The organism is Nonomuraea sp. LPB2021202275-12-8 (genome assembly GCF_037044575.1).
Taxonomy (GTDB): domain Bacteria; phylum Actinomycetota; class Actinomycetes; order Streptosporangiales; family Streptosporangiaceae; genus Nonomuraea.
Window position 1 is genome coordinate 1 of record NZ_JBAHWD010000034.1, and the last position, 98,491, is coordinate 98,491.

Annotated in this window: 129 protein-coding genes; 110 read left to right on the top strand and 19 right to left on the bottom strand. The window is 65.9% G+C overall.

The window, feature by feature from the left end:
• Positions 1 to 176 precede the first annotated feature (176 nt).
• From V5E28_RS39100 to V5E28_RS39175, 16 genes are all read left to right on the top strand, one after another.
• Positions 177 to 1,331 (top strand): hypothetical protein, encoded by a 1,155-nt coding sequence (locus tag V5E28_RS39100; RefSeq protein WP_336214696.1) that lies wholly within the window; start codon positions 177 to 179, stop codon positions 1,329 to 1,331.
• 236 nt (positions 1,332 to 1,567) lie between these two features.
• Complete coding sequence (locus V5E28_RS39105) at positions 1,568 to 1,948, top strand: hypothetical protein (protein ID WP_336214697.1); 381 nt, start codon at positions 1,568 to 1,570, stop codon at positions 1,946 to 1,948.
• 93 nt (positions 1,949 to 2,041) lie between these two features.
• Positions 2,042 to 2,590, top strand: coding sequence for a hypothetical protein (locus V5E28_RS39110; RefSeq protein ID WP_336214699.1), 549 nt, complete (start codon positions 2,042 to 2,044; stop codon positions 2,588 to 2,590).
• Between the two features lie 157 nt (positions 2,591 to 2,747).
• Positions 2,748 to 3,032 carry a hypothetical protein gene (locus tag V5E28_RS39115; RefSeq protein WP_336214701.1) on the top strand — a complete coding sequence of 95 codons (285 nt, stop codon included), beginning with the start codon at positions 2,748 to 2,750 and terminating at the stop codon, positions 3,030 to 3,032.
• The gene (locus V5E28_RS39120) at positions 3,029 to 3,172 is read left to right on the top strand and encodes a hypothetical protein (protein ID WP_336214703.1); all 144 of its coding nucleotides are present in this window, start codon (positions 3,029 to 3,031) and stop codon (positions 3,170 to 3,172) included. Before V5E28_RS39115 ends, V5E28_RS39120 begins: the two co-directional genes overlap by 4 nt.
• Before the next feature lie 164 nt (positions 3,173 to 3,336).
• A complete protein-coding gene (locus V5E28_RS39125; RefSeq protein ID WP_336214705.1) occupies positions 3,337 to 3,717 on the top strand; it encodes a hypothetical protein in 381 nt (126 codons plus the stop codon).
• Between the two features lie 37 nt (positions 3,718 to 3,754).
• On the top strand, positions 3,755 to 4,174 hold the full coding sequence (locus V5E28_RS39130; protein ID WP_336214707.1) for a hypothetical protein: 420 nt from the start codon (positions 3,755 to 3,757) through the stop codon (positions 4,172 to 4,174).
• A gap of 80 nt (positions 4,175 to 4,254) precedes the next feature.
• Entirely contained in the window at positions 4,255 to 4,893 is a 639-nt protein-coding gene (locus tag V5E28_RS39135) for a hypothetical protein (RefSeq protein WP_336214708.1), read from the top strand.
• 280 nt (positions 4,894 to 5,173) lie between these two features.
• Entirely contained in the window at positions 5,174 to 5,962 is a 789-nt protein-coding gene (locus V5E28_RS39140; protein WP_336214709.1) for an N-6 DNA methylase, read from the top strand.
• A 95-nt stretch (positions 5,963 to 6,057) separates the two neighbouring features.
• Positions 6,058 to 6,507, top strand: a complete 450-nt coding sequence (locus tag V5E28_RS39145) for a hypothetical protein (RefSeq protein WP_336214711.1) — start codon at positions 6,058 to 6,060, stop codon at positions 6,505 to 6,507.
• Between the two features lie 84 nt (positions 6,508 to 6,591).
• Entirely contained in the window at positions 6,592 to 6,912 is a 321-nt protein-coding gene (locus V5E28_RS39150) for a hypothetical protein (RefSeq protein WP_336214712.1), read from the top strand.
• Complete coding sequence (locus V5E28_RS39155; RefSeq protein ID WP_336214713.1) at positions 6,909 to 7,364, top strand: hypothetical protein; 456 nt, start codon at positions 6,909 to 6,911, stop codon at positions 7,362 to 7,364. Before V5E28_RS39150 ends, V5E28_RS39155 begins: the two co-directional genes overlap by 4 nt.
• A 314-nt stretch (positions 7,365 to 7,678) precedes the next feature.
• Positions 7,679 to 7,951, top strand: a complete 273-nt coding sequence (locus V5E28_RS39160; RefSeq protein ID WP_336214714.1) for an HU family DNA-binding protein — start codon at positions 7,679 to 7,681, stop codon at positions 7,949 to 7,951.
• A 189-nt stretch (positions 7,952 to 8,140) separates the two neighbouring features.
• Positions 8,141 to 9,883: a class I SAM-dependent DNA methyltransferase gene (locus V5E28_RS39165; protein ID WP_336214715.1), complete on the top strand. Its 1,743-nt coding sequence runs from the start codon at positions 8,141 to 8,143 to the stop codon at positions 9,881 to 9,883.
• Complete coding sequence (locus V5E28_RS39170) at positions 9,880 to 11,121, top strand: restriction endonuclease subunit S (RefSeq protein ID WP_336214716.1); 1,242 nt, start codon at positions 9,880 to 9,882, stop codon at positions 11,119 to 11,121. The genes V5E28_RS39165 and V5E28_RS39170 overlap by 4 nt, the downstream gene beginning before the upstream one ends.
• Entirely contained in the window at positions 11,121 to 14,237 is a 3,117-nt protein-coding gene (locus V5E28_RS39175; RefSeq protein ID WP_336214718.1) for a type I restriction endonuclease subunit R, read from the top strand. The genes V5E28_RS39170 and V5E28_RS39175 overlap by 1 nt, the downstream gene beginning before the upstream one ends.
• An 81-nt stretch (positions 14,238 to 14,318) precedes the next feature.
• Here V5E28_RS39175 and V5E28_RS39180 read toward each other — a convergent pair whose 3' ends face one another.
• Positions 14,319 to 15,167 carry a hypothetical protein gene (locus tag V5E28_RS39180; protein ID WP_336214720.1) on the bottom strand — a complete coding sequence of 283 codons (849 nt, stop codon included), beginning with the start codon at positions 15,165 to 15,167 and terminating at the stop codon, positions 14,319 to 14,321.
• 252 nt (positions 15,168 to 15,419) lie between these two features.
• Here V5E28_RS39180 and V5E28_RS39185 point away from each other — a divergent pair, with 252 nt between their 5' ends.
• The 10 genes from V5E28_RS39185 (at position 15,420) to V5E28_RS49765 (ending at position 19,961) form a co-directional block, all read left to right on the top strand.
• On the top strand, positions 15,420 to 15,803 hold the full coding sequence (locus V5E28_RS39185) for a hypothetical protein (RefSeq protein WP_336214721.1): 384 nt from the start codon (positions 15,420 to 15,422) through the stop codon (positions 15,801 to 15,803).
• Positions 15,804 to 15,879: 76 nt separating this feature from the next.
• Entirely contained in the window at positions 15,880 to 16,035 is a 156-nt protein-coding gene (locus tag V5E28_RS39190) for a hypothetical protein (RefSeq protein ID WP_336214723.1), read from the top strand.
• Entirely contained in the window at positions 16,035 to 16,496 is a 462-nt protein-coding gene (locus V5E28_RS39195) for a hypothetical protein (protein ID WP_336214724.1), read from the top strand. Before V5E28_RS39190 ends, V5E28_RS39195 begins: the two co-directional genes overlap by 1 nt.
• Positions 16,493 to 16,822, top strand: a complete 330-nt coding sequence (locus tag V5E28_RS39200) for a hypothetical protein (RefSeq protein ID WP_336214725.1) — start codon at positions 16,493 to 16,495, stop codon at positions 16,820 to 16,822. The genes V5E28_RS39195 and V5E28_RS39200 overlap by 4 nt, the downstream gene beginning before the upstream one ends.
• Positions 16,819 to 17,205, top strand: a complete 387-nt coding sequence (locus tag V5E28_RS39205) for a DUF6283 family protein (protein WP_336214726.1) — start codon at positions 16,819 to 16,821, stop codon at positions 17,203 to 17,205. Before V5E28_RS39200 ends, V5E28_RS39205 begins: the two co-directional genes overlap by 4 nt.
• Positions 17,202 to 17,498 (top strand): hypothetical protein, encoded by a 297-nt coding sequence (locus tag V5E28_RS39210; protein WP_336214727.1) that lies wholly within the window; start codon positions 17,202 to 17,204, stop codon positions 17,496 to 17,498. Before V5E28_RS39205 ends, V5E28_RS39210 begins: the two co-directional genes overlap by 4 nt.
• 2 nt (positions 17,499 to 17,500) lie before the next feature.
• Positions 17,501 to 17,965 carry a hypothetical protein gene (locus tag V5E28_RS39215; protein ID WP_336214728.1) on the top strand — a complete coding sequence of 155 codons (465 nt, stop codon included), beginning with the start codon at positions 17,501 to 17,503 and terminating at the stop codon, positions 17,963 to 17,965.
• Positions 17,966 to 18,106: 141 nt separating this feature from the next.
• Positions 18,107 to 18,838 (top strand): GntR family transcriptional regulator, encoded by a 732-nt coding sequence (locus tag V5E28_RS39220; protein ID WP_336214730.1) that lies wholly within the window; start codon positions 18,107 to 18,109, stop codon positions 18,836 to 18,838.
• Positions 18,839 to 18,891: 53 nt separating this feature from the next.
• Entirely contained in the window at positions 18,892 to 19,740 is an 849-nt protein-coding gene (locus tag V5E28_RS39225) for a helix-turn-helix domain-containing protein (protein WP_336214731.1), read from the top strand.
• Positions 19,734 to 19,961 carry a DUF397 domain-containing protein gene (locus V5E28_RS49765; protein WP_442945936.1) on the top strand — a complete coding sequence of 76 codons (228 nt, stop codon included), beginning with the start codon at positions 19,734 to 19,736 and terminating at the stop codon, positions 19,959 to 19,961. Before V5E28_RS39225 ends, V5E28_RS49765 begins: the two co-directional genes overlap by 7 nt.
• Here V5E28_RS49765 and V5E28_RS39230 read toward each other — a convergent pair.
• The gene (locus V5E28_RS39230) at positions 19,927 to 20,163 is read right to left on the bottom strand and encodes a hypothetical protein (RefSeq protein ID WP_336214732.1); all 237 of its coding nucleotides are present in this window, start codon (positions 20,161 to 20,163) and stop codon (positions 19,927 to 19,929) included. The genes V5E28_RS49765 and V5E28_RS39230 overlap by 35 nt on opposite strands.
• 299 nt (positions 20,164 to 20,462) lie before the next feature.
• Between V5E28_RS39230 and V5E28_RS39235 the strand changes: the two genes are divergently transcribed.
• On the top strand, positions 20,463 to 20,834 hold the full coding sequence (locus tag V5E28_RS39235) for a hypothetical protein (protein ID WP_336214733.1): 372 nt from the start codon (positions 20,463 to 20,465) through the stop codon (positions 20,832 to 20,834).
• A gap of 304 nt (positions 20,835 to 21,138) precedes the next feature.
• Complete coding sequence (locus V5E28_RS39240; protein WP_336214735.1) at positions 21,139 to 22,113, top strand: hypothetical protein; 975 nt, start codon at positions 21,139 to 21,141, stop codon at positions 22,111 to 22,113.
• Here the strand turns inward: V5E28_RS39240 and V5E28_RS39245 are convergent, their stop codons facing one another.
• Positions 22,114 to 22,617, bottom strand: a complete 504-nt coding sequence (locus V5E28_RS39245; RefSeq protein ID WP_336214736.1) for a hypothetical protein — start codon at positions 22,615 to 22,617, stop codon at positions 22,114 to 22,116.
• Positions 22,618 to 22,943: 326 nt separating this feature from the next.
• Between V5E28_RS39245 and V5E28_RS39250 the strand changes: the two genes are divergently transcribed.
• The 24 genes from V5E28_RS39250 to V5E28_RS39365 all read left to right on the top strand — a co-directional run bounded on the left by V5E28_RS39250 (position 22,944) and on the right by V5E28_RS39365 (position 37,203).
• Positions 22,944 to 23,933, top strand: a complete 990-nt coding sequence (locus V5E28_RS39250) for a hypothetical protein (RefSeq protein ID WP_336214737.1) — start codon at positions 22,944 to 22,946, stop codon at positions 23,931 to 23,933.
• Positions 23,934 to 24,048: 115 nt separating this feature from the next.
• A complete protein-coding gene (locus tag V5E28_RS39255; RefSeq protein ID WP_336214739.1) occupies positions 24,049 to 24,435 on the top strand; it encodes a hypothetical protein in 387 nt (128 codons plus the stop codon).
• Positions 24,435 to 25,388, top strand: coding sequence for a lambda-exonuclease family protein (locus V5E28_RS39260; RefSeq protein WP_336214741.1), 954 nt, complete (start codon positions 24,435 to 24,437; stop codon positions 25,386 to 25,388). The genes V5E28_RS39255 and V5E28_RS39260 overlap by 1 nt, the downstream gene beginning before the upstream one ends.
• Positions 25,385 to 26,854: a hypothetical protein gene (locus V5E28_RS39265; protein ID WP_336214742.1), complete on the top strand. Its 1,470-nt coding sequence runs from the start codon at positions 25,385 to 25,387 to the stop codon at positions 26,852 to 26,854. Before V5E28_RS39260 ends, V5E28_RS39265 begins: the two co-directional genes overlap by 4 nt.
• Positions 26,854 to 27,249, top strand: coding sequence for a hypothetical protein (locus V5E28_RS39270; protein WP_336214743.1), 396 nt, complete (start codon positions 26,854 to 26,856; stop codon positions 27,247 to 27,249). The genes V5E28_RS39265 and V5E28_RS39270 overlap by 1 nt, the downstream gene beginning before the upstream one ends.
• 78 nt (positions 27,250 to 27,327) lie before the next feature.
• Complete coding sequence (locus V5E28_RS39275; RefSeq protein WP_336214745.1) at positions 27,328 to 27,750, top strand: hypothetical protein; 423 nt, start codon at positions 27,328 to 27,330, stop codon at positions 27,748 to 27,750.
• On the top strand, positions 27,747 to 28,004 hold the full coding sequence (locus V5E28_RS39280) for a hypothetical protein (RefSeq protein ID WP_336214746.1): 258 nt from the start codon (positions 27,747 to 27,749) through the stop codon (positions 28,002 to 28,004). The genes V5E28_RS39275 and V5E28_RS39280 overlap by 4 nt, the downstream gene beginning before the upstream one ends.
• On the top strand, positions 28,001 to 28,129 hold the full coding sequence (locus tag V5E28_RS39285) for a hypothetical protein (RefSeq protein WP_336214747.1): 129 nt from the start codon (positions 28,001 to 28,003) through the stop codon (positions 28,127 to 28,129). The genes V5E28_RS39280 and V5E28_RS39285 overlap by 4 nt, the downstream gene beginning before the upstream one ends.
• Positions 28,126 to 28,500 (top strand): DUF6197 family protein, encoded by a 375-nt coding sequence (locus tag V5E28_RS39290; protein WP_336214748.1) that lies wholly within the window; start codon positions 28,126 to 28,128, stop codon positions 28,498 to 28,500. Before V5E28_RS39285 ends, V5E28_RS39290 begins: the two co-directional genes overlap by 4 nt.
• Positions 28,500 to 28,922 carry a hypothetical protein gene (locus V5E28_RS39295; protein ID WP_336214750.1) on the top strand — a complete coding sequence of 141 codons (423 nt, stop codon included), beginning with the start codon at positions 28,500 to 28,502 and terminating at the stop codon, positions 28,920 to 28,922. Before V5E28_RS39290 ends, V5E28_RS39295 begins: the two co-directional genes overlap by 1 nt.
• A complete protein-coding gene (locus tag V5E28_RS39300) occupies positions 28,919 to 29,167 on the top strand; it encodes a hypothetical protein (RefSeq protein WP_336214752.1) in 249 nt (82 codons plus the stop codon). Before V5E28_RS39295 ends, V5E28_RS39300 begins: the two co-directional genes overlap by 4 nt.
• Positions 29,164 to 29,715, top strand: a complete 552-nt coding sequence (locus V5E28_RS39305) for a hypothetical protein (protein ID WP_336214753.1) — start codon at positions 29,164 to 29,166, stop codon at positions 29,713 to 29,715. Before V5E28_RS39300 ends, V5E28_RS39305 begins: the two co-directional genes overlap by 4 nt.
• A complete protein-coding gene (locus V5E28_RS39310; protein WP_336214755.1) occupies positions 29,712 to 29,900 on the top strand; it encodes a hypothetical protein in 189 nt (62 codons plus the stop codon). The genes V5E28_RS39305 and V5E28_RS39310 overlap by 4 nt, the downstream gene beginning before the upstream one ends.
• Before the next feature lie 103 nt (positions 29,901 to 30,003).
• Complete coding sequence (locus tag V5E28_RS39315; RefSeq protein WP_336214757.1) at positions 30,004 to 30,204, top strand: hypothetical protein; 201 nt, start codon at positions 30,004 to 30,006, stop codon at positions 30,202 to 30,204.
• Positions 30,205 to 30,211: 7 nt separating this feature from the next.
• Positions 30,212 to 30,547, top strand: a complete 336-nt coding sequence (locus V5E28_RS39320) for a hypothetical protein (protein WP_336214759.1) — start codon at positions 30,212 to 30,214, stop codon at positions 30,545 to 30,547.
• A complete protein-coding gene (locus V5E28_RS39325; RefSeq protein ID WP_336214761.1) occupies positions 30,544 to 30,864 on the top strand; it encodes a hypothetical protein in 321 nt (106 codons plus the stop codon). The genes V5E28_RS39320 and V5E28_RS39325 overlap by 4 nt, the downstream gene beginning before the upstream one ends.
• Positions 30,848 to 31,234 carry a hypothetical protein gene (locus tag V5E28_RS39330; protein ID WP_336214763.1) on the top strand — a complete coding sequence of 129 codons (387 nt, stop codon included), beginning with the start codon at positions 30,848 to 30,850 and terminating at the stop codon, positions 31,232 to 31,234. Before V5E28_RS39325 ends, V5E28_RS39330 begins: the two co-directional genes overlap by 17 nt.
• 3 nt (positions 31,235 to 31,237) lie before the next feature.
• Complete coding sequence (locus V5E28_RS39335) at positions 31,238 to 31,570, top strand: hypothetical protein (protein ID WP_336214765.1); 333 nt, start codon at positions 31,238 to 31,240, stop codon at positions 31,568 to 31,570.
• 199 nt (positions 31,571 to 31,769) lie between these two features.
• Positions 31,770 to 32,009 (top strand): hypothetical protein, encoded by a 240-nt coding sequence (locus V5E28_RS39340; protein WP_336214766.1) that lies wholly within the window; start codon positions 31,770 to 31,772, stop codon positions 32,007 to 32,009.
• A 261-nt stretch (positions 32,010 to 32,270) separates the two neighbouring features.
• Positions 32,271 to 32,792 carry a DnaJ domain-containing protein gene (locus tag V5E28_RS39345; protein WP_336214768.1) on the top strand — a complete coding sequence of 174 codons (522 nt, stop codon included), beginning with the start codon at positions 32,271 to 32,273 and terminating at the stop codon, positions 32,790 to 32,792.
• 231 nt (positions 32,793 to 33,023) lie between these two features.
• Positions 33,024 to 33,797, top strand: a complete 774-nt coding sequence (locus V5E28_RS39350; protein ID WP_336214770.1) for a hypothetical protein — start codon at positions 33,024 to 33,026, stop codon at positions 33,795 to 33,797.
• A 44-nt stretch (positions 33,798 to 33,841) separates the two neighbouring features.
• The gene (locus V5E28_RS39355) at positions 33,842 to 34,399 is read left to right on the top strand and encodes a hypothetical protein (protein ID WP_336214771.1); all 558 of its coding nucleotides are present in this window, start codon (positions 33,842 to 33,844) and stop codon (positions 34,397 to 34,399) included.
• Between the two features lie 1,306 nt (positions 34,400 to 35,705).
• Positions 35,706 to 36,407 (top strand): hypothetical protein, encoded by a 702-nt coding sequence (locus V5E28_RS39360; RefSeq protein ID WP_336214773.1) that lies wholly within the window; start codon positions 35,706 to 35,708, stop codon positions 36,405 to 36,407.
• Positions 36,408 to 36,480: 73 nt separating this feature from the next.
• Positions 36,481 to 37,203: a hypothetical protein gene (locus V5E28_RS39365; protein WP_336214774.1), complete on the top strand. Its 723-nt coding sequence runs from the start codon at positions 36,481 to 36,483 to the stop codon at positions 37,201 to 37,203.
• A gap of 1,020 nt (positions 37,204 to 38,223) precedes the next feature.
• On the opposite strand, the gene V5E28_RS39370 is transcribed toward V5E28_RS39365, so the two are convergent.
• A complete protein-coding gene (locus V5E28_RS39370; protein ID WP_336214775.1) occupies positions 38,224 to 38,802 on the bottom strand; it encodes a hypothetical protein in 579 nt (192 codons plus the stop codon).
• An 84-nt stretch (positions 38,803 to 38,886) separates the two neighbouring features.
• Positions 38,887 to 39,330, bottom strand: coding sequence for a hypothetical protein (locus V5E28_RS39375; protein ID WP_336214777.1), 444 nt, complete (start codon positions 39,328 to 39,330; stop codon positions 38,887 to 38,889).
• A 441-nt stretch (positions 39,331 to 39,771) separates the two neighbouring features.
• Here V5E28_RS39375 and V5E28_RS39380 point away from each other — a divergent pair, with 441 nt between their 5' ends.
• Genes V5E28_RS39380 through V5E28_RS39390 form a run of 3 tightly spaced genes read left to right on the top strand, consistent with a single transcriptional unit; the run spans position 39,772 to position 40,433 of the window.
• A complete protein-coding gene (locus V5E28_RS39380; RefSeq protein ID WP_336214778.1) occupies positions 39,772 to 40,005 on the top strand; it encodes a hypothetical protein in 234 nt (77 codons plus the stop codon).
• Positions 40,006 to 40,020: 15 nt separating this feature from the next.
• Complete coding sequence (locus tag V5E28_RS39385) at positions 40,021 to 40,251, top strand: helix-turn-helix domain-containing protein (RefSeq protein WP_336214780.1); 231 nt, start codon at positions 40,021 to 40,023, stop codon at positions 40,249 to 40,251.
• A complete protein-coding gene (locus tag V5E28_RS39390; RefSeq protein ID WP_336214782.1) occupies positions 40,248 to 40,433 on the top strand; it encodes a hypothetical protein in 186 nt (61 codons plus the stop codon). The genes V5E28_RS39385 and V5E28_RS39390 overlap by 4 nt, the downstream gene beginning before the upstream one ends.
• A 5-nt stretch (positions 40,434 to 40,438) precedes the next feature.
• Here V5E28_RS39390 and V5E28_RS39395 read toward each other — a convergent pair whose 3' ends face one another.
• Positions 40,439 to 40,582, bottom strand: coding sequence for a hypothetical protein (locus V5E28_RS39395; protein ID WP_336214783.1), 144 nt, complete (start codon positions 40,580 to 40,582; stop codon positions 40,439 to 40,441).
• 324 nt (positions 40,583 to 40,906) lie between these two features.
• Positions 40,907 to 41,311 (bottom strand): hypothetical protein, encoded by a 405-nt coding sequence (locus tag V5E28_RS39400; RefSeq protein WP_336214785.1) that lies wholly within the window; start codon positions 41,309 to 41,311, stop codon positions 40,907 to 40,909.
• A gap of 353 nt (positions 41,312 to 41,664) precedes the next feature.
• Between V5E28_RS39400 and V5E28_RS39405 the strand changes: the two genes are divergently transcribed.
• Positions 41,665 to 41,889, top strand: coding sequence for a hypothetical protein (locus V5E28_RS39405; protein WP_336214787.1), 225 nt, complete (start codon positions 41,665 to 41,667; stop codon positions 41,887 to 41,889).
• Entirely contained in the window at positions 41,886 to 42,860 is a 975-nt protein-coding gene (locus tag V5E28_RS39410; RefSeq protein ID WP_336214789.1) for a tyrosine-type recombinase/integrase, read from the top strand. The genes V5E28_RS39405 and V5E28_RS39410 overlap by 4 nt, the downstream gene beginning before the upstream one ends.
• Before the next feature lie 75 nt (positions 42,861 to 42,935).
• On the opposite strand, the gene V5E28_RS39415 is transcribed toward V5E28_RS39410, so the two are convergent.
• Together V5E28_RS39415 and V5E28_RS39420 are read right to left on the bottom strand one after the other, a co-directional pair.
• The gene (locus tag V5E28_RS39415; RefSeq protein ID WP_336214791.1) at positions 42,936 to 43,592 is read right to left on the bottom strand and encodes a hypothetical protein; all 657 of its coding nucleotides are present in this window, start codon (positions 43,590 to 43,592) and stop codon (positions 42,936 to 42,938) included.
• 377 nt (positions 43,593 to 43,969) lie between these two features.
• Positions 43,970 to 44,221: a hypothetical protein gene (locus V5E28_RS39420; RefSeq protein WP_336214793.1), complete on the bottom strand. Its 252-nt coding sequence runs from the start codon at positions 44,219 to 44,221 to the stop codon at positions 43,970 to 43,972.
• A gap of 155 nt (positions 44,222 to 44,376) precedes the next feature.
• Between V5E28_RS39420 and V5E28_RS39425 the strand changes: the two genes are divergently transcribed.
• Positions 44,377 to 45,162, top strand: a complete 786-nt coding sequence (locus V5E28_RS39425) for a DNA adenine methylase (protein ID WP_336214795.1) — start codon at positions 44,377 to 44,379, stop codon at positions 45,160 to 45,162.
• On the opposite strand, the gene V5E28_RS39430 is transcribed toward V5E28_RS39425, so the two are convergent.
• Together V5E28_RS39430 and V5E28_RS39435 are read right to left on the bottom strand one after the other, a co-directional pair.
• On the bottom strand, positions 45,142 to 45,615 hold the full coding sequence (locus tag V5E28_RS39430) for a hypothetical protein (RefSeq protein ID WP_336214797.1): 474 nt from the start codon (positions 45,613 to 45,615) through the stop codon (positions 45,142 to 45,144). The genes V5E28_RS39425 and V5E28_RS39430 overlap by 21 nt on opposite strands.
• A complete protein-coding gene (locus V5E28_RS39435) occupies positions 45,612 to 45,977 on the bottom strand; it encodes a PadR family transcriptional regulator (RefSeq protein ID WP_336214799.1) in 366 nt (121 codons plus the stop codon). The genes V5E28_RS39430 and V5E28_RS39435 overlap by 4 nt, the downstream gene beginning before the upstream one ends.
• Before the next feature lie 54 nt (positions 45,978 to 46,031).
• Between V5E28_RS39435 and V5E28_RS39440 the strand changes: the two genes are divergently transcribed.
• From V5E28_RS39440 to V5E28_RS39570, 27 genes are all read left to right on the top strand, one after another.
• Positions 46,032 to 46,328, top strand: coding sequence for a hypothetical protein (locus tag V5E28_RS39440; protein ID WP_336214801.1), 297 nt, complete (start codon positions 46,032 to 46,034; stop codon positions 46,326 to 46,328).
• A complete protein-coding gene (locus V5E28_RS39445) occupies positions 46,328 to 46,570 on the top strand; it encodes a hypothetical protein (protein ID WP_336214803.1) in 243 nt (80 codons plus the stop codon). The genes V5E28_RS39440 and V5E28_RS39445 overlap by 1 nt, the downstream gene beginning before the upstream one ends.
• A gap of 76 nt (positions 46,571 to 46,646) precedes the next feature.
• A complete protein-coding gene (locus V5E28_RS39450; protein ID WP_336214804.1) occupies positions 46,647 to 47,360 on the top strand; it encodes a ParB/RepB/Spo0J family partition protein in 714 nt (237 codons plus the stop codon).
• 26 nt (positions 47,361 to 47,386) lie between these two features.
• Positions 47,387 to 47,884: a hypothetical protein gene (locus tag V5E28_RS39455; protein ID WP_336214805.1), complete on the top strand. Its 498-nt coding sequence runs from the start codon at positions 47,387 to 47,389 to the stop codon at positions 47,882 to 47,884.
• Positions 47,881 to 49,167 carry a PBSX family phage terminase large subunit gene (locus V5E28_RS39460; RefSeq protein ID WP_336214806.1) on the top strand — a complete coding sequence of 429 codons (1,287 nt, stop codon included), beginning with the start codon at positions 47,881 to 47,883 and terminating at the stop codon, positions 49,165 to 49,167. The genes V5E28_RS39455 and V5E28_RS39460 overlap by 4 nt, the downstream gene beginning before the upstream one ends.
• Before the next feature lie 879 nt (positions 49,168 to 50,046).
• The gene (locus V5E28_RS39465) at positions 50,047 to 50,589 is read left to right on the top strand and encodes a hypothetical protein (RefSeq protein WP_336214808.1); all 543 of its coding nucleotides are present in this window, start codon (positions 50,047 to 50,049) and stop codon (positions 50,587 to 50,589) included.
• A 28-nt stretch (positions 50,590 to 50,617) separates the two neighbouring features.
• Positions 50,618 to 52,060, top strand: coding sequence for a hypothetical protein (locus V5E28_RS39470; RefSeq protein WP_336214809.1), 1,443 nt, complete (start codon positions 50,618 to 50,620; stop codon positions 52,058 to 52,060).
• An 11-nt stretch (positions 52,061 to 52,071) separates the two neighbouring features.
• A complete protein-coding gene (locus V5E28_RS39475; RefSeq protein WP_336214810.1) occupies positions 52,072 to 52,371 on the top strand; it encodes a hypothetical protein in 300 nt (99 codons plus the stop codon).
• A 9-nt stretch (positions 52,372 to 52,380) separates the two neighbouring features.
• On the top strand, positions 52,381 to 52,632 hold the full coding sequence (locus tag V5E28_RS39480) for a hypothetical protein (RefSeq protein WP_336214812.1): 252 nt from the start codon (positions 52,381 to 52,383) through the stop codon (positions 52,630 to 52,632).
• Between the two features lie 39 nt (positions 52,633 to 52,671).
• Positions 52,672 to 54,240, top strand: coding sequence for a phage portal protein (locus tag V5E28_RS39485; RefSeq protein ID WP_336214813.1), 1,569 nt, complete (start codon positions 52,672 to 52,674; stop codon positions 54,238 to 54,240).
• A 1-nt stretch (position 54,241) separates the two neighbouring features.
• Complete coding sequence (locus tag V5E28_RS39490) at positions 54,242 to 56,116, top strand: phage minor capsid protein (protein WP_336214815.1); 1,875 nt, start codon at positions 54,242 to 54,244, stop codon at positions 56,114 to 56,116.
• Between the two features lie 240 nt (positions 56,117 to 56,356).
• On the top strand, positions 56,357 to 57,226 hold the full coding sequence (locus V5E28_RS39495; protein ID WP_336214817.1) for a hypothetical protein: 870 nt from the start codon (positions 56,357 to 56,359) through the stop codon (positions 57,224 to 57,226).
• A 48-nt stretch (positions 57,227 to 57,274) separates the two neighbouring features.
• On the top strand, positions 57,275 to 58,219 hold the full coding sequence (locus tag V5E28_RS39500; RefSeq protein WP_336214819.1) for a P22 phage major capsid protein family protein: 945 nt from the start codon (positions 57,275 to 57,277) through the stop codon (positions 58,217 to 58,219).
• 11 nt (positions 58,220 to 58,230) lie between these two features.
• Positions 58,231 to 58,557, top strand: coding sequence for a hypothetical protein (locus V5E28_RS39505; protein ID WP_336214821.1), 327 nt, complete (start codon positions 58,231 to 58,233; stop codon positions 58,555 to 58,557).
• Positions 58,550 to 58,894 carry a hypothetical protein gene (locus V5E28_RS39510; RefSeq protein WP_336214822.1) on the top strand — a complete coding sequence of 115 codons (345 nt, stop codon included), beginning with the start codon at positions 58,550 to 58,552 and terminating at the stop codon, positions 58,892 to 58,894. The genes V5E28_RS39505 and V5E28_RS39510 overlap by 8 nt, the downstream gene beginning before the upstream one ends.
• A 42-nt stretch (positions 58,895 to 58,936) precedes the next feature.
• Positions 58,937 to 59,326 carry a hypothetical protein gene (locus tag V5E28_RS39515; protein WP_336214824.1) on the top strand — a complete coding sequence of 130 codons (390 nt, stop codon included), beginning with the start codon at positions 58,937 to 58,939 and terminating at the stop codon, positions 59,324 to 59,326.
• 3 nt (positions 59,327 to 59,329) lie between these two features.
• Complete coding sequence (locus V5E28_RS39520; protein WP_336214826.1) at positions 59,330 to 59,638, top strand: hypothetical protein; 309 nt, start codon at positions 59,330 to 59,332, stop codon at positions 59,636 to 59,638.
• On the top strand, positions 59,638 to 60,039 hold the full coding sequence (locus V5E28_RS39525) for a hypothetical protein (RefSeq protein ID WP_336214828.1): 402 nt from the start codon (positions 59,638 to 59,640) through the stop codon (positions 60,037 to 60,039). The genes V5E28_RS39520 and V5E28_RS39525 overlap by 1 nt, the downstream gene beginning before the upstream one ends.
• Positions 60,036 to 60,488 (top strand): minor capsid protein, encoded by a 453-nt coding sequence (locus V5E28_RS39530; protein ID WP_336214830.1) that lies wholly within the window; start codon positions 60,036 to 60,038, stop codon positions 60,486 to 60,488. Before V5E28_RS39525 ends, V5E28_RS39530 begins: the two co-directional genes overlap by 4 nt.
• A gap of 471 nt (positions 60,489 to 60,959) precedes the next feature.
• A complete protein-coding gene (locus tag V5E28_RS39535) occupies positions 60,960 to 61,433 on the top strand; it encodes a phage tail tube protein (RefSeq protein ID WP_336214832.1) in 474 nt (157 codons plus the stop codon).
• On the top strand, positions 61,433 to 61,933 hold the full coding sequence (locus V5E28_RS39540; RefSeq protein WP_336214833.1) for a DUF7426 family protein: 501 nt from the start codon (positions 61,433 to 61,435) through the stop codon (positions 61,931 to 61,933). The genes V5E28_RS39535 and V5E28_RS39540 overlap by 1 nt, the downstream gene beginning before the upstream one ends.
• 263 nt (positions 61,934 to 62,196) lie before the next feature.
• Positions 62,197 to 64,566 carry a phage tail protein gene (locus V5E28_RS39545; protein WP_336214834.1) on the top strand — a complete coding sequence of 790 codons (2,370 nt, stop codon included), beginning with the start codon at positions 62,197 to 62,199 and terminating at the stop codon, positions 64,564 to 64,566.
• 1 nt (position 64,567) lies between these two features.
• Positions 64,568 to 65,449, top strand: coding sequence for a hypothetical protein (locus tag V5E28_RS39550; protein WP_336214835.1), 882 nt, complete (start codon positions 64,568 to 64,570; stop codon positions 65,447 to 65,449).
• A gap of 1,122 nt (positions 65,450 to 66,571) precedes the next feature.
• Positions 66,572 to 67,717, top strand: coding sequence for a hypothetical protein (locus V5E28_RS39555; protein WP_336214836.1), 1,146 nt, complete (start codon positions 66,572 to 66,574; stop codon positions 67,715 to 67,717).
• A gap of 13 nt (positions 67,718 to 67,730) precedes the next feature.
• Positions 67,731 to 70,475 carry a hypothetical protein gene (locus V5E28_RS39560; protein WP_336214837.1) on the top strand — a complete coding sequence of 915 codons (2,745 nt, stop codon included), beginning with the start codon at positions 67,731 to 67,733 and terminating at the stop codon, positions 70,473 to 70,475.
• A complete protein-coding gene (locus V5E28_RS39565) occupies positions 70,475 to 71,122 on the top strand; it encodes a hypothetical protein (RefSeq protein ID WP_336214839.1) in 648 nt (215 codons plus the stop codon). The genes V5E28_RS39560 and V5E28_RS39565 overlap by 1 nt, the downstream gene beginning before the upstream one ends.
• Positions 71,119 to 71,457, top strand: coding sequence for a hypothetical protein (locus tag V5E28_RS39570; RefSeq protein WP_336214840.1), 339 nt, complete (start codon positions 71,119 to 71,121; stop codon positions 71,455 to 71,457). The genes V5E28_RS39565 and V5E28_RS39570 overlap by 4 nt, the downstream gene beginning before the upstream one ends.
• 4 nt (positions 71,458 to 71,461) lie before the next feature.
• Here the strand turns inward: V5E28_RS39570 and V5E28_RS39575 are convergent, their stop codons facing one another.
• Positions 71,462 to 71,638, bottom strand: coding sequence for a hypothetical protein (locus tag V5E28_RS39575; protein WP_336214842.1), 177 nt, complete (start codon positions 71,636 to 71,638; stop codon positions 71,462 to 71,464).
• A gap of 48 nt (positions 71,639 to 71,686) precedes the next feature.
• Between V5E28_RS39575 and V5E28_RS39580 the strand changes: the two genes are divergently transcribed.
• Positions 71,687 to 71,968, top strand: a complete 282-nt coding sequence (locus V5E28_RS39580) for a hypothetical protein (protein ID WP_336214844.1) — start codon at positions 71,687 to 71,689, stop codon at positions 71,966 to 71,968.
• On the top strand, positions 71,952 to 72,680 hold the full coding sequence (locus V5E28_RS39585; protein ID WP_336214845.1) for a CHAP domain-containing protein: 729 nt from the start codon (positions 71,952 to 71,954) through the stop codon (positions 72,678 to 72,680). Before V5E28_RS39580 ends, V5E28_RS39585 begins: the two co-directional genes overlap by 17 nt.
• Before the next feature lie 7 nt (positions 72,681 to 72,687).
• Here the strand turns inward: V5E28_RS39585 and V5E28_RS39590 are convergent, their stop codons facing one another.
• A complete protein-coding gene (locus tag V5E28_RS39590) occupies positions 72,688 to 73,485 on the bottom strand; it encodes a pentapeptide repeat-containing protein (protein ID WP_336214889.1) in 798 nt (265 codons plus the stop codon).
• A gap of 379 nt (positions 73,486 to 73,864) precedes the next feature.
• Here V5E28_RS39590 and V5E28_RS39595 point away from each other — a divergent pair, with 379 nt between their 5' ends.
• Positions 73,865 to 74,119 (top strand): hypothetical protein, encoded by a 255-nt coding sequence (locus tag V5E28_RS39595; protein ID WP_336214847.1) that lies wholly within the window; start codon positions 73,865 to 73,867, stop codon positions 74,117 to 74,119.
• A 241-nt stretch (positions 74,120 to 74,360) separates the two neighbouring features.
• Positions 74,361 to 75,017 carry an HNH endonuclease family protein gene (locus V5E28_RS39600; RefSeq protein ID WP_336214849.1) on the top strand — a complete coding sequence of 219 codons (657 nt, stop codon included), beginning with the start codon at positions 74,361 to 74,363 and terminating at the stop codon, positions 75,015 to 75,017.
• 5 nt (positions 75,018 to 75,022) lie between these two features.
• Here V5E28_RS39600 and V5E28_RS39605 read toward each other — a convergent pair whose 3' ends face one another.
• Together V5E28_RS39605 and V5E28_RS39610 are read right to left on the bottom strand one after the other, a co-directional pair.
• Positions 75,023 to 75,664, bottom strand: a complete 642-nt coding sequence (locus tag V5E28_RS39605; protein WP_336214850.1) for a 2'-5' RNA ligase family protein — start codon at positions 75,662 to 75,664, stop codon at positions 75,023 to 75,025.
• Positions 75,654 to 77,177 (bottom strand): hypothetical protein, encoded by a 1,524-nt coding sequence (locus V5E28_RS39610; protein ID WP_336214851.1) that lies wholly within the window; start codon positions 77,175 to 77,177, stop codon positions 75,654 to 75,656. Before V5E28_RS39610 ends, V5E28_RS39605 begins: the two co-directional genes overlap by 11 nt.
• Before the next feature lie 265 nt (positions 77,178 to 77,442).
• Here V5E28_RS39610 and V5E28_RS39615 point away from each other — a divergent pair, with 265 nt between their 5' ends.
• From V5E28_RS39615 to V5E28_RS39650, 8 genes are all read left to right on the top strand, one after another.
• On the top strand, positions 77,443 to 78,273 hold the full coding sequence (locus V5E28_RS39615) for an SAM-dependent methyltransferase (RefSeq protein WP_336214852.1): 831 nt from the start codon (positions 77,443 to 77,445) through the stop codon (positions 78,271 to 78,273).
• A gap of 185 nt (positions 78,274 to 78,458) precedes the next feature.
• Positions 78,459 to 78,779, top strand: a complete 321-nt coding sequence (locus V5E28_RS39620; RefSeq protein ID WP_336214854.1) for a hypothetical protein — start codon at positions 78,459 to 78,461, stop codon at positions 78,777 to 78,779.
• Positions 78,780 to 78,960: 181 nt separating this feature from the next.
• Positions 78,961 to 79,164, top strand: coding sequence for a hypothetical protein (locus tag V5E28_RS39625; RefSeq protein WP_336214855.1), 204 nt, complete (start codon positions 78,961 to 78,963; stop codon positions 79,162 to 79,164).
• Positions 79,165 to 79,532: 368 nt separating this feature from the next.
• Positions 79,533 to 80,276, top strand: a complete 744-nt coding sequence (locus V5E28_RS39630) for a hypothetical protein (protein ID WP_336214857.1) — start codon at positions 79,533 to 79,535, stop codon at positions 80,274 to 80,276.
• Positions 80,273 to 81,031 (top strand): aKG-HExxH-type peptide beta-hydroxylase, encoded by a 759-nt coding sequence (locus tag V5E28_RS39635; RefSeq protein WP_336214859.1) that lies wholly within the window; start codon positions 80,273 to 80,275, stop codon positions 81,029 to 81,031. Before V5E28_RS39630 ends, V5E28_RS39635 begins: the two co-directional genes overlap by 4 nt.
• Complete coding sequence (locus V5E28_RS39640; RefSeq protein ID WP_336214861.1) at positions 81,028 to 81,696, top strand: putative 2OG-Fe(II) oxygenase; 669 nt, start codon at positions 81,028 to 81,030, stop codon at positions 81,694 to 81,696. Before V5E28_RS39635 ends, V5E28_RS39640 begins: the two co-directional genes overlap by 4 nt.
• Entirely contained in the window at positions 81,693 to 82,280 is a 588-nt protein-coding gene (locus tag V5E28_RS39645) for a hypothetical protein (RefSeq protein WP_336214863.1), read from the top strand. The genes V5E28_RS39640 and V5E28_RS39645 overlap by 4 nt, the downstream gene beginning before the upstream one ends.
• A 32-nt stretch (positions 82,281 to 82,312) precedes the next feature.
• Complete coding sequence (locus V5E28_RS39650; protein ID WP_336214864.1) at positions 82,313 to 82,498, top strand: hypothetical protein; 186 nt, start codon at positions 82,313 to 82,315, stop codon at positions 82,496 to 82,498.
• An 86-nt stretch (positions 82,499 to 82,584) separates the two neighbouring features.
• On the opposite strand, the gene V5E28_RS39655 is transcribed toward V5E28_RS39650, so the two are convergent.
• Positions 82,585 to 82,929: a DUF6300 family protein gene (locus tag V5E28_RS39655; protein WP_336214866.1), complete on the bottom strand. Its 345-nt coding sequence runs from the start codon at positions 82,927 to 82,929 to the stop codon at positions 82,585 to 82,587.
• Positions 82,926 to 86,480: a DNA polymerase III subunit alpha gene (gene dnaE / locus V5E28_RS39660; RefSeq protein ID WP_336214868.1), complete on the bottom strand. Its 3,555-nt coding sequence runs from the start codon at positions 86,478 to 86,480 to the stop codon at positions 82,926 to 82,928. Before dnaE ends, V5E28_RS39655 begins: the two co-directional genes overlap by 4 nt.
• Positions 86,481 to 86,836: 356 nt before the next feature.
• Here dnaE and V5E28_RS39665 point away from each other — a divergent pair, with 356 nt between their 5' ends.
• Together V5E28_RS39665 and V5E28_RS39670 are read left to right on the top strand one after the other, a co-directional pair.
• A complete protein-coding gene (locus V5E28_RS39665) occupies positions 86,837 to 87,337 on the top strand; it encodes a Panacea domain-containing protein (RefSeq protein ID WP_336214869.1) in 501 nt (166 codons plus the stop codon).
• Positions 87,330 to 87,635 carry a hypothetical protein gene (locus tag V5E28_RS39670; protein WP_336214871.1) on the top strand — a complete coding sequence of 102 codons (306 nt, stop codon included), beginning with the start codon at positions 87,330 to 87,332 and terminating at the stop codon, positions 87,633 to 87,635. The genes V5E28_RS39665 and V5E28_RS39670 overlap by 8 nt, the downstream gene beginning before the upstream one ends.
• A gap of 146 nt (positions 87,636 to 87,781) precedes the next feature.
• Here V5E28_RS39670 and V5E28_RS39675 read toward each other — a convergent pair whose 3' ends face one another.
• Together V5E28_RS39675 and V5E28_RS39680 are read right to left on the bottom strand one after the other, a co-directional pair.
• Entirely contained in the window at positions 87,782 to 88,516 is a 735-nt protein-coding gene (locus V5E28_RS39675) for a GntR family transcriptional regulator (RefSeq protein ID WP_336214872.1), read from the bottom strand.
• 47 nt (positions 88,517 to 88,563) lie between these two features.
• A complete protein-coding gene (locus tag V5E28_RS39680; protein WP_336214874.1) occupies positions 88,564 to 89,241 on the bottom strand; it encodes a winged helix-turn-helix domain-containing protein in 678 nt (225 codons plus the stop codon).
• A 274-nt stretch (positions 89,242 to 89,515) separates the two neighbouring features.
• On the opposite strand from V5E28_RS39680, the gene V5E28_RS39685 reads away from it, so the two are divergent.
• The 11 genes from V5E28_RS39685 (at position 89,516) to V5E28_RS39735 (ending at position 98,366) form a co-directional block, all read left to right on the top strand.
• Positions 89,516 to 89,917 (top strand): hypothetical protein, encoded by a 402-nt coding sequence (locus tag V5E28_RS39685; RefSeq protein WP_336214875.1) that lies wholly within the window; start codon positions 89,516 to 89,518, stop codon positions 89,915 to 89,917.
• A gap of 60 nt (positions 89,918 to 89,977) precedes the next feature.
• Positions 89,978 to 91,507: a hypothetical protein gene (locus V5E28_RS39690; RefSeq protein WP_336214877.1), complete on the top strand. Its 1,530-nt coding sequence runs from the start codon at positions 89,978 to 89,980 to the stop codon at positions 91,505 to 91,507.
• On the top strand, positions 91,504 to 91,890 hold the full coding sequence (locus tag V5E28_RS39695; RefSeq protein WP_336214878.1) for a hypothetical protein: 387 nt from the start codon (positions 91,504 to 91,506) through the stop codon (positions 91,888 to 91,890). The genes V5E28_RS39690 and V5E28_RS39695 overlap by 4 nt, the downstream gene beginning before the upstream one ends.
• Positions 91,887 to 92,267, top strand: coding sequence for a hypothetical protein (locus V5E28_RS39700; RefSeq protein ID WP_336214880.1), 381 nt, complete (start codon positions 91,887 to 91,889; stop codon positions 92,265 to 92,267). The genes V5E28_RS39695 and V5E28_RS39700 overlap by 4 nt, the downstream gene beginning before the upstream one ends.
• Positions 92,264 to 92,809, top strand: coding sequence for a hypothetical protein (locus V5E28_RS39705; RefSeq protein WP_336214882.1), 546 nt, complete (start codon positions 92,264 to 92,266; stop codon positions 92,807 to 92,809). Before V5E28_RS39700 ends, V5E28_RS39705 begins: the two co-directional genes overlap by 4 nt.
• 13 nt (positions 92,810 to 92,822) lie before the next feature.
• Positions 92,823 to 93,272, top strand: a complete 450-nt coding sequence (locus tag V5E28_RS39710) for a hypothetical protein (RefSeq protein WP_336214883.1) — start codon at positions 92,823 to 92,825, stop codon at positions 93,270 to 93,272.
• Positions 93,269 to 94,243 (top strand): hypothetical protein, encoded by a 975-nt coding sequence (locus V5E28_RS39715; RefSeq protein ID WP_336214884.1) that lies wholly within the window; start codon positions 93,269 to 93,271, stop codon positions 94,241 to 94,243. Before V5E28_RS39710 ends, V5E28_RS39715 begins: the two co-directional genes overlap by 4 nt.
• 9 nt (positions 94,244 to 94,252) lie before the next feature.
• Entirely contained in the window at positions 94,253 to 96,187 is a 1,935-nt protein-coding gene (locus V5E28_RS39720; RefSeq protein ID WP_336214885.1) for a hypothetical protein, read from the top strand.
• A complete protein-coding gene (locus V5E28_RS39725) occupies positions 96,187 to 96,477 on the top strand; it encodes a hypothetical protein (RefSeq protein WP_336214886.1) in 291 nt (96 codons plus the stop codon). Before V5E28_RS39720 ends, V5E28_RS39725 begins: the two co-directional genes overlap by 1 nt.
• Positions 96,478 to 96,735: 258 nt before the next feature.
• On the top strand, positions 96,736 to 96,993 hold the full coding sequence (locus V5E28_RS39730) for a helix-turn-helix transcriptional regulator (protein ID WP_336214887.1): 258 nt from the start codon (positions 96,736 to 96,738) through the stop codon (positions 96,991 to 96,993).
• Positions 96,990 to 98,366 carry a tyrosine-type recombinase/integrase gene (locus V5E28_RS39735; protein WP_336214888.1) on the top strand — a complete coding sequence of 459 codons (1,377 nt, stop codon included), beginning with the start codon at positions 96,990 to 96,992 and terminating at the stop codon, positions 98,364 to 98,366. The genes V5E28_RS39730 and V5E28_RS39735 overlap by 4 nt, the downstream gene beginning before the upstream one ends.
• Positions 98,367 to 98,491 lie beyond the last annotated feature (125 nt).

Genomic DNA, 98,491 nt, shown 5'->3' on the forward strand with positions numbered 1-98,491 from the left:
GTGCCCCCTGTAGGATTCGAACCTACGCACCCGGCTCCGGAGGCCCCTTCACGATCATGCGTCGATCTGCGGCATCGCCCGCCGTGCAAGAGCGCCGACTCGCGAATGCCTCGCGCACAGCGCATAGCGCCAGCGGTACCGCAGGTGTCTTCCCGTGACGAATTGCCGGATGCAGCATGACCGCCTTCACGGCGGACTCGACGCACAAGGCACCTCTGAGCGGCGCGCGAAAGCGCGCCGCTCGCATGTCGGACGCGTTTGACCTCTCACTCCCGCCATCCAAAGCGCTGATCACCTCGGCGATACCGCGCGGCATGCGGCGCGCATCGTCACAGAAGGCGTTCCTCCGCGCCCTGCGCGAGGATCCCGCAGTCCTGGGTCTCCGCTACGACGGGTACGGCAACCTCTTGCGCGTCGCCGCGGTGGTCGCCTGGGCCGCCGACTGGAAGACCATGTGCTCTCGGCCGACGATCGCCAAGGTCGTCGAGGAGACCGGCCTCGCCAAGGCGACCGTCAAGCGCTGGATCAGATGGCTGCGCGAGCATGGCTGGCTCGGCGTGGTGGAGCAGGGCTCCACCGTCCGCTTCCGCAAGGGCACGAGCGCGGGCCTGGACGATGACGGCCTGGGCAACCGCGCGGCTCTCTGGGTGATCTGCATCCCTCGCAACATCGCTCCTACCTCAACCGGATACACCTCATCTGACCAGGCACAACACGCAAGTGAACCCTCCTCCTTGTCTCTCCCTAGGAGAGACAAGGAAGATCCCACGCGCACGCGCGAGGCCCCTCGCCGAACCCGCCGCAGCCCACGTATCTCGCCGCCCTGGGGACTCCATCAATCGCCGAGGAACAAACGCGATCGACTCGCAGCCTGCGAACGTCTCCGGCAGGAGTCCGGCGTCCTTCGCCGGATGACGGCCTGGTATCTGCGGTGGCTGCTGCGGGCCTTTCTCCTCGCTGGCTGGACCCCCGCCGATGTGCTCCACGCGCTCGACGTCCGAGCCGATGGCAGTGCGTGGACGTACACCTGGGCGAGCGTCGACGAGCTGCGGCACATCCCCGGTTGGATGAGGAACCGCCTCGCGGCCTGGATGGGCGGGGATGGCCAGGTTCTGCCGTCTCGGTCGCAGCGCGTGGCTGCAGCCACGCGGGAGGTGGAGGAGCTGAGGCGTCGCCGCGCCGAGGAGCACGGCCGGCGTCTGGCGCAGCGTGTGGACTCGGGCGGCGAGGACGGGCCGGCCGCGCGGGCGCGGGCGCTGCTGGTGGCGACGAGCCCGAGTTTCGCCGCCGCGTTGCAGCGGACTCGCCTGCTCCGCAGAAGCGCACACTAGACCTGTCGTTGTCCACGGTGACGCGCGAACAGGTCCGCTCCGGTCGCGGTGGTACCGGACACGTCCTAGTTCCGTCTGAAGCGACTACAGGGCATCTGAGGTGCGGTTTCCGGACTCAAGGTGCACTGTCCCCTTTAGGTATACATACATGCGGTGATCCTGGTAAGATCGAGATCCAACCGAATACCAAGATCACATAGTCCCTCACCAGCGGAAACGTCGAAAGGACGCGGCGCATGAACTCCCCCGCCACCACCTTCGACCCGATCCCCTCCGGCACCATCCCCCTCCCCGCTGACATCGCCTCTTGGGCCCTGTCCGCGAAGGGCGGCAGCGTCTCCAACGCCATGAACGCCATCGCCTACAGCGTGGCCGCACACACCTTCGGCGACTGGAACCACCTGCGCTGGGACGCGATGCTTCACAGCGCACTCTGGCACTGGCGCAGCTTCGCCACCAACTACGTCGCGGCGCACTTCGCGGACCACTACAGCAACTTCTACGACGATCTCACCTTTGACCAGCTCACCAAGAAGGACGCCACGCAACTGCTCGGCACCCTCGTCGAGCTGGCCACCAAGCAACTACCTGAAAGCGCAAGCGCTACCGCAACCTGAATACAAAGCCGAATACGACAGCGGTACCGGAAGCGAACTCGCCTCGCCCACCACGGGCGAGGCGTTCCTGTTCACAGAGAAGGGACCACCGTGATGACCGCCACCACGGCACCTACCGACACCACCTCAACCAACGCCACGCCCGTCCAGATCGGCGAGCAGCTCGTCCATCTCCTCCGCGCCGCCAACGGATGCACCGCTCAGGTGGTTGCGCGCCAACCCGGTGTGTACGACCACCTCCACGAGGCGCTTCTCGAACTGCTTCGCACGCAGGGCTGGGGGCCGCGCCAAGCCGAAGAGGTGATCATGGCCGTGATACTCGACCCGAGCGCGACGCTGCAGGAGACGATGCGGCTGATGCAGGCGCCGGTCGTCACACCACCAATGGCCGAGCAGGTCCGGGTGGCCGCCTGCAAGCAGCTCGACATCGACCCCGACTCGCCTCACGGCCCGCAACTGCTGCCCGAGTGGGACGACCCCGACCGCCAGTGGGTCATCGCCTGGACGGCTGGCGAGTGGACCTACATGTTCCCAGACGGCGGCTGCAACGAGGACGGGATCGAGTTCCCCGAGGTCCAGTTGCCAACCGGCGTGTGGGTCGAGCGCATCAGCGACTACGCCATCACCGTATTCCACCGCTGAAAACGCCGGTGGCCGGACCTGTCACCAGGCCCGGCCACCGCAAACCCCCGCGCCACCACAACGCGGAAGAGAAACCAACCACCGCCAGAAGATCCGGTGAGTTGGGTTCATCCACCCTAACGCACCCACCGCGCACACCGAAGAGAGCGAGATCAGCATGTTCGATGACGATTTCGGCGCCGAGGCCGAGGCCATCGCGACCGCACGACTGGACGCCGACCTGGAACAGACCGCCATGGACGCCGCAGGCGACGCGCTGTACGCCGCCTGTGACCAGATGGGGATCTGCCTGCACGGTGTCGTGTTGGCCGTGGAGGAGACCCCCGTCGCCGCCCCGCGTCGCCACCGGTGCAAGTTCTGCCGCAAGGTCGCTACGCAGGAGGAGTTCGACACCGACCGGTCGGCCGCGTACTTGCTCCTGGAGGAGGCCGGAGTCCTGTGAACGTGTACCTCACCACCGAGCCGTGCCCCATGTGCGGGGCTGCCGCCGACCAGGACTGCGACCCCGGCTGCGTGCTCATGAAGGACCCGGGCGAATGGTTCGACGACCTCGGCATCTCCGACGCCGACCCGGGCCTGTGACCGTCCGGGCCGAAAGGGTCGCGTGGGGCCGCCTGCGACCAGATGAGCGCGGGCCCCACCGCACCGCCGCCTTGATCCTCGATGGGCGCCACTACCCAGTTTGCGTCGAGAGCGGCGACCTGACCTCCCGGCTACACCCCCGACTTACTCGAAAGGAGCACGACGTGATCGACCGCGATCCGCCATACGACCTGGAGGACCACGCCGCGTTGGCGGCCGAGGACTCCCCCTCATCGACCGGCGCGAAATGGTCGCCGAACCGAACCTCCCAGCAGATCATCGCGCGTCTGCAGAAGACGGGGTTCGAGGTCAAGGTGCCCGCCACGCCGCACGGCTCGGCATGGGAGCTCGTCCTGGACAAGCCTGGCGCCCGATGGTTCGGCGTGATCTGGGTGTCCAAGTGGAAGGGACGAGCGTTGCGTGCCTCGATCACGTGGCACCCCGAGGACCAGCCGCACCAGACCCGCAAGGCCGAGGGTGCCCGCGCCATCCGCGACCTCATCGCCCAGGTCGCCCCGTACGGCTGGGAGCAGCAAGACGCATGACCGACAACACCGTGAAGATCATCAGAAAGGAGCGGTAATGAACCCGCACACGTTAATGGCACGTGCCCACATCGCGCACTGGCAGGTCACGCAGGACGGCCATGCGCTCATCATGAGCCGCGACGACTGGAGCATGCGCGTCGAGTTCCACGGGGCCGCGCCGGCCAGAGCCGTCATCCGCAAGCCCGGATCGCCCGAGTGGCGTCACCTCGACCGGCGCGCAATCACCACGCACGTGCGCGGCCACCACGAGCAGATGACGATGTTCCGCATCGGCGACCGGGTGAAGGTCGGCGACCGGTGCGGAGTCGTCGCCGATATGTACGTCGAGACGCCGACCGCGCTCACAAACCGGGCATGCCCCGTCAAGCTGCTCGTCGAGTACTTCGGAGGTGAGCGCGGCACCCCCCACGTGACGTCCGCGCTGCGCCTGCCGACCCCGATCCACAGCTCCTAACCCCCCACCCCCACCACAACCAAGCGGTACCGCTGTAAAGCGACAGCGGTACCGCAGTCTTTCGAGAAGAAAGGTCATCGATGACCCCGACCAGAGGCCGCCGCAGGCGCCCCCGCTCCGGATGGAGCCCCGGCGACAAGCAGGCGTGGCAGGAGCGCAAGGACCGCGACAAGGCGATCGCCAACGACGCCGTCGTCAAGGCCGCCCGCGCGCTGTCGGAACGGCCGAATCTGATCGACGCGTTCCGTGAGTACGCGGCCCGCGTCCAAGCGCATCGGACGCTGCGTAACGCGCTGGCGCTGCTCGGGCAGAACCCCGCCGCGACCCGTGTCAAAAGCGCGTTCTTCTGGGCGAAGGAAGACCGTGCGGTTCTTCCGACCGCCGAGCCGATGTGCATCGTCGCCCGCCGCCGCGGCGGCAAGAAGGTCGAGGAGTTCGACAACCCCGAGACCGGACAGCCCGAAGAAGTCGACGCTGGCACGTGGACCGGCTTCACGAGTGAGCGCGTGTTCGACGTCCGCGACACCACGCCGAAGAACCGGCCGTGCGATCACTGCGGCACCCACCCCGGCCTGCGCTGCCCAGACTCATGCCCCGTCTACGAGCCCGTGCGCGGCACGGCGCCGACCCGAGACGAAGTGCTCGAACTGCTCGACCAGGTGCTGAAGGACGACGTCGGGTTCTACCCGGCCAACCTCGACGGCGGCGAAGGTGAGTAAGCGCCGTCGCCCGAAGGCAGGGCAGGCCCAACTCGACCTGTTCGACCTCGTCGGGTCCGAGGAAACCACCGCGCCGACCCTCCCGGCGCCGACCAGGGAAACGACGATCCAGCTGCCTGGGCCGCCTAAGGCAGCGCCCTCGGCCGCGCTGGCCACCACGAAGAAGGACTCAGCGCCAGCTCGGCCGGCCCCGGCGCTCCGCTCGTCCCCGCTCCGGATCGCTGAACGAGTCGCGGACGCCTGGCATTCGCACCACGGCGGCGGCGATATCGCCATCCCTGTGGGTGTGGTGGCGGCCCTGTCGATGTTCTCCCAGCGGGACCGCAATGGCCAGGACGTGGCGGCGCAGTTCCTCGCGCTCGACGCCGACGAGCTGCTGAACGTGCTGCGGGACCTCTGGAGTTGCATGTGGGTTCAGGCGCCGTACCTCATCGGGACGGCCGCGCGACCCCTGCACTGGTGGCTGTACGAGGAGCGCAAGCCGGAGCGGTACGTCGTCAAGGCCGTCCAGGCGGTCGCGCACGCCGCGCTCAAGGCCGGCCTGCTGGCCATCACCGGCTATCGCGAGCCGGAGATGCGCACCGATGACGACGTGCTCGGCCTGGTGCTGACTCTGCTACGCAGCAAGGGAGCCATGAGCGGGCTCGGCCAGTACTTCACGCCGGGCCCAGTGTGCGAGGTGATGGCCCGCTTCGTTCTCGGCAACGGCGACGACCTGCGGGCGGGCATGTGGATCGGCGAGCCCGCCGCCGGCACGGGCGGCATGCTGCGCGCCGCGGCGGTCGTGCTGCGCGATCTCGGCCACAACCCGGCCAACTTCGGGTGGGGGCTGAGCGAGCTCGACCCGATCGCCGCCGCATGCGCGGCCGTTAACTCGATTACTTGGGGACTCGGGCCGAACGTACTCATCCATGTCGGCAACACTCTCGCCGCCGACGACTGGATGGCGCTGGCGTTCAAGCAGCGCACCGACGCTCTCGACCACTTCGAGAACGTGCAGTTCGTGGCAGCGACCATCGCGGCTACCGAACAAGCGGTGGCCCTGATGAAGAAGCTCGGCGCCGCGTAGAGGCAGACCAGCCCCGGCCCTGATTGCACGGGTTCGCCCACGACTACGCCCTCATCGCTTAACGCCAGCGCCACCGCTTACAGAAGGAAGTCATCATGACCACAACCGCAATGATCGTGTTCGGCCACGACCTCGGCGGGCCCGCGGAACCCCTCGGCTGGAAGTTCCCCACCCGCCATGCCGAGCCTGCCGTGGACTGGTTCAACCCGTCCGACCCCGACGAGCTCAGCTTCGGTGAACAGGCCGCCGCCCACCTCCTCGCGCTCAAGGGCGAACACCCCAATCGTGACGGTCAGGACAGCGACCTGGCCGAAGACCTGTGGGGCGTTCACATGGTCTGGTACGGCAGCAAGGGCCGCGAAGGGTGGCTGCTGGGTTCGCACCGCACTATCGCGCCCGACCGGGCCGTGGCCGAGCCACTGGACATGCGGCAGCTCCTCGAGGAGGAGGGCGAGTACGCCGAGTTGCTACGGGCCGCGCTGGACGCGCTCGGCATTCCTGAGCCGGCCGCGCCGTCGTGGCTGCTAAGCGCTCGCGACACCTAATCAAAGCATGAAGCGACAGCGGTACCGCTTACGATCATGCCCGTCCCACCCCTGGGACGGGCCCATCCCCTCAGGAGGGACGACATGTCCAAACGAGAACCCAACTGGGACAGCCCGCACATCCGCATGACTCAACTCGACAGAACGATTTGCCCGCCGTGCGGGCGCTCGATCACCGTGTGCCGACACAGTCACCTCGGCCACCTCGCCGCCAGGGCGGAAGGCGAGACGTGGTTCTGGTCGCTCGTCATGCCGCTGAATTGGTCCGAGTTGACCGTCTGGGCAGCTCACACGGCGGCAGTCGAGTGGCACAAGCTGATCGCCGCTCTCGTCCAGGCCGAGAACCTGACGTGGAAGGAGGCGCACGCGAAGGCCGCCGCGATGATCGAGGAGGTTCGGCCGTGACGGAACGGACGAACCTGCCGAAGATGACCAAGCCTAAGCAGGCCCGGTTCAGCGCCTTCTGTGAGCTGCTTGAGCAGGAGGGCAACATCTCGGCCTTGGCCGCGCGGCTCCGTGTGACCGAGCGGACGATTCACCGGTACCTGGTGGATTTGGAAGGCGGCTCGCGTCGTACCACCCGGTACGAGGAGTTCATGCCGCAGGTCTTGGAGCACCTGCAGCGCTACCCGCACTCGCTGTTCACATCCACGGAGCTGGCGCGGGTGCTCGACATCAGGTACGGCAACCACTTCAAGTACGGCAACGGCTACGACGGCACTGCGCTCACCCCGACGCTGCGCAGGATGGAGCGCGAGGACCTCGTTCGCTCGGTGCTCGGATTCCGCAATGATCGTGACTATTCCATCCGTCTGCCTGTCACTCGCTGGCGGCTGGCCCAGGCTGGCGGCGCATGAGCGGCATGCGCTCGCGTTGCCAAAGGTGCAGAGTTCAGATCCGCAAGCGAGGGCTGCGCCGCGCCTGCGACCTGCGATGGTAGCGCGCTGGCCGGCCCGACACCGGTCCAACACCGACCAGCAAGGGCGGACGCCCACGAGAACGTGTACCGACGAGCACGCGGCCGAGACCCGGCGTGCGCTGGACACCGGGGAGGCCACGTCGTCGTATCAGCCGTTGCCGATCGACTCAACACAGCTAATTACGTCAGCGGTAGCGATGGCGAAATGAGCTACGCTTTGGCCATCGCATGGAAACGACGGGAGAAACCAGCATGGCGAAGAGGACGAAGGCCGACGTTGCTGCGGCCACGGGCGTGCCGATGAAGACCCTGAACGCGCTGATCGACTACGTCAAGGCTGAGGTCGCGGCCGGTAATGAGGTACAGTTCACCGGCTTCGGCGCGTTCAAGGCGGTGGTGTCGGCCGAGCGTGAGGTGCGTGTGCCGTCCACCGGCGAGACGAAGACGGCGCCGGCCAAGTTCCGGCCGAAGTTCTCGGCCGGGGCTGGCTTCAAGGACACTGTGGCGGCGGCACGGAAACCGTAGGGTGCCGAGCTGTTCAGCAGCAGAGCAAAGGGGCGAGGCCGAAGGGTATGGCCTCGCCCCTTCTCGTCTCTATTCGGGACGCACGGCACCTCGGCCCTTGAAGTCGAGGCGAACGCGCGAGAAGCGGTTGTCGCGTCCACACGAAGGTGGAACCCTCTAGCTACCACAGCCAGCTGCAGAGGGGCCGAGTTGAGCAACCTAGGGAACTTCGTCTGGTCCATAGCGGACCAGTTGCGAGGCGTCTACAAGCCGCACCAGTACGGCGGAGTCATCCTTCCGCTCACGATCCTGCGGCGGCTCGACTGCATCCTTGCCCCCACCTGCGACGAGGTCCGGGAACTGGCGAAGCAGTATGAAGGTGGAGCGCTCGACATCCAGGTGAAGCGCAAGACCGGCCTCGGCTTCTACAACACCTCCGAGTACGACTTCGCCCGGCTACTGGAGGACCCGGAGGGGCTGCGGGCGAACCTCCTTGACTACATCACCAAGTTCTCCACGAACATCGACGTCTTCGAGCGGTTCAAGTTCGAGAACGAGATCGCCACCCTCGATGAGAAGAACCGGCTCTACCTCGTGGTGGCCAAGTTCGCCGAGGTAGATCTGCACCCTGAAGTAGTGCCGAACGCAGAGATGGGTGACCTGTTCGAGGAACTCATCCGCAAGTTCGCCGAGGCATCCAACGAGGAGGCCGGCGAGCACTACACCCCTCGGGACGCCATCCGGCTCATGGTGGACCTGCTGTTCGCTGAGGACAACGAGGCCCTGCTGGAGCCCGGCACCATCCGCTCTATCTATGACCCCACTGCGGGCACCGGCGGCATGCTGTCAGTCGCCGAGGAGCGACTGCTGGAGCGTAACCCGCAGGCCCGCTTGCGGCTGTACGGCCAGGAGATCAACGACCAGTCGTACGCGATCTGCAAGTCCGACATGATCGCCAAGGGCCAGGACGCCGCGAACATCTGTCTGGGCGACACGCTGGCCGAGGACCTGTTCTGGGACAAGACCTTCGACTTCTGCATGTCCAACCCACCGTACGGCGTGGACTGGAAGGCATCCGAGGCGTCCGTCAAAGCCGAGCGGCTGAACAACGGCTCAGACGGGCGGTTCGGGCCCGGCCTCCCAGCCGTGAGCGACGGCCAGATGCTGTTCCTGACCCACTTGGCACACAAGATGCGCCCCGAGCACGAGGGGGGCGGACGGGCGGGCATCGTCCTCAACGGCTCTCCGCTGTTCTCCGGTGCGGCAGGGTCGGGCTCGTCCGAGATTCGCCGCTGGCTGCTGGAGAACGACTTGTTGGACGCTATCATCGCGTTGCCAACCAACATGTTCTTCAACACGGGCATCGCCACCTACATCTGGATCCTCGACAACACCAAGCACCCCGAGCGCAAGGGCCTGGTCCAGCTCATCGACGGCAGCTCGTTCTGGACCAAGATGCGCAAGAACCTCGGGGCTAAAAACCGCGAACTCAGCGACTCCGACCGCGCTAAGATCCTCCAGCTTTACGACGACTTCACCGACGCCGACCCCGACTTCTCCAAGGTGCTGCGCAACGACGAGTTCGGCTACTGGACCATCACCGTTGAGCGGCCACTGCTGGACGAGGACGGCAAGCCTGTCGTCGACCGCAAGGGGAAGCCAAAGCCCGACTCCAAGAAGCGCGACACCGAGAACGTGCCCTTCACCTACGGCGGCTCGACCGCCGGACCTGCGGGCAAGGCCGAGGTCATCCAAACCTACTTCGACGCCGAGGTGAAGCCGCACGTACCCGACTCCTGGATCGACTGGGCCAAGATCAAGGTCGGCTACGAGATCCCCTTCACCCGCCACTTCTACAAGTACGCCCCGCCCCGACCGCTCGCCGAAATAGATGCCGACCTGGAGAAGCAGGTCGCCAAAATCCTTGACCTGCTGCGGGAGGTCGAACAGTGACCGGGCCACTGTGGACGAAATTGCCGGACGGTTGGCTGACTGGCCGGGTGAAAAATGTCGCGACAGTCACGCTCGGCAAGATGCTCCAGAGCAAGGACGGCGGCAGTGACGTGCACGCGCCATACATGCGCGCAGCCAACGTGCAACCCGATGGCGTGCTTTCCCTCGATGACGTGAACGAGATGTGGTTCAGCGAAGCTGAACTGGAGCAGTTGAGCATTCGGGCGGGAGATGTCGTCGTTGTCGAAGGCGGACAAGGCGGATTCGGCCGTGCTGCCTACGTCGAAACCGACCTACCGGGCTGGGGGTTCCAGAATTCAATCAACCGACTGCGACCCTTCGGCGACTTCGATGGACGCTTCATCGCGTTCTACCTCATCGCGCTGCGGGCAAGCGGCTACATTCGCGCCTACAGCAACGTCGTGTCGATGCCACACCTTACGGCCGAAAAGCTAGCACGCGTACCGATCCCGCTGCCGCCGGTGGAGCAGCAGCGCGCCACCGCGGACTACCTCGACCGCGAGACCGCCCGCATCGACACGCTCATCGAGGAGCAGCGGCGCCTGATCGAGATGCTCTGCGAGCGGCGCGCAGCCGTGATCGCCGGAGAGTTCATTGCACCCGCAACTGGGCGACTCCGGTACGCGATCCAGTTCGCTCAGACAGGTCCGTTTGGGACCCAACTTTCCGCCGAGGAATATGTCGAGGGCGGCGTTCCAGTGGTGAATCCGACTCACATCAAACGTGGCGTAATTTCCCCGGACGCGATGATTTCCGTGACTCCAGAAAAGGCGGCCGAACTTAGACGGCACCAGTTGGAGGTTGGAGACATCGTTCTTGGGAGGAAGGGCGAAGTTGACAAGTCTGCCCTCGTCTCCGAGGCCGAAGCTGGCTACATCTGCGGATCGGACTCGATGCTGCTGCGTCCAAGCGAGGACGTTGATCCGCCTTACCTGTGGTGGTTCTTTCAGTCGCCGGAGTCGCACAGCCAGCTTGAGCAGTGGTCGGTAGGGTCGACGGTGGCTGGGCTGAATCAGACGACGATCTCAAGGATCGTACTACCGCTACCCTCACTCGTAGAGCAGCGCCGAATCGCGCAGCACCTATATGAGCAGATCGCGAAGACCAACGCGCTGATCGCGGAGACGGAGCGGTTCATCGAGCTCGCCCGTGAGCGGCGGTCTGCGCTGATCACGGCCGCTGTGACGGGGCAGATCGACGTGCGTGGGGTGGCGTAGTGGCCGACCACAACGAGGTCGTCTTCGAGACCGAGATCTGTGAGCACCTGGCGACCCACGGGTGGCTCTATTCGACTAGCGACACCGGCTATGACCGTGAGCGAGCACTGTTTCCCGCCGACTTCTTCAGCTGGCTGAGGGAGACGCAGGCCGAGCAGTTGGCGAAGATGGTCAAGCCCGGCTCGGCGGACATCGAGAAGCAGAAGAGTCAGTTGCTCGATCGGCTCGTGAAGGTGCTGGACACGCCGATGGAGAACGGCGGCGGCACCTTGAACGTGCTCCGTAACGGCTTCTCACACATGGCGGCCAAGTTCCAGATGTGCCAGTTCAAGCCGGAGTCGACGCTCAACACCAAGACGGTCGAGAACTACGGCAAGGTGCGCGTCCGGGTGATGCGGCAGGTCCACTTCTCCACCACCGATCAGCGCTCGGTCGACCTGGCGCTGTTCGTCAACGGCCTTCCCGTGGCGACCCTGGAACTGAAGACCGACTTCACCCAGACGGTCGAGGACGCCAAGAACCAGTACAAGACCAGCCGCCTGCCCAAGGACCCTGGCACCAACAAGGTCCAGCCACTGTTCGGATTCGGTTCCCGGGCGCTCGTCCACCTCGCCGTCTCCAACGACGAGGTCTGGATGACGACCAAACTGGCGGGCGACAAGACCCACTTCCTGCCGTTCAACCGCGGCACCGAGGACGGCGGGGCAGGGAACCCGCTCAACCCGAACGGCTCTCCCACCGCCTACCTGTGGGAGCGGGTACTCCAGCGCGACTCGCTGCTGACCATCCTCGGCCGCTTCATGTACATCAAGCACGAGACGACCACCGACCCGATCACGGGCCAGACCGCGAAGTCGTCCTCGCTGCGCTTCCCGCGCTTCCACCAGTGGGAGGCGGTCACCAGACTCACCGAGGCCGTCGTCGCCGAAGGCGCCGGCCACCGGTACCTGATTCAGCACTCCGCCGGGTCCGGCAAGACGGACTCGATCTCCTGGACCGCGCACCGGCTCGCACGGCTCCAGGTGGCCAACCAGAAAGTGTTCGACTCGGTCATCGTCGTCACCGACCGCAACGTGCTCGACGCCCAGTTACAGGATGCGATCAAGCAGATCGACAACGATCAGGGCATCGTCGTCGCTATTGACCGGGACGAGGCGCAGCGGGCCGGCGGATCCAAGTCGGGGCTGCTCGCGAAGGCGCTGAAGGACGGCAAGCTCATCATCGTCGTCACCATCCAGACCTTTCCGTTCGCGATGGCTGAGATCCGCGCCAACAAGGGCCTGAAGGGCAAGAAGTTCGCTGTCATCGCGGACGAGGCCCACTCCTCGCAGTCGGGCCGGGTCGCCTCGAAATTGAAGGCTGTCCTGACCGCAGAGGAACTCAAGGAACTCGAGGATGGCGGTGAGGTCGACGTCGAGACGATCCTTGCGGCGGAGGCGGAGGAGCGTGCCGAGTCCGCGAATATCTCCTACTTCGCGTTCACCGCGACCCCGAAGGCGAAGACGCTGGAGCTGTTCGGCCGCGTGCCCGAAGGCACGGACCTGCCGCCGCAGCCGTTCCACGTCTACACGATGAAGCAGGCCATCGAAGAGGGCTACATCATCGACGTCCTGAAGGGCTACCACTCCTTCAAGTTGGCCTTCCGTATCGGACAAAGCGCCGCGAGCGAAACCAGCACTGAGGTAGATCAGGCGCAGGCCACCAAGGAGGTCATGCGCTGGGTCAAGCTGAACCCCCAGACCATCGCCCAGAAGGCGGCGATCATCGTCGAGCACTTCCGCGACAACGTCGCCCACCTGCTCGACGGCCATGCGAAGGCGATGGTGGTAACCGACTCTCGCAAGGCGGCCGTCCGCTACAAGCTGGCGATCGACAAGTACATCGGGAAGAAGGGCTACGGCTACGGCACGCTCGTCGCGTTCTCCGGAGGCGTACAGGACCTGGAGTCGGGGCCGGAGGACTTCACCGAATCGTCGATGAATCCCGGCATCTACGACCTGCGCAATGCGTTCAAGGGCGGCGAGTACAAGGTCATGATCGTCGCGAACAAGTTTCAGACCGGCTTCGACCAGCCGCTTCTGTGCGCGATGTATGTGGACCGCAAGTTGTCCGGGGTCACCGCCGTCCAGACCCTTAGCCGGTTGAACCGCACCTACGTCACCCCGTCGGGAGTACGGAAGGACGAGCGGATGACCCATGTCGTCGACTTCGTCAACGACCCCGAAGGGATTCGCGACTCGTTCGAGCCGTACTACACCGACGCCTTCCTGGAGACTGTCACTGACCCCAACCTGGTCCACGACCTGATCGCGAAGCTGGACCAGTCCGGCATCTACACCGAGGCCGAGGTCGACCAGTGCGCTGATGCATGGGTGAAGAACAAGGGCAACAACGCCCTCGCAGCGGCCATCGGCCCGGGTAAGAAACGGTTCCAGGAGCGCTACACCTCGGCGCTCGTCGACAACGGCGGGCAGGGAGACAAGGTCGCACTCGGCGAACTCGACATGTTCCGCAAGGACGTCGGTACGTTCGTTCGGCTCTACGACTTCATGAGCCAAATCATCAACTATGGCGACTCGGCGCTGGAGAAGAAGTCGATCTACCTGCGACTGCTGGAGCGCCGCATCCAGCCGAACAACTACACCGCGCCGATCGACCTGTCCGACATGGTCCTGAAGGCAGTCAAGCAGGTCGACAAGGGCGAGGCCGACATCAGCCTGGGGGCCCGCATCGGGCTACACGGTGCCACAGCGGCCGGCTCGGGCGTCAAGAAGGACCCCACGATGGTCGCCTTTCAGGCTGTCCTGGACCGGCTCAACGACCTGTTCGGCAACGAGGACTTCACTCAGGACCAGAAGGTCTCCTTCCTGGAGTCTCTTCTACGGACGTTGCTCGCTGACGATGCGCTCGTCCAGCAAGCCCGGGTCAACACCGCGAAGCAGTTCGCGGAGAGCCCCGACTTCGACGACGCAGTGACTGGGGCGGTCGCGGACAATCAGAGCGCCCACAACAAGATGGCCGATTACTTCTTCACTAACGCTCCTGGGCGCTCTCAGTTGGTCGCGGACATCGCTAAGTGGTTTTACAAAGTGGCACTAGAAAGCGGCAACGAGTGAGTGCGGTTGGTCTCAGCGGCATAGCTGCTGCAGATGCCAGAGGCGCCCGCCGTAGGGTTGATGATGAATCGCGGCCTGCGATCAATCTGTGCGCGGAATCCCGAGACGATCGCCGTAGTCGTTCAGCGCTTCGGCGATGACTTCCCCGCCCGTCCGCGACTGCTGGACACACACCGCCACCAGGCGCGCCCGCGTGTTTTGCGTCAAGCGGACACTCGCCGGCTTCGGCCCGCCGCTCGATTTCGCGTTACGTGGTGTCGGCAAGGCAACTTCCGCCCCCTCTGGCATCACCTCCGACACGCCCTGACGGGAGGCGTACGCGTTGATGGCCTCCTCCCACACCCCCTGGAGGTTCTTGCCCGTCCGTTCCGCCGCCGCCTTCACCCGCTTACGCGTGGCGTCGTCGAGTCGCGCGCCAGTTGCGTACAGCGTGGGCCGCTCGACCACCTTGTCCCGGTCGTACTCGCCAGGGATGCCCAGCTCGTCGAACCAAGCGTTAAGCGCCTCGACGACGCACTCGCTCCCGCCTAGTCCGAGCCGGGATGCCACAGCGGCGAGCCGCGCCCGCGTGTTAGTCGTGAGCCGTACCGTCGCGCGAGCGAGGTCCTGGCCTGCTGTGCGGTACTCCGCAGGGGAGGGCAACTCCATGTTCGCATTGGCGGGCATCTCCTCCTGGATGCCGCGCTGATTGGCGAAGAAGTTGATGGCCTCTTCCCATGCACCCTGAAGCCCCAGTCCGGTGCGCGCGACGGCGACCGTAAGCCGATCATCCGTGTCCGGGTCTAGGCGAGCACTCGTGCTGTGCAGGCCGGTCCACTGCACTTCGCGGACACGCATGGGCCTGCGCCGCTCGGGCGTCTGCGGTTCCGCTGCCGCTTTTCCAGGTTCGACGACCTCGGCGGACCTGGGGTTGGACTGCTTGCGGGGCATGGCGCGCACTCCGGGTGGTGGTGGCAGGGCGGGTAGGTGCTGTGTCTCACCGTATTGGGTCGGCGCTTCTTTGTCGCGTCCCTCTTGTCCATTTTGTCCGTTTTGGAGCGTTCACAAGATGTCCCCTAACGGTATTGAGACGTCCGATGATCCGTTAGCATCGAAGGTGCACGACAGGGGCTCTCCGACCACCACAGCACCGCAGGAGCGCACATCTAGAAGTGACAGCGCTTCCGCAATCGAAAGGACAGTATGAACCACTCCGCCACCCAAGACCATTCGAGCCGCGAAATCTTCAACATGCTCGCGTACCGGTGGGACATCACCGCCGCCCTTGCCCTTGTCGAGGGTCGCGAGCCGAACGCCGTCATCTCGGTTGCTGATGCGGCCATGTGGCTGCCCCTGATCGTCATCAACCAAGCCCATGCAGCCGTCGCGGACCTCAGCAAACCCCTGCTAGTCGCTCCGATTCACGATCCCAAGAAGGCCGCGCAGCCCTTCGCTGGCTATCTCACCATCGACGGCTGGCACCGCATCTACCGGGCCACCTACGAGTGCGTCGAGACGCTCCCGGCCCATCTCCTCACCACTGAAGAGGAGCGACAGATCCGCCTTGAAGGCGGCCGCGCTCACTGACCAGGAAACGGACATGCGCACAAACACGTGTGATCAGCCTGAAGACCCATACGAGTACACCGTCGCCGGAAGTCCCGTGGCTGTCTCTCGCCACGACGACGGCAACACGATCTACACCGGCCCACTGCCCGGCCGCCGGACCCTCGACGGCAGCCTCGCCGAAATCACCCCCGACCAGGCCGAGAAGCTGAAGCGCTCCCTCGACGCCGCCCTCATCCAGGAGAAGAACTAATGATCACTCTGCCCGCTCACTACCTTCAGGCTGTGGAGGACCTCGCGGCCGACGCCATCGTGAAGAAGATGGCCGCCAGGATGCCCGACCACGCCATCGAGAAGTTCGTCGACGCCGACGGCAATCTCCGCTACGACTTCATGCGGGCCGCCGCGGAGGAGTACCTCCAGTCGGGCGGCCAGCACCGGGGCCCGATAGGCGCAGTTGGGCACGCGATGCTGCGCCTGCGCGGGAATCCGGCCCCGGCCGAAGCATCCACGTCGAGCCCGGTTCCCGGCGAGGCGCCCGCCCCAACAGCCGAGGACCCTGCCGAGCTACCGCAAGAGAGCACCAACCCGACTCAGAACCTGGTATCGACGGTGGTCGCCGTGGACGACTTGCCCTCCTGCATCCACGGCCCGGACTGCCAGCACCAGCGATGCGAGCGGTACGGCTGCGGGGAAAGCGACTGCTGCCGATGAAGCGAGAGATCCGCTCGAACTACCGGCTCATCCTCACCCCGGACCTGCGGGACGCCTTCCCGCGAGGCGACCACGAGGCGGCCCTACTCCAACTCAGCGACATGTGCGCCGCCATCCGCCGCCACGTGGACAACGTGGCCCAGGTCAAGGTGGAGTTCGATACCCGCTCCGTGTGCTCGTTCTGCGGCTACGACTGGGAAGAAGTCACCGCTGCAGACCTCTCATCGCACCCGGACGACTACGAGGGCCACGTGCTCGGCGAGCCGATGTGCTGCGACCAGGCCGCGACCGAGTTCCGCGCCTCCCTGAAGGAGACCGCCCGATGAGCAACTTCCCCCACCGCCGGTTCCCTTGCGGCCCATGCCCTTGGAAGCGCACCGCCACCCCGGGCGAGTTCCCGGCCGAGCGGTACGTCGCGCTGCGCGCCACGTGCCCGCCCGACGAGAATGGCTTCCCTCCCCCGCCCGGAACGCCGATGTTCGGCTGCCACGTCGGCGAGCCCGGCACCGGCGAGGACCTCGCCTGCGCGGGCTGGCTCGCTGTCGAAGGGTTCGAGCACCTCGGGGTTCGTGTCGCCCTGAGCGACGGCCGGATCGACCCCACCGCACTCGAACCGGGCCTGAACTGGCCGGACCTGTACGACTCGTATGAGGAACTGGCGGCCGCCAACGGCGCCATGCTGGCGGTCCACGGGGAGCGAAGCCCATGAGTGCGGACAGCCGCCAGGGGACAGCCGCCAAGCACCTGGCCGTCCTCGTCGAGACACTGGGCCGGTTTCTCGCTACAGCTGAGAACGGCCGGTGGGATGCGGCGCTGGACCGCCTGATGGAAATTCGTGAGCGGTCGATGTTCCTGTCAGAGCAGATCGCGCCGACCCGGTTGGACCCGGTCAGGTTGCTGACCGATGCCCGTGCCCTGATTCCTCAGGAATGGGCGGATCGCGTTCTCACGTTCGTGCTGACCCGCGAGGAGATCAGACGCAGACCCGAGGAGGAGCAGTGAGGGTGTACCGCGCCAAGCTGATCGAGCTGCTAACTGATCCGGGCCAGCTCGCCCTGCCGTTCGACCACGCTGAACAGCTCGTCGCCCAGATCGAGGATGTGGTCTACGAGGCCGGGTATGAGATCGTCCTCAAGGTCAAGCCCGCTGAGCGGCCCAAGCCGACCGTGGTCGGGCCCACGAAGTCGATTACCAGCCGTGAACTGGTGGCCGGAGTATTCATTCAGCGGTACACCGCGCTGGCCCGCGGCGGCATGGTGTGGTCGCATATACCGTGCTGCCCACGGTGGGTTCACCTGCTGGCAGACACCGAGCGGGAAGTCACGGTGCGGTGCCAACCGTGCGGCGTCGACTACACCGTTGTCTTGGTCAGCGAGAACGACGGCGGGTACCTGGCCGTGTTCGAGGTCACGCGAGAAGATGCACCCACCCTGTCCCGGAACCGACCCAACGCCAGGCCGATCGTCTGATCGATCGCAGGACGTTGGTTCATATGTCGTCGATTTGAAGGCCCTGGCTCTCCTTGAGCCGGGGCCTTCTGCTTTGGCAGGACTATCAAGGAAGGCCCAATAGGTGTACTAGTTGTCGGGCTGCCGGGGTACCGTAGATGGGTGACCAAGCCCCCATCCTCCGACGAACGCTCCGCCAAGGCCGCGACGCCAGGCCAACGGGTAGCGGCCGGCGTGCTGGCCGACATCGAGGCGGGCCGGCTGAAGCAGGGGGATCAGCTTCCGTCCGAGCCGGAGCTTCAAGCCGTGTACGGCATTGGCCGCGCAGCGGTCCGCTCGGGCCTGGAGCGCCTGCGCGAGCAGAACAAGATCGTCACCGTGCACGGCAGCGGGTCCTTTGTCGTCGGCCACGGTCCGCCCGAGCCGCCGATCTCCAACAGCGGCCGACTGGTGAAGGACATTCGAGACGGCATCGCGTCGGGCCGACTCAAGCCCGGGGATCAACTCCCGAAAGAGCCGGAGCTGATGGACACCTATCGTCTGTCATCGCCAGCGATTCGCGCAGCTCTCCGGCAACTCCGCGAGGAGGGCTTGATCCACTCACGTGGCCGGTTCGGCCGGTTCATCGGCCCCGAAGGCACTACGGTGCGTCGAGAGCCGACAAAGGGGGAGACGATCGCCGAAACGGTAGCCTCCCGAATCCGCGCCGGCCACTACCATCCCGATGAGGGCCTACCAGGCGAAACGCTGCTGGCGCAGGAATTCGGCGTAACCCGGAAAGTAGTGCGAGCTGGGCTCGCGCTACTGCGCGACCAAGGGTGGGCGTACACGATCCCGCACAAGGGAACATTCGCCAATAAAGCTGATAAATGGCCGATGTCGGCGGATCACTAGAAGACCGTGTCTTAGCAGCCCTGCCCAGGCTTCCCGCCTGGGAGAATCCCCCCATGCCAGAGTCGCGAATCAGCCCACCGCTACGGCTTCTCATGCTGGGCCGCAAGCTGACGGCCCTGCGTGATGCCGCCGGCCTGACGTGCAACCAGGTCGCGAGCCGCCTGGACTGGAGCCCCTCGAAGGTCTCTCGCCTCGAACGTGGCCTCAACGCCTACGCCACCCCGGGTGAGCTCACCCGCCTTCTTGCCCTCTACGACGTAGACGCCAGCGTGCGCGCGGAATGTCAGGACCTGCTGCGCGCCGGGCGCATTACGCCGCCCTGGGAGGAGCACAAGCGTGGCCTTGGCGCCCTTGTCGATTACGTGGTGTGGGAGACCGAGGCGTCACTGATCCGGCATTGGCATCCGCTGCTCATCCCTGGTCAGCTCCAGACTGAGGCGTACGCCCGCGCTGTTATCGCCGCCGGCATGCTGGAACCCGACGAGGCTCTTCTGGCTATGAAAGTCCGCGCGCGGCTGGCCAGGCAGTGGATCACCTATTGCGACAACCCGGTTCATCTGCACGCACTCATTGGAGAGCAGGCGCTGCGGCAGCAGGTAGGCGGGCCGGCGACGATGGCGGCACAACTCGACAAACTGGTGCTCGACACGAACAGGCCGAACATCATGATCCAGATCATCCCCCAGGAACGGGCAGTCGGCCTGTCCAGCGGATTCGTCATGCTTACGCTGCCGAATCTCGGGGAGGTGCTGTTTCTGGAGGCGGGCACCGCGGGCATAATCGACCAAGGTCCGCGAGTCGTCGAGTTCAAGAAGCGCTTCGGCTACTTCCTCGATCGGGCCCTGCCCGCCGATCTGTCCGCGGGCCTCATCATGGACATACGGAAGGGCCTTGAGTGCTGAGCGACCAGTGGATCACCGCCTCCGAATCCGGCGACTGCGTCGAGGCGCGCCGGACCGAGGTCGACCGGGTGGAAGTACGGAACAGCAAGCGCCCGGACGAGGCAACCGTCTGGTTCACTGGCTCCGAGTGGCGAGAGTTCATCGCCGGCGCCCAGCGCGGCGTGTTCGACCTTCCCGAGTGGAAAGTTAGCGCCACCCCTGCATGCGCTGCATCTCACTGATGATGACGCGCCTGTAGGCGACGTCCCGCTGAACCTTGGGCTGGCCGGACAGGATCGCAGCCACGACGCTGACGATGCCGAGCATGGCCATGGTTACGGTGAGCAGTACGTGAGCTCCACTCAGCGCTAGCTCGCAGATAAGCAGAGCGTAAGCGATGCAGCCGCTGACAGCGACGGTGTGGGCGAGACGTCGTGCGCTCATGCATGTTCCTTAGCCAGTGGATGCTGTTTGCGTGCCATGTCACCGTAGTGAGTCATGACCGTGTCGCGATATGCCGCTGTGCTGCGCTGTTGCTTGATCGTTACTGGGCGCATCGGGTTGACTGACAACAAAGTGTCATGGCCCTGAAACGTCACTGATAATTCTGGACATGCCAGAATTCAACTATTTATATGGTCCCTTGCGAAGCGCACAGTGCGTAACGCCCCTAAGCAGGAAACCGCTTGCCGTGGCGACGCCGCGCACGCCTTCCCCATGAACACTGCTACAGAAAGTCACTCATGATCAAGCGCCTCCGCACCATACTGGCCGCTCTCGCCGTCGCCCTCCTCCTCACCGTTTCCGTCTCGATGGCGGCCCAGGCAGAACCCGTAGAGCCGCCCACGCCGACCGCTACGGATTCCAACTCCACGGCAGCGCCCAGCCCGACTACCACGGACAGCAGTTCCACGCCCTCACCCAGCCCGACCACCAGCGCCACCGCGCCGGCCGCCAAGCCGGGCACTGTGCACACGCACACCGAGACGACGCAAACGGTCACTCATCCCGATGGATCCAAGACCGTTACCAAAACCGTCACAGACACGGTAACCACGACCACCACTACGACCACGAAGGTCCCTGCGAAGAACTCCGACGCGGGCGGTTGGTGAGATTGGGTCCAAGCATCAGGCGCCACGTCACCGCAGCGGCCATCGCCGTCGCCGCTGCGGTGACGGCCGCGGTGATAGCCACCGCCACCTCCGATAACGCCGTTCTCGTGATGCTCGTGTGGATGGCCGTTGCCTGGCTGACTACAACCAAGGCCCTTACGCTCACCCACGCCGTCATGGACTACCGACGCGCGCGCCGGCTCGGCCAAGAGCACCTGAGGTGGCTCACGACAGTGGCGGACAACCGTCCGCACATGGTGGACGTCGACTAACAGAACAAACGGGGATCGAAAGGAACGACGACGTGAAGTCCGGCCTGGGCATCGGGGAAGTTGGGGAACGGCTCTATCACTATCTGGTCGAGCACGGGCCCACGCCCGCAACCGATTTGGAACGTATCAGCGGCCCAGAGGTCGAGGACGCGATCACTAGGCTTCGAGATGTGGGCCTGGTGGTCGGGGAGCCTCCGACTGCCCGTCATCCGGACTATGCCCTTAAGCCGCTCGTCGCGACCGCCGAGGCATCCCTCACTCGGCTCCGGACTCAGGCGACCGAACTACGAGACCTGTACGACAGCAAGACTGCCGCCACGCGAGGACCGAACGCGCCAGTAGAGGTACTGACATCTCGCCAGCGCATCGGCGAGACGTTGGATGACCTGACACTCGGCGCGCACCGAGAAGTGCTGCACTTCGTCACTGCGCCGTTTGCGCCGCTGACTGTGCTCCACGCTCCAGGCGACCCGGCGCGCCGCAACCCGGACGGTACGGTGCGCCGACCCAGGCGGCGCTTCATCTACGAGAAGGCCGTACTCCAAAACGAGGCAGCCATGGCCGGCCTGCACAACGTCGTTGCACTTGGCGCCGACGTACGAGTTGTCGCCAAGGACCTGCCGTTCAAGCTGGTCATCTCCGACCGAGAGCGGGCACTGGTCCCACGGTTCCCCCGTGGCTTCTCCGATCAGGTGTCCTCGCTGCTCATCAGGGGCGGCGCACTGGTCGAATGCATGCTCGTGGTTTTCGAGCACTACTGGTCCGAGGCCACGCCGCTGGAAGCTGACTACAACGGGTTCGGCCCAGCGGCCGCGAGCGCCATCGATGAACAGGACATGGCCATCCTGCAGCACATCATCGCAGGCCAGACTGATGACAGCATGGCCAGGTTAATGGGCACCAGCAAGAGCACCATTCTGCGCCGCGTCAAGCGGATGCGCGAGCTCGCGGGGGTAGACACCAGGCCGGCGCTGATCTTTCATGCCGCCCGGAATTGGATGAGCTAGTCAGCGGGCGCGAAGCATTTGTATCTGCTGGTCGTAGGTTCGTAGCACCAGTTCGAGGTGTTGGAGAAGGGTCTCCTCCATGTTGGTGCGCTCCTCGTCGGTGATGCCCGGCAGAGAGCGGATCTCTCGCAGCTTCTCCTGCAGTTCGTCCTGGATGTGTTGCGGCGTGATCGAGGGGTCCAGGCTGGCGCGCGGTGCGTCAGTGGCGGAGTGCTTGGCGATGATCTCACGTAGCAGGCGGGCGGCCTCGGGCCGGCCGACCTCTTCTACCTGGCTTACTGACGCGCCCACCGCCCAAGCGACCCAGGCGTAGTCGAGGTCGCTGGCTCGAGCTTCGCCACTTTCGATGCGGCGCAGTTTGTTGGGGTAGAAGTTGTAGCCCGCCGTCTTGGCGATGCGGTCGGCGACGGCCTTGAGAGAGATCTCGGGCAGGAGTTCGTCTTGCCGGGTGCGTAGGCGGAAAAGGAGTCCTGCGTCGGCGGGCCTGTGTGGCGGCTGGGGCACGGCTGGTCCTTCTACGTGGCGTATTTGTCGCAACAGTACCAACGGGCGCGCCATACCGCACAGAAGTTCTGCACATCAATTTCACATACTGTAGTTAAAGCACGACTGTATGGACTGTCACGATTGTCTTCAGAGTACTCTCAAATTGGACAAGCGCGACACGTGCGCGATAGGGTCGAAACGTCGGATAGCCCTGTCCGATCCAAGATCAACAGGGTTTCCGTCAACGCATATCACCAGCCAAAACGGGACCGAATGGCGGAACCACCACGTCAGGCGAATAGCCAATTCCGCCAGCGGTACCGCAGCCAGAACCCAGGAGAACAATGACCATCACCCAACCGCCGCCCGCTCTCCGTATCACCGGCGAGCGAATCGACAGCCTCGTCGACGCGATCACCAACCAGCGCATCAGCGATGTCGGCGTAGCCGCCCGCAGCCGCCTCATCCACCTGCTTGACGAGGACAGCGCGGCAGCCGACCGCCTGATCAACGAACGCACCCGGGATATCGAGAACGACCCGGTGTACCGCATCGAATGCGAATGCCTGCCGAACCCGATCGAGTTGGCAGCCGTCAACGCCAACCACCTCGCCGACCAGCTCGCCGCCTACCTCGGCTACTACCACGACCTGCCGTGCGAAATCTCCATCGACCTGGAACAGGGCGACGGCCAGGTGATCCCGCGCGAGGGCGCCACTCGACCGCTGTTCGTGACGGAGATCTCGCCGCTCTACACCGTGACGTGGATGACGAGGGACGGTGCCCGCGAGATGAAGCGGATGCCCGCTGACCGTTTCAAGGACCGTCTCGGCAAGAATCTCGCCCGCCGCGCAGCCCTGGCTCCCAACCACGCCAGCCGCGTGTGGGACATCACCGTTCGCGACCAGTCCGGGCGGGACATCACCTCCGAGTTTCCCATGCTCACCCCGCACAGAGACGAAGGCGTACTCCCCTTCGCCGAGGCATACGTCCCGCTCGACACCCACCCCCTTCAGGTGGTCGCTCACATGGAGAAGCTCGTCCAGCGCTACCCCGACGTGTGGGAAGGGGGCGTCCTCGACGGGCTCGGCATCTTCCACTGGAAGCGGAGCGGCTTCCTGGTCGAGGTCCAGACCGTGAAGGGCGGCACCGCCGCGTGCATCCCACTCCGAGTCGCCATCCACCGCATCAACTGCGCCGCGCTCGGCCTACCCATGAGCACCAACGAGAAGGCGGTTGAGCGGCTGGTGCGAGTCGCCGAAGGTTCGCCCCGACTGGACCGTGCCACCCTCTACCAGCTCGCCATCGGCGAGGGGACGGAGACGGCCGCGTGACCACCGACCCGGCGCCCCGCCCGCCCCTATGGCGCGACCCCACCAACCCCGCCGAACAGGCCATGACCACCTACGACGAGTGGGTCTATCGCCGCGAGCAGGAGGACCAGAACTGATGCTGGGACAGATCAAGAAGGGTGACCGGCTCCGGGTCACGCTCCTCGACTGCTACGTCGAGTCGGTCTCCACCACGCAGCGTGGGCGCTTCCTGCACGTCATGTTCCGAGACCACGGCAGCGCCCTGAACGTGGGCCCGCTCCCCGTGACGGCCGAACTCCTCAAGGTCGAGGCGCTCACCCCGTACAACTGGCCGCCTCGAAAGGACGACGTGTGGGAGGACGGCAGCGGCCTGAAGTGGTTCGGCGTCTGCCCGATGGGCGAGGACAAGGTGACCTTGTTCAGCGCCAGAGGGAGCTATCCCGCGGACGGGCTCGACGAACTGCTCCTGACGAACGGTCCGTGGCGGCTTGTCTACCGCAACGACGATGAGCCGCCGTTCTGATGACAACGCTCACCACGCCCACCGGCCGGTTCCTCGGCCGGTGGGCCTCCGGAAGCCCCGAGTGGCACCAGGCGCGGGAGCACCGCATGACTGGCTCCCGCATCGCGGGAGTGGTCGGCCTGTCCAAGTACGCGTCCCGCTACAGCACCTGGTGCGAGATGGCGGGCCTCGTCAAGCCCGACCCGCAGAACGAGGACCAAGCCCGCGGCCACTTCCTCGAAGGCGGGGTCGCGGACTGGTTCGCCGCCGAGCATCCAGAGTTCAAGCTCGTCGAGGCCGGGACGTGGATCCACGCCGACCCCGAACGGGACTGGCAGCTCGCCAACCCCGACCGGCTGCTCCTGCAGCACGGTCGCGTGGTCGGCGGACTTGAGATCAAGACCGACGAGAGCGGCCGAGAGTGGGGAATGCCGGGCACCAACGAGATCCCCGTCCACTACGCCGCCCAGGTCCAGTGGTACATGGACACGCTGGGCCTGGACTGGTGGAAGGTCGCCGTCCTCGTCGGCCGCGGCTTCCAGTTCCGTGAGTACCACATCGACTACAACCCAGACGACTCCGAGTGGATGCGCGAGCAGGCCGAGAAGTTCCTGGTGAGCATCGCCTGGGACGAGATGCCCCCGGTCGACGGCCATAAGGCCACCGTCCGCACCGTCCGCAAGCGGCATCCGGCCATCGATCCCAACCTCGTCTACGACATCTCGCCCGAGTTGGCCGATCGTTGGCTTCCCGCCCTGTCGGAGGAGAAGACGGCCCTCGCCGACGCTAAGGCGGCTAAGGCCCGCGCGGAGCGGGTCCGCGCTGAGCTGCTCGACGCGATGGGCCTGGCCGGCCGCGCCCGGTACGGCCACGACAACGTCGCCCGCCGCCAAGCCAAGAGCGGCGGCATCCCCTATCTGGTCGTCGAGTCCGACCTTCCCACCCCTGATCTGCAAGGAGTCGCAGCAGCATGACCGCTTCCGAAAACCTGCCCGCCATCCGCAACGCCTCGCTGGCTGACCGGATCGAGTACTCCCAGCAGCTCGCCTTCGCGAACCTGCTGCCTCCCCAGTACTTCAAGCAGCCCGCGAATGTGCTGTGGGCCATCGAGTTCGGCGAGTCCATCGGCGTGGATGCGATCACCGCGATCACCGAGGTTCACGTCATCAAGGGCAAGCCGTCGTCGTCGGCGGGCTTGGTCTCGGCTCTCGTCCGTAAGGCTGGGCACCGGATGCGCACCTGGGTGGAGCGTGACGAGAACGGCCGCCTACTCAAAGCCGTCTCAACCATCGTCCGCAGCGATGACCCCGACTTCGAGTTCAAGTCCGAATGGACCATCGCCAGGGCTCAGACAGCAGGGCTGCTCAAGCAGAATGAAAACTACGGCAAGTACCCCGAAGCGATGCTCAAGGCCCGCTCCCAGACTGAAGTGGCGCGCGATGCCTGCAAGGAAGCCCTTTGCGGGCTGGGCTACACGCCCGAGGAGCTCGGCGCCCAGGTCAACGATGACGGCTCAATCGTCATCACCGAAGCCACGGTGGAGGCAGGCTCGTCGATTCGCCAGGCTGCGGCGGCTGCCCAGGAGGTAGACGGCAAGGTCATGGCCACCAAGGACCAGCTCCTCCGCCTGGCCAAGCTGATGGACGCCAAGGGCGTGACCGACAAGCTCGGCTACCTGCACCTCATCCACCCGGACTACACCTTCCGGTCGGCCGCCGACCTGACGTCGGCCCAGGCCGCGGCAGTGGAGAACGCGCTGGGCCGGGGCGAGCATCTGCCGTCCGCCCCGCAGGGCTCGGAGGAGGCGCAGGCGAGCACCGCGCCCGCCAACGAATCGGTCGGCCCGGTGCCGGACGAAGAGAAGCCCGCTGCTGGTGAGCAGGAGGCTGCGGCCTCCGAGGAGGAGCCGGTGGAGGGGGACGTTGTCGAGGACGGGCCCGCCGATCCTGCGGACCTTCGCACGCTCGGCATTCTCATGACGGAGCTGGGCATCACCCCGCACAGCGGCACAGGTTCCAAGAAGCTGAACGACGAGGCTCGATTCACCTGGTTGTCGGGCTTCCTGAAGGTCAAGGTCGAGGGCTCCACGAAGAACCTCACCTACGACCAGGCGCAGCGTGCCGTGACCGAGCTGAAGCGGCTCCAGGTCGAGCGCGCCAAGCGGCGCGCCAGCCTCTACAAGCAGATCAACGAGTCGTTCAACCGGCTCGGCATCACCAGCAGCGAGGACCGTTTCCAGGACCTGTCCATCATCCTGGAGCGGCCCGTCATGAACGCCGACAACCTGACGTTCGAGCAAGTGGAAGCGGTCGCCGAACTGCTAGAACAGGCTCTCGACACCGAGCAGCCTCGCGCTACCTGGGAGGCGATGGCCAACGCCGCCAGGCAGGTGGCCGAAGCCAAGGCTGCAGAGGCTGAGCAGCCGGGCGGAGACTTCTGATGGCGTCCACGGAGGTCGCCGTCCGGCACGTCGTGACCTTCAAACGCCCACACTTTCGCGCTCCCCGCATCGAGGCTCCGCTTCTCCAGCCGTTGCCGAAGAACACGATGGACCCTCGCTGGCTGGCATGCGCGAACCACCACACCGCATGCGACTGCCGCGAGGCCGAGCTGGCTGAGGACCTGGCCGAACTCCGGTGGGAACGGGATCACATGCTCCGTGTGCTCCGCGAGGAGCTGACCGGACACGCGACCTGGGCCTACCGCGACGACAACGAGCGCGACCAGATCGCCGAGTGCAAGTGCACCGGATGCATGATCGCCCGCCGCCTGGAGCTCTACTCCATCGGCGGATCGGCCTTCACCCGGTGCAGCGAGCCCGGCCCCACTCGATAAGCCCCGTCCGGGCGTCCGCGCACAGGCCAGGACGCCCGGACGGCACCAACCCCACCCCTCATCTGGAAGGACGTTGGCATGACCAGCGACAACACCGCGAACGACAGCAACCCTCTCGGCATCAATGCGAGCGACCCCCTCGGGCAGTACTTCACTGCCGACACCATTCAGATGCTCGTCGGCCAGCGCAACAGCCTCCTTGGGCAGGCCGAGCAGATCAAGCAGCGCGCCGACCACGAGACCGGAGCCCTGAAGCGGCAGGCACGCCAGATCGAGGCCCTGATCCGGTACGCCGACCAGAACCGCGACCCCAACAGCGGTGGGCAGCCCCCGGAGACTAGCGAGTGTGCAGGCTGCGGCCGGACCGCCCACTGGGTTCCCGGCTTCGGTTGGTACCACCAGGTCAACGGCCAATCGGTACCTGCCGGCGAGCACTGCAAAAGTGAGCCCCTCCCCGTCCCCGCCGAGCCGGCCCGACTTCCCGAGGCCAGCCGCGCGTGACGATCAAGCTGCTCCCGGACGGGTCGATCGACCCGTCCGGAATCGACTACCAGCAGGAGACTGGCCCGTACTGGGTCGTCTTCGTGAACAACGCGGCGGTCAAGCCCGACTGGCCACTCCCCTACGCGTACGCCGCGCACGAGTGGCAGCGGATCGCCGCGCAGACGGTCGAGAACGGCGGTCAAGACCGCGTCGAGCTCGTGCAGTGCACGCCCGAAGAACTCGACTGGGCACCCGTCAGTGGTGCCCAGTGAACCGCCGCCGCGGCGACCGCCCCGACCTATGGGCTCTCGTGGCGCTGCTGGTACTGGCCGTCACGGTCGCCATCGCCATCCTCACCACATCCCCCTCCCTCCTGGGAAGCGAGATCATCCAATGACCACCCTCACCACCGTTCCCAGCAAGTCCGACCTCCGCACGGGTGCTGCCGACCTGCTCAAGTCCGCTGGCTGGATCAAGGGCAAGTACTGCCGGACCGACGCGAAGAGGACCGGCGTATGTCTCGTAGCGGCGATCAGCCTCGCTGCGGGCCTGCCCGCCGTCGCGCTGGCCAGCCTCAAGCCGCACTCCAAGGACGCGGACTACCTCGCCCGCTGGGAGGTTGCGCAGAACCTGTGCTCCGAGATCGCCACAGCGCTCGGCCGGCCCGACCACGAGATGGCGCCGACGCGGTGGCTGTCGTACTGGAACGACAAGCCGCACACCACCCTGGCCGACGTGCTCGGCGCGCTCGAAGGCGAGGCCGCCTGATGGAAGAGTGGTGGTACCGGCTCACCCGCCGTCAGCGCTGGCTTGTCGTCGCAGCCGTGGCCGCGTACTTCACCCTCAGCTTCGTGAACTCGGGTATCTGGGCGTTCGTCACCGTCATTCTTGTGCTCGCTGTCTGCTGCCCCCTGAGCTACGCCTTCGGCCAGGAGGCGGCGCGGCGCTACCTCAACCGTCGCCTGGAACTGACGGATAACCAGTACGAGAACGCCGTCAGTACGGCGATGAGGGCCGTACAGGATAACGCGCAGCTCACCGGCGAACTGATCGCGACGCGGAAGGACCTGGCCGCTGCACATCTACGCCAGGCCACGCTCCGCGCCCGCCTCAACGAGGCCGGGATCGCTCCGCCTATCGACGACACCGAGGAAAGCCGCCTCGTCACGGAGGCCCAGCTTCACCCGTGAGAGACCTCCTGCTCCATCTCCTGGCCGCGGTCGGCACGATCACTGTGTCGGCCGCGGCTGCACTGCTGCTGTACGGCTGGCGGTTACACCGGAGACATCAGCGGACCTCCCTCGCCCGGCGCGACGAACGGGCCCGCGCCCTGGAACCAGAGCACGTGAACGGCCAAAAGGGCCTGGCCGCATGGCTGACCTACATAGTCGATCACGACCTACACAAGATCGATATCCCGAAGGAGTGGAAATGACGATTCCCCGCGTGGCGGGCTGTGACATATCGCTGACCAGCACCGGCCTGGCTTTCAACACTGGCTGGTGCGGCACTGCCGGCCGCGACGGCATCACCTCGCTCCCGATCGACGTTCGGACCATGACGATTCGCGAGCAGGCCGACACCATCCTGCTCCACCTGCAGACTGCCGACCTCGTGCTCATCGAGAAGTTCGTGCTCGCCCGGGGCAAGGCCGGCTCGGGCGGCGCCGGAGAGCGGGCCTACCTGTACTACCTCGTCGTCGATGCGTTGATCCACCAGATCGGTGTCCCGCTCGTCGAGGTCCCCCAGGCCACGCTCAAGATCTACGCGACCGGCAGTGGCAACGTGAAGAAGGACGAGGTCAAGGACGCGATTGCCCGCCGTCTGCCCCTGTTTGTGACCAAGGGCAATGACGACATGTGCGACGCCGCCGTGCTCGCCGCGATGGGCTCCGACCACCTCGGCCATCCCCTCGCGACCATGCCGAAGACGCACCGCCGGGCACTCGACAGCGTGACGTGGCCGGCGGCGGTGGCCGCATGACTCGCCTGATCGCGTTCCTCGCTGTGCTTGTCGCCACCTCGGGCGCCTCATGGGTCATCTACCAGGACAGCAAACCGAGCGGGATCCTCCTGTTTCTCACCTGCATGGTCGTCTTCGTCGCGCCCACGTACTTCCGGCTGATGGGCATCAGCCCCAAGCGCGACGACACAGAGCCGAGAACCTGATGCCCCGACGCAAGCGCGAGGAGACCGGCGAGCCCCGTCATCGTGGACGGCCAGGTCGTCGGCTTCCAACTTCCTCTTCCCGCCACAGACAAGGAGACCAAGCGTGCCAACCACCGAAGGCGTGTCACTCGACACCAAGCGACAGCGGAACCGAAGCCGAAAGAAGCTTCTCCTTAACCGCACGGCGATCTGGTCCCACGACGGCATGACCTTGCTCGCCGTCGTCGAGGGCCACGTCACCCCGGACGACATCGCAGCCGCGCGGCAGCTCGCTCTCCGCGCGACTCCAGCACCACCGCAGTAGGAGAACCATGCCCAGCACAGCCGAGAAGACCATCGCCCGAGTCCTCCGGAGGAAGACGCCCACCGCCGAGGCCATCCTGGACGAACTCGCCCGGGCGGGCTGCACGATCACTGACCCGGAACGAGTCGAGCCGCCCGTCTGGCTGCCCAAGGACAACATCAGCCGGGCCAACGTGCAGCAAGTCGCCGACCTCGTACGTGAAGGCAAGACCGTCGAGGAGATCGTCGCCGAGACCGGCAAGTCGAAGCGGATGGTCGACCGCTACGTCTCCGCCGCCATCCACCTCGGGTGGGTGCGCCGCCGACCGCAGCGCAAGCCATCCGCACGGAAGGGGCCGTTGTGACTGCGGCCGAGGCGCTGCGCCGCGCCATCAGTGAGGCCGCACGGGCCTTATCGCACCGCGTGTACGAGCGTGACCAACTCCCGGAAGACGAACGGCCTGACCCGTACGCGTTCGCGCTCGATTTTCTCAACGCGCAGGTCGGCCACGGCTGGCGGCCGACGAACGCGCAGAAGAACGCGTGGACGTCCGCGCCACTGCGCGACCACAGCGAGACCTACAACCGCGGCGCTGCACTGGCGCGCCGTCTGCTCAACCGCGACGCCGACACCGACACCGACACCGATAAGGAGGGTTATCACGATGCAGGTCCCGTTTGAGCCAAGCGGCAGCCTGATCCGCCACCCACACCGATATCTGAACCCGGAAGAGATCGACTGGCAGGACGCGACGCCCTTCCAGGCTCGCCTCATCCTCACCGACGTCCGGAACGCCCAGGGCTACGGCAAGTACGTCATCTGGACAGAGGCGCACGGCATCCGCCGCTTCCCGATGGACACCGAGCACGCCTTCGCCGTCGTCAAGAACGCCCTGATGGACCACGGCGCCATCATCGCGGACACCGACCCCACGTGGACGTTCACCAAGGCGCACGCCCGCGGCGGCGATGCGTACGGGATCAAGCCCGTCCGCAAGCGGTTCCTCGACCAAGAAGGCAACGACCCCGGCCCAGAAGATAACGAGGAGTAACCCATGACCTCCCCCCAGCCGCTCAAGCGCGCCTCGATCGCGCTCCTGAGGCAGATCGCCGACCACGACAACGGCGACGGCGTGCTGTTCCAACCCGCACCTCGAGGCTGCCGTCACCTGGACGGCACCGCCTTCTCCACGCGGGATGAGACGTTCCGCGTGCCCGCCCAACTCCAGCTCATCACCGTTGCACACCCCCGACTCGGCGTCTGGCGGGTGCAGCTGACAGACGCCGGCCGCGACTACCTGGCCAAGGCCGATGAACGCCGCACCAAGCACAGCCCTATCAAGGGCGTGCGGGCCACCCTGGTCGTCGTCGACGAGGCGGTTCGATGAGCGACGGCACGTTCAGCGTGAACTGGTTTGATCACGAGGTGGCCACCGATGCCTCCTAGCCAGTACGTTCGCCGCAGCAGTAGCGACGCTGCACTGTTCGCCAAAACAATCGGCGGCCTCGGCGTTCTGGTGCTGGGCGTGGTCGGCCTTGTCGGCAGCTGCACGGAGGACGACGTCGAGGAAGGTCGTCGCCGACTGTGTGATCGCCACGCAGCAGGCGGACGGCACCTACCAGGTGGTGGACGATCGGTACTGCGACGGCGGCTCCCACGCCACCTACTACCACTGGCTGTACGGCTCCTCGACCACCAACCGGACCGGGTACGTGCGCGGCGGCACCACGGCCAAGCCGGCGGACGCGCAGATCTCTACCCGAACCGGCCGAGTCATCTCACGCGGTGGCTTCGGCAGCAGCAGGAACGGCGGTGGCGGCGGATGACAACCTCGGAGGCCGCATGGCCAGGCGGCACGTGCGAAGCAGAGAATCCTGGCGCGTCGTCGCTGTGCGGTGCTGCCCCGACCGTGACGCGCCTTATCGTCGGGTGCGTTCACGAGCACCAGGAGGACGTGCGCCTGTGCGGCCCGCACGCGGCCAGCATCCTCCGAAACGACCCGTGGTGGTGCGGCCCATGCCTCAAGATCGGGCTCACTACGCCAGCGGTACCGCTAGCGCATATGGCACCCTCGGGCGAGGTGGTGCGTGTTCTCACGAACTGACCTGGCCAGGTGCCGGAAACGCGGATGCGGCGCCCCAATCCGGTGGACGACCACCGAGCGGGGCAAGATGCTCGCCGTCGACGCGGACCCGGTCCCGGACGGCAACACCGCGGTCTGGAAGGACGCGTTCGGTGTCCTGCGCTCCCGCAGGGTGACCAAGGCCCGACCACTCGCCGGACTTGAGAAGCTGATGCGGCCGCACGCCGCAGCGTGCGTGAGCCGACCAGGAATCACGACCGATGACCCGCCACCTCGGCGGCCACCGCCCAGGCCGACTCCGGCTGCGGGCGAGCTGTATGCCCGGCTCGGCATCGAACGCACCGCCACCGCGCAGGACCTCAGGAGGGCGTATCGGCGCTTGGCGCGCGAGCTCCACCCGGATCTCAACCCCGACCCGCGCGCGGCGGAACGCTTCAAGAAGGTGGCGGAGGCGTACGACGTGCTGTCCGACCCGCGCCGGCGCCAGACGTACGACTTGACCGGGCTGCGACCACGGCCGAAATGACCACAGCTATGGGTGCCCTAACAACCGTTACTACTTTGGTCGCCATCGAACAGCAAACTGTCAATGACAGCCAGCGGTAGCGCTCGGCATGCTCGAACCACGCGAACTTTGGCCAGGGCGTAGATCACATATCGACGCATATGGTGGGGGCTCGACCACTTCCCTCGGTGGGCGGGTCCCCGCTTCACGTTCATGGAAGGGAAGGCGGCGCGCAGCATGCCGTGGGTTCGTGTGGATGATCAGTTCCCGACGCATCGGAAGGTACGGCACCTGTCTGACCAGGCGTTCCGCCTGTTCGTGAGTGGTTTGTGCTGGTGCAACGACAACCTGACCGACGGGGTGATCCCGGAGCGCGACCTGAGGTTCGTGAGCGACATTCGCGCTCCGAAACGGTACGCAAGTGAGCTGGTTTCGGTCGGATTGTGGGAGAGAACGGACTCAGGTTGGTGTGTGCACGATTACCTCGAATATCAGCCTTCCGCTGACCAGATCAGGAAGCAGCGAGACGACAAACGTGCACGTCAGGAGCGGTGGCTAGGACGGAAACGCGACCAGTCAAGATCACAGGGAGACACGTCTCAAGACGTGTCCGACGACGTGGCTGAAGACGGCCCCCCAATCCCATCCCAATCCCACTCCCAACACAACTTCTCTAGTCAGTCATCTATCCCGCCGTACCCCGCGCGCGACCACGACGACAACCAGACAGACGGACAGGACTTTTCGCAGGTAGACGAGATGGTCAAGCGCGAACTCGCTCCGCTCGCCGCGCAACCCATCACGGACCAGCAAGCCGCGCAGATCCGGCACGACATCCTCGGCCGCGCCCGCAGCACCGTGAAAAACCCCTACCGGTACGTACTCCGAGCACTCCGCGCCGACCCCAGCCAGTACCTGCCCCAACCACCCCGCGAACACCGCGGCGCCGGCCGCATGTGCCCCACCCACCCCTACATGGCTGAACCCTGCCGGTCCTGTGCCGCAGACCGCATCGCCAAGCCCTGATCAAATCCATGCCGTCCCCCGGCACCTGTCGAAACGATGAGCCGATGACCAGTGAGAGCGCCTGTGAATGCCATGCCCCCGACAAGGTGCACGGTGGGCCGTGCCGCAAGCACGAGAGCGACAAGTACGAAGTCTGGCTTGACGAGAAGTACCCGGTGTACGCAGCCTGCCGAGGGGACGGCTTCGTCGACCACGACGGTTGGCCGACCGATGCCGCCGACGTACCGCAGTTCCAACCTCTACGAGAAGCGCTCTCCGCCCCAGCCCGAGAACGCTTCGACTGGGAGTGGTCCTACGTCGCCAGATGGTCCCAGCACTTCGCCGCATACGAGATGGCAGTCACCATCCGCGACGCTTGGCGCACCCTCGTGCTCGGCTACGAGCGAGATGCCCTGCGCTACGACCTGATGCGGATCAGCAGTCGGGAGGAATACCCCATCGGAAAGATCCCCAACTTCCACGAAGGCACCGAGCCCTTCGTTCCGAAACACCTGCTTCACGAAGCGAACCTGCTAGCCGGGCACATCAGGTGCGCCCAACGAATCGAGCGGATGCTCCGAGATCACGCCGCAGGCGGCACAATCCGAGCCGATCAGCTGTAACCCGCGCCACCCGAAACCCGTCACCGACCCACCAGGCCCAGCAAGCCCTGGTCGTCGATGACGGGTTTTCGCATGAACAGCGACATCACGCAGACCACAACCACAAACACAGGCAGCACACCGTCAAAAGACCTGACAGCGTCCACACAGACGCGCGGACACGTGCGGACCGGTACAAGGAGACAACAACACCACCAGAGCAGCTCACAAGAGACAACAGCACACAAACAACCACCAGAGACCTACAGCCAACACGCGCCGAAAGCTGACTATGCCGACGGCTTGGCGCGTGGCAGCGGATCACGGTTCGGGCAGGCCCAGAATTTAGTATGGGCTCTAAACTAAAGCCCTTGCCCTGGTCGGATAGGGAGTGGGGGTATAGCTGGAGCTCCCGCACTACAACGTATTGATAATGGAACCTTGACAGCTCTTGATCTCCCGTTATCCGGAAAACAAGAGTGATCACCGTGAGAAACACATCAACGGCCACGGCAGCGAGCGCAGCGCTTCTCAGCGTTGCGACCATCGCCGCCGCCCTGGCCATCGCCGCACAGGCCGCGCCCACCAGCGCGACCACAACGGCGCACGTCGCAGTACCAACGTGCGTCACCGTGACGCCTACGGCGGAGATCACCGTTCCCGGTGAACCTCCCCAGGTGATCAAGACCGTCATGCCGTTCCCCCTGTGCATGGACGTGGTCACCCTCACCGGCCCCACTGGTTCGCCCGGTCCGCAGGGTGCCACCGGTCCGCAGGGCTCGCAAGGTTCCCCCGGTCCGCAGGGCGTCACCGGTCCGACCGGTGCCCAGGGTCCGGAAGGTCCCGCAGGTCCGCAGGGTCCGAAGGGTGACCAAGGTCCGGCGGGTCCGCAGGGTCCGAAGGGTAGCCAGGGTGAGCCCGGTCCGACCGGTCCCGCAGGCACGCCCGGAACGGTCGGCCCCACGGGCGAGCAGGGCAACCCCGGCACGCCCGGACGTGACGGCAGGAACGGAACGCCCGGACCTACTGCCACCGCCACGACCACGCCCCGCGCGTCCAGCACGCACCGCGCGACCCCCAAGGCGACCCCGACACCTAAGCCCGTGTCCACGGAAACCCCGTGGCTGGAGACGTGGCAGGCACCGGCCGTGTTCGTCTTAGTGGCGCTTCTAGCCGCCGCCTGCCTGCTGTGGCTCAAGCGCCGTAATCGCAAATCCGAAAGCGACAGCGGTACCACTGGCGAATCTGTCGGGCTGTAGCAAACCCCCGCCCCCGCCCCCGCCCGCGCGAGCGGGGGCACCCACCACAACGAAAGGCAAGATCCAAAGTGGCAACCAAGCCCAGTACCGACGCCGTCAAGGCGGCACTCTCCACTCTTCTGGCCTGGTTCTGCACCATGGCCGATGGTCAGTACCGGCCCGTCGTGATCATGGAGGCAACCAAGCGCGTCAACCACGACGACAGCAAGAACAGCCCGACCCGTCTCGGGTGGCGTTGCCCCGGTACGCGTCTGCCCGTCGTGGCCATGCTCGCGGCCCTCAAGCGCGATTGGGACGCCGCGCCGAAGTCGTGGCCGATGCTCGCCGACGTGGCCCCCGCCACGCTCGTGGAAGAGGGTTGCGCGCTCTACGGTCTGGACTCCGAGCACGTGGCCGCTGACTGGGACGCGGTCCGGGAGCAGGCAGACGGCGCGGTGATCACCGCGCTGTATCGCGCCACGCAGCCCGACGTGTCCGCCCCGTGGGACGTGATCGCGGCGGTTCTCGCCCCCGCCCCCGAGTCGGAGAAGGGCAGCAAGCTGCCTGAGCAGCAGCGCGAGTTGGTCAACGCGATCATGAATCTTTCGGAGACCAACCCCGCCCGCGCCGCCCTCATGACGGCACTCACCGACGAGGGACGCGCGGAAGTCGAGCGCCGCGCCAAGGCCAAGGCCGAGAAGGACGCGCGCCGCAAGGCAGCCAAGGACCAGGGCGACGCCCAGAAGGCGCAGACCAGCGACAAGCCCGCCAAGGCGGCCCCCAAGAAGTAGCCCCACCGCCCCCGCCCCGGCATGGGGCGGGGGCACCCCACCACATCCCCAACCACCACAGGGAGAGACCAGCGTGAACCCGATCAAGCGCGGAGCGGCTTACGTCGCCGTACTAGCCGTCCAGACCGCACGGCAGGAGCTTGCCGACCACCGAGCCGAGTGCGCCGCCTGTATCAAGCGCAACCCATGTGACACGCTCGCGAAGCTTCAGAGCGAGGTCTACATGTCCAGCCAGACCAGCCGCACGGCCCTGCTCACGTACGCGCCGCAGGGCAGCAGCGTGGAGTACCACGGGCCCGCCGTCCACCTGCACGGCGTGTGGTACATCACGGACACGTGCCGCACGTCCCTGCACACGTCGTATCTCCTGCACGCGCTTAGGAGCGGCGCGATCATCGATGACGTGCCGTTGGACCAGATCAGGCAGCCGATCGAGCCGGAACCGACCGGCGTCCTGGCAGCCGTCCAGCGTGCGGCGGCCGAGATCACGCGCCTACTGGCCGCGTGTGGCTACCTCCTGCACGTCCGCGTGACCGCAGACGAGGGCAAGGTGCGTATCGAGTACGACGCGCCCATGTTCGGCCGGTACGACCATGAGGCCCGATACGCGCGCCAGCACGCGACCGGCAGGGCTCAGGAGGAAGCCTCCTACGTGGTCGAAGCGCTCATATCGCTCCGCATGATGAGCCAGTTCGCCCGGACCGGAGCGCTACGCGAGATCAGCAGCCACGCGCGCAGCGCCGAACTGGCGCGCGAACGCGTCGAAAAGCGCCCCACGCGCCGACCGAGCGCGTAGCGCGCAGCGCCACCAGCGAGCCCCGCGCGGCATCCAGCCGCGCGGGGTTTCCGCGCGTCTCGGACCCCCTCCGGGAGGCCCACGGCGTCCCTATTTGGCTTGGTTGTTGGGGAAAGGAGTTGATCTTGTACTGTTGTGGGTCGTCTCCGAGGGGTGGTGCGTGGTGGCTGGTCAGGCGTGTGTGGGGCCTTGCAATGAGGGGTCGCGTGAGGCGTGGGTGGCGTTCTTGCGGGTGCGTGATGCGCATGCGGATGCGGTTGATCGGTGGGTGGCGGATGGTGCGGTGGGTGAGCTGCCGCCGGAGCCGGTTCAGCCTGTGGTGTCGTGGCGGCCGGGTGAGCCGCTGGTGTGCGGTCGGTGTCGGGCGACGTGTCGGCGGGCGCTGTTGGAGGTGGATTCGCTGGCGTCGGTGGTGTCCGCGCGGGGGGATGGTCTTCGTCCGGCGTCGCGTTGGTCGCGCGTGTCGGGGTCGCGGCCGAAGCCTGCGATGTCGCCGGACGCCGAGCTGCTGGATGAGTTGGTGGGTGAGCTGCTGTGGTTCGAGGATCAGGCGCGGGCGGTGCTGGGGTTTCCGCCGCGGCCGTCGACTGCTCGGGGTGCAGTGGCGAGGTCGCGGGCGGCGGCCTGGTTGGTGGATCATCTGGACGCGGTGCTGGCGTCGGCGGCGACTGGGCCGGCGGAGTTGGTGAAGGGCTCGCTCGGGTGGGAGCGGCGCCTGCGTAGGGCAGTGGAGGATGAGCCGCCGAGCTGGACGCCGGCGCGGTGCTCGTGCGGTGACCGGAATCTCCGCTGGGACGCGCGAGTGGGGTACTTCGTGTGCGGTGCGTGTGGGAACCATGTGAGCGAGGTCGAAGAGCGGGGCCTAATCGCCGAGGAAGTTGGCTAGAGGGTGGTTCCTGTGGGTGGTGTATGCGGGCTGGGAGCACCGGGTTGCTGGAATGTGTTCGTGTTGAGTTTCGTTGGCTGCCAGGCTCAGCGCACGATATGGGCGCGGGCATAATGGGCTCGGTGGTTGATACTTCAAGGGCTCCGCACCTCTACGCAGAGATCGTGCGGACTCATGTGAGGATTATTCTCACATGGCCTTAGCTTTCCACCGCCAGCAGTGTTGATTATGCCGAGGCCAAGTACCATCGCGGTAAAAAGTTCTGGAAGCAGCTCGAAGATATCTACGTCCCACCAGGTTACGAGTCGCATCTTTATTGGTGCATCTCTGACCAGATCCCAATTATCTCTAACCCAAGGATCGATACCGCTTTCCATTTTATCTACGGAATCCCCGACGTCGAGCTCTCCACTTATGAGTCGGCCGCCGCGATGAAATACTTCAGGCGTCTCGATCCAAAACATCAGAACGTACTCGTCGCCAAGAACGCTGGCTTCAGTGCCGAGTCGCGCCGAGAAAGCCCACTGTCCATTACTGGCAAAGGTGATCGCGACCCTGGCAGACACGTCACCCGATGTGAGATTGTCGATCACATCCCTCCTCTGAATAGAGATGAGATCCAGAACGCTTATCGGTGACGCCCTGCCTTCCATCCTTCCCACAGCCTCCAAGCTGAAAGGAGCGCCCTTGAACTTCCTGTTGGGGGGGTTCATGACGGATATCGCAGTCACTACTTCCTCTGCTTTCGATCTATCGAAGTCTCGATACGCATGCCACAGAACAGCGCCGGAAGGTCTTCATGCGGTTCCTTGTATCGGCTCCCCCAGCGAGACTGGCCGCCACGAAGCAACGCTTTGCTTGCCGAGATTCGAGATAGTGCTGATTACTCCTACGCAAAGCCATAGCGCAGTTTCTTCTCCGATTGGAATTCCATCCATCTTGATAAGTCTATGAGTTAGGACCAGATCCCCTATTTTGCCGTTTTTGGGTAGCGCGTCATGCTCACTCACGCGAAGATTGAGGCGTGCCTCATTTATCGTGACACCGCCCGGGTAATCTCCATTGAAATTGACGGTTAGTCCATCGCTGGAGTCGTGCACCAGCGCCCTCCGAGATCCTCCATCGCTAGTCCGCCGTGCAGCCGAGTCCAGCATGAAATCGGATGTCTTGGCTCGCAGGACGCGGCCCTCAACAGTGACCCAGTCCTCTTCTCGGCCATCGTTCAACAAGATGTCGCTCATGTGAGTGATCCGATCTCCACATACCGCGCTATACGAATTGCTCGCAGCGTCCTTTTTGAGACTAAGATCCGCGACGTTAAGACGACAAGGCCGATTTGGTAATAAACGGGTTAGTCCGATTAGTTATAGTTTCGCCATATTTAGCCAGAGCCGGTTCCGCGCATGTGGCCCCTCGTGTGCGTTGCGCCGAGTCGGCGGGCTGTGTAACACTTCGTGTCGACAGGTGATCTATGCCTAGCGCACGGCCTGGGGGTCGTGACCTGCGGAAACTCTAGTGAGGCGCTGAGCGCGACTCTGACAAGATCATCTTTCCGCCCATCCCTTACCTGTTGGACGCGCGAGATCATCTCTCAGCGTTGACTACAACGCGCCTATCTCGCGTGAACGCATGTCCGGAATCGCCCTGTACGTCCACGAATACGCCCCTTGCGGAGGTGAGACGTGCACCCAGCGACCGCCCGCCAGGCCGCCGACCGGCTCGACCGCTCCCCGATCACGATCCGTCAGTGGGCCCGCCGCTATAAGGCTCGCGTCCTCGGCAGGGCTGGCCGCGAGGTCGTCTACGACTACGACGACATCGCCACGATCGAGGGCTGCATCTGGCGTGGCGACCCCGTCCCCCTGACCCCCGGAGGCCGTGACGAGCTCCGCGCCCAGCTCGCCCGCGCTGCCTGAACAGGAAGGCCCCTCGTGAAACTCTCGAAGAACAAGCGCATCGTCGGCGCCGAGCGCGCCCAACTCGCCGACGCGCTCGCCAAGCAGTACGCCGGCGGCGAGTCGATCCGCCTCATCGCGCTCAACATCGGCCGTAGCTATGGGTTCGTGCACCGCCTCCTCGAAGAGGTCGGTACGGAGCTGCGCCACCGTGGCGGCGACACCCGCGCTCCGCAGGCGACCGAGACGGTCGGAGCGGACGCGTGACTCCCGACCAGGCCGCGGCCATGGCGGCCGACCTCCTCGACGACGCCTCCAAGAACCTCCTCGACAACGCGTACGTCCAGTCGTGCGGCACCGTCGCCGACGCATACATGCGGCTGCACCTGACCCTCGCGACCGGCGCGGCCGTGAACTGGGACGAAGCGTTCCCCGAGCAGCGGGGCTAGACCTTTCATTGGATGCGGGTCCAGACGTAGAGCACGATGCCAACCACACCTGCAACCTTCAGAAGGAACAGGAACAGGGAGTCGACAAAGGTGCTCGCGGCTTCAACGAGGTCCTTCAGCGCTTCAAGCGCGGCCACCAGCCGCTTCAAGAGCTCCAACATGGCGAGTCCAGACCGGACTCCACCCTGAGTCCCGCATGTCCTGGCTCCGTATTGCGGGTCGCTCTGTCCTGGCGGACGAGACTCGTCGGGTCGATCCGGTTGCGCCGTGTTCGGATATCTGGAACTCCTGAATGAGGGAGGGCCGGAGCCTACGCCGCCACTACCTCACTCCCCAGTCTGCACGACGGCCACGAACGGCCCCTCGTTATCGACGGACATGTCACCAGGAGGACACCCGCCGCATCGCGCGAACGCGCCGAGGGGGTACACCCCCAAATCCGGAAGGACGGCTTACCCCATACGGTCTCATGATCAGGGCACGAAAATGTTGATCATGACTCCGATGGGGATCGACACGAGCGCACCAAGACCGAAGAACATCCACTGCTGACGTCGCTCCTCACGGATGGATGCCTTGGTCTCACCGACGAGGATCTGCCGAATCTTCTCGGCCTGCTCCTGGTTCACCTCTAGTAGTCGCTGCTGCTCTTCGGCTTGAGTGATAAGCGCCTCGCGAGCTGCTTGCTGCGCTTCGAGATCGCGACGTAGATCATCCATCAGCGTGGTGGCTGCGGCAAAAGCTGTTATGACTTCATGTACCCGCTCGCGCAGGAGCATCTGGGGGTCAGCCTTCGCACGTGCTATCCGGGCAGAGGTTCGCTGTTCCGCCGCCCGAACGAAGATGGTCACAGTCGCAAAGACGAGTACGAAGAGCATGGCTGCATACCCCCCGACCACCCCTGCCCTAGAGGACAGGTTGTTTGGGGCTGCCGTGGTGATCAACGCATGTATGAGGAGCCCGATAACGACCGCTGAGGCTGCGATGAAGGTCCATAAGACTAGCCACCCCCACAGCGGAATGCGCCTTGATGGACGAGCACGATCCTTCGCCATGGCTCATTGTCCCTTGACGTCTGCGGCGACAGAGGCCGCATGTGCAGAAAGCAACGCCAGTCAGTGTCCTGATCCGCATCATTTCATGATCATAAAAACGTGGTCATAATCGTAGTTATGTCCATAGATCGTTTCCGGTAGGGTCGAGAGCACCTCCCCTCCCGAAACGGACGGCCATGAGCGACCGCATCCCTCTCGGTGACAGTCACCCCGCCTCAACGCCTCCGCCTGATCTCGCAGCCCTAGCCGCCAAGCTGGCCGATCTGTTCACCGGCCCCGAGGCTGACTTCCACATCGTGCTGGCGCAACTGGTGCACCGCGGCGAGGTTCGCTATCAGCTGCAGGCGCCCTATGGGGCGAAGTTGGAGCTGACTCTCACCGACCCCACCGTCAGCTCATGACTGCTGAGTTGATTCGCGAGCCGAGCGGAGCCGGGAGGATCGCCTTCCCTCCGACTCTGCTGGGCTTCGCGCAGAACGCGACAGTGGCGTGGCTGCTGTCGTTCGACTCGAAGAACACGCGCGACGCCTACCGGCTGGAGATCGAGCGGTGGTTCGCTTTCTGCGGTGAGGCCGGCCTTGACCCGCTCCAGGCGCGCAAGTCCCACGGGGACGTCTACAAGCGGTGGCTCGAACTCCAAGCCGGGAAGCCGGTCCCCCCGAAGACCATGCAGCGCCGTATCTCGGCCGTGTCGTCCTGGTACGAGTACCTCGCGGACGAGGAGATCATCGAAGCCAACCGGTTCAAGCGGACTCGCAGGCCGAAAGTGTCGCGCGGGCACTCCGAGACGACCGCGCTCACGCGGGACGATGCCCGCGCCCTGGTGGTCGCGGCCGACGCTGACCACGGGCCGGCTCGGCTGCGCACCTCGGCGTTCATTCGCGTTCTGCTGCACACCGGTATCCGGATTGAAGAAGCGATCTCCGCTGACCTGAGTGCGCTCGGGCATGAACGGGGCCTGCGGACACTGAAGATCGTGGGTAAGGGCACCAAGCCGAAGAAGCGCCGTCTGCCGGTGGAGACCGGGTACGCGCTCGACCGGTATCTGGAAGAGCGGGCGCGCCGCGCCGGCGTCGAGGTGTCGCAGCTCACCGGGCGGATCTTCGTGACCGACATGGGAGGCCGCTTCTACCGATCGTCGGCGTCAGCTCTGGTGACGCGCATCGGCCGCCAGGCTGGAATCCTCGCAAAGGTCACTGCCCACGTGCTGCGGCACACGTGGGCGTCGCTAGCTGCCGAGCTGGGCGCGGACCCCTTCGAGATCAAGGAAGCACTTGATCACGAATCGATGGACACCACCATGGGTTATGTGCACTCGGGACGGCAACTGGAAAGAGATCCTTCCCAGTTGGTGGCGTCGGCGCTCGAATAGGTAAGCGCTACATTATGGTGGCACGGGCAAATCGAAGCCGCTGTAACTGAGGATGCAACTGCCGTTATCCGGTCCCTAAGGCGCAATTATGGGATTGGCCCAGACCAATTGGGCGTCGCTATACGTCCCCTCCTTGCATCGGGCCGAGATGCGCAGGATTGATGGTTCGCCAGGCTCTCTGGCGAGATCAAGCTCCAAATATGTTGGATCATTGCCGTAATCTACAAACACAACTTTTGCCTCTCCGTCACCGAAGCTAACTGCGAACTCCCCAGCCGCATCGTGTTCGCTCTCTCCCCCCAAGGCGACTTGAGCTCTAAATTTAGTATACTTTTTATCTATTTCATAGACATTTTGATAGTAAGAACTACTAAGACAGGTATGCACCTGGCTCATGCTCTTCGGATAACGCTCGCCATTGATTTTAGTGGAACCAATCTCGTAATCCCTGCCTCCCTTTGGTTGCTTGTGAAGAAGGGACTCTTCTCCACCAGAGACTTGCATTGATGTCCTGGGGTCAGGGTCTTCGCCCGGGGAAGAGGTAGATAAATGTGTCGAACCCGAGGCCGCCGTCGTAGTCACCGTGACGGACTGGGTGATGGTCGAAGGCGGCGACGCCTGTGCCGCCTCCTTCGGATCGGCGATCTGGAAGAAGCCCGTCACGAAGGCAGTCATGACGCCAGCGATTCCTGTCACTAATGTTCCCACTAAGCCGATCACGGCAACTGTCACCCCCTCTGGCCTGCGCCGTGGCGAACGCGACGTTGCGTCTCTCGATGGCTCCTGAGACGTAGACTGAGATGGTTCGGGAAGCATGTCTTGGATCGTACAGGCGACGGAGATTTACACCCGGCAATCTCCAAGAAGTCGCACACATCGGCCAGCTGTTGCGCTTTAGCATATTAAGTCGGCATCATCACTACATGGGAGATTCATCACGTATTGACCAATTCGTCATGGTCGCCCAGCCGTCCCGCATCCTGGTTCCATAGCAGTGTCGGCTTGACGGAGATCCAGTCCATTGCGGATGACTGTGAAAGATCGCTTGTTCTAGATCTCCGTTTTCTTCCCGCTTTCATCGGCCTTAACGTCTCATTCTCAAGAGTTAACTAACCGGCAGTGCCATTAGGCAGGACCGTCATCCAGTCATCGGCGCGCCCGCCGATGCACATCGCGCCCTTCTCGTTGATCCGCGGAACGACGGCACCGCCATGCGATTCGCAGAACGCAATCGGAGCACAGCCGTCAGGGCTGCCCCATTCGTGATCGATCTCCATAAGGCCGTTGTTGACCGCTGCCAGGAGGGCGGCAGCCAGTGGAGCGGCGATAGCCAGGGCGGCTACAGCGACAATGCGCTTCATGTATGAATGCTGATTCCAGACTGTAGTAACCACTGTCGGCGAGGGTGGGCAGGCCGAGCGCGGCTGCGGCGTACAGCGCTCGGAGCCGCGCGACGTACTGAACAAGTAACTGCACCTAATGCGACAACGACACAACAGGAGATAAGGGGGATGGCGTGGCGCTGCGGCCCCCGTTCCAGTACTACGGCGCCAAGGGCCGACTCGGCCCCTTCCTCGCCAGCCTGCTACCCAAGCACGCGGTGTACGTCGAACCCTTCGCGGGCTCGGCCGCCGTCTTCTTCGCCAAGGACCCCGTCCCTATCGAGACGATCAACGACATCAACGGCGACCTCGTGTGCTTCATGAAGACGCTACGCGACCGGCCTCGCACCCTGATCAGAGCGATCGAGCTCACGCCGTACGCCCGCGCGGAGCACCAGGCCGCCAAGCTGGGCGACACCGCGGAGCCCGACCTCGAACGGGCCCGCCGCTGGTGGATTCAATGCACCCAGTCCCGCAGCGGCGAGGCCGGCGCCTCCTGGCGGCGACCGACCTCGAGAACGAGGGTCAACAACCCGGCCGGCTCCAAGCGGGCCGCCGCGGCGCTGCGCTGGCACGCGGTCCGGCTGCGTGAGGCGTTCATCGAGCAGGTGGACGCGTTCGAGCTGATCGAGCGCATGGATTCGCCGCAGACCGCCATGTACGTGGACCCGCCGTACCTACGCAGCACGAGGAACGTGTTCGGCAGCGGCCACTACGTCAAGGAGATGGACCGCGAGCCCGAGCACCGCCGCCTCCTGGAGGTGCTCGCCGCCTGCAAGTCCGCGATCGTGTTGTCCGGCTACCGGTCGGAGCTGTACGACGAGCTGCTCTCCGACTGGCGGCGAATCGATTACCGCGTGCGTGCTTCCAGCTCGGATGAGCGACGGCACGCCGTCGAATCAGTCTGGATCAACCGATGAAGGCTCGGACCCGATGTTGTGCATCTGCGACTTCCTGAGGTGGCTAGGTTCATCCTGGATGTTGTAACCCTTCACAACGTGGAATTCACCGATCAGTAGGTCGCTTCTCTCGACAATCCTTCTTGCCTGCGTAGCGGTGTGGGGACCAGAAACGCGCGCGACGATCTTGATTGAAGTGAACAGCAGTTGAAGTAGCAGAGCCTCACGGCGGACGTACGAGCCGGTCGCTCCTGCGGCGAATATCAGTGCTGTGACTAGCTTGAAGAGCTTTCCAGGACGACTATCGATCACGGCAGCCTGCTCCTCTGCGCGAATCTCTGCCCGTGCCGATCTTCCATACTTCAGGCGTACAGACCAGACCACAGTTTTTCTGGCTACCCATGGGGAGATGTCACAGAATTCGTTGACGAGTAGGCCGCCGCCGATGCCGACGATGATCTCAAACGTGCTCATCGGGAACCCCCGGCGAGCAGCTCGCGCATCCAGTCAAGGCGAAGAAAGCCAAGCGCAGGCTTGGGCTTCAAGGCTGTGGGACGCCGCTCCGCGAGCAGCGCGCGGGCCACGGGGACGGCGGCACCGGTCAAGGTGTAGAAGCGGCGGCGCGGCCGGTTGGCGTCGGGTTCGATCTCCTCCCACTTGCCATCGATCATGCCAGCATCTTCGAGCCGGTCGAGGACGTTGTAGACAGTTGGACCCGAGCGTTTGGTCCGCTTCATGATCGCCCAGCCGTGGACCTTCTCGTCCTCCTGATGGGCGCTGAGCAGCACTTCCAGCACGTCCAAGGTTGGCTGGGTGATGCGTTGTAGACCTGCCATGCCCTTATCTTACCTACTCAAAATAAGCCGTGCGTGTCGAAAGGGAAGCTGATCATGGACATCAAGGAGTACCAGCACGCGCCCGAGTTGGTCGAGGCCATGGAGGTCGTCGGCGGCCAGGTCGAGGACGTCGTGAGGTGGATCAACAAGTACTCGAACCTGCGGGGCATCGTCGGGCAGACTGCGATCCGTGGCCGCGCCGGTGAGTACGTGGACATCCAGACGCCCGAGGGCATGCAGCGCGCCGGCCTCGGCGACTACGTCCTGCACGACGGGGCGGGCGAGTTCTGGCCCGTCCCGAAGTCGATCTTCGCGCGCAGGTACGCACCGCTCGTCTCGGCGGGTGAGTAGTGCGTATCCAGGTCCTGCGGCTTCCCCTGGTCGACCTGGGCGGCATCCATGAGGAGCCGTTCGCGCTGATCGCTGACCAGTTCGACGGCGCGCCGGAGTCCCAGCAGACGCTCATGGAGTTCGCCGAGCAGGCGGGCGCCCGCGCGCTGTGGATGACCGAGGAGACCGTCGAGATCGTCGAGACGCCCGTACCGGCCGTGTTGGAGACGCTGGCGGCTGATGACGACCACTTCGAAATTTGACCTGCGGAAACGCGCAAAGCCGCAGGTCAGGATAGTCGACCACTTGGCCCTCCCGAGGGGCGTCAGGGGAGGGCTGATGGCGAAGATCGCGCCGCAGGAGTACCGGATGGTCGCGGTCAGCGACCTGGAGCCGCACCCAGACAACCCACACCACGGCGACGTGGACGTGATCGTTGCGTCGATCAAGAAGCACGGCTTCTACGGGTCCGTCGTCGCGCAGAAGTCCCGGATGCGGATCGTCGCAGGTGAGCACCGCTGGCGCGGAGCGGCCAAAGCCGGGCTCAAGCATGTGCCCACGGTCATCATCGACGTGGACGACGAGACCGCCCAGCGGATTATGCTCGCGGACAACCGGCTCGCCGAGTACGGCCAGTACGACGACGCCAAGCTCGCCGAGCTGCTGCAGTCGCTTCCGGACCTGGACGGCACCGGTTGGCGGGGCGAAGACCTCTCCGACCTGCTCGACGACCTCGGCGACATCGAGATCGTGCACGACGAACTCGCCACCAGCAGGCCAGCGCCGACACCGGCGCCTGCCGCACCCGAGGATCTCGGAGACGACCCCGACGACGAGCACGACCGAGACGCGCACGACGGGCCGGCCAGCTCAGCGGCGCCGCCTCCGCGCCCGAAGGCGGGCGCGATGGTCGAGCTGATCGTGCCGCTGACCGCCGCTCAGCACGACGAGGTGACCGGCCTGATCGCGGACATCCGTAGCCGAGACGGTGATGCGCCGCTCGCGGATGTGGTGATGGCGGCCCTTCGAACTCATGCAGTTCGCCAGCGGTAGCGCTTGCGAAAGGAGGCTGACCCCTCATGGCCGAAGACGCTCAGGTCAAGCTTGCGCGGCACGAGCGGCGCTACCAGGCGTTGCAGATGCGTATCGCTGGGGTCAGCAATGCTGTGATCGCGCAGCGGCTCGGCTACTCCTCGCCGCAGCTCGTCTCCAAGGACGTCACCACTGCGCTGAAGAGGGCGGCCAAGCAGGAGGCGATGGCGGCCGAGGAACTGCTGAACCTGGAGATCAACCGGCTGGACCGCATGATGGCGTCCGTCTGGCCGCGAGTGCTCAAGGGCGAGGTCAATGCCGTTGAGGCCGCCCTGAAGATCGTGAACAAGCGAGCCAGTCTCTTGGGCCTGGACCTCATCAACAGGAACGGTGCGGCCGACAACGATATGGCCAGCCTGCTCGGCAACATGCTGCTCCAGCTCCAGCAGCGTCACAACGTGCCGGACCCGGACACCGACGTGATCCTCGAAGCCGAGGTCATCCAGGGCGCGATCGAGTACGACGAGGCCGGGGGCGAAGCGTGAGCCTGCGTCTGGCGGTCAAGCTGTCGCCGAAGCAAGAGAAGAGCATCGCTGAGTCAACGGCGCGTCTGAACATCTGGCAGGGCGCGATCCGAAGCGGAAAGACCATCGCGTCCCTGATCCGCTGGGTGATCTTCGTGGCGAATGCGCCGCGCGGCGGGAGCCTGGTAGTCGTCGGCAAGACGAGCGACACCGTCGGCAGAAACGTCTTCGAGCCGCTCATGGACCCCGCGATCACCGGCCCGATCGCCAAAAGGATCACCTACACCAGAGGTGCGCCTACCGCGAAAATCCTCGGCCGCACCGTCGAGATCGTCACCTCCAACGACGCCCGAGCAGAGAACCGCCTGCGTGGCATGACGGCGGTTGGCGCGTACGTGGACGAGATCACGCTTATCGACCGGGCGTTCTGGGACATGCTGCTCAGCCGCCTGTCGGTAACGGGCGCCAAGTTGTTCGGGAGCACGAACCCGGACGCGCCGTCGCACTGGCTGAAGAAGGACTTCCTCGACCGGGCCCACGAGCTCGATCTGAGGTCGTGGCACTTCAATCTGGACGACAATCACAGCCTTGACCCGGCCTACGTCAAGGCCCTCAAGAGCGAGTACTCCGGGCTCTGGTTCAAGCGCTTCATACAGGGCCTGTGGGTCATGGCTGAGGGCGCGATCTACGACATGTTCGACGAGGACAAGCATGTCGTGACCTCGCTGCCGCTGATGGAGAAGTGGCTGTCGGTCGGCGTGGACTATGGCACAACGAACCCGTTCGCCGCGGTGCTGCTGGGTGTCAGCGTGCCTGATCGCGAGGGGCAGCGCCGCGTCTACGTCGCATCGGAGATGCGCTACGACTCCCGTGCCGAGCGGCGGCAGTTGACGGACTCGGAGTACAGCACGCGGCTGACCGACTGGCTGGACCGCATCCCGGACACCTACGGGCCCGGCACGCGCGGCGTCAGGCCTGAGTGGCTCGTGGTGGACCCCTCGGCGGCCTCGTTCATCCAGCAGCTTTACCGGGACCACTACCGGCCCATGCAGGCCGACAACGCGGTCTTGGACGGAATCCGGACCGTGTCGAACCTCATCTCAGCTGACTACCTGCGCGTGCACGCGAGCTGCCGCGGCCTGCTCGACGAGATGGCCGGCTACGCGTGGGACGAGCGCAAGGCCGAGCGCGGCGATGACGTGCCGGTCAAGGTGGACGACCACAGCGTGGACGCCTTGCGGTACGCCCTGCACACCACACAAGCGGCCTGGCTTCGGCTCCTCGAACCGGTTGCTGTCTTCTAGGCTTCTGCTGATCTCTCCATCTCGCCGCTCGTCCCGCCGATGTGCCATATCGGATCGTATGGAGCGGGTCGTCCGCCAAGGCGATGTAACGGCTCTAGTCCCGTTATGTGATGTCGGACGGCGTTTACGAAGCTCAGCCGCTGAACGTCAATCCGGTCACGTAGCGTGAACCAGTCGTCTAGGGAGACTGTTCCGGCCACGATCCGACGATGAGTACGCCAGATCTCGGCATCCATGTTGTGAGCGGCGTCCACAATCTCCTGGTGAACGCTCGTGTGGAGCGAGGAAAGAGCATCGTTCCAGGGTTTCCAGTCCATCTTGCCCGACTGAGGAGCCATTGGATCCGTCCTCGTGCTGCGGCGTCGCAAACGACGCAGCGCGCGCCGTATGCCGCTGGGCCTTCCACTCTCTCGGCTCGGAGCTGATCGAGTTGCGCGCCCAATCCCGATCATGCTGGTGAACCCGATCATGATCCTGGATGATTCACGAAAGACTTGATCGCAAACCCGTAGCTGTACGTCGCGTGACCACTGTTGACGCTCGGATCGACGGCCCATTCGTCCACCGAGCACGACACCCAGGAGTGTGCCGACAACCGCGATCAGCGGTGTTACGAGCTGGATCCACGACTGCACCATGCTTCCAGCGTCACTTGGCGGACCGCGTTTGTCGCCGACTATTCCGACCAGAGTTTGGACTTTGAACCACGCACACCGGGCCGGTTGTGGCGGCTTGCCTTGTGTGCGTTGCTCCGCGCGGCTTCCCCGTACGCGCGTCGAGCACCCGGTGCGGCCCCGGCCCCCGCTGTTGAGGGGCAGCGCGGGGCCGGAGCCGCACTGCTGGACCTGTGATGACCCGACCCCCGACCAGGGAGCTTGTATGTCTGCCGAGAGCTTGCTCACCCGAGGCCCGCTCAAGTGGAAGGTCACGTGGCGGCTGGAGAAGTACTGGGGCGACGACGCCGGTCCCGACGCCGTGCCGTACGACGTGATCGAGCGCGAGGGCAACGCACTCATGCACGGCGGCGCTTCTGCGATCTGGCAGATGCTGCTCGGCAACGGCACCGCGGCGGCCGGCCAGCCGCTCACTTACTACAACGCGGCCAACGCGTACCTCGGCGTCGGTGACTCCACCTCCGCCGAGGCCAAGACGCAGACCGACCTCCAGGCCGCGACCAACAAGCTGCGTAAGGCCATGGACTCGGGCTTCCCGCAGCACACGGACGGCACGGGCGGCACCGCCAACTCGACGATCACGTTCAGGGCGACGTTCGCGACAGGCGAGGGCAACTATGCCTGGAACGAGTGGGCGATCTTCAACGGGGCGGCCGGCGGCCGGATGCTCAACCGGAGAGTCGAAAGCCTCGGCACGAAGACCTCGGCAGCGTCCTGGGTGCTGTCGGTGACACTGACCCTGACCTGAGCCTTCCCATCCTCTGAACGGAGGTGCGATGGCTCACGTCAGAGAGCGGGCATGGCACACCGGAGTAGCCACCTCGTTCACCGTGAACAAGCCCCCTGGCACCGTCGCCCAGGACATGATGTTCGCGTTCCAGGTCGCTGACCTCGGCGCCCAAACCGATCTCATCACTCCGACCGGCGGCGCGACCTGGCAACTGCTCTACGGCAGCGGCACCTTCCAAGGCCGCAGGTTCCTGCACAAGATCTGGTGGAAGGTCGCGGGCTCGGCCGAGCCGGCCTCGTACGGCTTCGCCAAGGGAAACGGCGCAGACGGTGTTGCCGTCGTCCTGTCGGTGGCGGACGCGGAAACGACCACCCCGCAGTTCCTCGTCGAGCACGTCGATTCGCTCGGCTCGATCGTCACCAAGGGAGTCGGGTCCGGACCGGCCTTGGACATCCGGTGGGCGGCCGCGCTGCCCGATGGTGAAGCGCTCACCTGGGAGGCGGATCCCACCTGGGAGGTCCAAGCCAGCCTGAACTCCGACGTCTATGCGTCGGGCTGGCTCGGCACGCGAGAGCTCGGCGCGGGCGAGACGTCCCCCGACATGACGCTGAGCACAAGCTTCGCCTGGATCATCGGCGGCGTGACGATCCGAGTCGCGTCCAGCGTGACCGGTCCGACGCAGAAGACCGGTGCGGACTCGGCGGCCCTGTCCGAGATGGTGTCGCGGGCCGTTCTGCTCGATCGGACCGACTCGGCCGCAGTGATCGACCTCGCGCAGGCTGGCCCGAGCGCCGCTGACGGCGCCGGCTTCACGGAGTCGGGCACAGTCAGCGCCGCAGCCGCGGTCGCCGACATCGCATCGCAGACAGAGTCGTCCACCGTCACGGCCGACGCTGACCGGACCGAGGTGGCGGGCCTGGCCGACGTGGCCGCCCTCCAGGTCGTTCTGGCCCGAGACGATGCCGCGGCCCTGGCGGAGCAGGCCCACATCGGCCTGGCCACCGCCGACGTGGCGGAACTGGGCGAGACGTCGTCACGAGAAGAGATCTTCGGGCCGGTCACCTTCGACCTAACAGCGGCAGTGGAGGCGGCATCCGTTTCGGCGCAGAGCGACTCGGACGAGACGCTGGCGTTCGCGGAGTCGGCCCACGTCGATGTGCTGCGCACTGCGGCGGACGCAGGCGCACTGAATGAGGAGGCCACGGCCGGCCCCAGCGCGGACGAGACCGCAGCGGTTGGCGAGGCGGCCAGCGTGACCGTCCTGCTCGACCGCACCGACACCGCTGCCGTAACAGACACGGGAACGTCCTCCCAGCCGACCAGCGCGTCGGACTCCGCCGCGCTGATTGAGACCTCGCTTGTCGTCGAAGTCGGCCGCGCGATCACGGGCGTGGACGGTCCGCGCCGGCAATGGGGCGTGAGTAGCGCCCGACGCCAGTGGAGCGCCGATCCGCCGCGCCGTACCTGGTCCGCTTCCACGCACACGTAAGGAGGTCTCTGGTGCAGGAACCCATCTCGTCGCTGTCGCGCGAGTGGCTGCCGTTCTTTGTGCGCGGGGCGAGCGGTACGGAGGTCGTACAGATCGCTCTCACCGTCCCCGGAGTGGAACCAGTTGAAGGCGACTGGAACGACGCCGAATGGGACCCCGCTTCCATCACTCAGCGGGGCGCAGACGCGCGCATTCTCTTCGGCCCAGGCGGCACGGTCACACGGCCGGACGGCACCTACCAGGCGTGGGTTCGCGTGACCGCCCCGCCCCAACTGCCGGTGCTGCCCGCAGGACTGATCAACGTCATCTAAGGAGTTCTGATGGATCGTCCGACAACCGGGCGCATCGTCCGCTACCGCGGCCGACAGGGTCTGCAGGCGATCAGGGCAGCGATCGTGACCGCTGACGTGGACACCCTCGACCCGGAAGGAGTCCTGGTCGGCGCGGTCCCGCCGCTGGAATCACCGCTGCATGCGCACCTGTGGGTCTTCACCCCCGGCGCGCGAGGCGGGTTCCACGAGTACAACGTCCCGCCCGGCGACCTCCCAGGCACCTGGCACTGGCCCTCCTGACCGTCCCGGTGATCAACAACAGAAGAGTGAGGGCGTGAGATGCCGCTGCCGGTGCAGGACCAGGAGTGGCCGCCGCCGCACATCAAGCGTGAACTGCGGCTCTACCAGCAATGGGAGGCGTGGTACGCCGGAGATCCTGACCATCTGGCGCGCGTGTACGGCACGAATCAGGTCCACGGAATCGGCCTGGATCCGAAGGGCTGGGACCGCCCACAACCAGGGGTGACCGGGTTCATCAACCGCATGTCGCGCTGGTTCTGGGGTTCCCCGACGCCGGCCGGGCAGGTCCGGAACACGAAGCTGCACGTGCCGGTCGCGGGCGACATCAGCAGCACCTCGGCCGACCTGTTGTTCAGCGAACCTCCGACCCTGAGGGTGAAGGGGAAGAACGGGCAGAAGCGCCTCGACGCGCTCATGCACGAGGCGGGCATCTACGGGGCGCTGCTAGAGGCCGCGGAGGTCAGCTCAGCGTACGGTGGCGTGTTCCTCCGGGTCGGCTGGGACACTGAGATGTACGACCACCCGGTTCTGTCGGTGTTCCCGCCCGACTCCGCCGTCCCCGAGTTCCGATACGGAGCTCTGGCGGCAGTCACGTTTTGGAAGGTCCTCGCCGAGGACGACAAGTGCGTGATCCGGCATCTGGAACGGCACGAGAAGGGCCGCGTCTACCACGGCCTCTACGAGGGCACCAGCGACAAACTCGGCAAGCCGATCCCGCTGACAGAGCATCCCGAAACCGAGATCTACGCCGACAAGGTGGACGAGACCGGGGGGTTCGACACCTACTTCCCCCGCGGGCTGCTCACCAGCTACGTGCCCAACATGAGGCCCCACCGACTGATCAGGGGAACGGCGCTCGGACGCTCCGATTACCAGGGCGTTGAGCACCTGATGGACAGCCTCGACGAGGTGTGGACCTCGCTGATGCGCGACATCCGGCTCGGCAAGGGCAGGATTGTGGTCCCGGATCTGTTCCTGGAGAACCACGGCCGTGGCAAGGGCGCGAGCTGGGACCCGGACAAGGAGATCTACTCCGGCCTGGCGATGCTGCCGCCGCCCGGTGCTGCGCCGAACGCGATGCTGACGATCAGCCAGTTCGCGATCAGAGTGACCGAGCATGTTGAGTCCGCCAAAGCACTGATCGCCCAGATCTTGAGGGGCGCGGGCTACAGCGCGTCATCGTTCGGCGAGGCGGACGGCTCCGGCCGGCAGTTGACCGCGACGGAGATCCACAGCCGCGACCGCAAGTCCTTCTCGACCAGAGGCAGAAAGACGGGCTACTGGACGCCGCCTTTGCAGTGGCTCGCGGAGGCCCTGCTGTCGGTGGACCTCGGGGTGTGGGGCACAAAGGTCACGCCCGAGCGTGCCGAAGTGCACTGGCCAGACGGCGTCCTGCCGGACCCGGAAGCGTTGGGCCGCACGGTTGAGCTGTTCAATCGGGCCCAGGCGATCAGCCTGGAGTCCAAGGTGCGCCTCGTCCACCCCGAGTGGGACGACCACCAGGTCACGGCCGAGGTCAAGAGGCTGCGTGACGAACTCGGGCTGACCGTTCCCGACCCGGACAGGCTGGACGACGTCCTGATCCCGGATGCCGGCGGCGAGGACTGAGATGACCACCGCGGCGGCCGAGGCCCTGGGGCATCAGGACCTGGAGCAGATCGAGGCAGCTCTCGACCACGCCCGCGCCGTAGCAGCCGTCTACTACGACGCGGAACGGGAGCTGCTGCGTGTCGTCTCGGAGGCACTGGTCGCGCGGCTGGGCGAGCCAGAGTGGGAGGGCGTTCGCTTCGCCGAACTGCGGGAGCTACGCCGTCAGGCGGACCGAGTGGTGCGCCGCTTGGAGCGACTGTCGGACAAGCTCGTCACGACCGGCGTCGACGCGGCGTGGCGCCGAGGCGTGCAGCGCGCCATGACGGACCTGACGCATCTGGGGAACGCGAAGCGGATCGGCCAGGGCCAAGGCGTGATCGAGCTGGCCCGCCAGACCGTGGCACGCGTGCAGAGCGTCCACACGGGAGCCCTGCGTACTACGGAGGACGTGTTTTCCCAGGTGGTCGCCCAAGTTGCCGGGCGGGCGCTGACGGGCGCGGAGACCAGGGAACAGGCCACGCAACGTGCGCTCGACATGTTCGCGCGCAGGGGAATCACGGGGTTCACGGACTCGAAGGGCCGTCCGTGGTCGATGGGGTCGTACACGGAGATGGCCGTGCGTACCGCGATGTCGCGTGCTGCCGTGGACGGTCACCTGGCCACGCTGAAGGAGAACGGGGTCGATCTCGTCATCGTGAGCCGGCTCCCGTTCACCTGCCCGAGATGCGACTTCTGGGAAGGCAAGATCCTCACCCAGTCGGGGCGGATCGGGTGGCGGCAGGAACTCTCCTACGTCTCCGACGAGCAGGTTGACGTGCTCGTCGAAGGAACCGTAGAGCAGGCCCGCACAGCGGGCCTGCTGCACCCCGGGTGTGGGCACAACCTGCTCACATACCTGCCCGGCGCCACGAAGAGACCCGTGGTGCGTAAGCACCCAGCCGACTACGGCGACTCGCAGAAGATGCGGCGGATGGAGCGGGACCTTCGGGCCGCGAAGCGAGAGGCATCGGTCGCGCTGGAGAAGAAAGATCGTGACCGGGCCGAGCAGCGCGTCCAGACGCTGAACGACCAGATCCGCGAGCACGCCAAGGAGTCCGGTCTCCCGATCCGTCGCGACCGGCAGCGCGCCAAGGTGCTGCCGCGCAACCTGGAGAAGCGGCCGGACGAGGAGCTGGCGACGCTGCTCGGGCGGCATGCCGACGACGAAGCGACCGTCAACCGGATCACGCAGGTCCTGGAGCAGCGCGACGACGACCGGGAGCAGAAGCGAGCCGAGCAGGTGAGCGCGGCCGTGCGCGAACTGCCCGAGGACTTCGCCCAGGTCACCGACGAGCAGGTGCTTGAGCTCGTGGAGCGGTTCTCTGGCGCTGGTGATGATGTCGCGCTGGAGCGGTTGCTGACCGAGTTGGGCCGGCGCGAGCAGGACCCGAACTGGCGCTGGGATCTGGAGGAGACAGCCGAGGATCGTGCGTTCGCTGAGCTGCTCGACGATGGGGTGGATCCGCTGGAGGCGTACGCGATCGTGTACGGGCTGGACCCGAACTTGGTGCAGCGGGCGGACGCGCGGGCGCAGGCCGACCTGCAGCGCTTGCCGGGCGAGACCCTTGATCAGGTGGCCCGCAGGCTGTTCGATGAGTGGCTGGAAATGACCTTCATCGGGGCGGAGCGGTATACCCGCGGCGTCATGGTGAACGCGGAGGGCCGCAGGCGGGGCATTGACGGCCGATCACTTCTGTCCGGTCGTCAGGACATCGCCCACAAATATGCCTCTGACGAGCTGAAACGTTGGTGGGCTAACCACCCGCGAATGACCTTCACCCAGTTCCGCGCACAGCTTCTCGGCCGTGACAGCGACAAGAAGGCGGCGCGACGGACCAGGGAGAACCGCAGGTGACGCTCTCCGAACTTGATCACCGAGCAGCGGTGACGACGGCTCGGTGGGCGGCGCTCAACCGACGCCCAGTCACCGAATGCCCATACAACCCCGAGGGCGACGCCCGTAACCGGGCGCTCGCACTCCTGTGGGTGCGTATATATCGCAGGAACCGGCCAGCCGGGCGCTGACCAAGTTCCTGTCCGTTCCTGTAGGCCCGCCTGGCGCGGGCCTTAGTCATGTCCGGCTCCGGGAGGGCCAATGTCCGATCAGTCACTGCCGACGACGCCTGGCGCGATCATCGGCCACCGCAAAGACGGCCAGCCGATCCGCCTGATCGCGGGCGGCGCGCCCGAGGGCGAAGGAGGAGGCGAAGGCCAGCCGCAGGGCGAACCGCAGAGCGGTGGTCCTGAGGCCGGGGTCACGCCACCCGCCTCGCAACAGGGAACGACGCCGGACCCGCTCGCCGCCGCTCGGCAGCGAGACGACCAGGTCAACCCGGACGCCATCAAGGTGGAGCAACTCCCTCCGTGGGCTCAGAAGCTCATCAAGGAGACCAGAGATGAGGCGGCTGGCTTCCGCAACCAGCTCCGCGACGCGCAGAAGGCCGCCGACGAAGCCGCCCGCGCGAAGGGGCCATCCGCTGAGGAGATCACACAGCAGGTCCAATCCGACCTGGCCCAGCAGATCGGCAAGGCTCTGGGGCTCCTCGGTGAGGAGCAGAAGCAGCTCACGCCAGAGCAGATCATCGAGCAGCTCACGGGTGAGCGGGACACGACCGCGAAGGAGAGAGACGAGGAGAAGGACCGGCACCGCCGCGCACTGATGGAGCTGGCCGTGCACCGCCAGGGCCAGAAGCTCGGCGCCGATCCCGATGCCTTGCTCGATTCCCGTTCCTTCCTCAAGAAGGCCCGTGACCTCGACATCGACGCGCAGGACTTCACGACGAAGCTCGGCGAGATGATCGAGCTCGCGATCACGGAAAACCCCAAGTTCAAGAGCGGTCCCCAGGCGGGGCCGCCCTCTCGCTCGGGAGGGGAGTTCGCCGGCGGGCCTGGCGGGCGCAGTCCTTCGTCCGAGCCGTCCATCGACGACTTCCGCAAGCAGCGACAGGTGAAGAAGTCGTCTTAACGCTGGCCAGCACTACCGCTGGCGAGCTCTGATTAGAGAAGGCCCGAAATGGCTAACACGTTTCTGACGCCGAGCATCATCGCACGGCAGGCTCTTGCCAATCTTTACGAGACGACCGTCATGTCGCAGCTCGTTTACCGGGATTACGAAGAGGAATTCGTGTCGCGGATCGGCGACACGATTACGATCAGGAAGCCCGCCAAGTTCGAGGCCAAGAACTTCGACAGGGCGACCGGAATCGAGATTCAGAACGCAACCGAGGGTTCGATCCCGATCACTCTCGACCGTTTCGCCGACGTCAGTTTCGCTGTGACTAGCGAGGAACTCACGCTCGATATCATCGATTTCAACCAGCAGCTCCTCGCCCCGGCGACCGAGGCTATCGCGCAGAAAATCGACAGGGATATTCTGTCGCTTCGCAGCGATGTCGTGCAGAAGGTCGGCCTCAACACCGACCCGAACGAGAAGTTCCGCTACGCCAATCCCCGCGTGGCCATCGCTGGCCGAAGAGTCCTCAACCAGGCAAATGTTCCCGCGACCGACCGGTACATCGTGGTTGGCCCCGAGCAGGAAGCGCTCTGGCTCTCGGATGAGCTGTTTCACAGGGCGGATGCTCGTGGCGATACCGAGGGCCTTCGCGAAGCGAATCTGGGAAGGCGAGTCTTCGGCTTCGATAGCTATCAGACGCAAAATATCAAGGAGCCGGAATTCCTGCCTACTGACCCGCAGGGAGCGACGCTCCCGGACCACGAGATCGGCGTCGCATTTCACAGGACGGCATTTGCTCTCGTCACCAGACCCCTCGTTCTCCCGCAGGGAGCGGCGACCGCGCACGTCGAATCCTATAAGGGATTTGGATTGCGTGTGGTTATGGATTACGACATTTCCAAGAAGCAAGATGTCGTGTCCATTGACACGTTGTACGGGGTCAAAACTCTCGACCCCAACCGCGCTGTGGTCATCACCTCCGGCATCACGAAGGCGAAGCCTTAAGGATGGCCAAAATGTGGGTCTACCACAACGCGAACACCGGGCAGACGGTGGAACTGCCGGAGCGAGACGCGATCCTGGACTGCTGGCCGAACTGGACGATCACGTCCCGGCCAGCAGCGCCGGCACCCCCCACCGCACCGTCCTCGTCGGAGCCTGCCGCGCAGGCTCCGGCCGGCCCTGCTCAGGACCTCCCGCCCGGTCCGCCGCCCGAGAGCGCGAGCAAGGCCATTTGGGTCATCTACGCGGTGTCGCGCGGCATGGCGGAGAAGGACGCCAAGGCGTTGAGCAAGGCCGCCCTCGTCGAGGAGTTCGGCCAGGAGGAGGAGAACGATGGCTAGGGAAAACCTCCCGATCACCGACATGGGCCGCGCCGGCGTGAACCTCAACGGTGCCCTCACGGCGGCCGTGGCAGATGGGCACGCGTTCGGCTACTCGTCCCGGCGACAGATCCGGCTCGTGAACGCTGGTGCTTCCGCCCGGACGGTGACCGTCGTGATGCCGGGCCAGGTGGACGGCAAGGAACTGCCGGACCAGCCGTACCCGCTGGCGGCTGGCGACGACCTGCTCGTGCCGCCGTTCCCGCCGATCTACCGCCGTGCGGAGGACGACACGGTGTGGATCAACTACGACAATTCCGCAGACGTCCAGGTCTCGGTGTACGAGCTGCCCGCCTGATGGCCAGCGATACCGCTGGCGAATAGCGAGAGGAGGCCCGTGGTGGTGGTGTACGCAACGGCCGACGACTACGCGGCCTACACCGACAAGTCCGCCCCGGCCGGTATCGATGCCGTGCTGAGGCGGGCTTCAGAGCGCATCGACGAACTGCTCATCGGCGCGGTCTACAGCACCGACGACAACGAGATGCCGACCGACCCGAAGGAGAAGGACGCGATCACGCGCGCCACGTGCGCGCAGGCCGCATGGTCACTGGCGCTCGGTGATCCGTACGGCGTGGCGTCGGCGTTCAAGGACGTGCAGATCGGCTCGGTCCGGTTGGGCGGGCGGAACACCGAAGGCGGCCCACCGCGTCACGCGCCGGACGCCGCCCGGATCTTGCACGTCGCCGGGTTGCTGCCCGGGTACGCGTTCGACACGACGGCCTGGTGACGCATGCTTCCTGACTGGCTGCTCAGGCATCAGGCCCAGATCGAGCCGTTTCTTGGTGATGGCGCGTACGGGCCGCTCTACGGCCCGCCAGTGACGGAGCAGTGCCTCGTCGATGATGAGCGGCGGCTCGTCAGGGACGCCCAGGGCGCCGAGACGGTTTCCGACACGACGATCTTCTTCCGCCCTGGGGTCCAGTGCCCCGAAGGGTCGCGGGTGACCGTCAACGGCCGAGTCACCACTGTCATCGCCAGCTACTCCCGCGACGGCGGCGGTCTGCCGACCCCTGATCACGTTGAGGTGGTGTGCCGCTGATGGCCAAGGCCAACGCTCGAATCAAGGTGGATGTGCGACTCGACCTCAAGATGGGGCCGGAAATCATCGAGCACGAGCTGAACGAGGCCGCAGCTCGCGGTGTGTATCTGGCGTCGGAGCACGTCCTGACCGAGGCGGCCCCCCGTACGCCGTGGCGTACCGGAGACCTGCAGAGGTCCGGCGACCCGCGTGAGCGGCCGGGCTCGATCGCCGTTGACGCGGGCAAGCTCAAGGCGGCTCTTGGCTATGACATCGCCTACGCCGCCCGGCAGCACGAAGAGACCACGTGGGAGCACCCCATCCAGGGTGAGCCGAAGTGGCTGGAGAAGACGCTCCGAGCCGAGGCCGACACCGTCCACAAGATCATCGGTACGCAGATCGAGAGGGCGTTGCGCGGATGAGTGCCGAGACCTTCTCCCGCGACCTGCTCACCGGCCTGTCGGTGCTGCTGGCCGAGGCTGGCGTCGGCGATTGGGACCCGGTGGGCGCCTACACCGCGTCCCAGCGGGCCATCACGCTCGGAGGTCTGCCAAGCAAGCCGGACGAGGCCATCTCGTTGGCCATCTACGGCACCGGGACCGGCGGCGATGACCCCGAGCAGTCGGATTCGACGGTGCTGGTGCAGGCCCGGATGCGGACGGCGTCGGACCCGCGCATCGTCGGCGACTATGCCGATCACGTATTCGCGACGCTGCACGGCCGGTCGAATCTAACGCTGTCCACGGGCGTGGTCGTGCTGCTGATCCAGCGGACGATCGTGGCCGCGCTGGGCCGTGACTCCTCCGGCCGGTGGGAGCGGCCGGACAGCTACGAGCTGATGGTGGTCTGGCCGACGCCGCACCGCGACTAGTTCAGCGCAGTGAAACCAGTATTGCCACGATCGCGAGAAACGCGCTGACTATGGCAGCGATTTCGGCGAGAACCGTTAATGCCCTGGGCCTATCCCCGATCCTCCTGCTGCCACTTGGCACGCTCGGGCTGCTCCGTCGCGGCCGTAAGAGTCGGGCGACAATCCAGACAATCAGCGTCAATGCGCCCGTATAAAGGAGCGCTACAAAAATCACGCTAATGGTCAAGACCTTAACCTCTCTGCAAGTTCAAGCTCAGCCAAGATAGCGCGATGGATTGTCCCGCCGCTACGTGCGGGAACCGCTACACCCAAACAACCTCGAATGGCCTTCTAGCCATACCCAGATGCAGGAGGTTGGAAGTACATGAGTAACCCCTAAGCCGGCGACCCCTTAGCTCTCTTCCCTTTTCCTTTCGCGCCGTCCCGCAGCAGCGGGGCGGCGCTTTCGCATGCACTGAAGGAGAGACGATCATGCGAAGCCTTCTCGCACGTGACTGGCGGCTGGACGTGGACACGTCCGCGCCGAGCGCAGCCGACCCGATCTGGACCCCGGTGAAGGGCCTCACGAAGTTCGAGCGCAACTCGGATGACAACACCGAGGAAGACGGCGACTTCGACGACGAGGAGGGCTACGGCAGCTCCGTCGTTACCGGGCGGACGTGGCAGATCGAGGCTGAGGGCCGCCGCAAGCGCACCGACGACCCCGTATTCACGCCGGACCCCGGGCAGGAGAAGATCCGCAGGGCCTCGCAGATCGTCGGCTTCAACGCCAATATCCGCGTCAGGTGGTTCCGTCGAGATGGAGCGCCCGACGCCTACCAGGGCGTTTGCACGGTGACCGAGTACACCGAGGGCGGCGAGACCACGGACCTGGAGCCCTTCAGCTTCACTCTGCTCGGCCAGGGCGCCCCGGAGGAGATCGACAACCCGCTGGTGACGCCCTGATGGCGGCGGCATTCAAGGACCTCGACGAGTTCTTCGACCCCACCCTGAAGCTGCCGGTCAGCGGGAAGACGTACGTCGTCCCGCCGCCGTCAGCCGAGGTGGGCCTGCTGTGCCAGCGACTCATGCAGGCCAGCATCGCCGCACAGGCGGGGCAGGCGGTGGACGAGGACGGCCTGAACGAGCTGGCCCAGCTCGTCCTGGACGACGAGCAGGAGAAGGACCTCTACCAGACCATCCTGGGCACGGTCTGGGACGAGCTGCTCGCCGACAAGGTGTCGTGGCCAGCGATCCAGCACGTTGGGCAGACAGCGCTGATCTGGGTCGCGGCCGGCCTGGAGGCTGCGGCCAAGCACTGGGAGTCAGGCCCAGAGGGGGAAGCGGAAGCCCCGACGACGGAAGCTACGGCGGCGAAATCGACCCGACCTCGGGGCTCCGCGACTGGTACGAAGACGACGGCCTCTCGACGCACGGCCGCCGGGTCACGTGGCAAGACCTCCTGACCAGGTGGGGGCTCGTCGAGGCAGATCTCCACAGCGAATACGCGATTGACCTCGACGAGCCCCACCTCCTCCAGCGCCGGTCGTGGCGGTGGTTGCAGGCCCGCGTCGTGGGCCTGCTGACCGCTGACACGCGGATCGCGCGGGCGCTGGACCCAGGCGATGACTCTGCTGTCCGCCGCAAACGGCGGTAATCCGCCAGCGGTACCGCTGGTGGCAGCCGCTTCCTCGCCCTGCACTTGATCGCGACTCCCGGGAGGTGGCTCATGGGTCTCAACGTGGGCGAACTCTTCGCCACGATCTCTGTCCGGAACCGGTCGCGGCCAGCGATCAAGCAGTTCAACAAGGATCTCGACGAGGCAGCCAAGAAGTCCCACTCCAGCCTGGGATCGGTCGCGTCGAACGCGGCCGCGATGAGCGCCCGTCTGACCGCGATGGCGCTGGCCGGCTCGGTCGCCGCTGGCGGGCTTGCGGCTGCAGCTCAGGGCGGCATCGCGTTCGTGGCCGCGCTCGCTCCCGCAGCGGGCATCGTCGCGGCTCTGCCCGGCGCGCTCGCGCTCGGCGTGGGGGCCTTGTCCACTCTGAAGATCGCGCTTTCGGGCGTGAGCGAGGCTTTCTCGGCCGCGCTCAGCGATGACCCGGAGAAGTTCGCCGAGTCGATCGCAGGACTGTCACCTGCGGCTCGGTCCGCAGCGATGGAACTGCGGGCGGCCAAGCCGGCGGTCGACGCACTCAAGTCGTCGGTCCAAGATGCGTTCTTCCAGCCGCTGGCCGGCCACATCACCGCCGTGGCGGCGGCCCTGGCCGGACCCCTGCGGTCGGGCATGTCGGGGGTGGCGCGTGAGTTCGGTCTCGGCGCGGCGGAGGTGGCGCGGTTCGCCGCGTCAGCGGCTAGCACGTCGGCCGTGACGTCGATCTTCGGTTCGCTGCGATCAGCGGTCGCGGCCGTCCAGCCCGCGATTCAGCCTCTGCTGGCGGGGCTGCGTGACATCGCGGTCGTGGGCGCGTCCTTCGCATCGGGGCTTGCCGCTGGCATCGGCAGCGCGGCACAGCGCTTCGGCGAGTTCCTGTCGAACGCCGCGGAGTCCGGCAAGGCGCTGGCTTGGATGCAAGGTGCTCTGGACGTCTTCCGACAGCTCGGGCAGGTCGGCGGCGACGTGATCGGGATCGTCAAGTCGATCTTCGCCGCGATGTCCACAGGCGGGTCGAACGTTCTCGGCGTGGTCGGTCAGATCCTGGATCAGCTCAACGCGTTCCTTGCGAGCGCCGAGGGTCAGCAGATCTTGGTGACGATCTTCCAGAGCCTGAGCCAGGTCGGCGGCGCTTTGATGCCGATCTTCAAGGCGCTGGGTAGCGCGTTGGCGCTGATCGCGCCACACATCGCCAAGATCGCGGTTGCGCTGGGTCCTGGCCTTGCCGCCGCAGTGTCCGCGCTCGGTCCGGCTCTGGCCGCGCTGGGGCCGGGACTGACCGTGGTCGCGGAGATGCTCGCGAAGGCGTTCGCGAGCCCGGAGCTCCAGGCCGGGCTGCTCGCGCTCGGTCAAGGACTGTCGGCCGCCCTGACCGGACTTGCTCCACTGCTACCAGTCGTAGCGCAGCTCGCCGGAATCGTGGGCCAGGTCCTCGGGATCGCCCTTCAGAACCTTTCGGCCGTGCTCGGCCCGGTGATCACGGCCCTAGCTGACGCGCTGCAACCTGCGCTCGCGTCCGTTTCGTCCGCTCTCGCCCAGCTTGGGCCGCTCATGCAGCCGATCTACGCCTCCTTCGGTCAGATCGCGGGCGCAGTCCTGCAGCAGCTTCTTCCGCCGCTCTTGAATCTGATCCCGAGCTTGCTCGATGGACTAGTTCCTGCCTTTGCATCCCTAGCTGAGGCCATGCTTCCTGTTCTCCCGATTTTGACCGATTTGGCGGTCATGGCTATTCAGCAGGTCCTCCCCGCCGTGATCCCGCTGATCCCGATGCTGACCAAGGTCGGGGTCGGGTTTGCCCTATTCGGAGCCAAGGTCGCCGAGGTCGTCGCCAAGATCAAGCCGATGATCGAAAAGGGCGTCGCAGTCTTCCAATGGATGTACAACGTCTTGATCGGCCACAGCATCATCCCGGATATGGTCAACGGCATCGGCACGTGGATCGGCACGAAGTTGATCGGCTGGTTCACCGCGCTGCCAGGCCGGATCAAGTCCTCGGTATCGAACCTGGGTTCTATAATGCTCGGCATCGGCAAGGACATCGTGAACGGCGCCTGGCAAGGCATCCAATCCATGGCGTCGTCCTTCTACAACAACGTCCGCTCCTTCTTCTCCAACATCGTCAAAAACGTGAAGTCCACCCTCGGAATCAACAGCCCAAGCAAGGTCTTCGCGTGGATCGGCAGGATGCTCCCCGCTGGCATGGCCAAGGGCATCACGGCGGGCGCGGGCATGGTCACCTCGTCGCTGCGGAAGGTCTCCGCCATGGCGGCCAGCACAGCGATGCCGAACCTGTCGCCGGGGATCGATGTCCCGAACGGCCTCTCCGGAGGGTCGGCCAGCGCGCGGACGGTCATCCACCAAACCAACTACTACCCGCAGGCCGAACCGACATCGACATCCGTCAACCGCGGGCTCCAGCTTGCGGGCGCCCTGGGGGTGATCTGACATGCCGTCGTACACGCTGGACGGCGTCGCGCTTGATCACCCCGCAGGCTGCTGGCGTCTCAAGCGGGGCACGCAGCGCCGCCCGATTCCCGGCGCCCGAGCGGTACGCGTCTCGGTCACCGGCCGCGCCGGCGAGCTGCCGATCGTCGGTCTCGATCACGAGGCGACGTCGTTCTCGTTGACGTTCGCGGTGACGGGGGCGACCCCGGCCGGGACGGACGGCGGGTATCCGCAGATGGAGACCAATCTCGAAGCGTTGACCGCGCTTCTCGGGGTCCGCAACCGGCTCATGAGCCTTCGCTACCAGGCAGGGCCCATCGTGCGGGTCGCGGACGTGACCGTCACGGCGGCGTCGGATCCGGAGATCATCGTCGGTGCGGCCCGCGCCCGGCTGACGGTGGTGGTCGAGGTTCCGAGCGTGTACTGGCGAGACGAGACGATCTCCACCTGGGCGGGATCGGCGAACGCCTCCGACCAGGTGGTGACCACGCTCGCCAGAAGCACCGCGCCAATCACCGACGCGCTGATCCGAATCACCGGGCCCGCGACGAACATCACTGTCAGGGACGTGGCCAGCGGGGGCAGCATCGGCCTGCTCACATCGGGCTCGAACTCGCTGACGGCCGGCCAGCGACTCCTTATCGACGCGGCCGCGATGCGGGCAGCGCTGGTCACCACGGACACCTGGGACTTCTCGACGGGTACGGACAAGACAGGCGTGATCAGCGTGTTCGGGCCCGGTTCGGCATCGCGGTGGCTCCACCTGACTCCGGCGATGGCCGTAGGTGACCCGTTCTCGCGCGCTGTGCTGCTCTCGTGCACCGCGACCGGAACCGCTGCGGAATCCATAGTCGAAGTCAGGGCACGGCGTGCCTACCTGTAGGCAATGCTGGCGTTGCCTTTGCGTGTGGCAATACCTCGGCCTTCCACACCGCGATCGCTTCTTCGTCCGCTCGGCCGCCTGCCGGGCGGGCACCTGAACCGCCTGGTCGTTTGGTGCAACAGCCGCCGGACCCCTCCACCGTGTAGCCGATACGTACAGTAGCGAAGCAGTCCGATCAGCGTCTTTGATCCGGCTCAGTGTCCAGTACTGGTTGCCGATGACACCGTGCGTGAGCGGCCTGCGCCTAAGCTCCGTAAATGACAATTTGGTGGAGAATCTTTACCTTATCGGTAATTCCCAGTGAGCGGCGACAGTTGACCTTGCCAGTGTTGTCTTCTTCTCTGCGCAGAATATCTAGCGCCACAGGGTCAAGGGACGCTAGGACCAGCTGAAGTCGCTCACCCTTGCGCTGTGAACCGCCAATAAATATATGCCCAGACCATTCAACGTTTTCGCCCGCCCAGCTCCCCCCTTTGGGGGATATGTCCAGGTCACCAGCGTAGAAGCATTTTACGTCGGGCACATATAGGAAAAGCCATAGACTATGGCCCTCCTCTATGCCGCTCACAGTACCTCGCGCCAGGATGCTATCCCGCGGGACGTCAATGGAGCCCTCTCGGGGATAAACGAACATACCATGAGGCGTTGACGGTTGTGGCTGGTGTTCTTGAATCCAGTACATTACCCCAGACGCTGCACAGAGGATACACACGACTACGGCTGTAACAATGAATAGCGGCTTTTTCTGTAGGTTAACGTAATTAGCCAACGGACCGGCCAGCACATTCAGGAGCGCTCCGAGCACCACCACGACCGGAACCAAGATTAGGGGGACCACCCAATCTCTCACCTCACGATGTTCTCACGAAGGAGCGAGAGGCTGCCAGCGACACAACTTTCGGGAATGAAGGGAGGTCTTGATCTTCTCACAAGATCTCTCTTGGGCGTTTGCCAGCTCGAAGGAGACGAGTCTGACGAGCAGATCCGGGGAGTCGTGAGAAGCACCTTAACTCGCGGAGATATGTATCCCATGAGAGGCATCACGCTACGCACGCTGGTCAAGCCGCCACGAGCACGACTAGCAGCGATGGCCCTGCGTAAAGCGATAGCCGAGGAGGCACTGTGCCTTTCGACCTGCGGCTCGTCGCCTTCGACCCGAACGGCAACCGGCGCGGCCTGCTCACTCACCCACTGCACGTCCAAGCCGCGTTCCCCTTCAACGACATCCCATCGCTGAAGTTCAGCTACAGCATGCACGCGCCCGGCGCCGACCTCATTGCGACGTCGTGCGAGATCGCCTTGCAGTGGTCCTCAGACGGCAACACGTGGTTCGAGTTCCCCGAAGGCCGGTTTCTGTTAATACAGCGGCAAGGCGACCAGATCGACCAGTCCGGGCTATGGCAGTTCGACTGCCCCGGCTACCTGTGGACGTTGCAGAAGGCCGTCACGTACGCCAGCAGTTCGATTGAGCCCACGAACGGCAACCGCGTGTTCAGCGCGGCGGCTACGTCCGGATTCATCATGCAAACCCTGCTGGGCGAAGCGCAGACCCGCGGCGCACTCTCGGGGCTGACGTGGACGTTCAACGCGTCCTCCGATTCCTCGGGAGCCCAGTGGGGCAACCCCATGGCGATGGGCGTACCGCTCGGCACGGACCTGCTTGCGGTCCTGCTGCGGCTCGTCTCCTACGGGCTGCTCGACTTCCGGATGACAGGCGCGCGCCAGCTCTCCGCATGGAATCCCAGCACGGGCGCACTGCGCGACCTCTCCATCGGCAACACCCCGGTCACCCTGCGCGCCGGCCGTGACGTGACCGCCGCACCGGACCTCGTCACTTTGGAGGACATGGCGTCGGCCGCGTACGTCGTGGGGGACAACAACATCCGGCAGGAGGCGGTGAACGTCGGCGCGTCGCTGCCTTGGGGGCGATGGGAGACAGGCGTCCGTGAGGTCGGTATCACCTCGACGACGTCGGCGAACAACATCGGCACGGTGACGGTGCTGCGCGGGGCGCAGCAGAGCGTGCAACGAACCCGCGAGATCACCATGTACCAGGCGCGGCACCTGCCTCTGCGTGACTATCGGGCGGGCGACATGGTTCTTGCTCCAGGAGACGGCGGGGAACCGAAGCCGATGCGCGTGCGCCAGGTCACTCTCACTAGGTCGGCCGGTGGAGTCGTCGCCGGGAACCTGATCTTGGCGGATCGGCGGGAGGACTACCAGTTGCGGATGGCGCGGCAGATCGCCGCTCTGTCCGCCCGGCCCTGATGACGGGGGAGCAGTGCAGGTCATCATCCCTGGACAAGCGCAGCGGTACGCGCTGCGTCTGGCAGCGTACGAGCCCAACGGAAGCCGGCTCGGCACGCTTCCGCACCACTTGGGCTTCGAGGTCGGCATGCCTCTCAACGACGTGCCGAGCTTGAAGCTGACCTATCCAGCCGCAGGCGTGGGCGCTGAGTGGCTGGAGACGCCAGCGGAAATCGCGGTCGAGTACGCGATCGACGGCGGCCAGTGGCAGGAACCTGACGGGGGCCGGTTCCTGCGAATCAAGCGCGGCGCCGACACGTCCGACCTCAGCGGTACACGCACGTACGAGTGCCCAGCCTGGTCGTGGCAGCTCCGCAAGCTGATCATGTACGCAGGTCCGATCATGGCGGACGGCAAGAGGCCCTTCTCGGCGGTGACCGCGGGTGCGATTCTGCGGACGCTCATCGATGAGGGCCGAGACCGAGGCACGCTCACGCACCTGGTTACGGAGTTCTCCACGACGCACGACAGCGCGGGCGAACCGTGGAATGACGACAAGCTGCTCACCCTGGAGTTGGAGCCGGGCGTCGATCTGCTCACGTTGTTGATCAACCTGAGCGAGCAGGGCGTCATTGACTGGACGATGAGCGGCCGGGAGTTGTGCGTCTACAACGAGGGCACGGTGCTCGGGCACGACCTGGCCAGCGATGGCGCACCGGTGGACCTGAGGTTCGGCCGTGACATCGATGAGGCGCCCGACAGCGCAACCCTGGAGGACATCGCGTCGGCGATCCTCGTCCGGGGTGAGCAGGGGTTGATGGTCGAGGTGACCAACCCTGACGCGTACACCCCGTGGGGCCGATGGGAGACCAGTCAGAGCCAAGGCGGCGTGTCCGACCAGGGAACGGCGATCCTCCTCGGGAACAACGCGCTGCAGCGCGCCTCGCGAGAGCGTGCGCAGCTCACCCGCGGGATCCGATTCGAGGTCGCGCGGTGGCTGCCGTTCGAGCACTTCCGGCCGGGCGATCACGTGCTCGCGCCCGGTCCTGGCGGCCAGATGACGTCGCTACGGCTGCGGCAGATCACGCTCGCGGTGGATAAGGACGGCATGCCATCCGGCAACGTGACCTTGAATGATCGCTTTCTGGAGCGCGAGCTCAAGCTCGCGCGCCAGGCGGCTGGCATCCTCGCGGGAGGCGTCGGCTCCGGTGGCGACGGGGGCGAGCCTGCACCCGAGCAGCCGGGCGGCCGAGTGGCGACGAAGCCTCTCGGCCTGCTCATTGACGACGCCGCGTACGTGGATGAGTACGGGTACGCGCGAGGGCAGATCACTGCGACATGGTCACCCGTCACCCAGGACGTGAACGGCGTCGCCATCGACCCGGACGCCTACGAGCTGTACGCCCGCGTCAACCAGGCGACAGAGCCATGGCGGCTGATCGCCAGCAGCGACGACACCGCAGCGACGTACTCGCCGCTGGTGGTGGCCACGACGTACGCCTTCAAGGTGCGTGCGGTCGCACAGGGCACCAAGGGCGTGTTCAGCGATCCCGTGGTGGCGCTGATCGAGGACGACACGACCCCACCTCCGGTGCCGAGCACGCCAGCGCTCACCACGCGGCTGGGCGTGATCGAGGTCGGCTGGGACGGCCTAGGCCAAAATGGCGGCGGCATGTCGTCGGACTTCGAGTTGGTGCGCGTCCACATGGCGGCAGCCGAGGATGGCCCGTTCGAGGTGGTGGATCACCTGCGCGCGGCCGGTGCGGCGCTGGTGGTCGACCAGCCGTACAACACGCCGCGGTGGTTCCGCCTTACCAGCGTGGACCGGCGCGGGAACGAGTCCGCCCCGTCGAGCTTGGCGAGCATCGCGACGAAGCCGCTAGTGGACATGGACGTGATCGGAGAAGTGATCTCCGGTGCGAACATCGTGGACGGCACCATTACCGCCAGCGACAAGATCGTGGCCAACACCATCACCGGCGCGCTGATTCAGGCCCTCGCGATCCAGGCAGGGCACGTCCAGGCCAACGCGATCACAGCCGACAAGATCGCGGCTGGGTCCGTGAACGCAGCCGCGCTGACCGCTGACGCGATCACCGGCAAGACCATAACCGGCAGCCTGTTCCGCACAGCGGCGGCCGGGCGGCGCATCGTGCTCGACCCGACCACCTTGGACATGCGGTTCTATCCCAACAGCGGCAGCAACTTCTCCCGCCTGTGGACCAGCGACCAGGACTTCGCCGGCGAGGCCACGTTCCGCCTCACGAGCGGCACGAACCCGGCCCTGACAGCGCAGACATACTTCACGCTGGCGGCGGGCTGGACGAAGCTGCAGGTTCTGAGCCCGACCAGCTCTGACCCCAACGGCGGGTTCCTGGAGTCGGCCGAAAGCTACTCGCGCATCGGCTATGACAACGACACCAGCGACAACCAGTACATGTGGTTCGACGGCAGCGGAAGGACCACCCACTACGGCAAGTGGTGGGACAGCGCGTTCGCGGCGAACACCTGGGGTGTCCACAGCGGAAGCCGGATCGCCAGCGACGGCTGGACCGGGATCGTCATCAGCTACGGCCCCAGCATGCAGGGAAACATGGGGCCCGTCGCCGTGATCAGGGACGGCGCGATGATCAGCAACCCCAGCCTCGACCCGAACTTCTACTGGTGCATCGAGGCGTCCACCCAGACCTCGTTCACCATCTCCTGGTCTGCGGGCGGCAGCGTGCGCTCCGGCAAGGCGATCTATTGGTGGTCATTCCGACATGATGGGAACGCGTAATGGGGCAGATCTGGACCGTCTGGGACGCCGAGCTGGGCTACAGCCCACTGCATTTCGTCAAGCAGGACCCGGCACGCACCAATCCTCAGGGCGCCGAACCTCTGTGGGGCGTGGCCAACGTCCGGCCAGACGGCGGCCGCATCCTGCACACGTTCCCCCACTCCACGCTGGAGTGGCGCGCGGCCGAGTACGGCATCGACCCGGAGGACTTCGACACCCTCCTGGACATCATCCTGCATGAACCGTACCTGCCGAATGAGGATGACCCGCTGGCGCATATTGACCCGGCCACGTACAAGCTGCTCGCCACGATACGGGGGCTACCATCCTGCTGGACGCCCGGAGTGCCGGACGCCGACCGGCTGCAGGCGGAGCTGACCCGGATCCAGGCTGTCAAGCAATACCGCGTCCGGTTCGAGAATGCGCCTTCCGCTGATCGGCAGGCGGCGCTCGTCTACGTCGGCTCCGACCGGGTTGCGCCGCCGCATCCGCTGGATCCGATCCGCGCGGCCAAGCTGGACCCGATCCGGGTCGAGTCTCGGCGCATGGCGGTGGAGTGGCAACGCCAGACCGGCCAGAAGCCCGACTTCTTCGCCAAGCCGGCCACGGCATTCATGGGCATGCAGCCGACAGGCGGTGCCGGGTGAGCGAGGACATCCCCAACCTGGCGCTCGCGTTGTCGGAACTGCGACGCTCGCTGGAGGTCGGCCTGGAGAAGGTGGGTGGCACAACCGCGCTCATCTTGCAGCGCCTGGACCAGGTGGACGATCGCCACGCCGAGCTGGTGCATCGCGTCGAGCAGGACCGGGCCGTAGCTGACGTTCGCCACGCTGCGCTGGAGACTCGACTGGACGCCGTCGAGCGAGAGGCCGTGACACGCACGCAGCTCGCCGACCGGACCAAGCAGATCATTGCCGTCGTCAGCGTGCTGGTCACGGTGGCCAGCGCCGTGATCGCCTTGATCGCGCTGACCCGAGGCTGACGCTCTACTGCTTGGCCTGGCTTCGGTCGTGGGCCGCCTGAATCCGCTTGGCCCCGCCCGACGTGGCCATGTCGCTGTCGGGGTGGAGCGAGGCGTACCGCATCACCCGCGCCTTGGCTTGGGCTGAGGGGGCAGCACTTTGCTTCTCCCGGCTGCCGCCGCCTCCGCTTTTCTTCGTCATGAGATGAGTATCTCCCCACCTACTGCCGCCAGAAAGGTGCGTGTTTCCTTGCTGGCGATGCCAGTCGCGGACTGCGTGCTTGTTGTTCCCGACCTGCTCCCCATGCGCCTGACCAGCGCGGATATGAAGATGACCGTGGCCGACTGGCTGGCTCTCAACACCTTCGAAAAGGAGGACGTGATGCCCGACGGCGAACTGCCGCCGCGTCCGTTCATGGACGCCGATGTGACCGGGTTCGACCCCGACCAGTCCTGGCTGCCGCAGGCGCCAGGGTCGGTTGTGGAGGACGAGAACCCAGAGGAGGAGGTGGAAGGTGGCGAAGTCGCCTGAGGATCGGCTGCTCGATGTGATCCGTGGCCAGCTCGGCTACACCGAGGCCGGGAGCGGCTGGACGAAGTTCGGCGCGTGGTGGGCCGAACGGCACAACAAGCCGGACTCATGGGCCTACGAGCCGTGGTGCGACATGTTCCTGGCCTGGGCCTCGAACAAGGCGGGCCTGATCTCCGTCGTCGGCGATCACGCCTGGACGGTCGGGCACGCCAACTGGTTCAAGGCCCGCGACCGCTGGGGGCGAACCCCGCGCAAGGGGGCCCTGGTCTTCTTCGACTGGGCCGGCTCGAAGTCGATCCCGGCGATCGACCACGTCGGCATCGTCGAGGCCGTCCGCGCGAACGGCACCGTGGTCACGATCGAGGGCAACACGACCAATCAGGTCAAGCGCCGCGAACGCTCGATGAGTGTGATCGCTGGCTTCGGCTACCCGGCGTACTCCGGTAAGCCCGCGCCCAAGCCTGAGGTGACCTGGACGGAGGAAATCGTGAAGACCCTGCCCCTACTCAAGCGCGGCGCCCGCGGCTACGACGTCAAGACGCTGTTCTACCTGCTCCATGCCCGTGGCTACGGCCTCGGCGGCGGCATCGACGACACCGTGTTGGGCGAGCCGCTGGAGGACGCGCTGCGTGCTTTCCAGAAGGCGGCCGGACTCAAGGTGGACGGCCAGTGCGGCCCCAAAACGTGGCCGAAGCTGCTGCGGGTGGCATGATCGCGACTTAGAACCTGGTTGTGTTGTCTATCATTGCGCCTTTGCGGATCTCTTCCGGTGTTATACCCCTGACGTTTCTCAGGTCCGCGCCTCTCAGATCCGGGAGCTTGTTTCCGCCGTCCAGTTCCACGCCGGTCAGGTTCGCGGCTTTTAGGTCCGCGTTGGTCAGGTCCGCGCCCGCGAGCTTCGCGCCGGTCAGGTTCGCGCCGAACAGGTCCGCGTCGGTCAGGTTCGCGCGGGTCAGGTTCGCGTCGGTCAGGTTCGCGCTGAACAGGTTCGCGCCGGTCAGGTTCGCGCCAGTCAGGTCCGCGCCATTCAGGTACACGTCTTGCCAGTCTGAAAATTCGAAGTGAGCGGCAATTAAAGGCGGTGACTCGGTCACGCCGATCCAAGGGAGGGCACCGAGAACCCTAAGCGCAGTTCCCACATCAGCTCCTGGCTTCCAACGATCGTCTTCCTTGCTCGTGATGGGGCGATCATGTTCCAGGATGAACGCCACAGCGATCTGCCGGATCGTTTCGGCGTCGGACGGAGAGTCTTTGGCGATCCGCTCCAGTGCGTACAGACCGCCGATACGCACCTCAACTGACTTGTCTGAGCCAATCTGCTCGACGGCCTTGGTGTACCGGTCGGTGATCTGCTGCTGCTGGGTAGTCCGGAGCGTTTCCTGCCCCGTCTCCCACGTTTTGGCTGTGTAGACGAGACCGCCCGCGGTGAAGATCAGGCCGAAGAGTACGCCGAGCGAGGTGAGGTGCTGCCAAGGCCGCTGCCGTCGCGCGTCGTGCAACTCTTGCCGTTTCTCCACGGGCAAGGCGTCCAGCTCTGCTTGCGTCGGTGGAGTGACCCGTGGCTGGTGGTCTCGTAGCCATCGTCGTCCGGCTACACGTGATGGCGGTGACGCTGCTGGCTGCGGGATTGGTCGGGCAAGGTTCCTGAAGGTTCTCATCACACGCTGGGGACGTGCCGAAGTCTGTGGGCTGCTGGTCGACTTCGGCCCAGGAGGCGGCAGCCGAACAGTGGATTCCTCAGGGGCGGTCACGTTCGGGACGGTAACCGAAGCGTTGATGATCTGGCTACGAGTTGTGAGCCAGCACGTCGGTTGAGCTGATCCCACACGTCTGTAAGTGCTGGCCCTGCCGAGGTGACGGGGCCTTTCGCATGTCTAACAACTTTTGGAGGAAATCATGCATGGAGACCCCGTAACCTACAGCAAGCCGGTCGAGCGGAAGGTGACGGCCGCGACTGCCGGCTCGTACCTGGGCCTGGTAGCGGTCCTGGCTGTACTGCAGACGATCAACGCCGACCTCGACCTCATCAACTTCCTGCCGGACTGGCTGGAGTCGCTGACAATTCCGCTTCTCCCCGGCCTCATCACGTGGGTGTCCGGCTACAAGGCCAAGCACACCGCACGGCCCGACCTGCCGCCCGATCAGCGGTAGCGTGCACCTGGAACAGACCACGGCCCCATCCGACTCCTTCGGGAGTTGGATGGGGCCTTTTGTCTTTCTTGATCCAGGGACGACACCCACTTCTGCACCGCCTCAGGAGTGGAACGCGGGCTCTCGTCAGGCTTCGGCAAGTGGGCTGTCACTGGACCGGTAGTGCCTGATCGGCCTCCCAGCATGATTACTTAGCGTCAATGATCGCTACTTAGAGCGACGTACGCCACCTGGAGGATCCATGGCATTCCCCCCGCACGGCGCACTCTCCGCCACGCTCCTGATCGCGGCAGCCATGAGCCTGCCTCTGGCCCGCACGCCCGCCCACGCCGAAACGGTACTCCTGCACGACGCCGTCGCCAGCCTGTCCACCGACACCGAAAGCCGCGCCGGCTACCGGCGCTCCAGCTTCCGGCACTGGGTCGACGCGGACCGAGACTCCTGCAATACCCGCGGCGAGGTCCTCATCGACGAGGCCACCAGTCCGCCCCAGATCAGCACCAAATGTGCCCTCACCGGCGGTCGATGGCACTCGTACTATGATGACGTCACAGTCGAACAAGCATCCGAATTGGATGTTGATCATGTCGTCCCACTGGCCGAAGCCTGGGACTCCGGAGCCTCAACCTGGACCGCCACCCAACGCCAGGCATACGCCAACGACCTGATCCACCCCGACCACCTCGTCGCCGTCACCGCCCGCTCTAACAGGCAGAAGGCCGACCAAGATCCATCCCAGTGGCTACCGATCGAGCCTGTTCGCTGCCGATACATTGCCGAGTGGACCGCAATCAAGACCCGGTGGGAGCTCACCGTCGACGCCGCCGAGAAGGACACCCTGACCTCGATCGCGGCAACCTGCCCCAACGTTCCACTGGAGATCGCTCCGCTGCCATAGCAGGGCTAACCGGGCGATCCGTCGGCGAAGGCGGCGGTGTGAATGATTCGCCACCGGTACACCTGGTCATCTCGGTTGACGTCGATGAGGGTGGCCCTCGTGAGGGTGACCGGGATGACCTCGTCGTAGCGAGCGATCACCTCTCGAATGGGCGCCAGCGCCCGCCCGCTGACGTTCGAGTAGGCGAGGCTTACATGCGGTCTGTACCCCTCGGCGTCCTCCGGCACGCGGTCCGGTCCCCACACATCGGCGATGCCCTCGCGGATCGCCCGACGTACTCCATCGACCGGCCCCACAGGGCGGACCGGCAAATTGACGCCCTCAGCATCCGCCACCAGCGGCCCCACGGTCGCGGCGACGGGCTGGACAACGGCCAGGCGGCGCTCCACGGCCGCAGCAACGGCCGCCACCTCCGCCTCAGCCACTTCGTCGGAGAAGCCGACGCCCTGCATCGTCATGTGCAGCCACTGGAACGGGATCGCGCCGAGCGCGCCCGTCGCTTCAAGCTCCGGCTGGACTCGGGCAGCGAACTTGTGGATCGCTTCCTGATCGTCAACGAGGATGTGCCACGTGTAGAACGAGCGGCCCGTGCGCCACCCTGGCCGCCACCACCAATGATCACGGGTCTCGGTGTCGCTACCTTCCAAGTGCCTGCCTCCCTGCTTGCGGAACCGTCGCCGCCTGAAACGCGCCGATGGCGTCGCTGATCCTTCTGCCGTGCCCGCTGTTGCGCAAGGCCGGCTGCATCCTGGCGGCGACGTCAGAGAGCTGAATGAGAAGCGGCGCCGGCCGCGCCTCCGTGGGAGTATCGAGCACCGGGAGCAGCGCCTCCTCGGCCACTTCAAGTTCTCCCAGGTCGATGCTGGCTCGAACCACGTGCAGGCGAGTCATGCGCTCAGTGCCGAGATTACGGTCCCCGGTAGAACTTGCCTGTGAGACGGACACGGAACGTCTCGCCATTTCCCGGGCCGCGGCCGGTTCCCCGAGCACAAGGTAGGCGTCTGCCCAGTAGCTCAAGGCGCGTTCGGGCGCGCAGCTCAGAGGGCCGCCCGGGTAGTCGTGTTCCTCCCCGTCAGGAGTGAGGTTGTGGGCGGTTTGGAGCAGCGCGCGAGCTTCGTCCATTCGGCCGAGCCGGGCGTAGTCGAGGGCGAGGGTGCTCGTCAGCATCACCTCGATTTCGCCGCCGACTCTCATCGCGTAGAGCAGGCCGTGCTCAGCGTGCCGCATGGCTTCCTCACGCCGGTTTGCCCAGTACGCGACCACCTGCCGGGTCTTGCACACCCACGCCCGCAGACCATCGTGACCTGCCTGCTGCGCGAAGTACCAGGCCGTCTTGGCATGCTCGGCAGTCGCGTCCACGCGGCCCATGTCGGTGCTGGCCCAGGCGAGGAACGTCATCGCCCAGCCGGCGATCAGGTAGAGATCCCGCCGGTTGTTCAGGGGCTGATGCCCCTCCAGCAGCCGAAGCGCCTCGTCCCGCACCCGTCGCACCTTGGCTAGCAGCGGCCCCGTAGGCGCTTTGAGGTAGCCGTAGGCGGCGCTGCGCAGCTGGGAGTGGAGCCGCTCCAGGGTGTCGGAACCCACGTTGCTGTGCTCCGCTCGGTTGAGGATGTGGGAGGACTCACGAGCGTAGAGGGACAGTTGCTCCTGAGGGTCAAGCGGCCGTTGATCGCGCGTGAGCGACAGCGATGGGTGCGACACCTCCGCTGTCCCAGGGTAGGCGGGCGTCTCGGCGCCGATCGGCTTGTGCAGGGTGTGGTTCTCGTCCAGATGGCGGTAGTCGATGCGATCGATTTCCGCCCGTTCCTGCTGCGGGTAGAGCGCGTACTCGGCCGGAGTCAGGAGGGCACGCGCAGTGGCCTGGTACACCCGCGCCAGGGCATACAGGGCGGCCACGCTCGGGCGGCGGCCCTGCACAGGCCAGTTCTCGAACTGGTAGATGCGGGCCTTGACCATGGTGGCGTCGCCGGCGTCGAGAGCGTTCCAGCGGTCGGCCACCTCCTGGTGGCTAAGGTTGTGCGCCCACCGGTAGGCGATCCGCGGGGATACTCCCGGATAGTCCGTTTCCCATACGGCGGCGATGTGCTCCCATGAAAGCCCCCGCGCTCGCAAATGGTGGGAGCGGATGGCGCGCTGTTGCCTTTTCGGCGGTGCGGTCATTGGCTGAACCTCGGGGTTGGAAGCCTCGACGCCTCAGAGGCTACGCCTCGTTCCCCGCTCGGGGGAGCTGAATTGCGGGGAGCTAACTTTCGCGGGCTGTTGCCGGGTCAACGCCCAGGTCAACGCCTGGATGAGGCGCTAACCATATTGGCTCTCTCGCCAGCTTCCGGCGGGGCGTTTACTGACCTCAGCCCTGACAGCGCTCTGCAGGGGCGGTCTCTGCACCGCTCCTGAGTCTCCCGGTCAGCCCCCCTTGAGGCCCAATATGACGACTATCCCCACCCCGGCGCCTGGCGGCGTCTTCAATGCGAACGAGGCCGCTCCCGCCCGCACGTACGCCGAACTGCGAGGAGCAGGCAAAGAGACATTCGAGGCCGACCGTGCAGCCGCCAGCGAGTTGCGGACCGCGATCAAAGAGGTGGACGAGGTCGTGCAGGAAAACGCCGCCGCGCTGGTCCGCGCCGTCGTCCACCTGGCGCTCGAAGGCTTCGAGCAGTTCGCCGATATGGGCTGCGGCAAGCCCTTGGTGGGAGGCGACGTGCGCGGCCTGCCTGACCTTGCTGATGTCGCGGGCGGCATCCAGGCTGGCCGCCTGTGGCTCGCGATGGACTGTGACGAACTGGTGGCCACGGCCTGCCGGGCGCTTCTGCGCGGGCCAGGCGTGAACTTCGTCCACGGAGACCTGCGGTATACGGCCGAGGTGCTCGACGCCCTGGCCACGCACCTCGATCTGACCAAGCCGATCGTGGTCATCCTCGGCGCGGTGCTGCACTTCCTGGACGACCGCGAGGCCGGCCAGCTCATGGCTGCTCTCCGGCAGCACCTCGTGCCCGGGAGTCCTGTGGTCGTGACGCACGTGACCAGCACTGGTCACGATGCCGCCATGGTCGCCAAGGGGAAGGCGGCCTACGAGCGGGAGCACGGCGTCACCATCTACATCCGCACCCGCGACGAGATCGCGGGCCTGATGCGCGGCTTCGACATCGAGGAGCCCGGCCTTGTTCCCACGATCGACTTCCTGCCCGACGACAAGGGCCCACTTCCCATCCGTGAGGCACCGCACTTCCTGATGGCGCTCGCCAGGCGCTCGGTGTGATGGTCATGGCGTGGCAGCGGTCTGGAGCAGCGCACCCCGCCGGGGCGCTGCGCTGCCACGCCGGTGCGGGCGGCCCGGTGCCATCTCCCCGCCGCACCGCACCCCCAGGGCGCAGGCCGGTAGCGCCACCGACTCCCAGCACCGGCCTGCGCCCTCTCCCAGCCGACACGACTACGGAGAAGGACATGCTTGCGGAGCAGCGTGACAACGGCGGACCCCACGCCGACAACAACGACCGCAGATGGGCGGACCGGCTCGAACTTGAGATCGGCTACTGGTGGCAGGTCCTCCGGGTGAAGGAGCACGTCACGGTGTTCTTCCGGGGGTACTCGACCGAGCGCGGCGTCTACCACGTCGGCGACTGCTACGACCCCGAGCCGCTGTGGGCGAGCATTCGCAACACGCAGGATGAGAGCCGCCGGTGGGCAATCCGGAACGGGGTCCGCCCGCTGCCTCCCGTTCTGAGCAGCCAGCTTCCCGCCGCGCTGAGGAGCGTGGACGGGTGATGAGGTGGGACATGGACAGGCGGCCAGGCCGGGCAGGCTCATGGCCTATCCACGTCCCCGTGCGGCCGGCGTGGCGGGACACGACCGGTCGCACCCTCCGGCGCGGGCGAATCATCCTGACCCCAACAGGGTCGCCCGCGCCGTCCGGCCTCACCGTCCACGGTAGGGAGCGAGCCCTGCCGTGGACGGTGAGTTCCACCAGGACTGCCCGCCGCCGACCCGGCAGGCCCGGCCGAGGAGGGCGGGCGTGATGGACTACGCCTTCCTCGCCCTCCTCAACCACGACAGCCTGAATCCTCGCGGCCGAGCCGGGTGCGACCCGGCACCGGCCCCGCGCCCGCCCGCCGAGCCTCCACGCTGCGCGGAGGAGGCGGACGATGCCTGACATCGAGTGGGAGCCCTACCAGCGGCCCGAGGAAGAACCCATCCGCATCGTCGACACCTCGTGCTGCGGCATCTACGAGTTCGCGTCCCAAGGCGGCCAATACCTGGTGCTGCGCCGCCGTCCGGGAGGAGGATACGAGGAGGCCGGGCGGGGCCTTCACCGCCAGGCCGAAGCGGTGTGGGAGCGCCTGGTCACTGAGCACAGCCACGGCCACCGGCGCTCACCGGATGAGGTCAACGCCGCAGCCGTGTACCGGGGCGGCGCCGACCGCACCCCGGCCTCCGCTCGGGAGGCCGAACAGCACCAGGAGCTCAACCGACAGACCCGCCCCGGACCCGTTCCGGACAGAGCACAGCCTGGAGGCACCCATGGAGCCTACGCCGCACCACCAGCTCACCGGCTGGCAGAAAGCCCAGGTAGAGAACACGCTCCGCATCTTCTACACCACCGTCCGGGCCGGGCAGATCGGCCTGTCGGATGGCGGTGGCCCGTTCGGGTTCGACATCACCGTGGCGTTGCTGGTCGACGAACTGCTGCGCGACTTCGAGTGCGACGCGATCGTCGAGACGGGATGCTTCCTCGGCGACACCACCGAATACCTCGCCCGCCGCTACCCCGACCTGCCCGTCCGCTCCTGCGACGTCGTCCCCGAGCACGCCCAGTTCACCCGGCAACGCCTCGCCCAGCACGCCAACGCGGCCGTAACGTGCGAAGACTCGCCGCTCCTGGTCGCCGACGCCAACCGCACCTACCGGCGGCCGTTCTACTTCCTGGACGCGCACTGGGCGGAGAGCTGGCCGCTGGAACGCGAGCTGGCCGCGGTCGAACACGGCCTGGTCCTGATCCACGACTTCGACGTGGGCCACGAGCGGTTCAGCTACGACACCTACAACGGCCTGGTGTGCGGCCCGCCCGTGCTGGCGCGCATGCAGGACCCGCCGAAGGTGTACTTCACCCCGGACCCGGGAGCTGGGTGGCTGCTGCCGTGCCTGCAGACCGGGCGACGCGCCGGCGTCGGCATCCTCGCGATCGGTCTGGGCCCCGGCCCGCTGGTCGACCACCCGCAGCTCCTCACCCACCACCTATCCGCCGAGATGGTGACGAACCCGTGAAGACAACCCTGGAAGACCCCATCACCACGCTGGCCGGGATGCCGTTCCTGGACGACGGCTTCGACGCGGGCCAGTTGCTGGCGGCCGTCGCGGCGGTCCGTCACATCCGGGCGGAAAACCTTGGCATCGACGGGGCGAGCCATGCCGACCCCGGGACGTGGCTCGCCCCCGGCCACGCCCTACTCCTTCAAAAGGACCCGACGCCCATTCCGGGCGTGGCACTGTCCCCGGACCGCCGAACGGCCATCGACCATGTCCTGTATGGCCTCGCGGAAACGGTGCCGGCCTGGCAACCCCTCGTGCGTCTCCCGGCGCGGTTCCTGCTGCTGGACACCAAGGACGGGGCGATCTCGGCGTCGTGCCGGGACTGGCCCCAGCACATCCTGCTCGCCCCGGCCGCGTTCGCCCACCGCCGTGAACTGCGTGAGCAGGTGACGCACGAGCTGTGCCACCAGTGGCTTTACATGATCCAGGAAGTGTGGCGGCTGGCCAGGGAAGGCGCCGACGAACTGATCCTCCCGTCGGGGACCGCGGACCGCACCCCCAGCGAGGTGTTGGGCGCCGCACACGTCGCGGCGGCGCTGGTCCGTCTGCACCAGGCTGACCCGGCCGGCGCTCGCCCTCAGGTCACCGCTGACCACATCCGCTACCTGCTCGACTACGGCCGCGGATGCCTGTCCCTGCTCGACGGCATCGGCAGCGACTTGACCGACGCCGGGCGAGCGATCGCCCAACGGCTCAAGGAGGCCTTATGACACAGACGGCGACCCGTCCCCCGACCGTCGTGCTGACCACCTGGGAGACGCCCATCTATCAGGCGGGGCTGGCCGACCCGGACACCCCGGACGGCGGAGTACTCGCCCAGGAGATGATCGGCAAGCTGCGCGAGCTCATCCTCGACGCCGAAGGCCGCGACAGCGGCGCGCACACCTTCGGAGTCATCGGCGCCCAAAAGTCCAGCATGGACATCCTGAAATGGGACCGCCCGGCAGTGTCGTGGCTGCGCGCGCAGATCCGCGACGCCGTATCCGCGATGACCCACGACGTGCTGGCAGAACGCGCGCCGGAAGTCGAGAACAAGTACCCGGTGATCGCCGAAGCGTGGGCGGTCGTCTACCGGTCGGGAGGCTCCCACCGGCTGCACACCCACCACGACTCCATCTACTCCGGAACGATCTACATCGAGTGCGGCGGAGTCAGCGCCACATCGGGCAACCTGCAACTGTTCGACCCCCGCCCGGCCGCGATCGCCCGCGATGTCACCCCCGGCGTGCTGTCGCTTCAGCCGCGCCCCGGGCTGCTGGTGGCCTTCCCGTCCTGGCTGCCGCACTCCGTGCAGGCCACCCAGCACACCGACAGCGGGCTGCGGATCTGCATAGCGTTCAACGCCTCCTACGACCGGACGGGAGGACGGCCGTGACCGCCACCGTGACCGCCACCGACGAGCGCGCCCCCGTGGGCGCGGTGACCCGCCACTGGGGTACCGCCTCCACCGTCCGGTCAATCGACCTGACCGGCATCGCCCACGGCAACATCCTCGACCAGCACACCGACGACGACCCGTTCACAGCTGTGCCGCTCAGCGCGGCCCTTGTCGACGTCGACGCGCTCGGGCGCGCGTTCGTGGCCGACATGAACGCCCTGAGTGAGCGAGGCTCCCAGGCAGGCACCTCGGGCCGCCGCGTCGACGACGTCGAGCTGGAGGCGCAGATCTGGCTCGGCGGCTACGAGAAGCCGATGTTCGCCACCGGTAGCGACTACCTGGGCTGGTGCTTCCTCGAGGTCGTCTCGCCGCAGGAGGCCGACGCCGGCACGATCGCGGTGTTCGACCCCCGCGCGGGCAGCGCCATGACCGCCATGCCCGGCCTGCCCTGGGGCCGCCAGCTCACCATCGCCCCGGTCGCCGGCTCACTCACTGTCGTGCCCGGCTGGCTCACCTGTTCCATCGTCCCCGTTGAGAAGGGAGAGGCCATCGCCGTCGTGGTCGCCAAGTCGATCACGTAGTTCGAGTACCGATCTTCGAAGGAGAACAGGCAATGGAAGCCAACAGCAACGTGGGTCTCGGCCTGAACGCGCCGGGCCTCGGCGTCACGGTTGACCCCGACCAGACGCAGCAGTACCTCGACCTCGCCCGCCAGGGCGCGATCGTGTCCGACTCCAACAAGTGCGGCGCGGTGCAGAACAACTTCGCGCTCACCTCGGAGACGACGGCCCAGCTGTAGCAGGCCGGGCGCACACCGCAGAAACGGCTGGCCCCCGCCGCGTACATCGGCGGGGGCCAGCCTGCTCTTTCGTCATGCATGGTCGGCTACAGGTTGCCGCGCCGCCACATGTCGATCTCCGTCTCCAGCCGTTGCTCGTCCAGCGGCGGCACCGACACCTGTTCTGCCCACGCCACCAGGAGCCGGACGAACTCCTCGCTGTCTTCCTCCTCCACCTGGCCGTGCACGTGAAACCAGGTGATCAGCGCGGCCGCGCCCGGCGCGTCAACATCGCACGTCGCGCACAGCACGACCCCGGTACGGCCCTGAACAGTGGCGCCGCCCGCGTTCGGCCACCCGTGCGGCACCCGCACCCACAGCAGCGCCTCACCACCGCAGCGAGCGCACGAGGGCGGATTTGCCGTGGTCATCGCGTCGATGCGCCGCTTCACTGGGCGATCGCTTCTGGCCCGAGCAGCGCCTTCACATCGGCGGCGAAGCTGGATTCGGCGTTGACGGGGAAGTCCGGCACCTCCATCACCATCGTCTTGCCGGTCGGCTGTTTCAGGTTGATGTGCAACGGCACCTTGCCCTCGTGCAGCTTCAGCACGTGGCGTAGTTCCTCCAGCAAGTGCGGGGTGATGCGCTCTTCCCGCAGGATGAGGGTGATCGGGGCACCGGTCTCGCTGTTGACGCCGGACACGTCGATCAGGGCGAGATCGGTGGCAAAGATGCTGATGGCGCCGTCTCGGTTGTTGATCTGCCCGCGCACCGCTACCACGACGTCCTCACGCAACGTGTCGGCGTACAGCGTGTAGCTCTTGGGGAAGAACAGGCATTCGATGGCGGCGTCCATGTCTTCGACCGTGACGATCGCCCACACGTTTCCCGCCTTGTTGACCCTCTTGTCCACCCTGGTGATCAACCCGGACACGGTGACGTCGGCGCGGTCCTCGCGGCCGGAATCGAGCAGGTCAGCGATCGTGATGTCCCGGTTCCTGGCCAGCAGACGCTCCGCGCCGGCAAGCGGATGATCCGACACGTACAGGCCGAGCATCTCCCGCTCGAAGTCGAGCTTCGTCTTGCGGTCCCACTCCATGTCGGCAACGGTGACGGTGAACACCTCATCGGCGTCGGCGTCGGCCAGCCCGCCGAACAGCGAATCCTGGCCGTGCGCCTCCTGCTTCTTGATGCTGGAGACCTGCTCGATGGCCTGTTCGTGCACCATGAGCAGGCCCTTGCGCGGATGTGCGAGTGAGTCGAACGCGCCCGCCTTGATCAGCGATTCGATGACCCGCTTGTTGCAGGCGGTCAGCGGGATCTTGGCGAGGAAGTCGTTGAAGTCCGTGAACAGGCCCTTCTTCTTGCGGACCTTCACGATCGCTTCGACGACGTTCTCCCCCACGTTGCGGACCGCGCCCATACCGAACCGCACTTGGGTGTCGCCGACCGCGACGAAGTCGAGCTCGCTGTCGTTGACGTCCGGCGGCAGCACCTGGATGCCCATCTTGCGGCACTCGGCGAGGTAGACGCCCGCCTTGTCCTTGTCGTCTCCCACGGAGGTGAGCAGCGCTGCCATGTACTCGGCGGGATAGTTGGCCTTCAGGTAGGCGGTCCAGTAGGCGACCAGGCCGTATCCGGCGGTGTGGGACTTGTTGAACGCGTACCCGGAGAACGGCAACATGACGTCCCACAGCGCTTGGATCGCCTCGTCGCTGTATTTGTTGCCGCGCATGCCCTTCTGGAAGTTGGCGAACTCGGCGTCCAGGATCTCCTTCTTCTTCTTGCCCATGGCGCGGCGAAGGAGGTCGGCTCCGCCGAGGGTGTAGCCGGCGAGCTCGCGGGCGACTGCCATGATCTGCTCTTGGTAGACGAGCAGGTGGAACGTCGGGCCGAGGATGGGTTCGAGCGCTTCCTTCAGCTCCGGGTGGATGGGCTCGATCTCTTGGCGGGCGTTTTTGCGGTGCGCGTAGTTGGTGTGCGCGTTAGCGGCCATCGGGCCCGGCCGGTACAGGGCGAGCACGGCGGCGATGTCCTCGAACCGGGTCGGCTCCATCAGCTTCAGCAGTTGCCGCATGGGGCCGCCGTCGAGCTGGAACACGCCGAGAGTGTCGCCGCGGGCCAGAAGCTGGTAGGTCTTGGCGTCGTCAAGCGGCAACGTCAGGGTGTCGAGCTTGATGCCCCGATTCTGCTCGATGATCTTGATGGCGTGGTCGATGATGCCCAGGTTCCGCAATCCCAGGAAGTCCATCTTGACCAGGCCCATGTCTTCACAGGACGGGTAGTCGAACCCGGTGATGATCACCTTGTCCTTGTCCCGCATGTGCAACGGGATCAAGTCCTGCAGCGGCGTCGAGGACAGAATGACCGCGGCCGCGTGCACGCCGGTACCGCGGATCAGACCTTCGATGCCGAGGCCGGTGTCGATCACCTTCTTGACGTCCGGGTCGGTGTCGTACAGAGCGCGGATCTCGGTGCCCTCGTTGTAGCGCGGGTGGTCCTCGTTGAACAGATCCGCCAAGGGCACGCCCTTGCCCATGACGTCCGGCGGCATCGCCTTAGTGATCTTGTCGCCGACAGCGAACGGATAGCCGAGAATGCGCGACGCGTCCTTGACAGCAGCCTTGGCCTTGATCGTGCCGAACGTGTTGACCTGCGCGGTCATCGCGCTGCCGTACTTTTCGGTGACGTAATTGACCATCCGGTCACGGTGACGGTCGTCAAAGTCCAGATCGACGTCCGGCGGGTTGATCCGCTCCGGGTTCAGGAACCGCTCGAACAGCAGACCGTGCTCCAAAGGGTCAAGCTCGGTGATCCGGGTGGCGTAGGCCACAATCGAGCCGGTGGCGCTCCCACGGCCGGGCCCGACCGGGATGCCGTTCTCCCGCGCATACCGGCAGATGTCGGCCACCACGAGGAAGTAAGAGGAGAACCCCATCGGGCCGATGACCTTCATCTCGGTCTCGTACCGCTCCATCACCTCGGCCGGGACCGGGCTGCCGTAGCGCATCTCCAGGCCGCGCTCGACCTCCTTGCGCAGCCACGACTCCTGCGTCTCGCCCTCCGGAACATCCGGGTAGTCCGGCATCCGGTCGACTTGCTTGAACACGTCGCTGTAGTCGCCGATCATCTCGGCGACGAGCAGCGTGTTGTCGCACGCCTCCGGCAGCTCGGGGAACAGCGCGTACATCTCGTCCGCGGACTTCAGGTAGTAGCCGGAGCCGTTGAACCGGAACCGCTTCGGGTCGTCCTTGTTCTTTCCCACGCCGACGCACAGCAGGCTGTCATGCGCGTCCGCCTGGTCCTCGGTCACATAGTGGCTGTCGTTGGTGACCAGGAGCGGAATGTCGAGCTGCTTGGCCAGCCGCAGCAGGTCCGCCCGCACCTCCCGCTCGATGTCGATGCCGTGGTCCATCAGCTCCAGGAAGTAGTTCTCCCGGCCGAAGATCTCCTGGTACTCGCCGGCGACCTTGACCGCCTCGTCGTACTGGCCGAGCCGCAACCGTGTCTGCACCGCGCCGGACGGGCAGCCCGTGGTGGCGATGATCCCCGCCGCGTGCTCGGAGATCAGGTCCTGGTCCATGCGGGGCTTGCCGTAGTAGCCCTCGATCGAGGCCAGCGACGACAGCCGGAACAGGTTCCGCAGCCCGTCCGCGTCCTTCGCCCACATGGTCATGTGCGTGAACCGGCCGCCGCCAGAGACGTCCTTGCCGCCCTCACCGTCCGCCACGCCGGTCTCGGCGCGCTGCCCCCAAAAGACCTGCTTCTTCACGAACCGGCTGTGCGGCGCCACGTACGCTTCAATACCGATGATCGGCTTGACCGGGGAGCCCTGCGCCACCTTCTGAAACTCGTACGCCCCGAACATGTTGCCGTGATCGGACATCGCGATCGCCGGCATGCCGAGCCGCTCGGCCTCCTTGAACAGCGGCTTCATCTTGGCAGCGCCGTCCAACATGCTGTACTCGGTGTGCACGTGCAGATGCACGAATGACTTGCTCACCCGTCCCCCAACTCCCAGCGCGGCCCAGATCCTCGCCCGAGCTTATTCCTTCTTCTGTGACAGTTGGGGCACAGCCGGAGGGGGCCCCGAGGTTGTTGCCTGGCTGTTGTTGACGCTGCGTACAGGGCAGGCCACACCGTAGTTGATCTGCGGAAACGCTCGACCCGCCACGATTGGCGTGGTACTGGTTCTTTTGTGTATGCCCACAATTTGACACAATCGAACGTATGAGCGAGACACGCAAATTCGAAGACCACCTTCACCCCACAAGAGGCCAGCCGTATCCTGGGGCCATGCCAGTCTCAGCTCGCGACGTAGCAGCCGCCCTCCGCGAGCGGCACCCAGGACTGGGCCAGGTGAAGCTACAGAAGCTCCTCTACTACGCCCAGGGACATCACCTCGCGACCTTCGGCCAGCCGCTGTTTAATGACACGATCATGGCCTGGGACATGGGGCCCGTCGTGCCCAGTGTGTGGCAGGAGGAGAAGTACGGCAGCGAGCCCTGGCTCAAGGACACGGTCGCCCCCGCTCTTGGCGAGGCCGAGCTCAACACGATCGGCTATGTGCTAAGCCGGTATGGCAACTTGAGCGGCAAGGACCTGGAGAGTCTCAGCCACAGCGAGACACCATGGAAGCGAGCCAACGCACATCGTCCCCCGCGCGGCAGCGCTCGGATCGAAGTCGAGTGGATCGAGGAGTTTTTCAGACAGGCAGCCGACGACACCTCCGACGACGAGGTGGTGCTCGACTCGGCCGAGGTAGCGAAGTGGCTCTCCCACACGAACGAGCACCGCAAGGACCAGTTGCAGCCCGACGATCTGCAAGCGCTGCGAGCGAGGTTGGTTGCCCGTGGTTAGCCCCAACTCAGGCTGGCAGCTCGTTGGCTTCGAAAAATGCCTGGAGCAGTGGGAACTCAACGAACCCGTCTCCGCCGTTCTCGACGATATGGGCCTCATCGTTGCGGACTGGATCTTCAGTCGCGCGTCCAACCCGTACGAGGGAGTTCAGCGGGAGCCGGGCTTCAGCAACCTGTGGTTCGGCCACATCCCCGGTACCTTCCACAAGGGCCTGGTCGTGTGCTGCTCCTATTGGATTGAGGAGCAGACCAGCACCGTTCGATGCAACATGTTCGGCACCCTGAGCTGGCCTGTCTAGCGATACACAGCCCCTCGAAACCACTCCCTGGTCGTGGTCGCCCATTCGACGCCCGTGACCGTGCCTCGTCACTCCTGCCACCCCACCGAGCCGTCGCCACCGCAGAAGGCACCAGCACCGCCTACCAAGTTCTACGGCCCATCTCCCTACAGCGAGATCTGCTCGTCGACGAACCTGATTCGGGTCGGGTTCGCTACGAACCGCAGCAGCTCGATCAGTCTGCCTTGTCGGTCGGCGATCAACTGGTCGTAGGTGAGGACGGGTGCTCGCCGGACGAGCTTCAGGGCCTTTGCCTCCGTGTCGGTTGCTTGGCGGTTGGCAATGACGCGTCGCACTACGGAGTGTGGCTCCAGGCCGGCGTCGGCCAAGGCCCGGTAGACACCCCCCGGGACCTGGCCGCGCTTGGCGAGCGGGGTGCCGGTGACGAGTTGCTGAGGGTAGATCGCTTCGTCGAGGCGGACTACGGTGTCGCCGATGGTTGCGCGGCGACTGCGCGTGATGACCGCGTCGCCGGTGTTGAGGCCGAGGAGTTCGGCGATTTCTGGCGTCGCCTCGCTAGTGGCTACCTTGCCAGTGATCATCGCGCCTTCGGTGCCGGAGCGGTCGCAGCACTTGGCCCAGGGCAGCGGACCGTGTCCGTGCGGCCCGTGCAGAACGAGATCCACCACCGTGGGAGGTGGCTGGACGATCATCCCTTCGGCGGCGTGACGGATGACGAGTTGCTCGCCCTTCAGAGTTGCGAGCGCCTGGGAGATGGTGCTGTTGGAGGCGTCGTACTCGATGGTGAGGAGTTGGGAGTGCGGCAGCGGCCTGCCTGGTGGATAGGTTCCGTTGAGGATCTTGGCTCTGAGGTCGTCGGATACCTCTTGATGGCGGACCATGGAGTCATGTTATCCGGAGAACGAGCGGTTTGATCGAGCGTTCGTGCTCAGTGCGGAATGAGCTCGGGGGCGGGCAGATGGGGAGACGTCTGCCACAACTGCCCAGGTCTCTTGCGCGGCCACGAAGCGGGCGCGTGCACGTACAGTCCCGCTCCATTGGCCTCAGTCCGCCGGATCGTGTTCACCACTCGTAGCAGCTCGTCTCGGACCCACAGCGCATCGCGGCCAGGACATGTTGTCGCGCACATTGCGACGCCGGCGCTGCTGCCGACCATGATCTGTACTTCTTCGGCGCGGTCGAGGCGCTTCGTCGGATGCAGGCGCGGGTCAGGCTCGCCCGGTACGACGATCTGCACCGACGTGATGTCGTCGATCCGCACGAGTGTCAGCCTGTCCTGAGATGCCAGCCATGCCGTCATACCGGCAAGCGTGAAGCAGCACCGCCGCTGTTCGCAAGCGATCTCGAGCGTCGAGCGGGCCGGTTGGCCCTCGACCCGGGGAGCGTTGGGGTCGGAGACTTGGACGCCCTGACCGGGGATTCGGGTGACGAGACCCTCGTCGGAAAGCAGCTTGAGTGCGTTGCGGATGGTGGAGCGGTTCGCCTGGTACTCCTGGGAAAGCTCACGCTCTGAGGGGAGCCAGCTCCCTGGCGGGTGATCGCCTTGCCTGATCTTGTCGGCGATCTGGTCCGCTATGCCTTGGGCTTTCGCGGGCGGGAACGGCATCCGGTCTCCATGTGCTCCTCGGGCGGGTCTTCCAGCCCGTGAAGCCAACTTTAAGGGCAGTCATGATCCGTCCAAGAGCAGTACTTGCGTGATCTTGGCAGCCGGGCGCATGTTGCGGTACGGTCTTGGTATGCGTACCATGACCGTACCGACAGGCTATCGGTAGATGGCCACCGAACCTGGGACGCTTCGCCTAGAAATTTCCCGACACAGCAAGCGGCCACGAGAGCGCCCCCAGGCCGCATCAGCACCCCTTCCAGAAAGCAGGTGACCGATGAGCACCATCATGAAACCCGCGCCCAAGGCCGCCGACCGCGAGACCGCCAAGCCCCCGTCACCTCCACCACTGGAGCACCGACTCTGTGCCGAGGTCAGGACGTTGGCCGAGAAGGTCAACGCCGGCGGCATCTGCGTCGGCAGCTATGACGACCGCTGGGTTCAACAAGGTCTGACCCGGCGCAGAGCTCGCCTGCTATGCGAGCCCTGCGCTGTGCGCGACGGCTGCCTGCGCATGACCGTCATCGAGGAGGCCCTGTCGATCCACGTCCACGGCGGTTCGATCCACAGCCTGCACGGCGCTCGCGGCGGCGTGCTCGGGTCTGCCCGGACCGAACCCGTGAAGGAACTGGTGGAAGCACTGAAGGCTGACACTGCCGGGCGCAAGTCTCGGGCATGATCCTGTTGTGAAATCGCTAAAAGCGACAGCGGTACCGCCACCACTCCAGGAGTTTCTCTGATGTTGCTGACCAAAGCCGACCCGGACAAGGAGCGGCGCGCCCTCGAAGCCGAACGTCTCCGGATCGAGCGCCGCCGCTTGGCCAGGGACGCCCGGCGCGCCGATGTGCGGACGGCCGAAGCCGACCAGCGTGACCGTGACGAGACCGCCCGCGTCGACCGCGAACGCCAGCGGGCGGAGACACGCAAGCGGTGGCAGGCCCGAGCACAGCTCGTAGGTCGCACAGCGGTCATGAGCGTGACGAACGTCGGCGTCAACGTCGTCGCGGTGGCCGGGCAATTCCTCGTGTTCCACGAACTGGCCTGGCCCGTGCTCCTTGCTGTGCTCGGCGCTGCGATCGTCGAGTCCGTTGCTGTCTACGTGTCGTGGCACGCGCACGTCGCGTTGCGGGAGGGTGACTCCGCCTGGCGTACGCGGATGACGTCATATCTGATCGGCGCCGGCGCGGGCTACCTCAACTACACGCACGTGCCGCTTGTGCCGGAGCTGTTCGCGGCGTGCTCGCTGGCCAGCCCGTGGCTGTGGAGCATGCACTCTCGGCACCTGCACCGCAAGGACCTGCGGGACAACGGCCTGATCGATCCGAGAGCGCCTAAGTTCTCGCCGCTGCGCTGGCTGCTGCACTTCGGAGAGACGTTCGCCGCGTTCCGTTGGGCGGTCGGCGAGGGAGAGCAGTCTCCGGCCGTCGCCGTCCAGGTGGTGCGTCAGGCCCGCCGTGTGGAGATGGCGTGGCGATCGGTCGCCCAGGCTCAGGGCGCGGTGATCGCCTCTCAGCGGTCTCAGCTTCAGCTCACCCTGACCCGAATGGCAGCGCTGACGGAGGAGAGCCGCGGCCTGCAGCCGGACGTGGAGAAGGCCATGCACGACGCTGCCGTGTTCATCAACTCGGTGGGCGCTGGTCTGGTGCCACGTTACCGGCCGCAGCTTGGGCCTGCCGTCACGGCGAAGGTGCCGCAGACCGTGCCAGCGGACCAAGCGGACCAGGAGCCGGCTCCCGAGAGCGAGCAGCGGGTCCGTCCCCGGACCAGACTCCGAGCCCGCTACCGGGAGATGGTCCGGATCAAGCACCGGACCAAAAGGCGGACCAGGCAGCGGTCGGCTGGTCCGGTCTCGGCGCCGGACCGACCGGACCAGAAGCCTGCCGACACCCCTCCCGGCCCGGGGCCGCGTAACCGGACCAAGCGGACCAGCAAGCCGCCCGTACGCAGCAGAACGGCAGGATCGGCGGACCGGGTGAACGAGCTACTGCCGCTGGGCCAGACGATCGCGGGCCGGCTCAAGCGGGACGGCCAGAAGCTGACCCGCCGCAAGCTCCAAGCTGCGCTTCGCGAAGCGGGCCAGACCGCCTCAACGAAGGTCGCTGCCGACCTGATGAGGCTTCTCACCGGACCGGATCAAGCGGGCCAGCGGACCAGCCCTCGCAGCGGCGCGGCCGGACCACGGACCGGACCGGCGGACCCGTCCGCTGACCGGACCACGACATCGGACCGCGCCGACAGGCATGCCACCGCGACAGGAGATGCAGCATGACCGCTCTCGACGAGATCGTGGTCCGGCATATGCCGATCCCCGCGTGGGACCACCTTGCCGACATCCCCACCATCGTCATGGTCGAGGCGGCGTTCCGAGCTGACAGCCCCTTCCACGTTCAGCTCATCGTCGAGCGCTGGCCTGGCGTGGACGTCCCACTGGACGTGCTCACCGCGGGCCTGAACGGGCGCGCGGAGTGCGCGGCGCTGGCCGCCTGGCCGCTGGACCGGGAGTTCGCACGCTGGGACGTGCGTACGGCTCAGCCGGTCGCACTCCGGGTGTCGCGGTCGCTCCTGGCATGGCATTTGGAGTCGCTTCCGGAGATCGCGCGTCAGCCGGATTGGGATGCGTTCGCGCGGGCGTGTGCTGAGGAAGCGTCGTGACTGTTCGTGACCACGTGGCGGTGGGGGTGCCGTTGCAGGGCGGTGATTCGCCGTTCGAGCAGGGTGCCCAACGCGTAGGCGCGCCGCGCGCCGCGCGCGGCGCGCGCGAGGGGCACCGTAACACGCTCACAGCGGGTGATCAAGGAGGAGCCGTGGCCGCGTCCAACCGCCGACGGTACGCCGAGCAGCGGATCGCTTCCGCCCGGCACCCGTGGACGGAATTCCTCCGGGCAGCCGAGTGGCTGACGTCGGAGCTCAAGCAGCTCGCTCAGCACGACCCGCAGCGGGCCGCGAGCATCGCCACGGACCTGCGCACGCAGACCCACGCGATGGCAGCGAAGTTGAACGCCGAGGACGCCGAGAGGCGGCCGCGATGACGTTCGCCTTTGTCCCGCCCGAGGGCCTGCCCACCGAGCAGCCCGAGAAGATCACCGAGCAGCCTGCCCCTGCGGCGGACCTAGCGCCCGCAACAGGGCCGGCTCAGGTGCGGCCCTCCTGGGTTGAAGTCCTGGAGGAGCGCGCCCAGATGCGCGGGGTTCGAACGGCGCGGCTGCCCTCGGTCGCGACGGTGCGCGCCTACCACCGCGAGCGCGAGTACGTGCCGTTCGAAGCCGGGCTGCTCGACTGGTGCGCGCGAGTGCACGGCGTCTTCGCCGTCTGCTGGTGCTTCGTGTGCACGACGGTGGCCTTCCTCGGTGCGGGCGACTGCCGCCGACGCTGGGGCCGCTTCCGCGAGGAGGGGCTTCCCGGCCTGTGCCACGCCCAACTCCCAGCGCTCAAGACGTTGTCCGCTTTCCCTCGCGTGTGGGTCGCGCTCTGGTCCGCCGTCTGCTGGCCCGGTCTCAAGTTCTGGGGCCCGGTCACGACCGGGTTCTACCTGCTGATGATCTCCCTACCCCTCCTGCTGACTCTGCTCTGAAAGGCAACCCCTCATGATCGTTCTAGTTCTCGGCGGCGGCTTTTCGTTCGGCCTTGGCTGGGTCTTCGCGGGCATCCGCAAGAAGGACAAGCTGCCTGGCAAGCCCCTCGGCGTGATCGCCGTCTTCCTCCTGCTCCTGTTCTCGGCCAGCATGTTCCTGCTGCCCACCGGCCGTCTCTTCGTCAACGTTGGCGCGCTGCTCGTCGAAATGGCCACGCGGGGCGCGATCGCCACCCTTGTCGGCTCGGTGGTGCTGTTCCTGCTCGCCGCTGCGTTCGCCTTCATGGCAGGTGCGGTTGTCAAGGACATCTCGAAGGACGCCAAGCCCGACATGCCGACCTTCGTGGCCTGCTCCCTTCTGTGGATCTTCGGTGGCATCGCGTTCGGCTCAGTCTGGGGACCGGTGCAGTACGACGTGTTCACCGCCGAACTGATGCGCCAAGCGGTGGAGAACTGGTCATGAGCGACGCCTTGCTCGCGGTGTTCGCCGTGGTGCTGTCGTTCGCGTTGTTCATCGTCGGCGGCTGGTTCTTCTTCCGGAAACCGGAGTCGGGGCCGCCCGCCGGGGCTACCGAGTACAAGGCAGAGCAGACCTGGACCGCGAAGACCACACGCATCGCGATCACCTGGGTCAGGCGCGCGCTCGGGCCGGCCGAGGCCGAGCGAGCCGCCCCGCGCGACGACGCAGGGAATCGCGACGAGCAGGGCAACGACGAGCCGCAGACGGGCGCGACCATCGTCGTCGAGCAGGTCCGGCCGCACGCCCCGTCATCCCCGCCGCCTACGGAACCTGCCCGCCCCGCTGTGGCACCACCCTCCCCGCCGAAGACCGAGGTCACTGTCGAGCCGCCTCGCCCAGCCAGGTCGACGGCGGTGGAGGCGAAACGGCTCGACGACCATGCCCACGACCCCGCACCCGCTGTGGAACTCGAAGGGATCGACATGTCGCAGGCCCCCCTCGCGCCTGCCGGAAATGGCACCACCACCCCGCTGCCCACCGTCCCCCAGCTTCAGGAGGCGTTGGCCACCGGGGGCTTCGACAGGTTCATGACCTGGCTGAGGGCCTTCTTCCGGGCGTCGGGCGTTCTCGAGACTGACGCACGCGACGTGCACGAGGACGCGATGCGCATCGCCGCACGCGCCCGCAACAAGTACCTCCTGGCGTTGCAGGCATTCAACGCCGTGCAAGCGGACGGCCTGGACCACCGGACGATCACCCGCATGTGGGAGGTGCTTGCGCAGGCCGAGGAGGAGGCGACTGCTGCCGCGACGGCCACCCACTACACCGCCAGCGTGGTGACGGCGTGCGGTGGGGCCCAACCGGCTGTGGCGGCCGTCATGTCCGCACTCGACAACGGCCACGGAGACGTCGCCCGCTCCGTCAAGTCTGCGCCGGTCAGGGTGGTCCGCCGCATGTCCTTCTACGAGAACTAGGAGCGCCACGTGGCTCGCCGCACCACACCCGCCCCGCAGTCCGAGCAGGAGCAGGACGAGCAGACGCAGGCCCTGGCCCAGGCCGCGAGGGCGGTCGCGAGAAGGGCCGCCCATCGTTACCGTCGCGCCGTCGCCCCGCATGCCACCGTCGCTGGCGTCTGGGGCACGGGCGTGGCGCTGCATCTCGCCGACGTGCCCGCCTGGCAGGTCCTCGCTGGTGAGGCCGCCGTCTACGCCACGGCGGCGACAGTGCGCGCCCTGTTCCCGAAGACGCGCGGACCTCTCACCCCCCGCTGGTGGCAGGCCGGCACGTCACTGTGGCTGCCCGCGGCGGCCGAGCTCGGAGCCTTCGGGGCGATGCAGAGCCTCTACTTCGCGGCGGCTGGACTGTGGACGGTCCCCTACGTGTGGCGCAACCGCAGCTACATCACCCGTCCGGACCCCAAGCGCCGCGCCCTGGAGGCAGCACAGCAAGCCAAGGCGTTGGAAGGGCCGGATCCGATCGCGACGCGGTGGAACACGAAGACCGCCGGCAAGCGCGGCGCGCTGCCCGGCTCGGAGCTGACCAACAGGGAGGAGTTCGCGCATGGCGGCGCCGAAGGGATTCGCTACCGCGTGACCTTGGATGGGCAGACGACCGAGGAGGCCATGGAGGCGCGCAAGCGGATCTGCTCCGACTTCGGTAAGGCAATCAACTTCGTGCACGTGGAGGAGCCGGATGGCGGCGAGCAGAACGCCGCCGTGGTGACCTTCCTGAAGCGGCTGGCGGTGGAGGACGCGCAGCTCTGGACGGAACCGCTTCTCGACCTGGAGACCGGGATCTTGCCAATGGGCCCGTTCGAGGACGGAGCGGGCGATGCAGCGCTGCAGGTGTGGGAGCCAGGGTCTGGGCCGCTTCCGTGCGGCATCTTCGGCGCGATGCGGACAGGCAAGAGCTCAATTTTGAAGATCGCGGTTGCCGAGTTCGCCCGCACGGAGGGGCGGATCGTGCTCGACTACCTCGACCCGCAAGACGGGCAGAGCTGCCCCGACCTGCTGGACTACGTGCCGCACGCGCTCGGCATCGACGCGATTCGGCAGCGCCTTTACGACTACCAGGCGGAGATGGCCCGCCGTCGCAAGCTGCTGTCGCAGGTCGAATGGACTGACGAGGACGGGGTCAAGCGCCGCGGTGTCCAGTCGTACGACCACCCGGGGGTGCATGGCCTGCCGATGCTGGTGATCGCCATCGACGAGTTCCACCTGGTCGCGCGACACGAGGACCTGGCCACGATCGTGCACGACATCCTCGCCGAAGGCAGCAAGTGCGGCATGACGGTGTGGACGCTCGACCAGAACGTGTACGTGGCCGGCATGGGCGGCGGCGATGTCCTCGCCCTGGTCACGTCGGGCAACATCGTGGTGCTGCGGAACGCTGACCGGCGTATCGCGTCGGCCACGTTCGGGCAGCGGATGGTGGCCTACCCGCATCTGATCAAGCTGTACTTCCCGGGCACGCGGAAGAAGACGAAGGGCTGCGGATACCTGCTGGGCGCCACCGACCGGCCGGTGATGATGCGGGCCCGCCACATCCCGAGGATGAGCAAGGCCATGCGGGACGTCACGCCAATGAGGCTCACCTGGGCGGACGGAACGACACCGACCTTGTCCGCGTCCGAGCCGGCTCAGGCCGCGCAGGAGCAGGTGGCATCCGTCGAGCACGTCAGCTTCGACGCTCCTGTGCAGGCCGAGGTCCTCAGCCCGGCCGACGTGGCCACGGCCCAGCAATCGATGCTGTCGCTGCTGGCCGCCGCCGATGGGGGCCTGACGGGGCCGGAGTTGACGGTTCGGTCGGGACTTTCGTTGCCTGTGGCCTTTCGGGTGGCCGCATCGCTGGTGGAGCAGGGCCTGGCGCGCATGGCAGATGACCGGTACATGATCGCGGACACGGAGAGGGTGTCGTGATGGGTGCGATGGCACGGCTACTGATCATGCTGGCGTGGCTGTGCCTGTCACAGGCGGCGGCGCGGGTGGTGGGGGTGACCGCTGACCTGGGCGCGGTTGTACCTGCGGTGGTGCTGCTGTCCTCGGCCCTGGTCCCCCTGATGGAGGTCGGCGCTCGTCTCCTGCCTGTGGCGGCGACAGTCACCGCATCGTGGTCCTTGGCGGCGCAGACGTGGGGCGTGGGGTGGGCGTCTGCGCTGATGGGGTCGGCTCTCGCGCTGGTGGTGTTCGTGACCTGGGATCAGCGGTGATCATCATTTCGGGACAAATGAGACATATAGCTATATCTACATCCTCAGCGACACAAAGGTGATCCGACTTCGCGCTCTAGACAAAAGCACGCAAAGCGTTACAGTAATCCTGTCCTATATGTAACGACGCGCGTTACAGAGAGGATGGTCCTTAATACTGTCCCACGAGGGACACGCCACTCAGTAAACCGGCCCTGGGCGAACGCCTGCCAGCACACCGCCCAGGGCCGCACTCCCAAGGAAAGGAGCGCTCCTATCATGACGCGCACCACAACCAGCATCACGCGCCACTCCAAGGCAGGAGGCACGCGGCGCGGTCGAACCCGATCGGCCGGTGACGACGAGTGGCTGACCCTCGATGAGGTACTCACGAAGCTGAGGATCTCCGAGCGGACGTGGTACCGCTGGCAGGGGCGGGGAGAGGGCCCGCGATCCATACGGCTCCCCGGCAACGGCCCTTGGCGGATCCACCGCGACTGGCTCCAAGAGTGGATCGACGCTCAGGAGCAGGCGTGAAGACCTACGACGTCAAAATCTGGGGCATCCAGGTCCGCCCGGAGAAGCGTAAGCCGTACGTCGTCCGCTGGGTCGTAAGCGGCAGAACCTTCACCGAGTCGTACATGCAGTCCGGCCAGGCCGACTCTCGCCGCTCCGAACTCATGACGGCAGCGCGGAAAGGTGAGCCGTTCGACAGCGAGACCGGGCTACCTGAGTCGATGCACCGGGAGGATCAGAACATCACCTGGTTCCAGCACGCACTCGACTACGTCGCCGCGAAGTGGAGGAAGGCATCCTCCAACCAGAGGCGCTCCATCGTCGAAAGCATGATCGCCGTGACGCCTGCCCTGGCTCGCAACATGCGTGGTGCGCCTGATGACAAGACGCTGCGCGACGCCCTTAGGTGGGCGTTCATCCAGTCCCGGCCGGAGGAGGACCGTCCCGAGGAAGTGCAGGCGGCACTGCGGTGGCTCCACCGAGCCTCCCTGCCGCTGACCGCCGTCACCGAGCGCAAGACGATCTCCAAGGCCCTCGACGCCTGCGCCTCGCAACTGGACGGCAGCGAAGCCGCACCGGAGTACTACAGGCGACGGCGCCGCATCTTCTACAACTCGCTGCGCTACGCCGTACTCGAGGAACGCCTGCGAGGCAACCCGCTCGACGACCAGGCGCTCAGGAGCGAGTGGAAGCAACCCAACGTCGACGACGCGGTGGACCCGCGGGCGGTAGGCAACCCACAGCAGATCGCCCAGGCGCTGGTCACGTGCAGCTACTTGGGCCGCCGGCAGGGGCCGCGCTTCGTGGCCTTCTTCGGCTGCATGTACTACGCGATGATGCGCCCGGCCGAGGTGAGCCGACTGCGGCGGATCGACTGCCATCTGCCGGACTCCGGGTGGGGGAAGCTCATCCTGGAGGCGTCCACGCCTGAGGTTGGCAAGGACTACACCAACAGCGGCGACCTGCATGATGAGCGCAGTCTCAAGGGCCGCACGAAGAAGACGGTTCGGGTGGTGCCGATCCCTCCCGAGCTGGTGGCCTTATTACGCGAGCACATGGCCCGGTTCGGCGTGGCCGAGGATGGCCGGTTGTTTCGTTCTGAGAGCGGGCGACCGGTGCCGAAGTCCACCTACTCACGGTTATGGAAGAAGGTCCGCACGCTCGCGCTCACCCCCGAGCAGTTCGTGACGCCGCTGATGGGCAAGCCGTACGACTTGCGGCACGCCGGGGTCACCTGGCGGTTGTCCACGGGGGTTCCTGCGGCTCAGGTGGCCGAGTGGGCTGGGCACAGCGTGGAGGTTCTGCAGCGGATCTACCACCGATGCATGGCCGGATACGACGAGGTGTGGATCGAACGCATGGATCGCGCCCGAGAGGAAGCCAGTGGTTCCTGACTCGCGAATGACTCGCGGAATTCGCCGCAGCATGCCGGAAAGTGCGGGGAGATGGCACAGCCGAACGATCTTGAAAACAAGCAAAAAAGCCAGGTCAGACGATGTCTGACCTGGCTGCCGGAATG

Excerpts from the sequence above, each read along its gene's own strand:
- V5E28_RS39100 (WP_336214696.1), top strand. The coding sequence starts at position 177 with ATGACCGCCTTCACGGCGGACTCGACGCACAAGGCACCTCTGAGCGGC.
- V5E28_RS39105 (WP_336214697.1), top strand. The coding sequence starts at position 1,568 with ATGAACTCCCCCGCCACCACCTTCGACCCGATCCCCTCCGGCACCATC.
- V5E28_RS39110 (WP_336214699.1), top strand. The coding sequence starts at position 2,042 with ATGACCGCCACCACGGCACCTACCGACACCACCTCAACCAACGCCACG.
- V5E28_RS39115 (WP_336214701.1), top strand. The coding sequence starts at position 2,748 with ATGTTCGATGACGATTTCGGCGCCGAGGCCGAGGCCATCGCGACCGCA.
- V5E28_RS39130 (WP_336214707.1), top strand. The coding sequence starts at position 3,755 with ATGAACCCGCACACGTTAATGGCACGTGCCCACATCGCGCACTGGCAG.
- V5E28_RS39135 (WP_336214708.1), top strand. The coding sequence starts at position 4,255 with ATGACCCCGACCAGAGGCCGCCGCAGGCGCCCCCGCTCCGGATGGAGC.
- V5E28_RS39145 (WP_336214711.1), top strand. The coding sequence starts at position 6,058 with ATGACCACAACCGCAATGATCGTGTTCGGCCACGACCTCGGCGGGCCC.
- V5E28_RS39150 (WP_336214712.1), top strand. The coding sequence starts at position 6,592 with ATGTCCAAACGAGAACCCAACTGGGACAGCCCGCACATCCGCATGACT.
- V5E28_RS39160 (WP_336214714.1), top strand. The coding sequence starts at position 7,679 with ATGGCGAAGAGGACGAAGGCCGACGTTGCTGCGGCCACGGGCGTGCCG.
- V5E28_RS39180 (WP_336214720.1), bottom strand. The coding sequence starts at position 15,167 with ATGCCCCGCAAGCAGTCCAACCCCAGGTCCGCCGAGGTCGTCGAACCT.
- V5E28_RS39185 (WP_336214721.1), top strand. The coding sequence starts at position 15,420 with ATGAACCACTCCGCCACCCAAGACCATTCGAGCCGCGAAATCTTCAAC.
- V5E28_RS39195 (WP_336214724.1), top strand. The coding sequence starts at position 16,035 with ATGATCACTCTGCCCGCTCACTACCTTCAGGCTGTGGAGGACCTCGCG.
- V5E28_RS39200 (WP_336214725.1), top strand. The coding sequence starts at position 16,493 with ATGAAGCGAGAGATCCGCTCGAACTACCGGCTCATCCTCACCCCGGAC.
- V5E28_RS39205 (WP_336214726.1), top strand. The coding sequence starts at position 16,819 with ATGAGCAACTTCCCCCACCGCCGGTTCCCTTGCGGCCCATGCCCTTGG.
- V5E28_RS39210 (WP_336214727.1), top strand. The coding sequence starts at position 17,202 with ATGAGTGCGGACAGCCGCCAGGGGACAGCCGCCAAGCACCTGGCCGTC.
- V5E28_RS39225 (WP_336214731.1), top strand. The coding sequence starts at position 18,892 with ATGCCAGAGTCGCGAATCAGCCCACCGCTACGGCTTCTCATGCTGGGC.
- V5E28_RS39230 (WP_336214732.1), bottom strand. The coding sequence starts at position 20,163 with ATGAGCGCACGACGTCTCGCCCACACCGTCGCTGTCAGCGGCTGCATC.
- V5E28_RS39235 (WP_336214733.1), top strand. The coding sequence starts at position 20,463 with ATGATCAAGCGCCTCCGCACCATACTGGCCGCTCTCGCCGTCGCCCTC.
- V5E28_RS39250 (WP_336214737.1), top strand. The coding sequence starts at position 22,944 with ATGACCATCACCCAACCGCCGCCCGCTCTCCGTATCACCGGCGAGCGA.
- V5E28_RS39255 (WP_336214739.1), top strand. The coding sequence starts at position 24,049 with ATGCTGGGACAGATCAAGAAGGGTGACCGGCTCCGGGTCACGCTCCTC.
- V5E28_RS39260 (WP_336214741.1), top strand. The coding sequence starts at position 24,435 with ATGACAACGCTCACCACGCCCACCGGCCGGTTCCTCGGCCGGTGGGCC.
- V5E28_RS39265 (WP_336214742.1), top strand. The coding sequence starts at position 25,385 with ATGACCGCTTCCGAAAACCTGCCCGCCATCCGCAACGCCTCGCTGGCT.
- V5E28_RS39270 (WP_336214743.1), top strand. The coding sequence starts at position 26,854 with ATGGCGTCCACGGAGGTCGCCGTCCGGCACGTCGTGACCTTCAAACGC.
- V5E28_RS39275 (WP_336214745.1), top strand. The coding sequence starts at position 27,328 with ATGACCAGCGACAACACCGCGAACGACAGCAACCCTCTCGGCATCAAT.
- V5E28_RS39290 (WP_336214748.1), top strand. The coding sequence starts at position 28,126 with ATGACCACCCTCACCACCGTTCCCAGCAAGTCCGACCTCCGCACGGGT.
- V5E28_RS39295 (WP_336214750.1), top strand. The coding sequence starts at position 28,500 with ATGGAAGAGTGGTGGTACCGGCTCACCCGCCGTCAGCGCTGGCTTGTC.
- V5E28_RS39305 (WP_336214753.1), top strand. The coding sequence starts at position 29,164 with ATGACGATTCCCCGCGTGGCGGGCTGTGACATATCGCTGACCAGCACC.
- V5E28_RS39310 (WP_336214755.1), top strand. The coding sequence starts at position 29,712 with ATGACTCGCCTGATCGCGTTCCTCGCTGTGCTTGTCGCCACCTCGGGC.
- V5E28_RS39320 (WP_336214759.1), top strand. The coding sequence starts at position 30,212 with ATGCCCAGCACAGCCGAGAAGACCATCGCCCGAGTCCTCCGGAGGAAG.
- V5E28_RS39330 (WP_336214763.1), top strand. The coding sequence starts at position 30,848 with ATGCAGGTCCCGTTTGAGCCAAGCGGCAGCCTGATCCGCCACCCACAC.
- V5E28_RS39335 (WP_336214765.1), top strand. The coding sequence starts at position 31,238 with ATGACCTCCCCCCAGCCGCTCAAGCGCGCCTCGATCGCGCTCCTGAGG.
- V5E28_RS39355 (WP_336214771.1), top strand. The coding sequence starts at position 33,842 with ATGACCAGTGAGAGCGCCTGTGAATGCCATGCCCCCGACAAGGTGCAC.
- V5E28_RS39370 (WP_336214775.1), bottom strand. The coding sequence starts at position 38,802 with ATGAACCCCCCCAACAGGAAGTTCAAGGGCGCTCCTTTCAGCTTGGAG.
- V5E28_RS39375 (WP_336214777.1), bottom strand. The coding sequence starts at position 39,330 with ATGAGCGACATCTTGTTGAACGATGGCCGAGAAGAGGACTGGGTCACT.
- V5E28_RS39400 (WP_336214785.1), bottom strand. The coding sequence starts at position 41,311 with ATGCTCTTCGTACTCGTCTTTGCGACTGTGACCATCTTCGTTCGGGCG.
- V5E28_RS39405 (WP_336214787.1), top strand. The coding sequence starts at position 41,665 with ATGAGCGACCGCATCCCTCTCGGTGACAGTCACCCCGCCTCAACGCCT.
- V5E28_RS39410 (WP_336214789.1), top strand. The coding sequence starts at position 41,886 with ATGACTGCTGAGTTGATTCGCGAGCCGAGCGGAGCCGGGAGGATCGCC.
- V5E28_RS39420 (WP_336214793.1), bottom strand. The coding sequence starts at position 44,221 with ATGAAGCGCATTGTCGCTGTAGCCGCCCTGGCTATCGCCGCTCCACTG.
- V5E28_RS39430 (WP_336214797.1), bottom strand. The coding sequence starts at position 45,615 with ATGAGCACGTTTGAGATCATCGTCGGCATCGGCGGCGGCCTACTCGTC.
- V5E28_RS39435 (WP_336214799.1), bottom strand. The coding sequence starts at position 45,977 with ATGGCAGGTCTACAACGCATCACCCAGCCAACCTTGGACGTGCTGGAA.
- V5E28_RS39440 (WP_336214801.1), top strand. The coding sequence starts at position 46,032 with ATGGACATCAAGGAGTACCAGCACGCGCCCGAGTTGGTCGAGGCCATG.
- V5E28_RS39450 (WP_336214804.1), top strand. The coding sequence starts at position 46,647 with ATGGCGAAGATCGCGCCGCAGGAGTACCGGATGGTCGCGGTCAGCGAC.
- V5E28_RS39455 (WP_336214805.1), top strand. The coding sequence starts at position 47,387 with ATGGCCGAAGACGCTCAGGTCAAGCTTGCGCGGCACGAGCGGCGCTAC.
- V5E28_RS39465 (WP_336214808.1), top strand. The coding sequence starts at position 50,047 with ATGTCTGCCGAGAGCTTGCTCACCCGAGGCCCGCTCAAGTGGAAGGTC.
- V5E28_RS39470 (WP_336214809.1), top strand. The coding sequence starts at position 50,618 with ATGGCTCACGTCAGAGAGCGGGCATGGCACACCGGAGTAGCCACCTCG.
- V5E28_RS39480 (WP_336214812.1), top strand. The coding sequence starts at position 52,381 with ATGGATCGTCCGACAACCGGGCGCATCGTCCGCTACCGCGGCCGACAG.
- V5E28_RS39485 (WP_336214813.1), top strand. The coding sequence starts at position 52,672 with ATGCCGCTGCCGGTGCAGGACCAGGAGTGGCCGCCGCCGCACATCAAG.
- V5E28_RS39490 (WP_336214815.1), top strand. The coding sequence starts at position 54,242 with ATGACCACCGCGGCGGCCGAGGCCCTGGGGCATCAGGACCTGGAGCAG.
- V5E28_RS39495 (WP_336214817.1), top strand. The coding sequence starts at position 56,357 with ATGTCCGATCAGTCACTGCCGACGACGCCTGGCGCGATCATCGGCCAC.
- V5E28_RS39500 (WP_336214819.1), top strand. The coding sequence starts at position 57,275 with ATGGCTAACACGTTTCTGACGCCGAGCATCATCGCACGGCAGGCTCTT.
- V5E28_RS39505 (WP_336214821.1), top strand. The coding sequence starts at position 58,231 with ATGTGGGTCTACCACAACGCGAACACCGGGCAGACGGTGGAACTGCCG.
- V5E28_RS39510 (WP_336214822.1), top strand. The coding sequence starts at position 58,550 with ATGGCTAGGGAAAACCTCCCGATCACCGACATGGGCCGCGCCGGCGTG.
- V5E28_RS39520 (WP_336214826.1), top strand. The coding sequence starts at position 59,330 with ATGCTTCCTGACTGGCTGCTCAGGCATCAGGCCCAGATCGAGCCGTTT.
- V5E28_RS39525 (WP_336214828.1), top strand. The coding sequence starts at position 59,638 with ATGGCCAAGGCCAACGCTCGAATCAAGGTGGATGTGCGACTCGACCTC.
- V5E28_RS39530 (WP_336214830.1), top strand. The coding sequence starts at position 60,036 with ATGAGTGCCGAGACCTTCTCCCGCGACCTGCTCACCGGCCTGTCGGTG.
- V5E28_RS39535 (WP_336214832.1), top strand. The coding sequence starts at position 60,960 with ATGCGAAGCCTTCTCGCACGTGACTGGCGGCTGGACGTGGACACGTCC.
- V5E28_RS39540 (WP_336214833.1), top strand. The coding sequence starts at position 61,433 with ATGGCGGCGGCATTCAAGGACCTCGACGAGTTCTTCGACCCCACCCTG.
- V5E28_RS39545 (WP_336214834.1), top strand. The coding sequence starts at position 62,197 with ATGGGTCTCAACGTGGGCGAACTCTTCGCCACGATCTCTGTCCGGAAC.
- V5E28_RS39550 (WP_336214835.1), top strand. The coding sequence starts at position 64,568 with ATGCCGTCGTACACGCTGGACGGCGTCGCGCTTGATCACCCCGCAGGC.
- V5E28_RS39565 (WP_336214839.1), top strand. The coding sequence starts at position 70,475 with ATGGGGCAGATCTGGACCGTCTGGGACGCCGAGCTGGGCTACAGCCCA.
- V5E28_RS39575 (WP_336214842.1), bottom strand. The coding sequence starts at position 71,638 with ATGACGAAGAAAAGCGGAGGCGGCGGCAGCCGGGAGAAGCAAAGTGCT.
- V5E28_RS39595 (WP_336214847.1), top strand. The coding sequence starts at position 73,865 with ATGCATGGAGACCCCGTAACCTACAGCAAGCCGGTCGAGCGGAAGGTG.
- V5E28_RS39600 (WP_336214849.1), top strand. The coding sequence starts at position 74,361 with ATGGCATTCCCCCCGCACGGCGCACTCTCCGCCACGCTCCTGATCGCG.
- V5E28_RS39610 (WP_336214851.1), bottom strand. The coding sequence starts at position 77,177 with ATGACCGCACCGCCGAAAAGGCAACAGCGCGCCATCCGCTCCCACCAT.
- V5E28_RS39615 (WP_336214852.1), top strand. The coding sequence starts at position 77,443 with ATGACGACTATCCCCACCCCGGCGCCTGGCGGCGTCTTCAATGCGAAC.
- V5E28_RS39620 (WP_336214854.1), top strand. The coding sequence starts at position 78,459 with ATGCTTGCGGAGCAGCGTGACAACGGCGGACCCCACGCCGACAACAAC.
- V5E28_RS39630 (WP_336214857.1), top strand. The coding sequence starts at position 79,533 with ATGGAGCCTACGCCGCACCACCAGCTCACCGGCTGGCAGAAAGCCCAG.
- V5E28_RS39640 (WP_336214861.1), top strand. The coding sequence starts at position 81,028 with ATGACACAGACGGCGACCCGTCCCCCGACCGTCGTGCTGACCACCTGG.
- V5E28_RS39650 (WP_336214864.1), top strand. The coding sequence starts at position 82,313 with ATGGAAGCCAACAGCAACGTGGGTCTCGGCCTGAACGCGCCGGGCCTC.
- V5E28_RS39675 (WP_336214872.1), bottom strand. The coding sequence starts at position 88,516 with ATGGTCCGCCATCAAGAGGTATCCGACGACCTCAGAGCCAAGATCCTC.
- V5E28_RS39680 (WP_336214874.1), bottom strand. The coding sequence starts at position 89,241 with ATGCCGTTCCCGCCCGCGAAAGCCCAAGGCATAGCGGACCAGATCGCC.
- V5E28_RS39685 (WP_336214875.1), top strand. The coding sequence starts at position 89,516 with ATGAGCACCATCATGAAACCCGCGCCCAAGGCCGCCGACCGCGAGACC.
- V5E28_RS39690 (WP_336214877.1), top strand. The coding sequence starts at position 89,978 with ATGTTGCTGACCAAAGCCGACCCGGACAAGGAGCGGCGCGCCCTCGAA.
- V5E28_RS39695 (WP_336214878.1), top strand. The coding sequence starts at position 91,504 with ATGACCGCTCTCGACGAGATCGTGGTCCGGCATATGCCGATCCCCGCG.
- V5E28_RS39705 (WP_336214882.1), top strand. The coding sequence starts at position 92,264 with ATGACGTTCGCCTTTGTCCCGCCCGAGGGCCTGCCCACCGAGCAGCCC.
- V5E28_RS39710 (WP_336214883.1), top strand. The coding sequence starts at position 92,823 with ATGATCGTTCTAGTTCTCGGCGGCGGCTTTTCGTTCGGCCTTGGCTGG.
- V5E28_RS39715 (WP_336214884.1), top strand. The coding sequence starts at position 93,269 with ATGAGCGACGCCTTGCTCGCGGTGTTCGCCGTGGTGCTGTCGTTCGCG.
- V5E28_RS39725 (WP_336214886.1), top strand. The coding sequence starts at position 96,187 with ATGGGTGCGATGGCACGGCTACTGATCATGCTGGCGTGGCTGTGCCTG.
- V5E28_RS39730 (WP_336214887.1), top strand. The coding sequence starts at position 96,736 with ATGACGCGCACCACAACCAGCATCACGCGCCACTCCAAGGCAGGAGGC.